Annotated in this window: 103 protein-coding genes, 1 pseudogene and 1 CRISPR repeat array (2 of these 105 cut by a window edge); of the genes and pseudogenes, 52 read left to right on the forward strand and 52 right to left on the reverse strand. The window is 65.2% G+C overall.

What is annotated here, in order from left to right; genetic code table 11:
• The 26 genes from CYJ07_RS08420 to CYJ07_RS08545 all read right to left on the reverse strand — a co-directional run.
• Positions 1-954, reverse strand: the 5' portion of a protein-coding gene (locus tag CYJ07_RS08420; RefSeq protein WP_104203250.1) for a zinc-dependent alcohol dehydrogenase. 216 nt of this gene lie to the left of the window's left edge; the window shows 954 of its 1,170 coding nt (coding positions 1-954); the start codon lies at positions 952-954; its stop codon lies beyond the left edge, outside the window.
• A 118-nt stretch (positions 955-1,072) separates the two neighbouring features.
• Positions 1,073-2,029 (reverse strand): glutaminase B, encoded by a 957-nt coding sequence (gene glsB / locus CYJ07_RS08425; RefSeq protein WP_422666955.1) that lies wholly within the window; start codon positions 2,027-2,029, stop codon positions 1,073-1,075.
• A 35-nt stretch (positions 2,030-2,064) separates the two neighbouring features.
• Positions 2,065-2,844: a phosphonate metabolism protein PhnP gene (gene phnP, locus CYJ07_RS08430; protein WP_104203251.1), complete on the reverse strand. Its 780-nt coding sequence runs from the start codon at positions 2,842-2,844 to the stop codon at positions 2,065-2,067.
• The gene (gene phnN, locus CYJ07_RS08435; RefSeq protein ID WP_231489573.1) at positions 2,841-3,434 is read right to left on the reverse strand and encodes a phosphonate metabolism protein/1,5-bisphosphokinase (PRPP-forming) PhnN; all 594 of its coding nucleotides are present in this window, start codon (positions 3,432-3,434) and stop codon (positions 2,841-2,843) included. Before phnN ends, phnP begins: the two co-directional genes overlap by 4 nt.
• Positions 3,407-4,549 (reverse strand): alpha-D-ribose 1-methylphosphonate 5-triphosphate diphosphatase, encoded by a 1,143-nt coding sequence (locus CYJ07_RS08440; RefSeq protein ID WP_104203253.1) that lies wholly within the window; start codon positions 4,547-4,549, stop codon positions 3,407-3,409. Before CYJ07_RS08440 ends, phnN begins: the two co-directional genes overlap by 28 nt.
• Positions 4,542-5,285: a phosphonate C-P lyase system protein PhnL gene (gene phnL, locus CYJ07_RS08445; RefSeq protein ID WP_104203254.1), complete on the reverse strand. Its 744-nt coding sequence runs from the start codon at positions 5,283-5,285 to the stop codon at positions 4,542-4,544. Before phnL ends, CYJ07_RS08440 begins: the two co-directional genes overlap by 8 nt.
• Before the next feature lie 14 nt (positions 5,286-5,299).
• A complete protein-coding gene (gene phnK / locus CYJ07_RS08450) occupies positions 5,300-6,124 on the reverse strand; it encodes a phosphonate C-P lyase system protein PhnK (RefSeq protein ID WP_104203255.1) in 825 nt (274 codons plus the stop codon).
• Positions 6,121-6,954, reverse strand: a complete 834-nt coding sequence (locus CYJ07_RS08455) for an alpha-D-ribose 1-methylphosphonate 5-phosphate C-P-lyase PhnJ (protein WP_104203256.1) — start codon at positions 6,952-6,954, stop codon at positions 6,121-6,123. The genes phnK and CYJ07_RS08455 overlap by 4 nt, the downstream gene beginning before the upstream one ends.
• Complete coding sequence (locus CYJ07_RS08460) at positions 6,951-8,093, reverse strand: carbon-phosphorus lyase complex subunit (RefSeq protein WP_104203257.1); 1,143 nt, start codon at positions 8,091-8,093, stop codon at positions 6,951-6,953. The genes CYJ07_RS08455 and CYJ07_RS08460 overlap by 4 nt, the downstream gene beginning before the upstream one ends.
• Positions 8,093-8,677 carry a phosphonate C-P lyase system protein PhnH gene (gene phnH / locus CYJ07_RS08465; RefSeq protein ID WP_104203258.1) on the reverse strand — a complete coding sequence of 195 codons (585 nt, stop codon included), beginning with the start codon at positions 8,675-8,677 and terminating at the stop codon, positions 8,093-8,095. Before phnH ends, CYJ07_RS08460 begins: the two co-directional genes overlap by 1 nt.
• Before the next feature lie 2 nt (positions 8,678-8,679).
• On the reverse strand, positions 8,680-9,150 hold the full coding sequence (gene phnG, locus CYJ07_RS08470; RefSeq protein ID WP_104203259.1) for a phosphonate C-P lyase system protein PhnG: 471 nt from the start codon (positions 9,148-9,150) through the stop codon (positions 8,680-8,682).
• Entirely contained in the window at positions 9,147-9,896 is a 750-nt protein-coding gene (gene phnF / locus CYJ07_RS08475; RefSeq protein WP_104203260.1) for a phosphonate metabolism transcriptional regulator PhnF, read from the reverse strand. Before phnF ends, phnG begins: the two co-directional genes overlap by 4 nt.
• Before the next feature lie 64 nt (positions 9,897-9,960).
• Complete coding sequence (phnE, locus tag CYJ07_RS08480) at positions 9,961-10,752, reverse strand: phosphonate ABC transporter, permease protein PhnE (protein ID WP_104203261.1); 792 nt, start codon at positions 10,750-10,752, stop codon at positions 9,961-9,963.
• A gap of 65 nt (positions 10,753-10,817) precedes the next feature.
• Positions 10,818-11,855 carry a phosphonate ABC transporter substrate-binding protein gene (phnD, locus tag CYJ07_RS08485; RefSeq protein ID WP_104203262.1) on the reverse strand — a complete coding sequence of 346 codons (1,038 nt, stop codon included), beginning with the start codon at positions 11,853-11,855 and terminating at the stop codon, positions 10,818-10,820.
• A gap of 33 nt (positions 11,856-11,888) precedes the next feature.
• Positions 11,889-12,716, reverse strand: coding sequence for a phosphonate ABC transporter ATP-binding protein (gene phnC, locus CYJ07_RS08490; RefSeq protein WP_104203263.1), 828 nt, complete (start codon positions 12,714-12,716; stop codon positions 11,889-11,891).
• A 254-nt stretch (positions 12,717-12,970) separates the two neighbouring features.
• The gene (locus CYJ07_RS08495) at positions 12,971-13,624 is read right to left on the reverse strand and encodes a multicopper oxidase domain-containing protein (protein ID WP_156085482.1); all 654 of its coding nucleotides are present in this window, start codon (positions 13,622-13,624) and stop codon (positions 12,971-12,973) included.
• 3 nt (positions 13,625-13,627) lie between these two features.
• Entirely contained in the window at positions 13,628-15,121 is a 1,494-nt protein-coding gene (locus CYJ07_RS08500; RefSeq protein ID WP_104203264.1) for a tripartite tricarboxylate transporter permease, read from the reverse strand.
• A 9-nt stretch (positions 15,122-15,130) separates the two neighbouring features.
• The gene (locus tag CYJ07_RS08505; protein WP_104203265.1) at positions 15,131-15,604 is read right to left on the reverse strand and encodes a tripartite tricarboxylate transporter TctB family protein; all 474 of its coding nucleotides are present in this window, start codon (positions 15,602-15,604) and stop codon (positions 15,131-15,133) included.
• Entirely contained in the window at positions 15,601-16,596 is a 996-nt protein-coding gene (locus CYJ07_RS08510) for a Bug family tripartite tricarboxylate transporter substrate binding protein (protein ID WP_104203266.1), read from the reverse strand. The genes CYJ07_RS08505 and CYJ07_RS08510 overlap by 4 nt, the downstream gene beginning before the upstream one ends.
• Positions 16,597-16,692: 96 nt before the next feature.
• Complete coding sequence (locus tag CYJ07_RS08515; RefSeq protein WP_104203267.1) at positions 16,693-17,898, reverse strand: CaiB/BaiF CoA transferase family protein; 1,206 nt, start codon at positions 17,896-17,898, stop codon at positions 16,693-16,695.
• Between the two features lie 2 nt (positions 17,899-17,900).
• Positions 17,901-18,911: a hydroxymethylglutaryl-CoA lyase gene (locus CYJ07_RS08520; protein WP_231489575.1), complete on the reverse strand. Its 1,011-nt coding sequence runs from the start codon at positions 18,909-18,911 to the stop codon at positions 17,901-17,903.
• A 93-nt stretch (positions 18,912-19,004) separates the two neighbouring features.
• Positions 19,005-20,417 (reverse strand): nitrogen regulation protein NR(I), encoded by a 1,413-nt coding sequence (gene ntrC / locus CYJ07_RS08525; protein WP_104203268.1) that lies wholly within the window; start codon positions 20,415-20,417, stop codon positions 19,005-19,007.
• Positions 20,410-21,456, reverse strand: coding sequence for a nitrogen regulation protein NR(II) (gene glnL, locus CYJ07_RS08530; protein ID WP_104203269.1), 1,047 nt, complete (start codon positions 21,454-21,456; stop codon positions 20,410-20,412). Before glnL ends, ntrC begins: the two co-directional genes overlap by 8 nt.
• Positions 21,457-21,741: 285 nt before the next feature.
• Complete coding sequence (locus CYJ07_RS08535; RefSeq protein ID WP_104203270.1) at positions 21,742-22,281, reverse strand: DUF4124 domain-containing protein; 540 nt, start codon at positions 22,279-22,281, stop codon at positions 21,742-21,744.
• A gap of 170 nt (positions 22,282-22,451) precedes the next feature.
• The gene (glnA, locus tag CYJ07_RS08540) at positions 22,452-23,858 is read right to left on the reverse strand and encodes a glutamate--ammonia ligase (RefSeq protein WP_104203271.1); all 1,407 of its coding nucleotides are present in this window, start codon (positions 23,856-23,858) and stop codon (positions 22,452-22,454) included.
• Between the two features lie 351 nt (positions 23,859-24,209).
• Positions 24,210-24,752, reverse strand: coding sequence for a glycosyltransferase family protein (locus tag CYJ07_RS08545; RefSeq protein WP_104203272.1), 543 nt, complete (start codon positions 24,750-24,752; stop codon positions 24,210-24,212).
• A gap of 339 nt (positions 24,753-25,091) precedes the next feature.
• Between CYJ07_RS08545 and typA the strand changes: the two genes are divergently transcribed.
• From typA to CYJ07_RS08580, 7 genes are all read left to right on the forward strand, one after another.
• The gene (gene typA / locus CYJ07_RS08550) at positions 25,092-26,939 is read left to right on the forward strand and encodes a translational GTPase TypA (protein WP_104203273.1); all 1,848 of its coding nucleotides are present in this window, start codon (positions 25,092-25,094) and stop codon (positions 26,937-26,939) included.
• Positions 26,940-27,046: 107 nt separating this feature from the next.
• The gene (locus CYJ07_RS08555) at positions 27,047-27,367 is read left to right on the forward strand and encodes a hypothetical protein (protein WP_104203274.1); all 321 of its coding nucleotides are present in this window, start codon (positions 27,047-27,049) and stop codon (positions 27,365-27,367) included.
• A gap of 173 nt (positions 27,368-27,540) precedes the next feature.
• Positions 27,541-28,983 carry a sodium-dependent transporter gene (locus tag CYJ07_RS08560; protein ID WP_104203275.1) on the forward strand — a complete coding sequence of 481 codons (1,443 nt, stop codon included), beginning with the start codon at positions 27,541-27,543 and terminating at the stop codon, positions 28,981-28,983.
• A 134-nt stretch (positions 28,984-29,117) separates the two neighbouring features.
• Positions 29,118-29,888, forward strand: a complete 771-nt coding sequence (locus CYJ07_RS08565) for an ABC transporter ATP-binding protein (RefSeq protein ID WP_104203276.1) — start codon at positions 29,118-29,120, stop codon at positions 29,886-29,888.
• 80 nt (positions 29,889-29,968) lie between these two features.
• Positions 29,969-30,673: an ABC transporter ATP-binding protein gene (locus tag CYJ07_RS08570; RefSeq protein ID WP_104203277.1), complete on the forward strand. Its 705-nt coding sequence runs from the start codon at positions 29,969-29,971 to the stop codon at positions 30,671-30,673.
• 31 nt (positions 30,674-30,704) lie between these two features.
• A complete protein-coding gene (locus CYJ07_RS08575) occupies positions 30,705-31,712 on the forward strand; it encodes a branched-chain amino acid ABC transporter permease (RefSeq protein ID WP_104203278.1) in 1,008 nt (335 codons plus the stop codon).
• Complete coding sequence (locus CYJ07_RS08580) at positions 31,712-33,031, forward strand: branched-chain amino acid ABC transporter permease (protein ID WP_104203279.1); 1,320 nt, start codon at positions 31,712-31,714, stop codon at positions 33,029-33,031. Before CYJ07_RS08575 ends, CYJ07_RS08580 begins: the two co-directional genes overlap by 1 nt.
• A 76-nt stretch (positions 33,032-33,107) precedes the next feature.
• Here the strand turns inward: CYJ07_RS08580 and CYJ07_RS08585 are convergent, their stop codons facing one another.
• Positions 33,108-34,313, reverse strand: a complete 1,206-nt coding sequence (locus tag CYJ07_RS08585; protein WP_104203280.1) for an ABC transporter substrate-binding protein — start codon at positions 34,311-34,313, stop codon at positions 33,108-33,110.
• Positions 34,314-34,505: 192 nt separating this feature from the next.
• On the opposite strand from CYJ07_RS08585, the gene CYJ07_RS08590 reads away from it, so the two are divergent.
• Together CYJ07_RS08590 and CYJ07_RS08595 are read left to right on the forward strand one after the other, a co-directional pair.
• Positions 34,506-35,264 carry a dienelactone hydrolase family protein gene (locus CYJ07_RS08590; RefSeq protein ID WP_104203281.1) on the forward strand — a complete coding sequence of 253 codons (759 nt, stop codon included), beginning with the start codon at positions 34,506-34,508 and terminating at the stop codon, positions 35,262-35,264.
• Entirely contained in the window at positions 35,261-36,346 is a 1,086-nt protein-coding gene (locus CYJ07_RS08595) for a C45 family autoproteolytic acyltransferase/hydrolase (protein ID WP_104203282.1), read from the forward strand. The genes CYJ07_RS08590 and CYJ07_RS08595 overlap by 4 nt, the downstream gene beginning before the upstream one ends.
• Before the next feature lie 2 nt (positions 36,347-36,348).
• On the opposite strand, the gene CYJ07_RS08600 is transcribed toward CYJ07_RS08595, so the two are convergent.
• Positions 36,349-36,609 (reverse strand): hypothetical protein, encoded by a 261-nt coding sequence (locus CYJ07_RS08600; protein ID WP_104203283.1) that lies wholly within the window; start codon positions 36,607-36,609, stop codon positions 36,349-36,351.
• A 189-nt stretch (positions 36,610-36,798) separates the two neighbouring features.
• Between CYJ07_RS08600 and CYJ07_RS08605 the strand changes: the two genes are divergently transcribed.
• A complete protein-coding gene (locus tag CYJ07_RS08605) occupies positions 36,799-37,170 on the forward strand; it encodes a DUF6746 family protein (RefSeq protein WP_104203284.1) in 372 nt (123 codons plus the stop codon).
• A 171-nt stretch (positions 37,171-37,341) separates the two neighbouring features.
• The gene (locus CYJ07_RS08610; protein ID WP_104203285.1) at positions 37,342-38,889 is read left to right on the forward strand and encodes an alkaline phosphatase D family protein; all 1,548 of its coding nucleotides are present in this window, start codon (positions 37,342-37,344) and stop codon (positions 38,887-38,889) included.
• A gap of 49 nt (positions 38,890-38,938) precedes the next feature.
• Here CYJ07_RS08610 and CYJ07_RS08615 read toward each other — a convergent pair whose 3' ends face one another.
• Positions 38,939-39,529, reverse strand: coding sequence for a DUF4202 domain-containing protein (locus CYJ07_RS08615; RefSeq protein WP_104203286.1), 591 nt, complete (start codon positions 39,527-39,529; stop codon positions 38,939-38,941).
• A 161-nt stretch (positions 39,530-39,690) separates the two neighbouring features.
• Between CYJ07_RS08615 and CYJ07_RS08620 the strand changes: the two genes are divergently transcribed.
• From CYJ07_RS08620 to CYJ07_RS08630, 3 genes are all read left to right on the forward strand, one after another.
• Positions 39,691-40,113: a DUF6746 family protein gene (locus CYJ07_RS08620; RefSeq protein ID WP_104203287.1), complete on the forward strand. Its 423-nt coding sequence runs from the start codon at positions 39,691-39,693 to the stop codon at positions 40,111-40,113.
• Positions 40,114-40,303: 190 nt separating this feature from the next.
• The gene (locus CYJ07_RS08625; protein WP_197038297.1) at positions 40,304-40,852 is read left to right on the forward strand and encodes a porin family protein; all 549 of its coding nucleotides are present in this window, start codon (positions 40,304-40,306) and stop codon (positions 40,850-40,852) included.
• A 129-nt stretch (positions 40,853-40,981) separates the two neighbouring features.
• The gene (locus CYJ07_RS08630; protein ID WP_104203289.1) at positions 40,982-41,983 is read left to right on the forward strand and encodes an aldo/keto reductase; all 1,002 of its coding nucleotides are present in this window, start codon (positions 40,982-40,984) and stop codon (positions 41,981-41,983) included.
• Between the two features lie 73 nt (positions 41,984-42,056).
• Positions 42,057-46,287: a CRISPR direct-repeat array (repeat unit 28 nt; unit sequence TTTCTGAGCTGCCTGTGCGGCAGCTCAC).
• Positions 46,288-46,416: 129 nt separating this feature from the next.
• Here CYJ07_RS08630 and cas6f read toward each other — a convergent pair.
• The 8 genes from cas6f to CYJ07_RS08670 all read right to left on the reverse strand — a co-directional run bounded on the left by cas6f (position 46,417) and on the right by CYJ07_RS08670 (position 56,532).
• A complete protein-coding gene (cas6f, locus tag CYJ07_RS08635) occupies positions 46,417-46,986 on the reverse strand; it encodes a type I-F CRISPR-associated endoribonuclease Cas6/Csy4 (protein ID WP_104203290.1) in 570 nt (189 codons plus the stop codon).
• Positions 46,987-46,989: 3 nt separating this feature from the next.
• A complete protein-coding gene (gene csy3, locus CYJ07_RS08640) occupies positions 46,990-48,024 on the reverse strand; it encodes a type I-F CRISPR-associated protein Csy3 (RefSeq protein ID WP_104203291.1) in 1,035 nt (344 codons plus the stop codon).
• A 15-nt stretch (positions 48,025-48,039) separates the two neighbouring features.
• The gene (csy2, locus tag CYJ07_RS08645; RefSeq protein WP_104203292.1) at positions 48,040-49,017 is read right to left on the reverse strand and encodes a type I-F CRISPR-associated protein Csy2; all 978 of its coding nucleotides are present in this window, start codon (positions 49,015-49,017) and stop codon (positions 48,040-48,042) included.
• Positions 49,014-50,363, reverse strand: a complete 1,350-nt coding sequence (gene csy1, locus CYJ07_RS08650) for a type I-F CRISPR-associated protein Csy1 (protein ID WP_104203293.1) — start codon at positions 50,361-50,363, stop codon at positions 49,014-49,016. Before csy1 ends, csy2 begins: the two co-directional genes overlap by 4 nt.
• Positions 50,364-50,391: 28 nt before the next feature.
• Entirely contained in the window at positions 50,392-53,733 is a 3,342-nt protein-coding gene (cas3f, locus tag CYJ07_RS08655; RefSeq protein ID WP_104203294.1) for a type I-F CRISPR-associated helicase Cas3f, read from the reverse strand.
• On the reverse strand, positions 53,730-54,704 hold the full coding sequence (gene cas1f / locus CYJ07_RS08660) for a type I-F CRISPR-associated endonuclease Cas1f (protein ID WP_104203295.1): 975 nt from the start codon (positions 54,702-54,704) through the stop codon (positions 53,730-53,732). Before cas1f ends, cas3f begins: the two co-directional genes overlap by 4 nt.
• 128 nt (positions 54,705-54,832) lie before the next feature.
• On the reverse strand, positions 54,833-55,426 hold the full coding sequence (locus CYJ07_RS08665) for a malonic semialdehyde reductase (RefSeq protein ID WP_104203296.1): 594 nt from the start codon (positions 55,424-55,426) through the stop codon (positions 54,833-54,835).
• Positions 55,427-55,497: 71 nt separating this feature from the next.
• A complete protein-coding gene (locus tag CYJ07_RS08670; protein WP_231489576.1) occupies positions 55,498-56,532 on the reverse strand; it encodes a LacI family DNA-binding transcriptional regulator in 1,035 nt (344 codons plus the stop codon).
• Between the two features lie 109 nt (positions 56,533-56,641).
• Between CYJ07_RS08670 and CYJ07_RS08675 the strand changes: the two genes are divergently transcribed.
• Genes CYJ07_RS08675 through CYJ07_RS08700 form a run of 6 tightly spaced genes read left to right on the forward strand, consistent with a single transcriptional unit; the run spans position 56,642 to position 62,453 of the window.
• Positions 56,642-57,646, forward strand: a complete 1,005-nt coding sequence (locus tag CYJ07_RS08675; RefSeq protein ID WP_104203298.1) for a TRAP transporter substrate-binding protein — start codon at positions 56,642-56,644, stop codon at positions 57,644-57,646.
• 3 nt (positions 57,647-57,649) lie between these two features.
• Entirely contained in the window at positions 57,650-58,147 is a 498-nt protein-coding gene (locus tag CYJ07_RS08680) for a TRAP transporter small permease (protein ID WP_104203299.1), read from the forward strand.
• A complete protein-coding gene (locus CYJ07_RS08685) occupies positions 58,144-59,421 on the forward strand; it encodes a TRAP transporter large permease (RefSeq protein ID WP_104203300.1) in 1,278 nt (425 codons plus the stop codon). Before CYJ07_RS08680 ends, CYJ07_RS08685 begins: the two co-directional genes overlap by 4 nt.
• Positions 59,422-59,427: 6 nt before the next feature.
• On the forward strand, positions 59,428-59,973 hold the full coding sequence (locus CYJ07_RS08690) for a VOC family protein (protein ID WP_104203301.1): 546 nt from the start codon (positions 59,428-59,430) through the stop codon (positions 59,971-59,973).
• Positions 59,970-61,217, forward strand: coding sequence for a RuBisCO large subunit C-terminal-like domain-containing protein (locus tag CYJ07_RS08695; protein WP_104203302.1), 1,248 nt, complete (start codon positions 59,970-59,972; stop codon positions 61,215-61,217). Before CYJ07_RS08690 ends, CYJ07_RS08695 begins: the two co-directional genes overlap by 4 nt.
• A 3-nt stretch (positions 61,218-61,220) precedes the next feature.
• On the forward strand, positions 61,221-62,453 hold the full coding sequence (locus tag CYJ07_RS08700; protein WP_104203303.1) for a four-carbon acid sugar kinase family protein: 1,233 nt from the start codon (positions 61,221-61,223) through the stop codon (positions 62,451-62,453).
• An 87-nt stretch (positions 62,454-62,540) separates the two neighbouring features.
• On the opposite strand, the gene CYJ07_RS08705 is transcribed toward CYJ07_RS08700, so the two are convergent.
• Positions 62,541-63,074, reverse strand: coding sequence for a cytochrome b (locus CYJ07_RS08705; RefSeq protein WP_104203304.1), 534 nt, complete (start codon positions 63,072-63,074; stop codon positions 62,541-62,543).
• 92 nt (positions 63,075-63,166) lie between these two features.
• Positions 63,167-63,643: a TspO/MBR family protein gene (locus tag CYJ07_RS08710; protein ID WP_104203305.1), complete on the reverse strand. Its 477-nt coding sequence runs from the start codon at positions 63,641-63,643 to the stop codon at positions 63,167-63,169.
• A gap of 98 nt (positions 63,644-63,741) precedes the next feature.
• On the opposite strand from CYJ07_RS08710, the gene CYJ07_RS08715 reads away from it, so the two are divergent.
• The 10 genes from CYJ07_RS08715 to bktB all read left to right on the forward strand — a co-directional run bounded on the left by CYJ07_RS08715 (position 63,742) and on the right by bktB (position 74,158).
• Positions 63,742-64,407 carry a hypothetical protein gene (locus CYJ07_RS08715; RefSeq protein WP_104203306.1) on the forward strand — a complete coding sequence of 222 codons (666 nt, stop codon included), beginning with the start codon at positions 63,742-63,744 and terminating at the stop codon, positions 64,405-64,407.
• Between the two features lie 103 nt (positions 64,408-64,510).
• Complete coding sequence (locus tag CYJ07_RS08720) at positions 64,511-65,392, forward strand: metal ABC transporter permease (RefSeq protein ID WP_104203307.1); 882 nt, start codon at positions 64,511-64,513, stop codon at positions 65,390-65,392.
• A 100-nt stretch (positions 65,393-65,492) separates the two neighbouring features.
• Entirely contained in the window at positions 65,493-65,648 is a 156-nt protein-coding gene (locus CYJ07_RS20445; protein ID WP_197038298.1) for a hypothetical protein, read from the forward strand.
• Positions 65,648-66,385: a metal ABC transporter ATP-binding protein gene (locus CYJ07_RS08730; protein WP_104203309.1), complete on the forward strand. Its 738-nt coding sequence runs from the start codon at positions 65,648-65,650 to the stop codon at positions 66,383-66,385. The genes CYJ07_RS20445 and CYJ07_RS08730 overlap by 1 nt, the downstream gene beginning before the upstream one ends.
• The gene (locus tag CYJ07_RS08735) at positions 66,379-67,269 is read left to right on the forward strand and encodes a metal ABC transporter permease (RefSeq protein ID WP_104203310.1); all 891 of its coding nucleotides are present in this window, start codon (positions 66,379-66,381) and stop codon (positions 67,267-67,269) included. Before CYJ07_RS08730 ends, CYJ07_RS08735 begins: the two co-directional genes overlap by 7 nt.
• Positions 67,270-67,301: 32 nt before the next feature.
• Positions 67,302-68,435: a metal ABC transporter solute-binding protein, Zn/Mn family gene (locus CYJ07_RS08740; RefSeq protein ID WP_104203311.1), complete on the forward strand. Its 1,134-nt coding sequence runs from the start codon at positions 67,302-67,304 to the stop codon at positions 68,433-68,435.
• Between the two features lie 473 nt (positions 68,436-68,908).
• Positions 68,909-70,129: an ABC transporter substrate-binding protein gene (locus tag CYJ07_RS08745; protein ID WP_104203312.1), complete on the forward strand. Its 1,221-nt coding sequence runs from the start codon at positions 68,909-68,911 to the stop codon at positions 70,127-70,129.
• Between the two features lie 43 nt (positions 70,130-70,172).
• Complete coding sequence (locus CYJ07_RS08750; protein ID WP_104203313.1) at positions 70,173-71,735, forward strand: fatty acyl-CoA synthetase; 1,563 nt, start codon at positions 70,173-70,175, stop codon at positions 71,733-71,735.
• 3 nt (positions 71,736-71,738) lie between these two features.
• Positions 71,739-72,896 carry an acyl-CoA dehydrogenase family protein gene (locus CYJ07_RS08755; protein ID WP_104203314.1) on the forward strand — a complete coding sequence of 386 codons (1,158 nt, stop codon included), beginning with the start codon at positions 71,739-71,741 and terminating at the stop codon, positions 72,894-72,896.
• A gap of 74 nt (positions 72,897-72,970) precedes the next feature.
• Positions 72,971-74,158: a beta-ketothiolase BktB gene (gene bktB / locus CYJ07_RS08760; protein ID WP_104203315.1), complete on the forward strand. Its 1,188-nt coding sequence runs from the start codon at positions 72,971-72,973 to the stop codon at positions 74,156-74,158.
• Here the strand turns inward: bktB and CYJ07_RS08765 are convergent, their stop codons facing one another.
• A complete protein-coding gene (locus CYJ07_RS08765; RefSeq protein ID WP_104203316.1) occupies positions 74,159-75,166 on the reverse strand; it encodes an AraC family transcriptional regulator in 1,008 nt (335 codons plus the stop codon). It lies immediately after the preceding gene.
• 121 nt (positions 75,167-75,287) lie between these two features.
• Here CYJ07_RS08765 and CYJ07_RS08770 point away from each other — a divergent pair, with 121 nt between their 5' ends.
• From CYJ07_RS08770 to CYJ07_RS08795, 6 genes are all read left to right on the forward strand, one after another.
• On the forward strand, positions 75,288-75,977 hold the full coding sequence (locus tag CYJ07_RS08770; RefSeq protein WP_104203317.1) for an ABC transporter ATP-binding protein: 690 nt from the start codon (positions 75,288-75,290) through the stop codon (positions 75,975-75,977).
• Positions 75,977-78,481 (forward strand): ABC transporter permease, encoded by a 2,505-nt coding sequence (locus tag CYJ07_RS08775; protein ID WP_104203318.1) that lies wholly within the window; start codon positions 75,977-75,979, stop codon positions 78,479-78,481. The genes CYJ07_RS08770 and CYJ07_RS08775 overlap by 1 nt, the downstream gene beginning before the upstream one ends.
• Positions 78,478-79,638 (forward strand): lipocalin-like domain-containing protein, encoded by a 1,161-nt coding sequence (locus CYJ07_RS08780; RefSeq protein WP_104203319.1) that lies wholly within the window; start codon positions 78,478-78,480, stop codon positions 79,636-79,638. The genes CYJ07_RS08775 and CYJ07_RS08780 overlap by 4 nt, the downstream gene beginning before the upstream one ends.
• A 21-nt stretch (positions 79,639-79,659) precedes the next feature.
• Positions 79,660-80,577, forward strand: coding sequence for a LysR family transcriptional regulator (locus tag CYJ07_RS08785; RefSeq protein ID WP_104203320.1), 918 nt, complete (start codon positions 79,660-79,662; stop codon positions 80,575-80,577).
• Between the two features lie 79 nt (positions 80,578-80,656).
• Positions 80,657-81,100, forward strand: coding sequence for a DoxX family protein (locus CYJ07_RS08790; protein WP_104203321.1), 444 nt, complete (start codon positions 80,657-80,659; stop codon positions 81,098-81,100).
• Positions 81,101-81,183: 83 nt separating this feature from the next.
• Positions 81,184-81,921, forward strand: a complete 738-nt coding sequence (locus CYJ07_RS08795; RefSeq protein ID WP_104203322.1) for a DODA-type extradiol aromatic ring-opening family dioxygenase — start codon at positions 81,184-81,186, stop codon at positions 81,919-81,921.
• A 13-nt stretch (positions 81,922-81,934) separates the two neighbouring features.
• On the opposite strand, the gene gloA is transcribed toward CYJ07_RS08795, so the two are convergent.
• Positions 81,935-82,468, reverse strand: a complete 534-nt coding sequence (gloA, locus tag CYJ07_RS08800) for a lactoylglutathione lyase (RefSeq protein ID WP_104203323.1) — start codon at positions 82,466-82,468, stop codon at positions 81,935-81,937.
• Between the two features lie 226 nt (positions 82,469-82,694).
• On the opposite strand from gloA, the gene CYJ07_RS08805 reads away from it, so the two are divergent.
• Both CYJ07_RS08805 and thiE read left to right on the forward strand, forming a co-directional pair.
• On the forward strand, positions 82,695-83,123 hold the full coding sequence (locus tag CYJ07_RS08805) for a C40 family peptidase (RefSeq protein ID WP_231489587.1): 429 nt from the start codon (positions 82,695-82,697) through the stop codon (positions 83,121-83,123).
• 58 nt (positions 83,124-83,181) lie between these two features.
• Positions 83,182-83,796 carry a thiamine phosphate synthase gene (thiE, locus tag CYJ07_RS08810; protein WP_104203325.1) on the forward strand — a complete coding sequence of 205 codons (615 nt, stop codon included), beginning with the start codon at positions 83,182-83,184 and terminating at the stop codon, positions 83,794-83,796.
• Positions 83,797-83,820: 24 nt separating this feature from the next.
• Here thiE and mntR read toward each other — a convergent pair whose 3' ends face one another.
• Positions 83,821-84,303, reverse strand: coding sequence for a manganese-binding transcriptional regulator MntR (mntR, locus tag CYJ07_RS08815; protein WP_104203326.1), 483 nt, complete (start codon positions 84,301-84,303; stop codon positions 83,821-83,823).
• A 208-nt stretch (positions 84,304-84,511) separates the two neighbouring features.
• Between mntR and CYJ07_RS08820 the strand changes: the two genes are divergently transcribed.
• The gene (locus CYJ07_RS08820; RefSeq protein ID WP_104203327.1) at positions 84,512-85,303 is read left to right on the forward strand and encodes a metal ABC transporter ATP-binding protein; all 792 of its coding nucleotides are present in this window, start codon (positions 84,512-84,514) and stop codon (positions 85,301-85,303) included.
• 43 nt (positions 85,304-85,346) lie between these two features.
• Complete coding sequence (locus CYJ07_RS08825) at positions 85,347-86,225, forward strand: metal ABC transporter permease (RefSeq protein ID WP_104203414.1); 879 nt, start codon at positions 85,347-85,349, stop codon at positions 86,223-86,225.
• Between the two features lie 24 nt (positions 86,226-86,249).
• Here CYJ07_RS08825 and CYJ07_RS08830 read toward each other — a convergent pair whose 3' ends face one another.
• Positions 86,250-87,125, reverse strand: coding sequence for a DMT family transporter (locus CYJ07_RS08830; RefSeq protein ID WP_104203328.1), 876 nt, complete (start codon positions 87,123-87,125; stop codon positions 86,250-86,252).
• Positions 87,126-87,310: 185 nt separating this feature from the next.
• Between CYJ07_RS08830 and CYJ07_RS08835 the strand changes: the two genes are divergently transcribed.
• A complete protein-coding gene (locus tag CYJ07_RS08835) occupies positions 87,311-88,285 on the forward strand; it encodes an AraC family transcriptional regulator (protein ID WP_104203415.1) in 975 nt (324 codons plus the stop codon).
• A gap of 3 nt (positions 88,286-88,288) precedes the next feature.
• Here CYJ07_RS08835 and CYJ07_RS08840 read toward each other — a convergent pair whose 3' ends face one another.
• From CYJ07_RS08840 to CYJ07_RS08850, 3 genes are read right to left on the reverse strand one after another with little or no spacing between them, the layout of a single operon-like run.
• Positions 88,289-89,281 carry an XdhC family protein gene (locus tag CYJ07_RS08840; RefSeq protein ID WP_104203329.1) on the reverse strand — a complete coding sequence of 331 codons (993 nt, stop codon included), beginning with the start codon at positions 89,279-89,281 and terminating at the stop codon, positions 88,289-88,291.
• Positions 89,282-89,285: 4 nt separating this feature from the next.
• Complete coding sequence (locus CYJ07_RS08845) at positions 89,286-91,541, reverse strand: xanthine dehydrogenase family protein molybdopterin-binding subunit (protein ID WP_104203330.1); 2,256 nt, start codon at positions 91,539-91,541, stop codon at positions 89,286-89,288.
• An 11-nt stretch (positions 91,542-91,552) separates the two neighbouring features.
• The gene (locus CYJ07_RS08850; protein ID WP_104203331.1) at positions 91,553-92,011 is read right to left on the reverse strand and encodes a (2Fe-2S)-binding protein; all 459 of its coding nucleotides are present in this window, start codon (positions 92,009-92,011) and stop codon (positions 91,553-91,555) included.
• Positions 92,012-92,306: 295 nt separating this feature from the next.
• On the opposite strand from CYJ07_RS08850, the gene CYJ07_RS08855 reads away from it, so the two are divergent.
• The 4 genes from CYJ07_RS08855 to CYJ07_RS08870 are packed head-to-tail and all read left to right on the forward strand — an operon-like array spanning position 92,307 to position 97,085.
• Positions 92,307-93,833: an ABC transporter substrate-binding protein gene (locus CYJ07_RS08855; RefSeq protein ID WP_104203332.1), complete on the forward strand. Its 1,527-nt coding sequence runs from the start codon at positions 92,307-92,309 to the stop codon at positions 93,831-93,833.
• The gene (locus tag CYJ07_RS08860; RefSeq protein ID WP_104203333.1) at positions 93,830-94,813 is read left to right on the forward strand and encodes an ABC transporter permease; all 984 of its coding nucleotides are present in this window, start codon (positions 93,830-93,832) and stop codon (positions 94,811-94,813) included. The genes CYJ07_RS08855 and CYJ07_RS08860 overlap by 4 nt, the downstream gene beginning before the upstream one ends.
• On the forward strand, positions 94,810-95,637 hold the full coding sequence (locus CYJ07_RS08865) for an ABC transporter permease (protein WP_104203334.1): 828 nt from the start codon (positions 94,810-94,812) through the stop codon (positions 95,635-95,637). Before CYJ07_RS08860 ends, CYJ07_RS08865 begins: the two co-directional genes overlap by 4 nt.
• The gene (locus CYJ07_RS08870) at positions 95,634-97,085 is read left to right on the forward strand and encodes an ABC transporter ATP-binding protein (protein WP_104203335.1); all 1,452 of its coding nucleotides are present in this window, start codon (positions 95,634-95,636) and stop codon (positions 97,083-97,085) included. Before CYJ07_RS08865 ends, CYJ07_RS08870 begins: the two co-directional genes overlap by 4 nt.
• Before the next feature lie 74 nt (positions 97,086-97,159).
• Here the strand turns inward: CYJ07_RS08870 and CYJ07_RS08875 are convergent, their stop codons facing one another.
• Together CYJ07_RS08875 and CYJ07_RS20590 are read right to left on the reverse strand one after the other, a co-directional pair.
• Positions 97,160-98,464, reverse strand: a complete 1,305-nt coding sequence (locus CYJ07_RS08875; protein WP_197038299.1) for a D-alanyl-D-alanine carboxypeptidase — start codon at positions 98,462-98,464, stop codon at positions 97,160-97,162.
• A gap of 192 nt (positions 98,465-98,656) precedes the next feature.
• A pseudogene (locus tag CYJ07_RS20590) lies at positions 98,657-99,032 on the reverse strand (GTP-binding protein); the annotation flags it as partial.
• Positions 99,033-99,347: 315 nt separating this feature from the next.
• On the opposite strand from CYJ07_RS20590, the gene CYJ07_RS08880 reads away from it, so the two are divergent.
• From CYJ07_RS08880 to CYJ07_RS08905, 7 genes are all read left to right on the forward strand, one after another.
• Positions 99,348-99,866, forward strand: coding sequence for an Hcp family type VI secretion system effector (locus CYJ07_RS08880; RefSeq protein WP_104203337.1), 519 nt, complete (start codon positions 99,348-99,350; stop codon positions 99,864-99,866).
• A gap of 236 nt (positions 99,867-100,102) precedes the next feature.
• Positions 100,103-102,223, forward strand: a complete 2,121-nt coding sequence (locus tag CYJ07_RS08885; protein ID WP_104203338.1) for a type VI secretion system Vgr family protein — start codon at positions 100,103-100,105, stop codon at positions 102,221-102,223.
• Positions 102,220-103,095, forward strand: coding sequence for a DUF4123 domain-containing protein (locus CYJ07_RS08890; protein WP_104203339.1), 876 nt, complete (start codon positions 102,220-102,222; stop codon positions 103,093-103,095). The genes CYJ07_RS08885 and CYJ07_RS08890 overlap by 4 nt, the downstream gene beginning before the upstream one ends.
• Positions 103,092-106,712: a toxin VasX gene (locus CYJ07_RS08895; protein WP_104203340.1), complete on the forward strand. Its 3,621-nt coding sequence runs from the start codon at positions 103,092-103,094 to the stop codon at positions 106,710-106,712. The genes CYJ07_RS08890 and CYJ07_RS08895 overlap by 4 nt, the downstream gene beginning before the upstream one ends.
• Positions 106,705-107,715, forward strand: a complete 1,011-nt coding sequence (locus CYJ07_RS08900; protein WP_104203341.1) for a hypothetical protein — start codon at positions 106,705-106,707, stop codon at positions 107,713-107,715. The genes CYJ07_RS08895 and CYJ07_RS08900 overlap by 8 nt, the downstream gene beginning before the upstream one ends.
• Positions 107,716-107,937: 222 nt before the next feature.
• Positions 107,938-108,372 carry a hypothetical protein gene (locus CYJ07_RS20595; protein WP_231489588.1) on the forward strand — a complete coding sequence of 145 codons (435 nt, stop codon included), beginning with the start codon at positions 107,938-107,940 and terminating at the stop codon, positions 108,370-108,372.
• Complete coding sequence (locus CYJ07_RS08905; protein WP_104203416.1) at positions 108,278-108,751, forward strand: DUF3304 domain-containing protein; 474 nt, start codon at positions 108,278-108,280, stop codon at positions 108,749-108,751. The genes CYJ07_RS20595 and CYJ07_RS08905 overlap by 95 nt, the downstream gene beginning before the upstream one ends.
• A 390-nt stretch (positions 108,752-109,141) precedes the next feature.
• Here the strand turns inward: CYJ07_RS08905 and CYJ07_RS08910 are convergent, their stop codons facing one another.
• The 4 genes in view from CYJ07_RS08910 to CYJ07_RS08925 are tightly spaced (at most 50 nt apart) and all read right to left on the reverse strand, a layout consistent with a single transcriptional unit that may run on beyond the window.
• Positions 109,142-109,948: an ABC transporter ATP-binding protein gene (locus CYJ07_RS08910; protein ID WP_104203342.1), complete on the reverse strand. Its 807-nt coding sequence runs from the start codon at positions 109,946-109,948 to the stop codon at positions 109,142-109,144.
• Positions 109,945-111,078 (reverse strand): FecCD family ABC transporter permease, encoded by a 1,134-nt coding sequence (locus CYJ07_RS08915; protein WP_231489578.1) that lies wholly within the window; start codon positions 111,076-111,078, stop codon positions 109,945-109,947. Before CYJ07_RS08915 ends, CYJ07_RS08910 begins: the two co-directional genes overlap by 4 nt.
• Positions 111,079-111,102: 24 nt before the next feature.
• Positions 111,103-112,071 (reverse strand): FecCD family ABC transporter permease, encoded by a 969-nt coding sequence (locus tag CYJ07_RS08920; RefSeq protein ID WP_104203418.1) that lies wholly within the window; start codon positions 112,069-112,071, stop codon positions 111,103-111,105.
• Positions 112,072-112,121: 50 nt separating this feature from the next.
• Positions 112,122-112,568: the final stretch of an ABC transporter substrate-binding protein gene (locus CYJ07_RS08925; protein ID WP_231489579.1), read on the reverse strand. The gene runs 453 nt beyond the window's last position; 447 of the gene's 900 nt are visible here — the last part of the coding sequence; the start codon falls outside the window, past its right edge; its stop codon occupies positions 112,122-112,124.

The raw sequence follows: 112,568 nt of genomic DNA on the forward strand, positions 1-112,568 counted from the left end.
TACCTTGTCGATCAGGCCGCCGTACACGCCCGGGATCGACAGGATGCCGGCCGGGCGGCAGACGTAGATCATCTCGCGCAGCACGTGGGCCCGGTCGCTCTCCAGCATCATGGCCTGCTTGACCCGGTCGTAGACAGAATCGATCGAACGCGGCACGTGAGACTCCAGGCCCACCGCATCGATGCACTTCTCCGGCCCCTTGCCGTGGGTCAGCTCCTGCAGCCGGCCGAGCACGCTCTCCTCGTCGAAGTTGATGGTGATCGCCCCGCCGGCCTCGGCCATGGCCAGCCGCTCGGGTACGTTGTCGATCACCACTACCTGCTCGGCGCCAAGCAGCACGGCGCTGCGCACACAGAACTGACCGACCGGCCCCGCCCCCCAGATCGCCACGGTGTCGGTGGGCTCGATCTCGCAGGCCACGGCGGCCTGCCAGCCGGTGGGGAAGATGTCGCCGAGGAACAGCACCTGCTCGTCGGTCAGGCTGTCCGGCACCTTGATGTGCGTCTGGTCGGCGAAAGGTACACGCACGTACTCCGCCTGGCCGCCGGCATAGCCGCCGGTAAGATGGGAGTAGCCGAACAGCCCCGCCCCGCCGTGACCGAAGACCTTGTCGGCCAGCGCCTTGTTGCGGTTGGAGCGCTCGCATACGGAGTAGTTGCCGCGCCGGCACTGATCGCATTCGCCGCAGGTGATGGTAAAGGGCACCACGACCCGGTCGCCGACCTTGAGGTCGCGGGTGTCGCTACCGACCTCCATGACTTCGCCCATGAACTCGTGGCCCACCACGTCGCCGGACTCCATGCCGGGAATGAAGTGGTGATAGAGGTGCAGGTCGGAGCCGCAGATGGCGCAGCTGCTCACGTTGACGATGGCGTCACGCGAGTGCTCGATCTGCGGGTCGGGAACCGTTTCATAGCGGATATCGTTCTTACCGTGCCAACACAGCGCTTTCATGGACTCTCTCCCTGTTGTCCGAACGAAGGCTCTCCCACCACCATAGTTCAGCCGCCTGAGGCAGCAGGTAAGGGAATTGAGCGGCTGGGTAACGGACCTTATCCAGAGACGCTTCGAGCTAGCCCAACGGCGTGACGTTCAGCCCCTCGACCAGTCCTTCCAGCGCGTGGCGGCCGGCGATGGAGTTACCGTAGCTGTCGAGCCGCGGCGACCAGACGCAGATGCTCATGCGCCGCGGCAGGATGGCGATGATGCCGCCCCCCACCCCGCTCTTGCCCGGCAGGCCGACCCGCCAAGCGAAGTCGCCCGCCGCGTCGTAGAGTCCACAGGTCAGCAGCAGCGCGTTCATCTGGCGGGTCTGTACCGGGGAGAGCACCGCCTGGCCGTCGAACGGGTTGACCCCGTGATTGGCCAGGAAGGCGAAACTCCTGGCCAGCTCGACGCAGTTCATCGCCAGCGAACAGCTATGTAAGTAGGCGTCGAGCACCACCTCGACGTCGTTGCGGATGTTGCCGTAGGCCTGCATCAAATAGGCGAGCGCCGCGTTGTGCGCCTTGTGATCCATCTCCGAACGCGCCACGGTCTCGTCGAAGTCGACACTCGGTGTGACGCAGAGCCGGCGGACGTGCTCGCGGATCGTCTGCTGCGGCATGAACAGCTGCGAGACCAGCATGTCGGTGACCATCAGCGCACCGGCATTGATGAAAGGGTTTCGCGGCACGCCGTTCTCCACCTCGAGCTGGACGATCGAGTTGAAGGCCTGACCGGACGGCTCGCGCCCCACGCGACGCCAGATCTCCTCGGGCGGCAGCTCGCGCATGGCCAGCACCAGCGCATGAGCCTTGGAGATCGACTGGATCGAAAAGCGTGTCGTCGCGTCGCCGGAACACTGCACGCTGCCGTCGGCATGGCAAACGGCGATGCCGAACTGATCGGGCTCGACCTCGGCGAGGGCCGGGATATAGCTGGCCACCCGGCCTTCGCCGAAACAGCGCGGCGCATCCGCCGCCAGGCGATCGAGCAGCTGCTGCAAGGCGTTGCGCGACAGCAGTTCGGGCGTATCGATATCGAGCACGGGACCTCACGGCACTGAAGAGTGTGCCGATCAGTCTAGGCAATGCGTTCGTGCGGCGCGCAAAGCGTGTGCTCGTCACCGTCCCGCGCCAGCGTTACGTGCGGCGGCAACGCCAACGGCGCGACCATGGCCTCGGCATCGACGGCATGGCTCAGGTGGGTCAGCCAGGCCCGTTGCGGTGCCAGCCGCTCGACGATCTCCAGCGCCATCGACAGCGTATTGTGGTTGCGAGGCTCGGTGTGGCTGGCCGGATGCGTGGCATCGAGCACCACCGCATCGGGACGCCAGCGGCGCAGGAAGCGCTCGGTCTCGGGCGGCAGCCCGCAGGTATCGGTGAGGTAGGCCAACCGCGAGCCCCCGTCGTCGAGACAGTAGCCCAGCGTCGGCTTGCTGTGGTTGAGCGGTACCGGGATCGCCTCCATGCCCTCGAGTTGCAGCGGGCGGAACGGCTTGAGCCCCGGCTGGAAGGCGAGCACGCCGGCATGCTGGTGGAGATCGGCGCAGCCCTGCGGATCCTTGGGGCCATAAACGGGAATCGGCTCGCCCGCGCCCCAGCGCAGGTGAAACAGGCCCTGCACATGGTCGACATGGTAGTGCGTCAGCAGAATTGCCGCGGGGCGCTCACGCTCGCAGTCTTCGGCAAGATCCATGCGCCCCGCGTCGAGCAGGTAGCGCTGCCCGTCCACCCGTACCTCGGCACAGCAGGGCCCACGCCGATGGCAGCTCAGCACCCGGGCACGCTGGCAGGCCGGGCAGTCGCAGCCGAAGCGCGGCACCTGGGCGCTGTCGCCGGTGCCCACGAAGCGTAGCCTCACGAGACGCACTCCTCGGCCAGCCAGGCCTCGAGAGCCGCCAGCGTGGTTTCGAGCGCTCCGCTGTTGTCCAGGCGATGCACGCCGGGACAGGCTCGCTCGAGCTGGCGATGCCGCTCGAGCCGGGCCGCGATCTGCTCGCGACTTTCCCGCCCCCGCTGCTGGAGCCGCTCGCGCAGCACCTCCGACCGAGCCGTTACCATCACCGGGCGCAGCTGCCTGGGGAAACGCACCTCGGCCAACGGCAGGGCACGCCGACTGCCGTTGACCAGCACCGTGGCGCCGCGCTCGAGCCAGGCACACACCTCGAGCCCCAGCGCGTAGTCGAGCCCATGGGCCTGCCAGTCGAGGCAGAACAGCCCCGCCTGACGGCGCCAGGCGAACTCCGCGCGGCTCAGGCTTACGCTGTCCTCACTCGCGCTGCTCGGCCGGGTGATGTAGCGATGCGCCACCAGCCATTCGGGATGTCGTCGACGTGCAGCGTCGAGCAGGCTGTCCTTGCCCACCCCACTGGGGCCCATCACATAGACGAGCCGCCCAGCTGTCGCCTCGGCCAGCGCGCCCATCAGTGCACCTGCCGTCCAGCGGACCATACCCGCTCGACCAGCGGATGGTCGTCGCACAACCGCACCCGAATCAGGTCGGCGCGCAGCCCGGGGGCGAGTCGGCCGCGGTCGGCGAGCCCCACCGCCTCGGCGGGCAGCCGCGTGGCCGTGGCCACGGCCCGCGGCAGCGCGTAGCCGTTCTCCATCCGCGCGATGCGAAATACCGCGTCGAGCAGCGCCGCCGGATAATAGTCGGAAGAGAGCACGTCCAGCACACCCTGCGCGACCAGCTCGGCGGCGGCGATATTGCCGGAGTGCGAGCCGCCGCGCACTACGTTGGGCGCGCCCATCATCACCGCCATGCCGGCCCGGTGCGAAGCCTCGGCGGCCTCCCGCGTGGTGGGAAACTCGGCCACCCGCGTGCCGTATTCGTGGCTCTCGGCGACGTGCTCGAGGGTGGCGTCGTCGTGGCTGGCCAGAGCCAATCCTCGGGCATGACACTCCGCGGCGATGGCGCGCCGGTGCTCGGCGCTGTAGCGGGCGCTGCTGGCGACCTGGCGCTCGACGAACGCCGAGAGCTCCTCGTCGCTCAGTCCGTACTTGCCCTGGTAGTAGGTGCTGTAGGCCTCGAACGAGACGAACTGACGCTGCCCGGGGGTATGATCCATCAGCGACACCAGGCCCAGTCGCGGCAGGTCGGCGAGCTCGCGGAAGCGCGCAAGCGTCTCGGCCTGGCTGACCTCGCAGCGCAGGTGCAGGCGATGGTCGACCCGCGCCAGGCCGGCATCAACGATGTCGTCGATCGCCCGGCACATCTCGGCGAGCGCCTGGTGGCGCATGCTCTCCTTGTTGACGTCGCCGATGGCCACGGCGTCGAACACCGTAGTGATGCCGCTCGCCGCCATCTGGGCGTCGTGGGCCAGCGCCGCCTGGCGCGCCGGCCAGGCCACCTTGGGGCGCGGCTGGAAGTACTTCTCCATGTTGTCGGTGTGCAGCTCGACCAGCCCGGGCAGCAGGTAGTCGCCGCCGCAGTCGACCGCCGCGGGATGGCAGCTTGGGGCGGTATCCAGTTCGACGATCCGGCCGTCGCGTATCACCAGGCTGCCCATAACGACCTCATCGTCGAGGACCAACCGGGCGTTGCTGAGGATCTGTTCATGCATGGGGGAGGCCTCGAGATATCGGTTGAGCGGAGGGCGCGAGGGACGGCGCCATGAACGATTCCAGCGGCAGCAGGCGGTCGGCAACCCGCTCGCGCACGTCCTCGTCGTGGAAGATGCCGAGCATGGCGGTACCGCGTGCCTTGGCCTCGTGGATCAGTTCGACCACCACCGCGCGGTTGGCGGCATCCAGCGAAGCGGTGGGCTCGTCGAGCAGCAGCAGCGGATGCTCGCCGATGAAGCCGCGGGCGATGTTGACGCGCTGCTGCTCGCCGCCCGAGAAGGTGCCGGGGGGCAGTGACCAGAGCCGCTCGGGCAGGTTGAGGCGCGCCAGCAGCGTCTCGGCCCGCACCCGGGCCTCGGCCGCATCGGCGCCGCGCGCCAGCAGCGGTTCCATCACCACCTCGCGTGCCGAGACCCGCGGCACCACGCGCAGGAACTGGCTGACGTAGCCGATCACGTCGCGGCGCAGGGCGTGCCAGGCGTGGGCCGGCAGCTCGGTGAGGGAAAGCGGCCCATCGCTGAAGTGCAGGCGAATATGTCCCTCGCCGGCCAGGTAGTTGCCGTAGAGGATCTTGAGCAGCGTGCTCTTGCCGATGCCGCTGGGGCCGGCCAGCACCAGGCACTCGCCCGGGTGGAGTTCGAGCGAGAGGTCGCGCATTACCGAGAGCGCGAGCCCGCCCTGGCCGTGCAGCACGAAGCCCTTGCCGAGGCGCTCGACGGTGAGAATCGGGGTCATGGTCGTCTCCTCGGTCATGGGGTCAGCACCGACGACACCAGCAGCTGCGTGTAGGCGTGTTGCGGGTCGTCGAGTATCTGGTCGGTGAGGCCGGCTTCCACCACCCGGCCGCGGCGCATCACCAGCAGGCGGTGGGCGAGCAGGCGGGCCACGGCCAGGTCGTGGGTGACCAGCACCACCGAGAGCCCGAGCTGGCGCACCAGGGTGCGCAGCATGTCGAGCAGGCGCGCCTGCACCGAGACGTCTAGCCCGCCGGTGGGCTCGTCCATGAACACCAGCCGCGGCCGGGTAACCAGGGTGCGGGCGATCTGCAGGCGCTGCTGCATGCCGCCGGAGAAGGTGCGCGGCGCGTCGTCGATGCGTGCCGGGTCGAGTTCCACCTGCGTCATCCAGTCCTGGCCGGCAGCGCGCAGCTGGCCGTAGTGCCGCTGGCCCAGCGCCATCAGCCGCTCACCGACGTTGGCGCCGGCCGAGACGCCCATGCGCAGCCCGTCGCGCGGGTTCTGGTGCACCAGGCCCCACTCCAGGCGCAACAGCGCGCGGCGCCGCGCCTCGCCGATGGCGTAGAGATCGGTCTCGCTGGCATCGCCCGGCCGGTGATAGACCACCCGGCCGGCATCCGGCGCCTCCAGCCCGGCGAGCACGCGCAGCAGCGTCGACTTGCCGGAGCCGGACTCGCCGACGATCCCCAGCACCTCGCCGGCATGAAGGCGAAAATCGATCGCTTCGCATCCCTTGCCGGGGCCGTAGAGTCGCGTGACGTCCTGCACGTCGAGCAGGACGGGGCGGTCCAGTTCGGGCCTGGCCAGGACAGGAGCAGAAGGGTCGGGACGTTTCATGACAGCTCTCCCCGGCGTGTCAGGCAGTAGTCGGTATCCGAGCAGACGAACATGCGCCCTCCGGCATCGTCGGTGATCACCTCGTCGAGAAAGCTCTTGTCGCTTGCGCACAGCGCGCAGCGCTGCTCCCAGCGCTGGATCTCGAAGGGGTGATCCTCGAAGTCGAGGCTCTCGACGCGGGTATGCGGCGGGATGGCATAGAGCCGCTTCTCGCGCCCGGCGCCGAACAGTAGCAGCGCCGGGCTCATGTCGAGTTTGGGGTTGTCGAACTTGGGGATAGGCGAGGGATCCATCACGTAGCGCCCGTCGACCTTCACCGGGTAGGCGTAGGTGGTGGCGATATGGCCATGGCGGGCGATGTCCTCGTAGAGCTTCACGTGCATCACCCCGTACTCCTCAAGGGCATGCATCAGCCGGGTTTCCTGCTCGCTGGGTTCGATGAAGCGCAGCGGCTCGGGGATCGGCACCTGGAAGACCAGGATCTGGCCCGGCTCCAGCGGCGTCTCGGGGATGCGATGGCGGGTCTGGATGACGCTCGCGGCCGGCGTCACGGTGGTGGTCTCGACCCCCGCCACACGCTCGAAGAAGGCGCGGATGCTGACCGCGTTGGTGGTGTCGTCGGCGCCCTGGTCGATCACCTTGAGCACGTCGTCGGCACCGAGAATGCTGGCGGTGAGCTGCATGCCGCCGGTGCCCCAGCCGTAGGGCATGGGCATTTCGCGGCCGCCGAAGGGCACCTGGTAGCCGGGGATGGCCACCGCCTTGAGCAGCGCACGGCGGATCATGCGCTTGGTCTGCTCGTCCAGGTAGGCGAAGTTGTAGCCGTTCATGCTGGGTCTCCTGGAGCGGCGGCGCGCTCGTCGGTCGTCGATGTCGGCGAGCCGGCCTCCTGCCCCGTCCCCTGCCTTCGCGCCTCGTGCTCTCGCCGCAGGCGGCGCAGCAGTTCGAGCTCGGATTGGAAGTCGACGTAGTGCGGCAGCTTGAGGTGCGAGACGAAGCCCGAGGCCTCGACGTTGTCGGCATGCGCCAGCACGAATTCGGCCTGCTGGGCGGGGCCCTGGATCGGCTCGCCGAGCTCCTCGGCGCGCAGCGCACGGTCGACCAGCGCCATGGCCAGGGTCTTGCGTTCGCTATGGCCGAAAGCCAGTCCGTAACCGCGGGTGAACTGCGGCGCGGCCTCACGGGAGCCGCCGAACTGGTTGATCATCTGACACTCGCTCAGCGCGATCTCGCCGACGCACACCGCCTCGCCCCACTCCTCGGCGAAGATTTCCACCTCCACCTGGCCCAGGCGGATCTCCCCGGCGAAGGGATGATTGCGCCCATAGCCGCGCTGGGTGGAATAGCCCAGCGCCAGCAGGTAGCCCTCGTCGCCGCGCGCCAGCATCTGCAGTCGTGCAGCGCGATCGACGGGATAGTCGGGCGGATCGCGAGTGATGTCGGCCGGCTCGCTGCCGTCGTCGCGCTCGCGCTCGATCAGCCCCTCGGCGTCGAGCAGCTCAAGGATCTGCGGGCACGGCGCCAGCGGCGGCTCGCTGGACTCCACCGGCGGCGTCTCGCCCTCGGCGAGCAGCAGGAAGTCGAGCAGGCGATGGGTGTAGTCGTAGGTCGGCCCCAGCACCTGGCCACCGGGTATGTCCTTGTAGGTGGCGCTGATGCGACGTTCGATGCGCATGGCGCCGGTGTCCAGCGGCTCGCTCACCGCCAGGCGTGGCAGCGTGGTGCGGTAGGCGCGCAGCAGGAACACCGCCTCGATCATGTCGCCGCTGGCCTGCTTGATGGCAAGCGCAGCGAGTTCGGGATCGTAGAGCGACGCCTCGCTCATCACCCGGTCGACGGCCAGGCGCAGCTGGCCCTGGATCTGGTCGACCTCGAGCTCGGCTTGCTCGCGGTCGCCGCGGCGCCGGTCGGCGAGCAGACGGTGGGCGTTTGCGATGGCACGCTCGCCTCCTTTCACGGCAACGTACATCAGGCGACCTCCTCGATTCGGGTGCTGCGCGGCAGCGCGGCGAGTCGCGCGCCGCAGGTGAGGATGGCGTCGAGCCCGCACGGAAAACTCCCGCGGTTGGCGGCGAGCCGCGCCATCAGGGGGGCGGCCGCCACGCCCAGGCCCAACTGGCGCTGCAAGGCGATGCCGGGCCCAGTGAGGTACCACTCGCCGGCGGGCTCGAGGGTATCGAGCGCAACCAGCAGCGTGGTGCTGCGGTCGGGGTATTCGTCGCTACCCAGGGCAAATGCGATAGGCTCCGCCAGCACGCCCGGCGTGACCAGGGCGAAGTCGGCTTCCGCAGGATCGGCGGTCAGGCGACAACCGGTGTGGAAGACCAGCGCCTCTTGCAGGGCGGGCCCGTCCAGCGCGGGGGCGAGCCACACCCGGGTGTCGAGATCGCACAGAGTCAGCAGGACGCCCCACAGCGCGGGGCCGATGTCGTCACCCGGCGGCGACGGCACCTCCAGGGTATGCAGCGTGCCGGGCTCGCTCATCGCCGTGAGCAGTTGACGAAACAGCCGCTGGCTGTCGTGCACGGGATCGTTCAGTGTCGGCCAGGGCATGGTCACTCCCCTCGTACTAGGGTGAAGAAATCGACGCGGGTGGCAGCCGCCAGACGCGAGGCCTCGGCGCGGCGCGCCTCGAGCGCCTCCTCCAGCGGCTCAACCAGCTCGCTGTCGATACGTCGAGTCCAGGCCTCGCGCTGCGCGCAGGCAGCTACCAGGGCGATCAGCTCGGCGTGGCGGTGGTCGCGCCCTCTCACCCAGCCATGTCCCAGTAACGCGTCGTCCCCGGCGCCGTCATCGAGGGCGACGCTGGCCCGGGTCAGGGTCATCTCGCCGAGGTGAAAGGCGTTGCCGGTACCGCCCATGCGGCCACGCAGCATGGCCATGCCGGTCTCGGGGCCACGCACGCAGCGATACGCGGCACGAATGCCGAGCGTGGCCCAGCGGGCCTCGAGCTGGTCGCGGGGCGTCAGCGCCAGCACCCGCTGGCGTCGTGCCTGCGGCTTGCTGTGGTCGTGCAAGGGGGTCATGAGGGCACCTCGTCGGAGTCGAAATCGATGTGGTAGGCGAGCCGGTCAGCCCGGGCGCGGCTGACCGATATCTCGACCAGCGTGCCGTCGCGATCGACGTTGTCGCTTACGAGCTGCAGCAGCGGAGCGCCGAGCGGACAGCGCAGATGGCGGGTGTCGCCGCGGGTGGCGCTGCCGGCTTCGATGCGCACCCGCCGGCGAAACAGTTGCAAGTCGTAGTGCTGATTGAGCAGCGCCCGGGTCGAGCCGCCGCGATAGCGCCGTTCCCAGCCGGGCACCCGCGCGGGATCGAACCAGTGGCACAGCAGCATGGCCGGCGCGCCACCGATGTGACGCAGGGTGTCGACGCACAGCAAGCACTCGCCGGGGCGTTGCCCGAAGCGCTGGGCGATGGCTTCGGGCGGCTCGCACAGGCGCTGGGCGAGACACTCGGTCTGGGTGGCGATCCCCAGCGCGGCGAGGTTATGGGTCACCTTGCTGGCGGCGCTGACGGCATAGTCGAGACGACGGTCGACGACCTGGGTGCCGCGCCCCTGATGGCGGGTCACCATGCCCGCGGCCACCAGCTCGTCCAGCGCGCGCCGCACGGTGTGGCGGTTGACCCCGAAGCGCCGGGCCAGGGCCGCCTCCGCCGGCAGCAGCTCGCCCGGGGCGTAATCGCTGCGCACCTCGCGGGCCAGCGTATCGGCCAGCGTGCGATAGCGGGGAGCCCTGGCCGGCGGCGTATCGGTCACTTGTCTAGACATGTTCACTCCAACCAGAAACGGAGCTTTCGAAGGCAAGAGCCGCGAGCGCGGCCACCTTTGTCTCCTAGATGAAACGCTTGCGTACGGTCTGCGAGGCCATGTCCAGCACGGTGACGGCGATGATGATCACCAGCATGATCGTGGCGGTCTCGGCGTACTGAAATCCGCGCATGGTTTCCCACAGCGCCACGCCGATACCGCCGCCGCCGACCATGCCCAGCACGGTGGCCGAGCGGATGTTCGACTCGAAGCGGTAGAGGCTCACCGAGATCCATAGCGGCAGCACCTGGGGGATCAGGCCGAAGACGATCTCCTCGATGCGCCCGGCGCCGGTGACGCGAATGCCCTCCATGGGGCCGGCCTCGCTGGCCTCGACGGCTTCGGAGAACAGCTTGGCGAGCACGCCGGTGGTGTGGACGAACAGCGCCAGGGTGCCGGCGAAGGGGCCGAGCCCCACGGCCACCACGAACAGCATGGCGAAGACCAGCTCGTTGATGGCGCGGCAGGCGTCCATCAGCCGGCGCATGGGCTGGTAGACCCACCACGGCACCAGGTTCTCGGACGACAACAGGCTGCAGGGAATCGCGAACACGATAGCCAGCAGCGTGCCCCAGATGGCGATCTGGATGGTCACCAGCATCTGGTCGATGTAACGCTCCAGGTTGCCGAAAGCCGGCGGAAAAAAGTCGCCGGCGAGTTCGGCCATGTTGCCGGCGTTGGCGACCAGCGCGCCGGGATTGATCTCGGTGCCCTGCCAGGCCCAGGCCAGCACGCCCAGGGCGGCAGCCCAGCCGAGCAGATTGAGCCAGCTGCGCTTGGCCGGGGCGTTGTCGAGCGCGGGAGTCGTTGCGGTCATGAAGATTCTCCGGAGAGGGGCCAGCATGGCCCCTCGGGACTTGATGCCGTAGCGGACGGGTCCGGTTACTGGGCCATGGCAGTGGTCACGCCCGTGCTCTCTTCGGCCTGGGCGGCCTCGCGGGCCTTGAGGCGCTCGTCGAGCTCATCGAGCTGGGCGTCGAGCTCGGCCAACTGACGCTGCTTGTCGGCATCGTCGAGCGAGTCGTCGGCGGCGAGCTGGGCGCGCTGCTTGAACAGTTCGAGCTGGCGAATGGGCAGCAGCTGGTCGTTGTCGGAGGCGTCGAAGCGCGCCCACTGCAGCGGCGCGATCCTCTCGCGCTGCTCCTCGGTCTCGCCGTAGCTCAGAACGAAGTCGCGCAGGCGGGTCTTCATTGACTCCGGCAGATCCTCGCGCCAGACCAGCGGGTCGGACGGGATCAGCGGCGACTGCCAGATCACCTTGAGCCGCTCGGCCTTGTCGGGGTGCGCCATTTCCAGGCGATCCATGCTCTCGGTATTGAAGGTGGCGACGTCCACCTGGCGGTTGGCCACCGACAGCGCGTTGGTCTCGTGGTTGGAATTGAGGGTGCGCTTGAAGATCTCGCTAGCCTCGACGCCATTCTGGGCAAAGATGTAATAGCTCGGCACCAGGAAGCCGGAGGTCGAATTGGGGTCGCCGTTGCCGAAGGTCAGCTCGGAGGCGTTGGCCAGCACGTCCTCAACGCTCTCCAGGGGGCTGTCCTGGTGCACGATCAGGAGGCTCCAGTAGCCCGGCTCGCCGTTCTCGGGCACGGTCTGGGCGAAGATCTCGCCGCCCGCGCGGTCCACCGCCTCCATGGCCGATTTGTTGCCGTACCAGGCGAGGTCGATCTTGTCGAAGCGCATGGCCTGGATCACCGCGGCGTAGTCGTTGGCGAAGAACGGCTCGACCTCGACGCCGAGGCTCTCGGCCATGTCGTCGAGGAACGGGCGCCACAGCGGCTCCTGGTTCTGGCTGGCCTCGGTGGAGATGATGCCGAAGCGCAGCGTGTCGAGTTCCTCCTCGGCGGCGGCGAGCTGGCTGCCGAGCAGGCCGAGGCCGGCGATCAGCGGCAGGGTGAGACGGCGAAGATTGGGGCTCATGGTGAAAACCTCTTGATGGCGGTTGGCGATGAATCAGCTGGCGGCGCCCAGGGCGACGCGGGCGGCGACGGGAACGGGCGAGTGGCGCGGCTCGTCGAACCCGGCGTTCTCGTAGAGCGACTGGAGTCGTGCCTCGGTGAGGCCCTCGGTCTGGCCGTCGTAGTAGAGGCGCCCCTGCTTGAGGGCGATGGCCCGCGAGCAGTAGCGGCGGGCGTAATCGACCTGATGCAGCGAGACGAGCACGGTACGGCCATCCTCGAGGTTGATGCGCTTGAGGATGTCCATGACTTCGCGCGCACTGCGCGGGTCGAGGGAAGCAATGGGTTCGTCGGCGAAAATCACATCGGCGTCCTGCATCAGCACGCGGGCGATCGCCACGCGCTGCATCTGGCCGCCGGAGAGGGTGTTGGCGCGTTGGTTGGCGAGTTCGGCAAGGCCGACACGGGCCAGGGCCTGGCGAGCCTGGGCGCGCTCCTCGTCGGTGAAGCGCCCGAGCAGGGCCCGCCAGCGCGGCATCGAGCCGAGACGGCCGATCAGCACGTTGGTCAGCACGCTGAGGCGGCCGACGAGATTGAACTGCTGGAAGATGTAGCCGCAGCGACAGCGCTGGGCGCGCGAACCGCGCAGCAGGCGGCCGCTTCGCTGGATGTCGCGCCCCATCACGCGGATGCGGCTGTCGGCTTTACGGTTGGCGGTGGTCAGCCCTACCAAGTGACGCAGCAGCGTCGACTTGCCCGAGCCTGACGGCCCGATCAGGGCCACCATCTCGCCGGCATGGATATCGAAGCCGACGTTCTCGAGGACGCGGGTCTGACCGAAGGTCTTGCTGAGCCGCTGCACGGCAATCGTGACGCTGGACATGTGACGCCTCCTGTATCGGATGGCGTCAGTGTCGCTGGCTCAGGTTAAGGCACGTTGTCTAGACAATAACGATTCGGTGACATTTCCTAGCCCCTGAGGTTCGACCCGGGACGGAAGGCGGCTTTGTGGTAGCTTTGAAAACAAGCACTTGGCGCGAGACGAAGCAAGGCTGTCACATCATTGCCATCGAAGCGTCACGCCAACGGCAAGCGCCCCGCCGGTTGGACGGGGCGCGATGGCGTGAAGGACGTGACTCAGTGTCCGGAGTTGGGATCATGGGCCTCTTCGGTATGGAAGACCTCGGGGTTCTCCTCGCCGTTGACGTGGAGGAAACCGGCCAGCCCCTTCTCCAGGCGGGAGAGCGCATGGTCGACGAGAATGTACTTGCCGGGGTACTCGACCTCGAACTCGACCATGGTAGCGCCGCCCGGGGGCACCAGCGTGATCTGCACGTCGCTCAGCGGCGGGCTGGTCAGCGAGGCCTGGTCGTAGACCTTGTCGAAGATCTCGCCGATGACGTGGAAGCTGGAGGTGGCATTGGGGCCGCCGACGCCGAAGAAGATGCACACGTTGTCGCCCACGTCGGCCTCCATCTTGTGCGTCTGGGTCAGCGCATCCATGTTGCCGTTGAACAGCAGGTGCTCGGGGCGCTCGTCGAGCAGCTTGTCGAGGGAGAACTCCTGCAGCCCCTGGCTACCGTGGCGCTGGGCGGTATACAGCTCGCCCTGCATGATGTAGAACTCGCGGTCCACCGGCGAGAGTCCGCCTTCCGGCTCGACCAGGATCATGCCGTACATGCCGTTGGAGATATGCTGCGCGACCATCGGCGTGGCGCAATGGTAGACGTAGAGACCCGGATTGAGCGCCTTGAAACTGAAGCTCTTGGTCTGGCCCGGTGCCGGGGCGATTACCTAGAGGCGCTGTCGGACCATCCAGCTATACACCAGCCCCGCAAGGATCAGGGTAATGGCGAAGGCGTAGATGCCGATGGTGATACCGCTGTTCCACAGAATGCTCCAGTCGCCTCCCGAGAGCGACATGGCGCGGCGCATGTTGTATTCCATCTGCCCGCCCAACAGCAGACCCAGCACCACCGGTACGGCGGGCAACTCGAGCTTGCGCAGCACGTAGCCGAGCACACCGAAGGCCAGCATCATGTAGAGATCGAAGGCGCTGTTGCTCAGCGAGTAGACGCCGACGAAGGCCACCATCACCACCATGGGCATCAGGAACCAGCCGGGCGCCTGCAGCACCTTGGCGAACAGCCCTACCAGCGGGATATTGAGGATCAGCAACATCACGTTGCCGATGAATAGAGCCGCCACCAGCCCCCAGACCATTTCCGGCTGCTGCGAGAACAGCAGCGGCCCAGGCGTGATGTTCATCGACAGGAGCAGTGCCAACAGAATCGCCGTGGTACCGCTGCCGGGGATGCCCAGCGACAGCATGGGAATCAGCGCGCCGCCGGCCGCCGCGTTGTTGCCCGCTTCCGGTGCCGCCACACCGCGCGGATCGCCCTGGCCGAACGTGCCGCGACGCCCCAGCCAGCGGCGCTCCAGAGTATAAGAGAGGAAGCTGCCGAGTGCGGCGCCAGCGCCCGGCAGCACGCCGGCGACGAAACCGATGAACGAGCTGCGTCCGATGGTCGGCGCGCATTTCCAGGCACTGCGAATGCCTGGAATCGCCGAACCCACCTTGAGGGTCGGCTTGTCGCTGCCGTGGATGTCCTCGAGAAACACCAGGCACTCGGAGATCGCGAAGAGTCCGACCAGGGCGACGATGAAGTCGATGCCGTCGTAGAGCTCGTACCAGCCGAAGGTGTAGCGTGGCACGCTGCTCACCGAGTCGATGCCCACGGTGCCCAGCAGCAGACCCAGGCAGGCCGCGAGAAAGCTCTTCACCAGGCTGCCGCTGGTCACGCCGCCAATGGTGGCGAAGGCCAGCACGAACAGGGCGAAGTACTCGGCCGGTCCGAAGCGGATCGCGAACCCCACCAGCAGCGGGGCGAATAGGGTGAGCCCGATGGTGGCCACGGTGGCGCCGACGAACGAGGCCACGCCGGAGAGTCCCAGTGCCTCGCCGCCACGCCCCTTGAGCGCCATTGGATAGCCGTCGAGGGTGGTCATCACCGCCGGTTCGTCACCGGGAATATTGAGCAGGATCGAGCTGATCCGTCCGCCGTACATGCAACCGTAGTAGATGCTGACCAGCAGAATCAGCGCGGCGGTCGGCGTCAGGCCGAAATTGAAGGTCAACGGGATCATCAGCGCCACCCCGTTGACCGGGCCGAGCCCCGGCAACGCCCCGATCAGCGTGCCCACGGCGCAGCCGACCAGGGCCAGGAACAGATGCTGGGGCTCGAGCGCCACGGCAAAGCCCTGGGCGAGAAAAGCCAATATATCCATCGTGATGCCTTACCAGTCGAGGCCCGGCATGTTGGGTAGCGGCATGCCGAGGGCGAATTCGAACAGCAGATAGAGCGAGACCGTCAGCAGCGCGCCGCAGGCCAGCGCGGCCCTCCAGGTCGCGCCGAACAGACGAATCAGCAGCACCACGCAGACCAGACTGGCGGGCAAGAAGCCCAGTGGCTTGAGGAAACCTGCATAGATACCGAGCAGCAGCAGCGCCGCCCCCTGCCTGAGCAGGGCGGCGCGCTGCGGCCAGCGCTGATTGACGCCGGGGCGTATCACCAGATAGGCCGCGAACAGGCCCATCGGCACGCTGACCAGACGCGGGAAGGCCCCGGGGCCCACGACCTGGCCGAAGCCGGCCGGGAAGGTGTGCGAATACCACCACGCCCCCACCGCCATCAGCAGCAGTACGACGCCGGCGATACGGTCGGCGACGGCACCCGACACCTGTTCCGGATTCAGCCCGGGTTCACTCACTCGATGACCCCGATCTCGCGCGAAACGGACTCGACCTCGTCGATGGTTTCGTAAACGTAGTCGGTGAACTCGTCACCGCCGCGCCACAGCGGTACCAGGCCGTTCTGCTGGGCGGTCTCCTTCCACTCGTCGCTCTGGTAGAGCGTCTCGAGGGTTTCGACCATGCTCGCGTAGTCGTCGTCGGAGACCTCACCGCCGGTGTAGAAGCCGCGCCAGTTGTAGCCGGTCACGTCGTACCCCTGGGATACCGCGGTGGGCAGCTCGGCGAAGGGCTCAGGCAGCGGCTCGTCGGACAGTACCGCCAGCACCCGCACGTCGCCGGACTCGATGAAGCCTGCGATCTCGCCGAGGTCGGTGGACACCATGTCGACGTGCCCCCCCATCATCTGAGTCACCGCCGGGCCGCCGCCATCGAACTGTACCCAGCGCACATTGACCATCTGCTCGGCCGGCATGCCCGCGGCCTTGGTTAGCAGCAGCGCTCGGATATGGTCCCAGCCGCCGGCGCCGCTGGAGCCGGCCATGGCCACCGCACCCGGATCCTCGATCATGGCGTCAAGCAGCTGCTCGAGGGTCTCGTAAGGGCTCTCGTCGTCGACCAGGATCACCCCCACGTCGGTGCCCAGCATGGCCAACCAACGCATGGTATCGGCGTCGCCGGGGTACTGGCCCTGGGCGATCTGGGTCATGCCCACGGTGCTGGTCGCCACGATCAGATCGCTGTCGTCGGCGCGGCTGCTGGATACGTTGGAGAACGCCACGGCGCCGACGCCGCCCGGCATGTTGGTGACCTGCACGGCGCCGTCGGTCAGATCCAGATCGCGCAGCAGCTTGGCGACCGAGCGACAGGTGAAGTCCCAACCGCCGCCGGGGTCGGCCGGAGCGATGCATTCGCTGATCGGCAGCGCCTGGCTCGGCGCGCTGATGACCAGTCCCAGCCCCAGCAGGGTCGAGGCGGCGAATCCGTGGCGGAAGTGCTTGATGGTGCGCATTGTCGTGTCCCTCGCTTGTTGTTGTGTCGCTGTCGTGTCGTGTTGCGGTGGGTATTGCCGCGCGAAGCCCAGGCTCGGCGCCTCTTGCAGATTAGCTCATATAACTTTCCGCGCTTGCATGGCGGCGATCACGGCATCTTCAACGCCCAGTTCGCGCAGGATCTCGTGGGTGTGTTCGCCGAGCCGTGGCGCGGGATGATGCACCGCCGGCGGGGCCTCGCGCATCTTGACCGGGAAACCCGTCGCGGGGATGCGCCCCAGCTCACCCTGGTCGATCTCGATCTTCATCTCCTGGGCCTGGACCTGGGGATCGTCGAAGGTGTCGCGCAGGCTGTAGACGCGCCCGCACGGCACCCCGGCGCGGTTGAGATGCTCGATCCACTCCTCGACGCGACGCTGCGCCGTGACCCGGTTGATGATCTCGCGGAGCGACTCGCGGTGGGCCATGCGCCGGGCGTTGTCGACGAAGCGCTCGTCGTCGAGCAGGGGGAGGAGGCCCAGCGCACCGAGCAGGCGTTCGACCATGACATCGCTACTGGGGGCAATCGCCACCTCGCCGTCGCTGGCACGGAACAGGCCATAGGGATAGAGCATGGGATGGTCGTTGCCGGTACGCGCCGGTACCTGGCCGGTGGCGAAGAACTCCGCAGCCAGGTAGCCGAGCATGCCGATCAGCCCGTTGGTCAGCGCGGTCTCGAGGATCTCGCCCTGGCCGGTACGCTCGCGTCGCACCAGCGCCGCGCAGATGCCGAAGGCCAGGTTCTGGCTGGCCACCATGTCGCTGATGGGCGGCGCCGCGCGCATGGGTTCACTATCGGGCGGGCCGTTGACGCCCATGAAGCCGCTCATGGCCTGGGCGATGAAGTCGTAGGCGGGGCGGTCGCGGTAGGGGCCGGTGGAACCGAAACCGTTGATGCGTCCCACCACCAGGCGCGGATAGCGCTCGCGCAGCGTGGCGTCGTCGAGGCCCATCTTCTCCAGCACGCCGGGGCGAAAGTTCTCCACCAGCACGTCGGCCTCCTCGAGCAGGCGATGCAGGATCGCCCTGCCCTCGTCGCTGCGCAGATCGAGCGTCAACGAACGCTTGTTGCGATTGAACTGGGCGAAGTACCAGCTGAAGCCGTTGACGATGTTGCCCTGCGAGCGCAGCACGTCGCCACGCTCGGGCGGTTCGATCTTGATCACCTCGGCGCCGTGGTCGCCGAGCATCTGGGTGCAGAACGGTCCCGAGATCACCCGGGTCAGGTCGATCACGCGGATACCGTCGAGGGTCCCCGGTGCGGGCGCGGCCGACTCGCCCATGCTCACCCCTTCGCCGTGACCACGGAGGCGCGGTCGCTGAGCGCCAGCCGCGGGCCCGCCTTGGAGACCTGGGCCGGCAGCGGACGCCCCATCAGGCGGGTGGCGAGCTGCGCGGCCTCGATCATCCGATCCAGGTCGATACCGGTCTCGATACCCATTTCCTCGAGCAGGTAGACCAGGTCCTCGCTGGCGATGTTGCCCGTCGCCTTCGGCGCGAACGGGCACCCTCCCAGCCCGCCGATCGAGCTCTCGTAGCGATCGACGCCGAGTGCGAGGCCCTGCATGACGTTGGCCAGGCCGATGCCGCGGGTGTTGTGGAAATGCAGGGTCGGCGATACGCCGGGCACCACTTCGCGCAGATGGGCGATCCGCTCCGCAACAAGGGGCGGCGTGGCCATGCCGGTGGTATCGCCAAGCGATACGTAGCGGGCGCCGAGATCGGCGAAGTGACGAGCGATGCGGCCTACCGCGGCGACATCGATATCGCCCTCGAATGGGCAGCCGAAGCAGGTGGCGATGGCGCCGCGCAGCTCGATGCCGCTGCCCTCGAGCCGCCGGGCCACCTGTTCGAAGCTCGCCAGGGACTCGCTGACGCTGGCGTTGACGTTCTTGGCGTTGTGGCTCTCCGAGGCCGAGACGAACAGCACCACCGAATCGATGCCCGATTCGAGGGCCCGCTCGGCCCCGCGCAGGTTGGGCACCAGCGCCGAGAAGTGCACCCGTTCGATATCCCGAAGCTCGGCCACGAGCTCCGCGGCATCGGCCAGGGCCGGCACCGCGCGCGGACTGACGAAGGAGGTCAGCTCGAATTCGCGCACCCCGGCCGCGACCAGGGCGCGCACCAGCTCGGCCTTGTGTGCCGTGGAGAGCTGCACCTTTTCATTCTGCAGGCCGTCGCGCGGCCCGACTTCGGTGACATGGACCTGCCGGGGAGCCCGGATCGCTTCAAGCATGATGGTTAGCCATGCAATGGGTTTCCCCGACTGTACGTAGCCGGCTCGCTTCGCAGCCATGCGCCTTTCGTTGTATGCCTGCTTTTACATGGCCTGACTGGAAGGCTTTATTTGCCATCCGCCGGCAGCACCTCGAGTTTGCGTTCCCACCTCTCAATCGCCATCCGCCAGCGCCGGCAGCAGCACCTTGAGCTTACGCGTCAGCGTGTTCCGCCCCCAGCCCAGCAGCTCGGCGGCTTCTCCCTTGCGCCCGCCGGTGTGCTTCAGCGCGGTCTCGATCAGGATGCGTTCGAAGTCCGGTACCGCTTCTTCCAGCAGATGGGTATGGCCCGCGGCCAGTGCACGGTCAGCCCAGTCGCGAAAGGCGGCTCGCCAATCGCCGGCGGGCGATTCCCCCGCCTCGCTGCTGCGCAGCTCCGGCGGCAGATCCTCGACAAGGATCTCGCGCCCCGATGCCATCACGGTCAACCAGCGGCAGGTGTTCTCGAGCTGGCGCACGTTGCCCGGCCAGGGCAGGCGAGTTAGATGCTCCTCGGCGTCGCGGGTCAGCACCTTGATATCGGTCGTCAGCTCCTTGGCGGCCTCGGCCAGAAAATGCCGCGCCAGCCGTGGGATGTCCTCGCGCCGTTCGGCGAGCCGCGGCAGATGCACCCGGATCACGTTGAGGCGATGGAAGAGGTCCTCGCGAAAGCGTCCGTCCTCCACCAGCGCCTCGAGATTCTGGTGGGTCGCCGCGATGATGCGTACGTCCACCTTCACCGGGGTGTGGCCGCCGACCCGGTAGAACTCGCCGTCGGCAAGCACGCGCAGCAGCCGGGTCTGGGTCTCGGCGGGCATGTCGCCAATCTCGTCGAGGAACAAGGTACCGCCGTCGGCCTGCTCGAAGCGGCCCTGGCGCTGGGCGGTGGCCCCGGTGAAGGCGCCCTTCTCGTGGCCGAACAGTTCGGACTCGATCAGGTCGCGCGGAATCGCCGCCATGTTCAGCGCGATGAACGGTTTGCCGGTACGTGGGCTGTGCTGGTGCAAGGCGCGGGCCACCCGCTCCTTGCCGGTCCCCGACTCGCCGTTGATCAACACCGTGATGTGCGAGTGAGACAGCCGGCCGATGGCACGGAAGACCTCCTGCATCGCCGACGCCTCGCCAATGATCTCGGCATCCAGCCCCTCGGGCACGCTCACCGGTCGCTTGCGCTCCCGCGCGTGGGCCACCGCACGGCGCACCAGGGCCAGCGCCTCGTCGACATCGAACGGCTTGGGCAGGTATTCGAAGGCGCCGCCCTGGTAGGAGGCGACGGCACTATCGAGATCGGAATGTGCGGTCATGACGATGACCGGCAGATCGGGATGCGCCTCGCGCACCCGCGACATCAGGTCCAGCCCGTCGATCCCGGGCATGCGGATATCGGTGATCAGGACATCGGGAGGGTCGTCCAGCAGCCGGCTGAGCGCCAGATCGGCCCGCTCGATACACTCGACCTCTAGGTCGGGCTGGGCCAGGGTGCGCTCCAGCACCCAGCGAATGGCGCGGTCGTCGTCGACCACCGCGACACGTGCGACATCAGTCATGGCGCCTCTCCAGTGGAATCAGCAGACGGAATTCGGTGTGGCCGGGGCGGGACTCGCATTCGATGAGCCCCTGGTGCTGGTGCAGGATGCCCTGGGCAATGGAAAGGCCCAGCCCGCTGCCGTCGGCCCGGCCCGATACCATGGGATAGAACAGGGTCTCTTCCAGGCTTTCGGGGATTCCGGGGCCGTTGTCGATCAGGGCCACCTCGCAGACCAGGCGGTGACGCTCCGCGCCCAGCGTGAACTGTCGCCGCGCCCGGGTCCGCAGCAGCAAGCTGGGGGTTTCGGTGCCGGCCTCGGCCATCGCCTCCACCGCATTGCGCGCCACGTTGAGCACCGCCTGGATCATTTGCGCCTCGTCGCCCGGCAAATCCGGCAAGCTCGGGTCGTAGTCGCGTTCGATCGCCACACCGGGCGTCTCGGCGACCAGCAGCGTACGCACCCGCTCCAGCACCTTGTGAATGTTCAGCGGCTCGTAGCGCGTCAGCTGGTTGGGGCCGAGCATGCTGTCGACCAGGTCGCGCAGGCGATCGACTTCCTCGACGATGACGCGGGTGAACTCCTTCAGCGCAGGGTCGTCGAGATCGCGCTCGAGCAGCTGCGCGGCGCCGCGAATGCCGCCCAGCGGATTCTTGACCTCATGGGCGAGGCCGCGCGAAAGCACCTTGATCGCCTCCTGCCGGTTGAGCAATGCCTCTTCGCGGGAGATGCGCAGCAGGCGGTCGCGCGGCTCCATCTCAACCAGCAACTCGTCGGCGGAAAGCGGAGTGACGGTATAGTCCACAGTGGCTGCCGTTCCACCGAGCAGCGCCAGCCTGACCTCACGCTGGGTGAAGGGATGCTGATCGTCGCGCGCCTTGGCCAGCACCGTGCTCATACCGTCGTCCTCGGCCAGCAGCGCCGGGAGGCTGTGTCCCTTCACCCGTCCCAGGCTGACCGCCAACAGTGCCTCGGCCGCCGGGTTCATCCACCGCAGGCGCAGCTCATCGTCGAGCAGCAGCACCGCGGTGGTGAGGTGTTCCATCAGGCGTCGATACATGTCGGCCTTCCCTTGGTGAAACGCAAATGCATGAGGGGCAAACGCCTGCATCGTCATGGCGCAGCGACGTTCCGACGTCCTGCCCCCCGCAGCAACCCCATGAACAGTTAAAGCAAGAAGCGCGCCAATCGCGATGAGTGAGGTATGGCGCCGTTTCGGGGCAAGCCGGACAGGCTCCCACGCACCATGATGGTGCATGGAAGAGTCGATCACCAGTGCGAAGGACGCCTTGCGCGCCGTATTGGCGCAATCGTGAAGCCAGCCGTCAGGTCCGGCGTGCGGCGCTCAGCCGTCGCGCTCGACGGTGAGACTTACGGGCGGGGTGCGATGGCGAACTTCGCCACGGCCGTCCAGCAGCTCGGCCTGTAATTCGTACTCACCGCGGCCGAGGCCATTGAGCACGAAGGCAGAGGTGTGCATGGCGGATTGACTGACCTGGCCATCGACCAGCAGACGCACGCGATGGTCCGGGCGCAGCGACGGCTCGATGGCCAGCTCCACCTGCAGGTTGCCCGCCTGGCTGGCGGGAAGCTCCGTCAGCTGCGCCGGCGAGCGGATACGGAAGGTGTCGTAGGGCATAAAAGGCTGGCCGGGTGACTGACTTGTCGGCGCGGCGCTTTCCGCCGGGCGAAGCGGCTGGACCAGGCGGCCATCGCGCGACGGCACCACCGTCAGCGGCGCCAGATCGACCGGCTCGCCGCCGCTGTCGGGGTCATCGGTAAAGACGACGTTGCCCTGGGCATCGGTCGTGCGATAGATCGACGTGGCCAACGCCGTGTCGGCCAGCAGCAGCCACACCAGCCCCACCATGAGTCCCCTGAACATGAGCCTCTCCTTCGTCGGCACTCCGGCCTCGCTGCCGGTGGCGGCCGCGCCTGTCTGCGTGAACGCGTCTCACGCACCGTTACCGAGCATAGTGTACGCCAAAAAAAGAGCCCCGCGATGCGGGGCTCCTGGGTTCGGCCGGCGGTCGTTGCGGCCGGCTTGGGCGCTGCTCAGCAGCTGTAGTACATGTCGAACTCGATCGGGTGCGTGGTCATGCGGATACGCTCCACGTCTTCCATCTTCAGCTCGATGTAGGCGTCGATCATGTCGTCGGTGAACACGCCGCCCTCGGTGAGGAAGGCACGATCCTTGTCCAGCGCCTCGAGAGCCTGATCCAGGCTATGCGCCACGGTCGGCACCTTCTTGCCCTCTTCCGGCGGCAGGTCGTAGAGGTTCTTGTCCATCGCATCGCCGGGGTGGATCTTGTTCTTGATGCCGTCGATACCGGCCATCAGCATGGCGGCGAAGCACAGGTAGGGGTTGGCGGTCGGGTCGGGGAAGCGAAGCTCGACGCGCTTGCCCTTGGGGCTCGCGGTATACGGGATGCGGATGGAGGCCGAGCGGTTGCGCGCGCTGTAGGCCAGCATGACCGGCGCCTCGAAGCCCGGCACCAGACGCTTGTAGGAGTTGGTCGAAGCGTTGGCAAAGGCGTTCAGGGCACGGGCGTGCTTGATCACGCCACCGATGTAGTAGAGCGCCATTTCGGACAGCCCGGCGTACTGGTCGCCGGCGAACTGGTTCTGTCCATCCTTCCAGAAGGACTGGTGCACGTGCATGCCGCTGCCGTTGTCGCCCACCAGCGGCTTGGGCATGAAGGTCGCGGTCTTGCCGTAGGCGTGAGCCACGTTGTGGATCACGTACTTCATTTCCTGAACTTCGTCGGCCTTCTTCACCAGGGTGTTGAACTTGACGCCGATCTCGTTCTGGCCGGCGTTGGCCACCTCGTGGTGGTGAACCTCGACGGTCTGGCCGATGGCTTCCAGGGTGTTGCACATCGCGCCGCGGATGTCATGGAAGCTGTCGACCGGGGGTACCGGGAAGTAGCCGCCCTTGACGCGCGGGCGGTGCGCCAGGTTGCCGCCTTCGACCTGACGGTCGGTGGCCCAGGCACCCTCTTCGGAGGTGATCTTGTACATGGCGCCTTCGATGTCGGCCTTCCAATGCACCTCGTCGAAGATGAAGAACTCGGGCTCGGGGCCGAAGAAAGCGGTATCGCCCAGGCCGGTGGACTGCAGGTAGGCCTCGGCGCGCTTGGCGATGGAGCGCGGGTCGCGCTCATAGCCCTGCATGGTGGCCGGCTCGATGATATCGCAGCGCAGCACTAGGGTGGCGTCTTCGGTGAACGGATCGAGGAAGGCGGTGCCGTCTTCCGGACGCAGGATCATGTCGGACTCGTTGATGCCCTTCCAGCCGGAAATCGAGGAGCCGTCGAACATCTGGCCGTTCTCGAAGAATTCCTCGTCCACGTCACGCGCCGGGATGGTGACGTGCTGTTCCTTGCCCCGCGTGTCGGTGAAGCGAAGGTCGACCCACTTCACATCGTGTTCTTCGATCAGGGCGAGTGTCTTGGCAGACATGATGTCCTCCGTTGAGCTGTGGCTCGTTTCAATGGCTGATAGTCCATTGGCGCCGATGGATCAGCGCCTGTTGTAGCACGCTGTGGGCCTTGCTGCCCACGATCGCCATGCAAGAGCATGGTGAGCTGCCCAGTCCAATGCAGACGACATGCCAACTTTGCACCACTTAAGCCCGGAAAACTTTTACTCTTTGTTTTTAAAAGCAAAAAACCTGCACTTTGGCGTTGCACGATGCACCAGCGCCGCCCGAGGGAGCTAGCGCCCATGGCGTGAAGTGAATTATCGCACCTTAATGGTGCGTCAAGGGGAGCAATCGCACCATTGGGGTGCGCAAGGAAGCGACCATCGACACTAGGCCGAATCGATCGTCACTCTCGCCTGGCAGGCGCGCAGGCGAGCAAGCAGTTCGGGAAGCGCCTCGGTATCCAGCTTCGGATCGAAACCGCCGATGCGCTCGAACCAATCGCGTGCTATCCAGAAGGTATCCAGGGGCGAAGTGCGCTGCAGGCGATACCACCAGTGCCGCAGCCGACCCTGACGAGGAATTCGCAGCACGGCGGCGTCCCAGGCACGCTCCTCGCCGGCGGCACTCAGCCGATGGCTAAGCCAATCGACGGCGCGCCGCGGCCCCAACCCCGGGAACAGCAGCACATCGCCCCGGCTGACGGCCACGGCGACGTTCAGGCGGCTGCCGAGGGACTCGCCGGAACAGTGGATCAGCGTGGTCTCATGGCGCCGCGTCAAAGCCGGTAGTCGGGCATCGCCGGTGTCGTCTACCAACAGCAGCTCATGGCTGCCATGCCACTCGCGAGCCGCGCGTTGTAACATGGCAAGATGGCGCGGTAGTTGCGCGCCAGCGGTGCGAGCATCGAGAAGAACACTACTGAGTAGCATCTAGCGGGCTCCACGAGAGCGGGGAAGCGCCTCGAATCGGCACGTTTTGTCATATTTTGTATCGCTAAGTGTACAAAAGTATCGAGAAAGCCCGCTGCTGAATTTTTCCCCACTCCGTTGTCCAAGTCCTACCCAGTCGGTGTTTAACCGGTTCATGCGCCGCAGCAAGCCTCAATGAGTGTCACAGCCACGTTACAGGTTGAAAGCGGCCATATCGCGAGGTTGTGCTATTCCCCTACCCCGCTTGTCTGTACAATGCGCCACCACTCCCCTACCCCCGCGCCTAGGGTACGTCTTTCGATGTGTACATAGGTGCGTATATATGATGAGTCACACCCTATGAACACAGCTGTAACCCCCTCTCGTATCGAGAGCTTGCGCAATATTGCGATTATCGCCCACGTCGACCACGGCAAGACCACGCTGGTCGACAAGCTGCTGAGCCAGTCCGGCACGCTCGACCGCAAGGCCGAGGGTCAGGAGCGGATCATGGACTCCAACGACCAGGAGAAGGAGCGCGGCATCACCATCCTGGCCAAGAACACCGCGATCCGCTGGCGCGACGGCAACGGCCGCGACTTCCATATCAATATCGTCGACACACCGGGGCACGCCGACTTCGGTGGCGAGGTCGAGCGCGTGATGTCGATGGTCGACTCGGTGCTGCTGCTGGTGGACGCTGTCGACGGCCCCATGCCGCAAACCCGCTTCGTGACCCAGAAAGCATTCAATCAGGGCCTCAAGCCGATCGTGGTGGTCAACAAGATCGACCGCCCCGGCGCTCGTCCCGACTGGGTCATCGATCAGATCTTCGACCTGTTCGACAATCTCGGCGCCAGCGACGAGCAGCTCGACTTCCCGATCATCTACTGCTCGGCGCTCAACGGCATCGCCGGTATGGACCCGGAAGAACTCGCTGATGACATGACGCCGATGTTCCAGGCCATCGTCGACATCGTCGAGCCGCCGGCGGTCGAACTCGACGGTCCTTTCCAGATGCAGATCTCGGCGCTGGATTACTCCAGCTACGTGGGCGTCATCGGCCTCGGCCGCATCAAGCGCGGTGCGGTGAAACCCAACCAGACGGTTACCGTGGTCGGCACTGACGGCAAGACCCGCAAGGGCAAGGTAGGCCAGGTGATGACCCACCTGGGGCTGGAGCGCGTGCAGACCGAGCAGGCCACCGCCGGTGACATCGTCTGCATCACAGGCATTGATGAGCTGTCGATCTCCGACACGCTGTGCGACCCGGCCGCCGTCGAGGCGCTGCCGCCGCTGTCGGTCGACGAGCCCACCGTGTCCATGACCTTCCAGGTCAACGACTCGCCCTTCGCCGGCCGCGACGGTAAGTACGTCACCAGCCGCAACATCAAGGATCGCCTCGAGCAGGAACTGATTCACAACGTGGCGCTGCGCGTCGAGCAGGGCGAGAGCCCTGAGAAGTTCAAGGTCTCCGGACGCGGCGAGCTGCACCTGTCGGTGCTGATCGAGACCATGCGCCGCGAGGGCTTCGAACTGGCGGTGGGCCGCCCCGAGGTGATCATCAAGGAGATCGACGGGGTCAAGCAGGAGCCTTACGAAGAGGTCATCATCGACTGCGAGGAGCAGCACCAGGGCGCGATCATGGAGGAGCTCGGCTACCGCAAGGGCGAGCTGACCAACATGAACCCCGACGGCAAGGGCCGCGTGCGCCTGGACTTCATCATCCCGGCACGCGGGCTGATCGGCTTCCGCGGCCAGTTCCTCACCCTGACCTCGGGTACCGGCATCCTCACCAGCCGCTTCGACCACTACGGCCCGCTCAAGCCCGACGCCGCCATCGAGCGTCGCAACGGCGTGCTGGTGTCGATGGTCGACGGCAAGGCGCTGGCCTACGCGCTGTACGCCCTGCAGGAACGCGGCAAGCTGATCATCGACCACGGCACCGAGGTCTATGAAGGCATGCTGGTGGGCATCCATAATCGCGCCAACGATCTGGTGGTCAACCCCACCAAGGGCAAGAAGCTCGACAACATGCGCGCCTCGGGCAACGACGAGAATATCGTGCTGACGCCGCCGGTGAAGTTCTCGCTGGAGCAGGCGATCGAGTTCCTCGACGACGACGAGCTGGTGGAGATCACCCCCAACCACATCCGCCTGCGCAAGAAGTTCCTCAAGGAGCACGAGCGCAAGCGCGCCAAGAAGTAAGCCGACGCGATACCCTTGCGCCCGCCTTCACGGCGGGCGCTTTGCGTCGGGCCATCTCGCGAGAGCGGCTACGCTATAGGCAAACCCAGCAACAGCGAGGAGCCAGCATGCATAAACACGTCGAATGGGACGACCCGGGTGCCGACAGCGTGATGCACCATTACGAGCGCTCCCCCCAGGGCTACTCGGAGCCCGGCCCCGGTGACATCCTCTCGGCCCGCTATCGGGGCAAGGTGGTGCGCATCAAGGTCGAGGCCTACGTGGACGACACCAGCATCGGCCAGGTGGTGGCGATAATTTCCCACGGCGGCAAGCGGCTCAATGCGCTCGGCAAACTTGCGATCGGCGATACCGTACGCCTGCCGGACGCGATGCGCGCCTTCGAAACCCGTCGCGACGAGGGCGAAGCAGACCCGGGCGAGGACTGACTTCCACGTTCCCGAGCCCCGGTCATCCGCCGCCCCCAACGCAGCCTTAACGCTTGGCCTCTGGCTACGCAGCGGGTTCTGTCGCAGAGTGTACCCGCCGCCAAACCGGCCTCACCGGCCAGCGGCGGACATCCGACGGCCCACAAGGCCAAGCGCAATCCTTCGGAATAACAATGAGTACGCATAACGTCTGGACTCACAAGGGCACCTTCCTGTTGGCCGCCGTCGGTTCGGCGGTGGGGCTCGGCAACCTCTGGCGGTTTCCCTACTTGGCCGGCGAGAACGGCGGTGGTGCCTTCATCCTGATCTACGCCCTGACCATCTTCGCCGTGGGCATCCCGATTCTCATCGCCGAGACCATGCTCGGCCGCGCCAGCCGGCGCAGCCCGATCATGGGCATGCACTTTCTGACCCGCACCCATAACACCTTCCGGGCCTGGGAATCGATCGGCTGGTTGGGCGCCGCTTCGGCCTTCTTGATCCTGAGTTTCTATTCGGTGATCGCCGGTTGGGCGATCCATTACACCTGGCAAATGCTCACCGGAACGCTGGTTGGTGCCGACGCCGAAACCATCGGTGCCGGCTTTGACGCCCTGCTGGCCTCGCCGGGCCTGCTGACTCTCTATCACACCCTGTTCATCATCGCCTCGGGGTTGATCGTCGGCATGGGCATCCACAAGGGCATCGAGAGCGGCCTGCGTATCATGATGCCGGCCCTGTTCGCGATCCTGCTGGTGGTGCTGTTCTACGGCATCGCCAACGGCGACTTCGCCGCCGCCGCCAGTTTCCTGTTCACCTTCAACCTGGGCGACCTGAGCCTCGAGGGCTGGCTGCAGGCCATGGGCCAGTCGTTCTTCACCCTGAGCCTCGGCATGGGTGCGATCATGGCCTACGGCGCCTACATGTCCAGCGACGCCTCGCTGAGCCGTACCGCCTTCGCCATCGCCTTCATCGATACCGCGGTGGCCATGGTCGCGGGACTGGCGATCTTCTCGCTGGTGTTCGGCGCCGGGCTCGACGCTGCCGCCGGGCCGGGCCTGATGTTCGTCACCCTGCCGCTGGCCTTTGCCGAGATGCCCTTCGGCGGACTGGTGGGCGGGGTGTTCTTCATCCTGGTGCTGGGCGCGGCGATCAGTTCCTCGATCTCGCTGATCGAGCCGGTGGCCGCCTTCCTGGTCGAGCGCTTCGACTTGACGCGCCCCCAAGCCGTATTCGCCATGGTGCTCGCCAGCTGGGCGATGGGCCTGCTCACTGTCGTCAGCTTCAATACCTGGGCCGAGGACAGTCTATTCCACACGCTGTTCGGCCGCAGCGCCTTCGACTTCATCGAACTGCTGACCAATATCTTCATGCCACTGGGCGGCCTGCTGATCGCACTGTTCGCCGGCTGGGCCCTGACCTACTCCGAGGTCATGAAGGAGATGCGCACCAGCGAGACCTGGTTCCAGGTATGGCGTTTCCTGGTACGCTTCGTGGCACCGGCCGCGGTGGCCTTCGTCTTCCTGCGCAGCATCCCGCAGGTGGAGGGCTACCTGTTACCGACCGTCGGTGCACTGTTCATCGTCGGCGCCTTCGCCGCGGGCCGCACCTACCTGGGTGACGGCCGCCAGGGGTGATAAATCAATATTGACCCACCGCCGCCGCCGGCGGTCCGATAACAAGACCATGGCCCGTCTACGTCATCCTATCGGCGGGACCAATAACAACATTCCGGAGCGACGAACGGTCCGGAAACAGGGCAGGAACACATATGGCATCCATTATCGACGTCAGGCACGTCAACAAGGCCTTCGGTGGGCTGAAGGTCATCAACGACTGCTCCATCCAGGTGGAGAAAGGCTCGATCACCGGACTCATCGGTCCCAACGGCGCCGGAAAATCAACTCTCTTCAACATCATCGCCGGCGCTCTGCCGCTCGATAGCGGCCAGATCCTGCTCGACGGCGAGGACATCACCAATTGCCCCGCCAACGAGCTCTTTCACAAGGGACTGCTGCGCACCTTCCAGATCGCCCATGAGTTCTGCCACATGACCGCGCTGGAGAACCTGATGATGGTGCCGCCGCGTCAGGCGGGCGAGAGCCTGTTCGACGCCTGGCTCAAGCCGGGCAGCGTGGCGCGGCAGGAGGCCGAGGTGCGCCGCCGCGCGCTCGAGGTGATCGACTTCATCGGCCTTTACCACGTGCGCAACGAGCTGGCCGGCAACCTCTCAGGTGGCCAGAAGAAGCTGCTGGAGCTGGGCCGGACCATGATGACCGACGCCCGCGTGGTGCTGCTCGACGAGATCGCCGCCGGGGTCAACCGCACTCTGCTCGGCGACCTGGTCGGCAACATCGAACGGCTCAATCGCGAGTTCGGCTACACCTTCCTCGTCATCGAGCACGACATGGACATGATCGCGCGGCTGTGCGATCCGGTCATCGTGCTGGCCCAAGGCAGCGTGATGGTCGAAGGCAGCATCGAGGAGATCCAGAACGATCCCCAAGTGATCGAAGCCTACTTCGGCTCAAACGCCGCCTGAGGGGGCACCGCCCCACCTGAGCCTGCCCGCCCAAGCGCGGGAGACAAGAAAAACAGTCACGACAGCGCAGAGAACACACGATGCCATTACTCGAAGCACGCGACGTGCATGGCGGCTACGGCGGCATGAACATCCTCAATGGGGTGAACATGACGATCGAGGCCGACGAGATCGGCGTGATCGTCGGCCCCAACGGCGCCGGCAAGTCGACCATGCTCAAGGCCGTCTTCGGCCTGCTCACCGTCAGCCAGGGCGAGATCCTGCTGCGCGGCGAGCCGATCCATAACCTGCCGCCCAACAAGCTGGTACAGAAGGGCATGGGCTTCATCCCCCAGGAGAAGAACGTCTTCCCCAGCCTCACCGTGAAAGAGAACCTGGAGATGGGCGCCTTCCTCAAGCCGGGCAACGTCAAGCGCATGCTGAAGAATATCTACGACGTCTTCCCTCCGCTCTACGACAAGCGCCACCAGCCGGCCGGCGAGCTCTCCGGCGGCCAGCGCCAGATGGTCGCCATGGGCCGTGCGCTGATGGCCGAACCCGAGATCCTGCTGCTCGACGAACCCACCGCCGGCCTCTCGCCGCTCTACATGAACGAGATCTTCGAGCGGGTGAAGGAGATCAATGCCGCCGGCGTCGGCATCCTGATGGTGGAGCAGAACGCCAAGCAGGCGCTGGCCATCGCCGACAAGGGTTTCGTCCTGGCCGCCGGTCAGAACCGCTTCACCGATACCGGTGCCGCCCTGCTCGCCGACCCCGAAGTCGCCAAGAGTTTCCTGGGCGGCTGAGCCCCCGGAGCCAGGATCTGGAGAGAACGTTGTGAACGAACTGGTCTTCTTTATCAACAACGTGGTGATCGCCGGCAGCGTGACCGGCTCGATCTACGCCATCGGCGCCGTCGGCGTGACGCTGGTGTTCAGCATCATGCGCTTCGCCCATTTCGCCCATGCCGACATGATGACCTTCGGCGCCTTCATGGTGCTGCTGCTGACGCTGGCCTTCCCCGGCGTGGGCGGCGTCGTGGGGCTGCCCACGCCGGTGGTCATGCTGCCGCTGGCCATCGTGCTCACCGCGCTGCTTGCGGTGGGCATCGACAAGGCCTTCTACAAGCCGCTGCGCGCCCATGGCGTCAAGCCGATCGTGCTGGTGATCGGTTCGCTGGGCGTGACCCTGATGCTGCAGGGGCTGATTCGCCTGTTCGCCGGCACCGGCGCGCAGAACCTCTACCTGGCCGGCGAGCGCAAGGAGATCTACCGCATCGCGCTGCCCATCGAAGGCGTGCGGGCGCCGATCGTGATCACCGAGCCGCAGATCATCCTCTTCGTGCTCACCGTCACTGCCGTGGTCGGTTTGCACCTGTTCCTCAACCGCTCGCGGCTGGGCAAGGCGATGCGCGCCATGTCCGACAACCCCGACCTGGCGCGGGCCTCGGGGATCAACACCAATACCATCGTGGCCGTCACCTGGGTCATCGCCGGGGGGCTGGCCGCCATCGCCGGAACGCTGCTCTCGCTCGACGTGACCTTCAAGCCCGACCTCAGCTTCTTCCTGCTGCTGCCGATCTTCGCCGCGGCTATCGTCGGCGGCGTGGGGCACCCTTACGGCGCCATCGCCGGCGGCTTCGTGGTCGGCTTCGCCGAGACCCTGGCGGTATTCAACTGGTCGGTGCTGCTGCGCCCCTTCCGCGACAGCCTGCCCGAGTGGCTGGCGCAGGCCGGCAACCTCGCCTTCGTCGGCACCGAGTACAAGATCGTGGTGCCCTTCTTCATCCTGGTGGCCATCCTGGTGTGGCGTCCCACCGGCATCTTCAAGGGTAAGGTGATCTGATGAGCACACAACAAGAACACGCTTCGCGCCGCGACGATACGGTGGCCGCTCCCTCGCGCTTCCCGCTGCGCGAGGTCGTCCTGTTCGGCGCTGTCCTGGCAGCGGTGCTCGGCGTCTATGCGGTCATGGGTGTCGCCTACAGCACGCGCATGCTGGTGGAGGCGGCCTGCTATGCCATCCTGGCCCTGGGCCTGACCATTCAATGGGGCTATGCCGGTCAGTTCAATGCCGGCGTGATGGGCTTCGTGGCGCTCGGCGGCTTCTGCGCCATGTTCTTCAGCGTGCCGGTGAACGACGCCTTCTGGGGCACCGAGCTGCCCGGCGAACTAGGCCGCGTACTGCTCTACCTCGCCGCTGCCGCGATGCTGGTGTTCGGCGCCACTCGGCTCGATCGCGTCGGGGTGCCCAAGAAGCTGCGCACCCTGATCGCCATCGTGCTTGCCGTGGTGCTCTACCTGGTGGTGATCAGCATGCTGCGCGAGGTGACCGATGAGATCGAATCGCGCGCCGGCTTCATCGGCGGCCTGGGGCTGCCGGCCTGGACCGGTTGGATCGTCGGCGGCGCGCTGGCCGGCGGCGTCGGTTATTTCATCGGCCACATCTGCCTGGGCCTGCGCAGCGACTACCTGGCCATCGCCACCCTGGGCATCGCCGAGATCATCAAGGCGTTCCTCAAGAACTCCGACTGGCTGACCCGCGGTACTGCCACCGTCTCGCCGCTGCCCTGGCCCACCCCCGGGCCCAGCACCCTCGGCTTCACGCTTTCCCGAGCGCTCTATCTCTCGGTGACGGCGGTGATGATCGCGGCGATCTTCTTCCTGCTGCACCGCGCCTATCATGCCCCCTGGGGACGTATGATCCGGGCCATCCGCGACAACGAGGTGGCCGCCTCGGCCATGGGCAAGGACATCAATCGCCGCCGGCTGGAGATCTTCGTGCTGGGCTGCATCCTGATGGGCATCGGCGGCGGCGCGCTGACGTCGTTCAACAGCCTGTTCGACCCCCAGGGCTACCTGCCGCTCAACCACACCTTCCTGGTGCTGGTGATGGTCATCCTCGGCGGCCCCGGCAACAACCTGGGCACGATCTTCGGCGCCGTGGCGGTCTACATCATCTGGATCATGTCCGAACCGCTGGCGCTCGCGCTGATGAACCTGGCGGTGTGGGTCGGCGAGGGCGCCTTCGGCTGGGAGCCGCCGGGCAATCTCGACAGTCGCGCGCTGCAGGCCCGGGTGTTCGTGATTGGTCTGTTGATCACCTTGGTGCTGCGCTTCGCCCCGCAGGGGCTGTTACCGGAGAAGGTCAAGCACCACGGCTAGGCAGGAAGGTGCAAAAAACAGCCCCGGCGGGTTTCCCCGCCGGGGCTTTCGTTTGCCTGCTGCTTACCGTATGGCGTTAGAGGTCGACCTGCCCCTTGCCGACAAACTCACTCCCCTCCACCGTCATCTCGACCACGATGCCGGGCACGTCGCCGTTGTCGTCGAACTCGTGACGACCGGAGGCGCCCTCGTAGTTGATTTCTTCACCGGCCGCAATCAGTTCGAGTGCCTTCTCCCACTCGCCGGGCAGGACCACTTCGCCCGGCTCGGAAGCCACGGCGCGCAGCGCCTCGGACAGTCCCTCGCGCTCGGCGCTGCCGTTCTGTTCGATGGCCAGCGCCAGCAGGAAGGCGGCGTCGTAGGCCTGGGCGGCGAATACCGAGCTGGGGTCGAACCCGGCCTCCTCGGCAGCCTGGTTGAAGGTCTCGGTGCCGGGCAGTTCGGGGCTGCCGGGACGCGTGGCGATCATGCCCTGCAGCGCATCCTCGCCCACCGCCTCGACCAGTGACGAACCGACCATGCCGTCGGCGCCGGCGTACTGGTTGAACATGCCGCTCTCGTAGGCCTGGCGCAGAATGGTCTGGCCGGAGCCGTCGGCATAGGCCAGCACCACCAGGGTGTCGGTACCGCTCGCCGAAAGCGAGCCCAGCTCCGAGCGGTAGTCGGCGCGGCCGTCCTCGTGTGCCAGGTTCTCGGCCACGGTGCCGCCGCCGGACTCGAAGGCCTCGGTAAAGGCATCGGCCAGGCCGCGACCGTAGTCGTTGTTGACGTAGGTGACCGCTACCGTGTCGAAGCCCTTCTCGAGCATCAGCTTGGCCAGGATCTGGCCCTGGTAGGCATCCGACGGCACGGTGCGGAACACCAGATCGTTGTCGTCCAGCTCGCTGACGGCCGGGGCCGTGGACGCCGGCGAAACCATGACCACGCCGCCGGGAATGGCCGCGTTGTTGGCTGCCGCCAGGGTCGCCCCGGTGCACAGCGCACCGACGATGGCGGTGACCTGCTCGGTGTTGACCATGCGGTCAGCCGCGTTGGACGCCGCCGAGGCGTCGCTGCAGGTAGTATCGGCGTTGGGCATCTCCAGCGTCTGGCCGTCGAGAATACCGCCCTGCTCGTTGATCTGCTTGACGGCCAGCTGCGCGCCTTCGTAGATCGGCGGCGTCAGGCTCTCGATCGGCCCGGTGAAACCGCCAAGGAAACCGACCTTGACCTGTGCCTGCGCAGCACCGACGAATGCCAGACTGGACGCTGCCACTGCCATCGCCAAAATGCGTTTTTTCATTTTGTTCTGCTCACTCTGGTTGCTAATGAATAAAGGGCACCTCCCTAAATCTGGAAGGGTCGCGGTCAAAACACAAGCCCTCACTACCAACGTTGCGCTATGCCGGATCGCCCCGCCGTGGCGGCAGGGGCCCCTCATGCGTGCCTATACTGAAAGGCCTGCAGCCATGTCCCGACAGCAAGGAGCCGAACCATGCATTCCGCCTCACGCCCTCTGGCGCTGCTGGCCATCCTGAGCCTGGCCACGGCCGCTCACGCCTTCGAACCCGCCGGCGAAGACATCGTCTACGAGGTCGGCGACGAGCCTTTCGAGGGCTACTTCGTCGGCGCCGACAGCGACGCCCGCGGCACGATACTGATCGTCCATGATTGGGACGGCCTGGGCGACTACGAACGCGAGCGCGCCGACATGCTCGCCAAGCAGGGCTATGACGCCTTCGCCGTCGACCTGTTCGGCCAGAACCAGCGCCCCGAGACGGTGGAGAAACGCCAGGAAGCCACCCGAGCCCTGTACAGCGACCGTGAGCGCATGCGCGAGCTGACCCTGGCAGGTCTGGCCCAAGTCCGCGAACAGGAGGCTGCAGAAGAGGTGGTCGTCATCGGCTACTGCTTTGGCGGCGCCGTGGCCCTGGAGATCGCCCGCTCCGGCGAGGCCGAGAACGTCGCCGGCTACGTCAGCTTCCACGGCAGCCTGGCCACGCCGGAAGGCCAGGAGTGGCCCGAGGAAGTCCCGCCGCTGCTGATCGCCCATGGCGCCGCCGACGAATCGGTGACCATGGAAGACGTCGCCACGCTGGTCGAGGAACTCGAAGCCATCGAGGCCACCTATGAGGTCGAGATCTACTCCGGCGCCCCGCACGCCTTCACGGTCTTCGATGGGGAGCGCTATCAAGAGCGTGCCGACGAGAAATCCTGGGCCGCGTTTATGACCTATCTCGAGGAGGTACTGTGAGTGCCGCTGCCGCCCCGCTCAGCGTGACCGAGCTGGCCGGCGGTCCCGGCGAGATCGGCGTGGCCCACGGACGCATTCACCGGCAGCCGATCCAGCGCGGCATCGAGGTCTACGGCCGGCTGTTCCGCGATTTCGTCGGCATCGGCTGGGCACAGGCGCGCGAGGAAGCCGGTCGCTTCGAAGCGATGATCTCGCGCGGCTTCCCCGACATGCTCGACGAGATGGCCGGCATCGCCTGGGGCGCGGGGGTCGACTTCCTTGACATCCTGACGCTCAATTGCCGCAGCGAGATCGCCCTGACACGCGCCAGCGGCGGTTGCTCAGCATTCTCCCTGCGGCGTCACGGCCAGCAATGGCTGGCCCAGAACTGGGACTGGCGTCACGATCAGCTCGACAACGTGGTGGCGCTGCGCATCCGGGGCGACGGCCGCCCCGCGCTGGTCACCATCGGCGAGGCCGGCATGGTGGGCAAGGTGGGGCTGAACGCTCACGGCATCGGCGTCTGCCTCAACGCCATTCGCTCGCAAACCTGCGGCGAGGGGCTGCCGATCCACGTTGCCCTGCGCAAGATACTAGAGAGCCCCGACTTCGACAGCGCCCTCGACGTGGCGACCCGCGACCGGGTCTGCTCGCCCGCGCATTTCCTTCTCGCCAGCGCTCAGGTCGGCAACGAGGGGGGCCAGGCCGCGGGGCTCGAGGTGCAACCCGGCGAGCCCGGCCGAATCGCACCCCGAAACGGCATCGTCACCCATACCAACCATCTCTACGCCCAGGGCGTTGCCTGCCCGGTGCAAGACTTCCCCCGTGCCGATTCGCAGCCACGTCTGCGCCGGCTCGACACCCTGCTTCACGATACGCTGCACGCCGAGGCGGATATCGACGACGCAGCCCTGTTCGACATCCTCAGCGACCATCACGGCACACCGCTGTCGATCTGCCGCCACTTCAACCCGGACCAGCCCGCCGAAGAGCGCATGGAGACGCTGTTCGCGGTAGTGATGAACCTGAGTGAACGTCGCCTGACCCTGCGCCACGGCAAGCCCTGCGAAACCGGCGATACGCTGCGGATAGGCCTGAACTGAACTCAGCCCAGCCGGCGCTCAGGCGCTTCGAACTCCGCCAGCTCGCCTTTCAGGTACTGCTCGGTCGTCAGCAGAAACAGGCGACGGAATAGCTCGTGGATGGCTTCTTCCCGGCGCAGCTGCAGCAGCTCGCGATCCTCCTCGGAAAGCGCCGGGTCGTGGCGCGGGTACTCCCAGGCCAGACGCACAGAGCCCGACGTGGCGTCGCAGATCTGGAGAGTGGGGTTGGCTCCCTTGAGGGCAGTATTGATGCGGTACGGCATGGCAACCTCCGATTACGCTGTTAATGATAACGGTTATCATTAACTTTGGAAAATCTAGCCGCCGGGGTGATCTCTGTCAAATTCCATAAAGAAAAATCGTTCTCGTTCTCTTCCCGCATTGCCCGTGACGCTTGGGAGTGGTACACAAGCTAACGCATACCATTCTCATTTCAAGTCGAGACGAGACCCATGAAGACACTGCTGCTGCCCGCCCTGATTTCCGGCCTGATGTTCGCCACCACCGCCCAGGCCAGTTCCTCCGCCGAGCACTTCAAGGGCGAGCCCGCCGAAACCTTGAGCCAGGCCATGGCCAATTTCTCCGAATACAATCAGCAATTGGCCGACCTGCTCGCCCAGGATGAGCTGAGCCTCGAGGATCTCGGCACCATCCACGAGCTGACCTACACCCTGGAAAACGCACTGGAGAAGATCAACGAGGAAGTGGACACCCTGGCGGTCAACCTGGAAGAGGTTCACCTGGGTTCCGAGACCGGAGACTTCGAGCGCGTCCAGAGCCACGGTGCCGCCTACCTGGAAGCCGCCCAGACGCTCGCCCCCTGAGACGCCAGGGCCCCGGCAGGCGCTTGCCGCCGGGGCCCCCTTCGTCTAACCGACAAGCCATCGCTTCCTCGACGCGGCTCTCACCCAACGACCGAGGTGTCATTTCGCTGCCAAGCCGCTGTCATGGCGCCCTGCCAGGATGCTTTGATCATCCATCCGCAGGAGCTAACGATGCGTTTGTCGCGACGAAATCTGCTGAGCCTGGGCCTGAAAGGCGGGGCCGCCCTGGGCGCCACTCTGGCCGCACCCTCCATCGTGCTGGCCGAGAGCCGCCGCCCCGTGATCAATGCCGGCGTGATGAGCGGCGACATGCTCGCCGACCGCGCCATGCTCTGGTCGCAGGTCGACCGGCCGGCCCGCATGCTGATCGAGATCGCCGACAATCCCGAGTTCCGGGGGGCCCGCCGACTGCTCGGCCCCGAAGCCCTGCCATCCACCGGCCTGACCGCCAAGCTCGACGCCACCGGCCTGGGCGGCATGGACACTGCCCACTATCGCATCCGCTTCGAGGCGCTGGACGATCGCCGCGCTGTCAGCGAGCCGGTCATCGGCCAGCTGCGCCTGCCCCCGGCGGCCCGTCGGAACGTGCGTTTCGTCTGGTCCGGCGACACTGCCGGCCAGGGTTGGGGAATCGACGAATCGAGAGGAGGCATGACCACCTACGAAACGATGCTGCGCCAACAGCCGGACTTCTTCATCCATTCCGGCGACACCGTCTACGCCGATGGCCCTCTGCAGGAGAGCGTAGAGCTGCCCAATGGCGAGCTGTGGCGCAATCGGGTGACCCCCGCCAAGCTCAAGGTAGCCGAGACCCTGGACGAGTTCCGCGGCCAGTACGCCTACAACCTGCTCGACGCCAATGTGCGCCGCTTCAATGCCGCCGTGCCAATGCTCGCCCAATGGGACGACCACGAAACCACCAATAACTGGTATCCCGGCGAGATACTCGACGACGACCGCTATACGGAGAAGAACGTATCGCTGCTCGCCGCTCGTGCGCGGCATGCCTTCCTCGAGTCCATGCCGCTGCGCCAACGCCCCGAGGCTCCCGGGAAAGTTCATCGACGCTTCGCCTACGGCCCGAGCCTGGAGATCTTCATGCTCGACATGCGCTCCCATCGCGCGGCCAACAGCCGCAACCGGCAGGCCGGCGGTGAGGAGGCCGTCTTCCTCGGACAGGACCAGCTGAGTTGGCTGCTGGACGGCCTGCGCCAGTCCCGGGCGACCTGGAAAATCATCGCCTCGGACATGCCCATCGGCCTGATCGTGCGCGACGGCGAGGCCTTCGAGGCCATCGCCAACGACCATCACGGCGAGCCCCTCGGGCGGGAGCTTGAGATCGCCGGGCTGCTCAAGGCGATACGCGACGATGCCATCCACAACGTGGTGTGGCTCACCGCCGACGTGCACTATACCGCCGCTCACCACTACTCGCCGGAGCGCGCCGACTTCCAGGACTTCGCCCCTTTCTGGGAGTTCGTCAGCGGCCCCCTGCACGCCGGTACCTTCGGCCCCGGCGAGCTCGACGATACCTTCGGCCCCGAAGTGGTCTTCCAGAAGGCTCCGCCCGAAGGTCGCGCCAATCTGTCACCCGCCGAGGGTTACCAGTTCTTCGGCCAGGTCGACCTGGACGGCGAGAGCGAAACCCTCACCGTCACCCTGATGGACTCGGCCGGCGAGGCGCTGCATCGGCAGGTACTCGAGCCGCAAAGGGCTTGAGCGCCGAAGAGTGAACGATAGTCGCGCTGCCACGGCCGTGGCAGTGCGGTTACCCCGCCAGCGCCTCTTCCACCACCGCCCGCGCCTCGTCGCTCATGGGCAGTTCCAGCGCCAGCTCACGAGCACGCGGCGACATCTTCTTCCAGGTCATCTGCACGATGCGCACCAGGTGCTCGTGCTCCACCTGCTTGGAGAAGTCGGCGAAGTAGTTCTCGAGGAACACCAGGCAGGCGCAGTCCTCCACCGCCTGGGTGCCCGGGTCGCGGCCCAGGCCCTGCTTGCGGATCATCCGGGAAACCTCGGCGGCGTCCTCCGCGGAATAGCCGGCCGCTTCCATCACCCGCGCCGTGGTCTCCCCGGCCCGCTTGCCCTGATCGCGCCGCCAGGTGAGATAGCCCACGCGCCCCTCCGGGTATTGGTTGCGCGGCACCTGCCAGCGCTGCAGGTGCTGGCCACGCACCGCGATCCGCGTCAGCTCGTCGGGCGCCGCCACTACTTGCTCCAGCCAGGCACTCATGCGCCCCGCATGCCACAGCTCCAGCGGCAGGGACTCACCCTCGACCTCCACCCGCCGCGGGTCCTCGGCATGCAGGGCATCGAGGTCGGAGATGACACGCTGGTAGGGAGTTTGATCTGACATGGGGAGTTCTCTCCAAGGCCTTGTTCACCCAGCATACCGCACCCGGCAAGCCGAACGGTAACTCGCCCGCTGACGCCGGCCGCAGCGAATGTCGCCTTTTAACTATTTGAATCTCAACCTAACTTGGTAAACACCTATCGAATGCCAAGGAGAGGTATTCCATGAGACATGCACTTCTCGTCCCCTTTCTCGCCTTGCTGTCGCTGGGCATCGTTCACGCCAGCGAACAGGACCTCGACGTCGACGCCGTCGACGACAAAATCGAAGCGGAACTCAAGCAGGAGCTCGAACAGACCCAGGGCCAGACCGTCGAGACCCTCAAGGACGCCGTGGATGCCCTGGAGCTGCGCAACGACCTGCTCGACGTGCTGATGAAAAAGGAGGAGCTGACCGAAGGCGACATCGCCATCATTCAACAGCTCACCGAGACCATCGAGAATGCCCTGGCGAAGATCGACGAAGAGCTCGACAACATGAGCGACCAGGTACAGGAAGTGAAAGCCGGCGCCGAGAGCGGCGATGCCGAGAGCATCCGGGAGAACGGCAGAGGATACCTGGAGAAGTACCGCACGCTGCGGGAGTAAGCGTACGTAAGCTACTCCTCAACTTTTTGTAAGAAATAACTTACAAAACCGGACAAGCCGCAGCTCACGCGGCTTTCCGTTCATGCCCGGCCAGCCTGGCCAAATCACCGTTTTTGAACTCTTGTTAATTTCGCTTCGGTAATGTTAGGTTTCGCGCTGTAATTTCGCGTACATGACCGCAGGGAACATAATGAAACCGAAGTATATCCTCGCCGCCGCTGCCTTAATGGCCTCCACCACTGCTCTGGCCGACGTTCAGGCGGGCAACACATATATGGGCGGCCAGTTCTCATGGACCACAGTCGATATCAGCGGTGTGTCTTCCGATTTCGAACCGAGCGCTGCCGTCTTTCGTTTTGGCCACTTCCTGGTGGATAACTTTGCTATCGAAGCACGAGCAGGCACTGGAATCTCGGACGACACCCACCACTACAGTGGCATCGATGTGACCGGCGAGATCGACCATGTGCTGGGCCTGTACGGCACCGGCTATCTTCCTCTGGGCGACTCTCCTGTCTCGCTCTATGGCCTCGTCGGCTTCACTCGTGGCAAGGCCACGCTTTCTTCCGACGCGCTGGGTATCTCCGAGAGCGACAGTGACACCGACTTCTCTTACGGTGTAGGCGTTCAAGGACAGGTCGCACCGCAGTTGTCAGCCAACCTCGAGTACATGTCCTATCTCGACAAGTCGGATTATGAAGTCTCGGCCATAGGCGTGGGCCTGAACTACCATTTCTGAAGCGCGACACTCTGCAAAAAGGCCGGTGATCGCCGGCCTTTTTCGTGGTGCCTGGGGAGGTACGTCCAGCTTGCGATAACGTGCCCCACCTCGGCATGATGGCGGTACATCATCGACCCAAGGATCCCCATGTCGACCCTCTTGCAGCGCCTCGCGGAAGTTGAATCGCCTACCATCGGCCTGGGTTGCATGAACCTTTCTCATGGCTACGGAATTCGCGTCCCCGAACCCGAGGCGCTGCGCGCCCTCGATGCCGCGTTCGACATGGGGTACCGCCACTTCGATACGGCGACCCTCTACGGCGCCACGGCCAACGAGCGCGTGGTAGGCCAGGCGCTTCAGGGCAAGCGCGACCGGCTCTTCCTGGCCAGCAAGTGCGGCCTGGCCATCGACCCCGAGCTCGGCAAGCGTGTCATCGACGGGCGCCCCGAGACGATCCGCCGGCAGTGCGAAGCGAGCCTCGAACGCCTGCGCACCGACCATCTGGACCTCTACTACCTGCACCGAATGGACCGCCAAGTGCCCATCGAAGAGAGCGTCGGCGCCCTGGGGCGGCTGGTGGAAGAAGGCAAGATACGCGCCGTTGGGCTTTCCGAGATCTCCGCCGCCACCCTGCGACGCGCCCGAACCGAACATCCCATCGCCGCGGTGCAGTCCGAATATTCGCTGTGGACGCGCAACCCCGAGATTGCCTTGATCGAAGCGTGTCGAGAGGCGGATACGGCGCTGGTGGCCTTCAGCCCCCTGGGCAGAGGCTTTCTGACCGGCGCCCTCAGGGAACCGGCGGCCTTCGAGGAAGGCGACATGCGCCGCCACATGCCGCGCTTCAACGCCGAGAACTACCCCAAGAACCTGCGGTTGCTGGAAGACTTCACGGCCGTCGCGAACGAATTGGGAGTCACCCCCGCCCAGCTAGCCCTGGCCTGGCTCAAGGCCCAGGGAAACGACATCATCCCCATACCCGGCACACGCTCCGTCGAGCACATGCGCGAGAACCTAGCGGCCGAGCCGCTTAGCCTGGACAACCCGACCGTCGCCCGACTCAACGCCATGATGACGCCGAACCAAGTGGCCGGCGCCCGCTACAGCGAGGCGCAGCAGGCGGATGTGGATACGGAGGAGTTTGGATAAGAGCGCTCCACTTAGCTGAAGCTGCCTATGCGGCAGCTCACGCCAGCCTCGACCGCCTGATCGCGGAGAAGCATTTCTGAGCTGCCTGTGCGGCAGCTCACTGGCCAACGTGCTTCCTTGCAGGGGTCTTCAGTTTCTGAGCTGCCTGTGCGGCAGCTCACCATGGGTCATGCCTCCCTGCGGGCTTGCAGCTTTTCTGAGCTGCCTGTGCGGCAGCTCACCCTCCTTGCTGGCGCTCCCAGCGCTGGTAGTCTTTCTGAGCTGCCTGTGCGGCAGCTCACCCTCCTTGCTGGCGCTCCCAGCGCTGGTAGTCTTTCTGAGCTGCCTGTGCGGCAGCTCACTGCGGCATCGCCCTTGCGCCAGTCGCGCATCATTTCTGAGCTGCCTGTGCGGCAGCTCACACGCCAACCCCACCACTGGCCTGGCTGCCGGCTTTCTGAGCTGCCTGTGCGGCAGCTCACCGCACCCGTTCCACCGGCACCCGCGACCGCGAGTTTCTGAGCTGCCTGTGCGGCAGCTCACTTAAGGGTGGGATAGGATTCGGGTCCGCTCAATTTCTGAGCTGCCTGTGCGGCAGCTCACGGCTTCGATCCTGACCGCTTTTCGGGCGGCGTTTTCTGAGCTGCCTGTGCGGCAGCTCACGCGACGATGGCGGTTTCGAGGCCGTCGACGGTTTTCTGAGCTGCCTGTGCGGCAGCTCACCTCTCGCGCTCAAGCTCACGGGCCAGCTCCAGTTTCTGAGCTGCCTGTGCGGCAGCTCACAGCGGGTTGCTCTCGATCAGCTCGTCATGCATTTTCTGAGCTGCCTGTGCGGCAGCTCACGGATGGAGCACATGCGCGGCATGTTCCACGATTTTCTGAGCTGCCTGTGTGGCAGCTCACATGTTCGCCGACGAGGATGCGTTCTTCGCACCATTTCTGAGCTGCCTGTGCGGCAGCTCACGGGCGGTCGCCGATGCCGACGGCGAGATCGACTTTCTGAGCTGCCTGTGCGGCAGCTCACACTCAGCCCCATCTGCTGCATGAGTGCGGTCATTTCTGAGCTGCCTGTGCGGCAGCTCACGTTGGCAAGAGCGGCATCGAGGCAGTCTGTACTTTCTGAGCTGCCTGTGCGGCAGCTCACTTTCGGCGTTACCCCCTCGGCGGTCTCTCGGTTTTCTGAGCTGCCTGTGCGGCAGCTCACCTGGTCGCGGGTCAAGCGCCGCTCCTGCACCATTTCTGAGCTGCCTGTGCGGCAGCTCACTGGGCCGATGCCACGCCGACCCAACGGGTAGATTTCTGAGCTGCCTGTGCGGCAGCTCACACCGACCTTAAGGAGGGCGATGCGCTAGAGATTTTCTGAGCTGCCTGTGCGGCAGCTCACACCTACTACCTGGCCACCGGCTACCGGCAGGTTTACTGAGCTGCCTGTGCGGCAGCTCACACGGCCGTGGTGGGTGGGCGCTGCCGGGCGATTTTCTGAGCTGCCTGTGCGGCAGCTCACCTCCGCTTCGATCCGGGCCTGCAGTCGGCTGATTTCTGAGCTGCCTGTGCGGCAGCTCACCTCGGTGCGCTCGCCGCGCTCGTCGAGAATCATTTCTGAGCTGCCTGTGCGGCAGCTCACCGACGCGCCCGGGTTGAGGCCCCGAGCGGTATTTTCTGAGCTGCCTGTGCGGCAGCTCACCTGATAGACCATCGTCTCGTTGGGCGAGTAACTTTCTGAGCTGCCTGTGCGGCAGCTCACTCATGAGCTTCGCCATTCCCATGGAGGCGATCTTTCTGAGCTGCCTGTGCGGCAGCTCACCCGGTCTGCTCAGCCTCGCTGAGATTCAAGCCTTTCTGAGCTGCCTGTGCGGCAGCTCACAGCCATACGATCATCAGAAGCTGGAAGATCATTTTCTGAGCTGCCTGTGCGGCAGCTCACACGATGCGCTTGTCTCTGGTGTCAGTGCAGATTTTCTGAGCTGCCTGTGCGGCAGCTCACGGCCGCTGGTCTGCCGTGACTCGTCTCTCGACTTTCTGAGCTGCCTGTGCGGCAGCTCACGACGATCCGCACGGGCTGCATGAGCTGGTGAATTTCTGAGCTGCCTGTGCGGCAGCTCACCTGCTCGTTGCCCTCCCAGTCCACCGGGCGCTTTTCTGAGCTGCCTGTGCGGCAGCTCACCTGGGGTGCTTCGGCACCTCCGCCATCATCGTTTTCTGAGCTGCCTGTGCGGCAGCTCACGCTTGATCGATCAGGCTTTTGAACAAGGCACTTTTCTGAGCTGCCTGTGCGGCAGCTCACGATGCGCTGCTCGATCTCCATGATGTCCTGCTTTTCTGAGCTGCCTGTGCGGCAGCTCACGAAGCGCTACGGCAAGAAGGAGACCGCGTAATTTTCTGAGCTGCCTGTGCGGCAGCTCACTCCTGTAGACCTTGCGCTGTGAGCCAGTGGCATTTCTGAGCTGCCTGTGCGGCAGCTCACACTCAGCCCCATCTGCTGCATGAGTGCGGTCATTTCTGAGCTGCCTGTGCGGCAGCTCACGTTGGCAAGAGCGGCATCGAGGCAGTCTGTACTTTCTGAGCTGCCTGTGCGGCAGCTCACCTCCAGGGCGGTGGCCGGGGCGTGGAGCAGGTTTTCTGAGCTGCCTGTGCGGCAGCTCACTCGCCTGCCGACATCTACCCGGTGCTGAGCCATTTCTGAGCTGCCTGTGCGGCAGCTCACGTCGGCCTGCGCTACGCGATCGCCCGCAAGCTTTTCTGAGCTGCCTGTGCGGCAGCTCACTCCGGCCTGCTGGGCGGCGCGGTCACCAGAGTTTTCTGAGCTGCCTGTGCGGCAGCTCACTCCTTGCCTTCGAGGTGATCCAGCCCGGTCAGTTTCTGAGCTGCCTGTGCGGCAGCTCACGGCTGTCGGTTCTTCAGCCAGAAGATGGCGGCTTTCTGAGCTGCCTGTGCGGCAGCTCACTTCGGCAAGGCGCTGGCGGGTGGTTTCCGGGCTTTCTGAGCTGCCTGTGCGGCAGCTCACGAGCTGCTGCTGGCAGACGTGGAGCGCTTCGATTTCTGAGCTGCCTGTGCGGCAGCTCACACGCCAATCACTCGCGGCGCCTTGCGATACTCTTTCTGAGCTGCCTGTGCGGCAGCTCACGAAGCGGCGTATCGCCTGGTGCAGCTGGGTCTTTTCTGAGCTGCCTGTGCGGCAGCTCACGGGATCTTCTTCGCGGCCCGGTTGGCGAACTTTTTCTGAGCTGCCTGTGCGGCAGCTCACGAGAGGCTCGGCGTAGCGCTCCAGGAACTGCTTTTCTGAGCTGCCTGTGCGGCAGCTCACGAGCGGCTGACCTGGGACCGCCAGGAGCAAGATTTCTGAGCTGCCTGTGCGGCAGCTCACGTTTCGCTCCTGACACGACCGCTGCGATCTTCTTTTCTGAGCTGCCTGTGCGGCAGCTCACGTCCCGCAGCGCATTTCGGCGCCGCCCTGGACTTTCTGAGCTGCCTGTGCGGCAGCTCACGCGCGGGCACGGGACCAGACGCCATTGAGATATTTCTGAGCTGCCTGTGCGGCAGCTCACTCAGCGGCTCGAATTCCGACTTCATCGGACATTTTCTGAGCTGCCTGTGCGGCAGCTCACGGGGTGCCCGCTGTGGTGGCGCCGCCAGTTGATTTCTGAGCTGCCTGTGCGGCAGCTCACGGGCGGGCTGGCCCGCATGGGGTGCCCGCTGTTTTCTGAGCTGCCTGTGCGGCAGCTCACCTCGACAGGTCGGCGAACTGCTGGGCGGTGCCTTTCTGAGCTGCCTGTGCGGCAGCTCACGAGCAGCTCGCGGTTGCGGCTCTGCTGGGCGCTTTCTGAGCTGCCTGTGCGGCAGCTCACGCGTCGCGGGTGGCGCTCTGCGCCCCGCCGCTTTTCTGAGCTGCCTGTGCGGCAGCTCACTCGCTGTTCCCGGCCGCCGTCGCGGAATCGGCTTTCTGAGCTGCCTGTGCGGCAGCTCACGGCATGTTCGCGGCCAACAGCCTGCGCGGCCATTTCTGAGCTGCCTGTGCGGCAGCTCACACGCCGTCGTCGCGCTGCCAGACGGTGCCCTCTTTCTGAGCTGCCTGTGCGGCAGCTCACGACTCGCTCGGCCACCTAACCCTTAGCGGGCATTTCTGAGCTGCCTGTGCGGCAGCTCACGCTTCTGCTGACGCAGCGCCTCGGCGGCGGGATTTCTGAGCTGCCTGTGCGGCAGCTCACCGCTCTGAACGGCGATCCATGCGCTCCTGGATTTTCTGAGCTGCCTGTGCGGCAGCTCACTAGACCGGGACGCTCGACTTCTTGAGGATCTCTTTCTGAGCTGCCTGTGCGGCAGCTCACTAGAGCATACTCAAATTAAGTACTTGATTGTTAAAGAACAACCCCTTGATGGAGCGACGCCTCCCTTTTTAGAGAGGCGTCGCTAACAACTTGATTTTCAGGAACCTAATGAAACCCTCCTAAAAAGGGTCAGAACCAGGGCACAGTGGCCTCACCGCTCAATCCATAGTGATTGAAGCGACCCGCGACAGGCTGAGGCTGTAGCTGGCCATGCTCGATGAATAGCGCAAACCGCTGCCCACTGGAGCGGCTGCTGACCTGCACGAAAGGCAGGGCGATCTGGCGCGCGGCGGGCGTTTCCATCAAGCGCTGTGCCTCTTCGACCCCGATGCTGTGCCGTTGGGCATAACGCTTCGCGCGGCTAGGGCTTCCAGTGTTGAACTGTCGGCGCCGAACGTTACGATGCCGCGCCTCGGCAGGTACTGGCTGAATGGCTTCCAACATTACGTGATCGCGCATGCCGGTGAGCCATGCAATCTCCATCAACTGCTCCAATCGCGCTTGCCCAGCGTGCAACCGCAGCCGATCCCCCGGCGTGCGCGCACGCACGCCGGTCTTGTGGTCGGGAAAGCTGATGCCTATATCATCGGCCTCCAGATCGAAAAGGGCTCGATGCAGCTTGCTATAGAGCGCCCCCATCAGCATCGCTGACGAGAAATCCGGATCGGGCCGCAGACGGATATCGAGATAATAATCCATGGCTTACCCCGCATCGCCGAATACGCCACCGCGGATAAGGGTCGCCATAACGAAGTGCTGCTGTTCGGCAGTGGGCACCTGATCCTTGAGTAGCCAGTTATCGAGCAGATTGTAGAAATCCATCTTCTGCTTCGGCTGACGGTAGGCACTCCCCTGAGTGGTCACCGAGCCGTAGGGCTCCACGGCGATTGGGCCAAGGTCATTGCCGTCTTCCGGCACCGGATACCAGGTGTCGATGGTGCGCAGGGCATTACCCAACTTCTGTGAGTGGATGGCGGCCTGTTTATTATCCCCAATGCTGTAGAGCGTTTTGCTCTTGTCGCCACGGCTGCGATCCAGAATCAGCTCCTGAGAGGGGAATACTTCCTGTCCCGCACCGACCCTGGCAAAGGCCATTACATCCAATAGAAGATAACGCTCTCCGGACAGCGCCTCATTGATGAGCTCGCCTAGCTCGCGAGTTGCCTTGCTCCCCTCAAAATCGCGCAGCGAATGCTCGAGCGCATTGAAGGTCCACTGCTTTTCCGCTTGCCCTTCCTTCACCTGACTGATGACGACTTCGATCTTTTCCGCACCGACGCGATTGCGCCACAGGAAGCGGCCATTGGCGAGGTTGCAAGCATAGCGATGAGCGAGCTCGCCAAAGCCGTGCTCACTGATGTAGCCCGTCACTGTTTGTTTAAGCTTACGTTGATATTCGGCGCTGTTGCAGGCCGAGGGGATACCGGCACCGGCCAGCACGCGCAGGGTAAAGTGCACCGCCAAGGTATCGACATCGTGAGGCAGCGCTGCGACGTCGACCGTCTGTAGGTTGGGGTTCTCAATCGCGGCATCTAACTTGGCCGGGTCTTGATCCTTGGCCTTCAATCGGTTGGAAATAGTGCCGCGAACGGACTTCTCGCGAACTGGAATGCCGCTCCATGTCGCATGTTGGGCGCGGTCATCCCAGTTGCCAGCGCTGAACAGTGCATCGGACGGGTCGAGCTTGCGCTCGAAGGCGAGAACGGAAGCGGTTTTGAGTGTGTCATTCTTGGCCATGAGAGGTTTCCTGCGTCAGTCGTTGGTCAAGGTGTCGGTGTAGGCGTTGCTCAAGCGATAGAGGCCACGTTCGAAATCGTTCTCCACGAACCACATCAAGGCTTCGGGATGCTTGATTCGGTGGGGGCTTACCCATTCGCCGATCGAGTAAAGGCTTTCGACGAACTGAAACGGCACTTCTGGATCTCGGGCATTAGCTACCGTACCCGGGCCGAAAAGCTCGGAAATGGCGCCGTAGCCCACCGGAATCGGCACTAGCCAACCGGGATATGGGCGGCGAATCTCCCAGACCACCTGTTCCTTGCCGTTATCGTCTTCTCCCTGAGTGACTCGGCACTCGTGGTTGAGTCGCGACAGGTCGAGCCAGGCGTCCAGTGGTGTAGCACTCTCGCTATTCGCTTTGAGCGTGGCGGTATGCTCAGTGAGCCGGTCATCACGGAGCACCAGCGCAAACCCCGGCAAAAGCCGGCGCCTGAGTCGATGCCACTGTTTCGTGCCTTCTTCCTCCTTGGCATTGAAGCTGATCAGCTCCGGGCGATGGCGCCGCTCGCCGGGGCGGGGCGGTATCACACTGCCGCCAGCAATACGCATTCCCTGTACCTGCTGATAAAGCTGTTTAGCAATCGCTTGACGGCGTTCGGCGCTTTTCAGGTCATCGCCACCATCTGCTTCGACACCAATCAATAGCGAGACTTCCAGATGCGCCCGGCCTTCCTCAACGATGGCCGCTGTGCTGCCGGTCTTGTCTACAGGATTACGGGTGAGATGGAAGGCACGTGTGAAGCCTCCCGATGTGACGTGGGGGTCGAGGCGATGACACACCACCCCGATCTCGTTGAAGAGCAGCTTGGTGTCGTCGGACAGGTTACGCTCCAACGCCTGCATCAGCCCCATGAAGGCGCTCATGGCAGGAAACCCCCAGGTCATCGGGCTGGAGATGGCATTGGCATTCTGGATACGCAGCCGGGGAAGCAGAAGAAGATGCTGGATCATGCTGCGTCTCCTTGGTCATCGTCTTCATCGCGCAACGCTTCTTGCAGATCGTCGAGCTGACGGCGGAACTCAGTCACGATGCCCTCAAACCGGCGTTTCCAGTGGTGGTGTTCCGCGTCTCCAAAGCTGAGAGGACTGTTGTAGCTCAGTTCACGATTGAGCCAATTGGCCGCACGTGAGCTGATGACTTCGTGCCAGTTGGACTGGCGGCGCGCTTCGGCAAACTCGCTATCCTCATGGGCTCGGCCCGGATCCAGCCAATACTGCTCCTCCAGGGCCAACTGGCACTTCTCATCAGCCGTCCAGCCAGGTGCCAAGGAATGGATAGCGAACGTAAACAGCATCAACTCGTCGACCAGCATGGCGGTGAGGTCGTCGCGCAAATCACGGGTGTGCATGTTCTTGGCGGGATCCGCTTCTAGTAAGCGCTTGAGTTCACCCACAATGCGTCGGACGTTTGGACGCCCTTTGAATGCTCGGAAGGCGTCCCGCATCGGCGCGTACACCTCGCGCGACTCCCAGTTTGGCGGTAGCGATGCCAGCAGATAATTCTGGCCGCCCCGTTCGCTATTGAGCTGCGAGATGTTCTGCGGTTTGGTGCCGCCGAGCTTCTGGACTGCCAGATTAGGGTAGCTGGTATAGCCCCCCTCAAACGGCGTCTTGTCCTTCAGCGCCTTACGTGCTGCCTTGTTATGATCGCCAAAGAACCAAGTGTTGGGACTTACCTGCGCGTAGAAGCGGTGAGTGAGCGCTGTTGCATAGAGCGGTGCCAGCAGGTGATAGTTATTATCATCATTGGGATCGTCACCGACCAGCCAATAGAGCTGTTTGCCCATCAAATGGGAGCTGGGCGTACCCTTTGGCTCGGTAATGCTAGCGAAGGCGCGCATCCAGCTTTCGGCCTCATCACGATCCTGGCTCAAGGCATCAATCAATGTTTCGTCAAAGTCGATAGCGCGCTCCAGCAGCGTATGTCCTTGCCACTCGAGTTTCAGGAACTTGTAGACATCAAGCGCCGCAGCGTTGCCGACGACATCGCCCTGAAAGTCGGCAGGCAGGCAGTGGCTACCCACCAGGTTACCTTGGTTTAGTTGGCCGGGTTCGACGTAGAGGTTCGTGCCCTTGGCATCTGGGTGAATCGCCTTCAGGGAGTGCGTGACGACCTGAAGCTGACTAACGCGGCGGGCCGCATCGGCCAACCAGGTTTGCGGCTCGAACTGCTGCTGGAGTTCAAGATACTTGGGATCGTTCGCTGGGAGCTTTTCTGTCTTGGTCGCGAAGCGGTCATGAATAAATCCATATATAAGAGCTTGGATTGTAGGTAGGCTATGAAAGTGTTCTGGCATAGGTTCCCCGCTGCGTGTCGTTTCTTTCTTATCTTTTCCTCACGAACCCCAACGCTGGATGAAAATGCCATCCCTGCGGGGCGTGATTCGTTTTCAGGCGGATGCGTCCAAAGCGCAGGGCGCAGCGCTCTATCGACATGTCCATGGCCTCGGCTTGATCCGCCAGAGCGGCCATGTAGTCGGGCTCGTTCCACGGTGCGATGCGACGATGGTGAAAGGCTTCCTCCGGAAGCCGGTCCAGCTCGGTCTCCACAGGAACCAGCTTCTCCTCCCTGCCGTCCTGCTCCACCCGCCAGAAGCCGTAGTCTTCCTCTGCCTCATCCGGGAGCAGCACGAATTCGCACTCCGGCTCGTTGTCCTCTCGGAAAGGGTGGTGCTGTATCGGTAGCGCCCCGAGGGTCATTGATGCGGGGCGATAGAAGAGATAGGCGCCGAGATTCATCTGCGTGGGCTCGCCGCGACGCTTGCGTCGCTGCCGGCCGGGGGCGGCACTGACACCCTCGAACATGAGTGCGGCAAGGCGCGCATGCTCGAGGTCGACCAGCCTACGAGCCGATTCGAGTTCATCGACCGGCATCAGTCGCGGGCGTGAGTCGATAGCATCGATTTCATCGGCTCTTAGCAGCTCCGACAATTGATGTGAAGCCAGCGGCCAGTCCCGCTCGGTCTCGAAACCTGGCCGGCTGAAGGCCGGCGTGACTCGTTTCAGGTGCCGAACGTTGGTCCCAAGCAGGGCGATGTTGGGGGCATGAGCGGGTGTGGGACGGTGACGGCGCACGCGACCGGCAAGCTGAATGATCGAGCGCATCGACGAGGGCTCAACCACGGCCCAGTCATAATCGTGATCCCTACCAACTTCCGTGACCGGCGAACCGAGCACGATGAAGAGCTGATCCTGAGCGGAGCAGCCGTCGAGCCGGGCCCGAACGTCGGCCAGATCGAACACCGCATTCTCCTCACGCCGGTCGAGTGTTCGGTCCAGGCGCGCTTCCAGGCGTGAGCGCAGCAGTAGCGGAAACTGGGAGTGGTAAACGCAAAGATGAATTTGCCACCCTTCGCGAATGTCCGAGCGGTAGAGCGCCTGGGCTACGGCGACCAGCGGCTCGATGTTGGCCATGCGCACCAGGCCGAAGCTGACTCGCTTGCCACTGTGGGGGTCGGCTGAGTGGTGCCGCTCGTGAAGGAAGCACGCTTGGGCGAGTATCGTCTGTGCGGTCGACTGATGCACGGCGTCCGGATGGGCGGTGCGGGCGGACAATGGCACTAGATAGCCGCGGCGAGTCGGCGCCTGTTCGCCGAGCCGAGCGGCGCGCTGCTGGGCAAATTGACCATGAGCGGCATCGAACTGCTCTCCCTCGGCACACTGCTGCTGGGCGCAGCCATACTCATCGAACCAGGCACAGCAGGGGCTCACCGGGGTGCCGGGAACGCCGCGATGACATTGGTACTCTGCACGACCGGCGCGATAGGCCTCGAACAGGCCGCGTACCAAGGCAGGCGGCAGCGTAGCCGAGGATAGCAGCACCCGTGAGCCAAGTAGCCCTGACCAGTACACCAGACGTGTCAGACCAGGTAGGTCATGGATGTCGAAGTCATCCGGCTCATCGAGCACGAGATCACTGCTCATCAGCCGCAGCATGGGTGCGATCTGATGGCCACCGCGCAGGCTCTCAGTGGCCGGTATCAAGTGATCAATGGTACATACCAACACCGGAGCGCTGATCAGCGCTCGGGCATGTGGGTCATTCGCGGCCCGCGACAGCAGCGGATGCTCGTCGATTTGACCTTCGAAATGGACATGACTCTGCTCATCCAGCAGTGCACCACGAGACTCCGAGCCGCCGCTCTCACGCTGCTGGTGCTCAAAGAGCGCACGGTTGGCGCTGCCACCGACCCTAATCGCCAGGTCGTCGCTACCCAATCCCAACCTCTCGCGGTAGACCTGTCCGGTTTGCAGCGTGAGCGTCCTCAATCCAAGGGCTATCGAGAAGCGAACACCTTCCTCTGGATCGCTCAAGGCGTACATGATCCGGCCATTGGCAATGGTCTTGCCACAACCGGTCGAGGCCATATTGACACCAAAAAATCCTTGTCCACTAACCTTGTCACGCAAACCCGCCGCCAGATCGAATGCTTTGTCCTGCCAACGAAAACGGGGGTCGCGGCTGCGCTGGCGAAAGCCCTTGTGCCGCGCGATACGCGGCAGGGCTCTCGACATGTCCGGCAAGCGATGAACGATTTCGCCTGCCGCCCGGGTTACGCCCAGCAGGTGCTCTTCCAATGGCTGGCATAGCTGACGCTTGCCGTTCAGTACGGCGGTGTTGGCGTATAGCGCGGTTGCCCAGGCACCGGGGAGCCGCCCTTTGTCGGTCAGGCTCGAATAGTGGTGATCCGCCAACATCAATGCCAAACGCGCCAGATGCATGACGTAGGGAGATTCCAGCGGTGGCACCGTTGCCCTGACTTCTTTCAGTTGTCGCGCCATTCGTCGACTGCGCTGTCGCCAAGCATCAGTCGTGACAGGCAGGCCATGGGGAAACTCCCAGTACGGCCTGATGTCTTGCGACTCGGCAAATGCAACACATTCGTTCCAGGCAGCCGTGATGGCCTCGGGAAGCGCCGGCAGGTTAGCCGCGTTCATATCGGCACGGGCCCCGACCCACTTTTGCTGGCCGTTGTCATCATAGGCCGGCAATGCCGGCAGGCGGTGATGGCTCAAGACTAGCCAGCCAATCGCAGCAGCAAGCGGCGGTAGTTGAATAAAAGGCGTTTTCTCCTTTTCAGTGATATCAGCCAACCCATCGCTTTTGAGGCGGCCCAGCCAGCATGCATCGTCATCGGGAGTGGGCTGTTCGAGCCGAGAAAGCCAGGTCTCGTCATCGTCATCACCAACAAAGGCTTCAAGCAAACGCAGCGATACCCACTCGTGCCGGTAACGATTTCGCCCCTCCAGACGGCCATGAAGACGATCCTGAAAGGCACGGCTGGACTTGCCCAGGTCATGAAACAGGGCAGCTATCGAAGCCAGTAGATGGATCAGGCGACCGCTGTGCCAGTCGTTTTCATCTTCGGCACGCAGGATGTTGCGGCGTGTGGTGTTGGTCGGAGACGCCCCCTTCGAATTGAACTGGGCAGCATTACCCACGATCCACATCAGCTCGCTGTGATCGCGCCCACGAATCCAGTGGCAAGCAACCGCAGTGTTTTTGCGCGCTGTCTTGCGCAGCAGCTTTCTGAGCGTATCGAGTCCCGCCTGAGTGATCGGCGTTTGCCAGGTCCGATCGCCGCGCCTCTCGGCGAACTGATCCAGGATGCGCCGCGTCTCCTTGAGCGCGTTCTTGCTGCACTGGGAAACTAGCAGCACGTTCACGCAGCCGGCCCTCCCAGCTCGAACGCCACGTCCTTCAAGGTATCGATCATGTAGTCGAGGGATTCCGTCCGCGTTAGCCGCTCGATACACGCTTGGCGGAACTCCTGCTCTTCATCGCCCTGCATGGCGGAAAGAAATGCCTGAGGCAGAATCACGGCATCCTTGACCAGGTCGGCGACATCGAATACCAGGCCACCGCGGCGCGTCTTGCCATGCAGCACCGCCAATCCGTGCGGGATGCCGAGCACCCAAGTAGCGGTGGCCGCCAGGCCATAAGCCAGATAATTACCGTGATCGAGGAAGCGGTTGGCGGGATCGGTGCCACTGCCCCGCTTGGCTCGGGTGAAATCGCCGTAGTTCACGGCACGAGTCGCAAGCTTGAAAAGAAATTTGGTCAGGCGAGCTTCCAGGGTAAGCAAGTCAGTCGTGCTGGGCGACTTCTCGATGGATTCGCGATGCGTTGCCAGGGCTTGATGTAGCGCGTCCGCAGAAACGGAAAAACCGGCCTCGCTGAGAGAGCGACCGGTCCATAGCGCTTCGATTCTATGAAGCCGGGCAATTTGGAATGCCTTCGCCGCCGCCAAGCGCTTCTCGTCATCGAACCAGAAGTGAACCCAGTGCTGGAGATATTCCGTAGGGCGGTACTCGCTTTGGGGTGTCAGCCAGGCAACGTCGACATCCACTTCGTTGGCGGCAAACAAGGGTGTGCCGCCACCGCCGCAGAAGCCGACCAGCACGCCGGCCTTGGCCAGTTCACGCATCGCCGCTTGGGTAATCGAAGTGCCAGTACCGAGCAGCAGCGAGGTGGTGTTGGCAATGGGAATATTCCAGTAGCGCGATTGACTACCTTCGTCGGTAACGTACTCGACACGCCCAACGTTCACCAACACACGGCAATGTTGCAGATAGTAGAGGTTGGCGCGTTTCGAGTGCAGGATCGTCTTCAGATCCGAAGGCGATAGGTCGTCCATGAGTTCCCTGTCGTACTTTTTATTTGTATCTAATTAGTAACTATATAAGCACTCCTTCCTATTCCATGCCACCCAAGCACGAAGAGATTGTCCTCGTTCTTTCGAGAACCTTGACGCTCGTCACGTCCTCACACCACCTCCGCCACCTCTTCAAACGCCAGCCTCGCCCCCCTTGGGCGCCGGCTATCCGGGCCGCCCACGCCCAGGTTGACCAGAAAGTTGCTCTTGTAGCGGCCGTCGGAGAAGAATTCTTCGTCGACCATGGCATTGTCGAAGCCGCTCATGGGGCCGGCGTCCAGCCCCAGCATGCGGGCGGCCAGGATCAGGTAGGCACCCTGCAGGGTGCCGTTACGCCAGGCGGTGTCGCTGGCCTTGTCCGGGTTGGCGGCGAAGCGATCGCGAGCGTTGGGCGAACTGGGGAACACCTTGGGCATGTGTTCGTAGAAGCGCGTATCGACGGCCACGATCACGGTGACCGGCGCCTCATGGGACTTGTCGCGGTTGCCTTCGGAGAGCGCCGGCATCAGGCGCGACTTGCCTTCCTCGCTGGCGACGAAGACGTAGCGCGCCGGCTGGCAGTTCATCGAGGTCGGCCCCCACTTCAGCAGGTCGTAAAGCTGGCGCAGGGTAGCCTCGCCGATGGGCTCCGGGCGAAAGCCGTAGTGCGTGCGCGCCTCGCGAAAGACGGTATCGAGTGCGATGTCATCGAGCGGCGGTCGCATGGAATCTCCTGCTGCAGAAGGTTATTTCAGCTGCCCTGAGCCTACATGACCGTAAGCGGGCTGGCTGGTATTCAGGTTACATGATGCGCCGCAGGCAGATTTTCGGAGAAGTAGATTTCCATGGCCACCGGGGCCACGTCGGTCTGTTCCTCTGTCGCCGCGGCGATGGCTCGCGAATAGATCAGGTCGGGGCTCTGAGTGATGACGGCATCCATCGTTCCATTCAGCAGCATGCTACGAGTATCGGGCGTCAGTCCATGACCTATGAAGCAGATATCGAGGTCACGCCGCGTTTCGCGCAGTGCTCTTCCGATACCATCCGACGCACCGCCCACATTGTAGATGCCCACGATATCGGGATGCTCTTCCAGAAGGCGGCAGGTGTTCTGGTAGTTCTCGTCGCGGTTGTCGTGACCTTCGTGCGGGCCGATCACGCTCAGGTAAGGGAAGCTCGTCTCCGTCAGGGCTAGAAACCCCATCTCGCGCTCCATGTGGGCACGGTAGGCCCGGCTCGCCGCAATGAGCGCCAGCTTGCCCGAGGTGACATGACAGAATCGGCCCATGATCTGGGCGGCGGTGCGTCCCGCGGCGAAATTGTCGATACCGAGATAGAGATGCCGATTCGAGCTTGGCAGGTCCGAAATGATGGTGATGATGCGTTTTCCCGCCATCACAAGCTCATCGATGGCCTGCCTCACCCGTGGATGATCGATGGCCATGAACACCACTGTATCCGCGCTCCTGCCGTAGCGCCTCAATGCCTGCGCCAACGCATCGGGATTGAAGCTCTCGATGAAGTGGCTCCTGACCTTGACCGGCCCCGGCGAGAGATCCGCCAGTTCGCGCACGCGTGTATTGAGCCCCGTGAGGTAGGGGTTCGTTCCCCTGGGAAGGAGAAAGACTACCTTGGCAAAGCGCGGGCCCAGCCGTTTGCTCAACTCCTCCTCGTCCATGTAGCCGATGTGCACAGCCGCCTCGAGCACTCGGCGAAGCGTGGTCTCCCTCACCCCAGGGCGACGGTTCAGGACCCGATCCACCGTTGCCGTCGAGACTCCTGCCAAGGCGGCTATATCCGGTATCAGCGGCCGCTTTCCATCAAAAACCATCAAAAAGTCCTCATTGCTCCTTCGGAGGAATCTGCCCTAGCCTTGAGAATCGTAGGATACGAACATCATTACCTATAAATAACTAAAAAAACATCATCCGGAGAACGTCATGCTTAACAAGATCTACAAATTCGGCCACCTGACGGCCATGGCGGGTGCACTGGCCATGAGCGTTGGCACGGCGGCAGCTCAGGAAGTCACCCTGCGCTATGGCCACATGCACACGCCAAATTCGATTGCCGGCATGCAAGCCGAGTGGCTGGCTGAGGCCATTGCGGAAAAGACCGACGGCGAGGTCGCGGTGGATATCTTTCCCAATTCGCAGCTCGGTAAACTTCAGGAGTTGGCCGAAGCGGTGTCCACGGGATCTATTGCCATTTCCCACAACACGGCTGGCGCTATCGGCTCGCTTTACCCCCCCTTTGCCGCGTTCGATACGCCCTACCTGTACCGCGACATCGATCACTTGATGGCGGTGATGGATGTGGATTCGCCCGTGATGCAGGAGCTCAACGAGGGCCTGGTTGACGCTTCCGGTGTGCGCTTGCTCTATGCCTTCTACTTCGGCACCCGCCACCTGACGACCAATCAGGAGATCAAGTCACCGGACGATCTTGAAGGCATCAAGATTCGGTCCATTCCCTTCCCGATCTACATGGCCACCGTCGAAGGGATGGGCGCGGTTCCCGTCCCCGTGGATTGGGCCGAAGTCCCCACGGCACTGGCAACCGGCGTGGTCGAAGGCCAGGAGAACCCGGTCAATGTAGTCGTCACCTCGAAGCTGAATGAAGTGCAGAGCCACATGATGCTGACCGGCCATATCAGCGCCGCACAGGTCATCGTCATGAACGACGATACCTGGCAGTCGCTGTCCCAAGAGCACCGGGACGCCATTACCGAAGCCGCCGCCGAGGTGAGGGAGCGGGCCACCGCCGCCATGCTGGAGGCGGAAGCCGAGGATTTCGCCTCCCTGCGTGCAGCAGGCATGACTATCGTCGGCCCTGAGGAAGGCCTGGAGCTCGAGGCGTTCCGCAACCGGGTTCAGGAGCGTATTGCCGAGGAGTTCACCGAGCAGTATGGCGAGTTGTACGAGCAGATCGCGGCCGTTGACTGAGCCATGAACGAGCACAAACCCATTGTCGGGCGAGCGGTTACCTGGCTGACCCAAGCGTGCCTTGGGGTCGCGATGGGTCTCCTGGTACTCATTGCCGTGCTGATCGTGACCCAGGTCGTGGCGCGCAACCTGTTCGACACTGGCCTGCCCCGTGTCGACGAGGCCGCCCGCTTTGCCGGCATCGCCATGGTTTACCTTGCTGCCCCGCTTCTGCTGCTGCGCGGCCAGCACGTGGCGGTCACGCTATTGGTGGAACAGCTGCCCCGGCTAGGACGCCGGCTCTGCCTGGTGGTGGGCGAACTGGCAACGCTGGGGTTCTGCGTTCTGACGCTGTACGGCTTCTATCGCTTCCTTTTGCGTGCGGGGCGCTTCGCCACACCGGCAATGGGCATGCCGAACCTGTGGTTCTACATGCCTGCGCTGGTTGGGCTGGCCATTCTCGCCGTAGTGGCCGCCTACCGCCTCGGCCTGTTGGCGACGGGCAGGGAGGTCGAGGAATGACCGTTACCCTTCTCATGCTGTTCGCTCTGGGCCTGCTCATCGGCGCACCGGTGGCCGTCAGCCTTGGCCTGTCGGCGGGGCTCGTCATTCTGATTCACGATTTGCCAGTCACGGTACTCGCCCAGCGGGCCGTGAATACCCTCGACAGTTCGCCGCTGCTGGCGGTGCCGCTGTTCATACTGGCTGCCTCGCTGCTGGGTGCGACGGGTGTCACGACCCATCTCTTCGACCTGCTGCGCATGCTCGTGGGGCGAATCCGCGGTGGCATGGCCCACGTGAACGTGCTGGTCAGCCTGATATTTTCCGGCATGTCCGGGGCGGCGCTGGCGGATATCGGCGCGCTCGGTGGCATCCAGATCCGCCAGATGGAGCACCAGGGTTACAGTCAACGCTTCGCCTCGGGCGTTACTATCGCGGCGGCCACCATCGGTCCCATCTTCCCGCCCTCCATTCCGCTGATCATCTTCGCCACGGCCGCCGAGGTGTCGACCATTCGCGCCCTGCTGGCAGGCGTGGTGCCCGCCCTCGTGGTGGCCGTGGCACTGATGATCCAGGTCGCGGTGATGGCGCGCCGTCATGACTTGCCGCGCGACGACATCCGGCCCACCCTGCCCGCCATTCGGCGCAAGGCCTGGATCTCGCTGCCTGCGCTGCTCGCGCCCGTGCTGCTGGTAGGCGGCATGATCAGCGGCTTCTTCGGTCCCACCGAAGCGGCTGGGGTGACGGTGGCCTATGCCGTGCTGATCGGGTTGCTGATCTATCGCTCGCTCACCCTGGAGGGCTTCATCGGCTGCACGCGCGAAACGGTGCTGGCCACCGCCAACGTGCTGTTCGTCGTGGCGGCGGCGGCGCTCTTCGCCTGGGTATTGACGATGGACCGGGTGCCGGCACGGGCCGGGGCGTGGCTGCTGGAGGTATCGGAAAACCCGCTGGCCCTGCTGCTGATCCTGAATCTGCTGCTGCTGCTGGTGGGCATGTTCCTGGAAGCCATCGTGGCCATCCTGATCATTGCGCCCATCGTCACCCCGGCGCTATTGCAGGCAGGCGTACCACCCGAGCAGTTGGGCGTGGTCTTCGTGCTCAACCTGATGCTCGGGTTGCTGACACCCCCGGTGGGAATGAGCCTCTACATGGTCTCGATCATCACCAAGATGCCCCTGCAGTCGGTCATCCGCGGCGTCGCCCCTTTCTATCTTTCCCTTTTCGCGGCCCTTGCGCTGGTAACGCTGGTTCCCGGCCTTTCCACCTGGCTGCCCAACCTTGTCATGAAGTGAGATTCCATGAGCAGACATCTCGGCGCAATCCGCCAACTGGGGTACGTGGTAACGGATATTGAGGAAGCAATGGACCATTGGTCCCGGGTCATGGGCGTCGGCCCGTTCTTCTACAACCCGCGCGTGCCGATAGAGAACTACACCTACGAGGGTCAGCGGTACGAGGTTCACAACTCGGTCGCCCTGGCCAACTCGGGATTCATCCAGGTCGAGCTGATCCAGACCCGTAACGATGCGCCATCGATGTATCGCGATTTCCTCCAGGCAGGGCGCACCGGGCTCCAGCATGTGGCCTTCTGGACCGAAGACTACGACACCGACCTGGCCGCCATGGAAGCCCAGGGGTTTCGTGTCAAGATGAGTGGCGAGGTCGGCGAGAACGGTCGTTTCGCCTACTTCGACCGCGAGTACCACCCCGGCACGGTGATCGAGCTTTCCGAAGTGCGTGGCCCCAAGGGCGACATGTTCCGCCTGATACGCGAGGCCTCGCAGGGCTGGGACGGCAGCAACCCGGTCCGTCCTTTCCCTTCGCTCGACAGGAGCAGCGCATGATTCGGGCCTCCTATCTCGTGGAAACCCCGCTTGACCCTCGAGCGGTAGCGGAAATGATGGCCGGGGAGCAGAGTTCGGGGACTTTCGTGCGCGTCGAAGGTGAAACCGAGGCGCTGCGAACGCGATTCGGCGCCCGCGTGGTTAGTGTCGAGGTGATCGACGAACACGACCGACCCAGCCTGCGCAGCGCCTACCTGGAGCGCAGGCGCGTCTCGGGCCCATGGCGCCGCGTTGCGGTGGAGATCGACTACCCCGAAGAGAATGTGGGAATCAGCTTGCCCAACCTGGCGGCAACGGTGGCCGGCAACCTCTTCGATCTGGGCGAGGTGACGGGGCTGCGACTTACCGGGCTGACCCTGCGCCCCGAGTACCGGGACCGCTACTTGCTGCCCCGCCTGGGCGTGGCCGGCACACGCACGGTATTGGGTGTTCAGGAGAGGCCGCTGTTCGGCACCATTCTCAAGCCCAATATTGGCCTTTCTCCGGAGGAAACGGCCGATCTCGTCGAGCGCCTGTGCGAAGCGGGCGTCGATTTCATCAAGGATGATGAAATCGCCGGCAACCATCCCCACTCCCCCGTACGCGAGCGAATCAGTGCGGTCATGGCCAGGGTGCGCCGCTGGCGACAGCACAGCGGCCGCGACGTGATGGTGGCTTTCAACATCTCCGATGAGGTGGATGCCATGCGCGGCCACGCCGAGCACGTCGAGGCGGAGGGCGGCAACTGCGTGATGGCGAGCCTCAACTGGTGCGGGCTCTCGGCGATGCAGAGCCTGCGCGCCTCGACGCCGCTGGCCATTCACGGTCATCGCAACGGCTTTGGCGCCTTCGCCCGTCACCCGGCGCTGGGAATCGACTTTTCCGCCTACCAGGTACTGTACCGGCTGGCGGGAATCGACCATATGCATGTCCACGGCATGGGCGGCAAATTTGCCGATCTGACCGAGGAAGTGGCCCACGCGGCAAAGCTCTCGCTGCAGCCGCTCGGGAATTCGGACGACCGGGTGATGCCGGTGTTCTCTTCCGGGCAGTGGGCGGGCACCTTGCCGGCGACGCTGACGGAAACCGGCAGTGCCGACTTCATGTTCCTCGCCGGGGGCGGCATCCTGGCCCATCCCGATGGAGCTGCCGCGGGTGTCAGAAGCCTGCGCGAAGCCTGGGAAGCCATACAAGCCGGCGAACCGCTGGAAACTCCCGGGCGCCCGGCGCTCGCTGCCGCACTCGACTTCTTTGGAGCGCGCTAGGACATGCGCTACGTATTCATTGCGGATGACTTCACCGGGGCGTCCGATACGCTCGCCACGCTGAGCCGGGCGGGCCTCAGGACACGGCTCTACCTGACCCCGCCCACCCTGGAAGAAGTGCGCGATCTCGATGCCTTCGGTATCGCGACGGCAGCTCGCAGCATGGAAGGGGATGCATTGACCACTGCCATGCAAAACATCGCGGAAGCCCTGAAGCCCCATGCGCCAGATCTCATTCACCTCAAGGTCTGCTCGACCTTTGACAGCAGCACTGCCATTGGCAACATCGCCACTGCCATGAACGTGCTGACCGAAGGCCTGGCCCCCGCCACCACGATCATCCTGGGGGGTCAGCCAAGCCTCGGCCGCTACAGCCTGTTCGGCAATCTCTTTGCCAAGGGGGGCGATGGCAGCGTTCACCGGATCGACCGCCACCCCGTCATGCAGGATCACCCCGTCACTCCCATGCGCGAAGCGGACTTGCGTCGCCATTTCGCCAACCTGGGGCTGCCAAACCTGGCGCTGCTCGATCTCATGGCGCTGCGCAGCGGCGGCCCACTGCCCGGCAACCCGGTGCTGTGTGACGTACTGGACGGAAGCGACCAGCGAGCGCTCAAGGAGCGGCTGGCGAACTCACCCTTTCCCCAGCTCTGGGTCGGGCCCAGCAGCGTGGCCGAGACCTGCTTTCCCGAAGCGTCTCCACCTCAGTTACCGGATACCTTACCCGGCCCCCTGCTGGTATTCGTCGGTAGCCGTTCGCCAATGACCGCTGCCCAGGTAGCTGCCGCCACCGGATTTGCCAAGGTCGTCATTCCGGCCGGCTCCCTCGCGCATCGACCCGATGCGCCTTATTACCAGCTCCTCGAACTTCTGGCTTCTGGCAATCACGTGTTGGCGGCGCTCGATGAGGACATGGAACACGGCCTGTCGCCTGCAGGCATGGCACAGCGCTCTGCCGACCTGCTGGCCCGCCTGATGACCGAGCGTGCAGCCGGTACGATGCTGATTGCCGGTGGTGATACGTCCAGCCTGGCCATCCACGCCCTGGCTCCACATAGCATCAACTATTTAGGGCAGCTGTCAGCGGGCGTCGCCATCTGCCGTGCGCACTGCACGGATGGCACACGGTTACCCATCATCCTTAAGGGCGGGCAGATGGGCGAAGCCAACTTATTCGACGTGGTTCGAACCATGATCCGGCAGGATCACAATGAGATAGCGGCCGGCCCAGGTTAGGGGCCAACGCGCCCCCGAACGGCACTTCACCGTCTTTCCGCCCTGAAGCACGCGAGACACCGTCCTGCACGCAGAAATGCCACGGACTCAGCGAGGCGAGCGCCGCACCACCATGCGCTTCAGAACGTCCTGCTGGCCCAGGCGACGGTGCGCGACCGCCATGGCGACATGGCCGACCACCAGCGCCAGCAGGGTCCAGCCCAGCAGGCCGTGAACGAGGCTGCCGAGGGCGGTCATCCACTCGATCTCCCCTTCGAAGCCCGGCATTAGCGGTAGGCCGAAGGGTGAGAAGGCACGTCCGGAGCCGTACTGGCGCAACAGCGCGACGGCAGGTATCACGATCATCAGCGCGTACAGCGTCAGGTGTCCCACGGTGGCGGCCAGGTTCACCGAAGGCGGCCGGCGGTGTCGCTCGATCAGGGCCCAGGCCAGGCGCACTATCGCGAGCGCCATCAACAGGGTGCCGGTGAGCTTGTGCGTGGGCCAGAAGAACTCGTCCAGCGCGCTGTCGGGCAGCAGGGCGTGTGCCCCTGCGGACGCGAATTGCCAGACGAACAGGGCTGCCATGCCCCAGTGCAGGTAGCGGGTGACACGCCCGTAATGCGTTGCCGATTCGTTCATGCGGGGCTCCTCGTTCAACGACCTGCCGCCATCCTAGCCATTCAATGCGGATGGAATGTGAACATGAGAAGTCTCCACATGTGCCAACGGCGCTACCCGTTCAGCCAGGCGATGCCCGCGTTGAGGTAGCCCGCGAAGCTGACCCAGGCCAGGTAGGGCATGAGCAACCCAGCGGCGAGCGGCGAAACCCGGACGAAGCGGCGAATCGTCAGCAGGATGAGGCACCACAGCAGCAACAAATCGGCCAGGGCGAGGACGATCCAGTGCCAGCCGAAGAACAGGATCGACCAGAGCCCATTGGCCGCAAGCTGAGCGACGAACGGCCACAGCACCGCGACACGCTCCGCGGCAGGCACCCGCAGCGTGACCCGCCAGGCGGCGATGGCCATGAGCACGTAGAGCGTCGTCCAGGCTACCGGGAACAGCCAGTCGGGCGGGGTGAGCGGCGGCTTGTCGAGCTCGGCGTACCAGGCGCCGGGCGGCGTGAGCACGCCGCTCATCGCGACGAGGCCGACCAGCAGCAGCCAGCCGAGAAAGATCGCTGCCGATTGGCGGGGGGCGACGGTCATGCGCATCTCCTTTGCGGCTGGGTGTCGCCAGTGTGGGACGCCGCCTCGGTGAATGCTACGTTTAAGGCCACTCCCTCATCGCCTGACAAGGAACCCCCATGCCCCATTGCCGCTTCCTGCCGTTCGTGTGTGCCGCCCTGATGGTTGTCGTCTCCCCGCTGGTCTTGGCGCAATCGGCCGAACGGGAGTGGCGGGCCTACGAGGATGCCCTGGCCCGCGGCGAGCGACAGGCCAACGTGTGGCAGTACGGCTGGGCCGGGGTCTACGCCACCACGCTGGCGGTGAATGCCTATCAGGCCAGCGAGGCAAGCGATCGTGACGACCGCTATGACGCCCGGGTCGGGGTGGTGAAGTCAGCCTTGGCCCTGGGCGGCACGCTGATGGATCGCCAGCCCCACCTCGAGGCCTATCGCGAGCTGCGCGAGGGCGACGGTAATATCGAGAGCGCACGGCGGTTGATGCAGGCGGTGGCCGAGGAGGAGCGCCGGCGTCGCAGCCTGGAGGCGCGCCTGGGGTCGCTGGCGGTGAACTTGGCCTCGGGCCTGCTGATCGGCGTGGGTGACGGCCGCGAGCGCGACGGGGCGATCAACTTCGCCACCGGCATGCTGGTCAGCGAGCTGCAGTTGCAGACCCAGCCGCGCCAGGCCACGGTGGCGATCAACCGCTTCCAGCCGGCGCGGGTATCGTTCGGCGATATTCATCTCGAAGGCGAATACGCGCTGTTGGTGACACCCAACCAGCTAGGGGTAGCGCTGCGCTATTGAGCCAGGCGGAGGTCGAGCGGCGCGTTCGGCACTTCGGCAAAGATCGTTGGCGAGGCAGTTTTGTTATGTTATAACGTTTCCAGATCCTGCTTGGCTCTCCCATATGTTCGATGCACTGCTGTGGTGGTTCACCGCGCCACTGGAATACGCTTTCATGCGCCGCGCCCTGGTGGCCTGCCTGGCGCTGTCGTTTACCGCGCCCGTGCTCGGCGTGCTGCTGACGCTGCGCGGCATGAGCCTGATGGGCGAGGCCCTGTCGCATGCCATCCTGCCCGGCGTGGCGGTGGCCTTCATGCTCGCCGGGTTCTCCCTGCCGGCGATGATGCTCGGCGGCGTGACGGCCGGGCTCGTTACCGTGGCCGTTGCCGGTGGCGTGACCCAGTTCAGCGGGTTGAAGGAAGACGCCGCCATGACCAGCCTGTTTTTGATCGCCATGGCCGGCGGGGTACTGATCGTCACTCTCTCGGGCAATGCATTGGACCTGGGGCATGTGCTGTTCGGTACGATTCTCGGCGTCGACAACGCCACGCTGCTGCTAGTCGCGCTCGCCAGCAGCCTGATCCTGGCCGGGCTGGCCGTCGCCTTCCGCGCGCTGGTCGTGGAGGCGCTCGATCCGCTCTTCCTGACGCTGCAGGGGCGTCACGCCGGCTGGACCCACGCCCTGTTCATGACCCTGGTGGTACTCAGCCTGGTGGTCGGCTTCCAGACGCTGGGCACGCTGATGGCCGCCGGACTGATGCTGCTGCCGGCCGCGGCGGCCCGCTACTGGAGCCAGCGGCTCGAGGGCATGCTGGCGATCGCTATCGGCCTGTCGCTTGCGGCCAGTGTCACGGGGCTGTTGGTGTCCTATCATGCGGAGTTGCCCACCGGCCCCTCGATCGTCTTGCTCGCGGGGCTGGGCTACGGGGTCTCGACCGTCGCGGGGCCTTGCCGTGGGCTTTGGGCCCGCTACCGTGGCCCACGACGGGAATCGCTTCCACAGTAGGGGAAACCTCGATCGCATGTCCGCAGGAAGGGGTACCCCCTCCCCCGTGGCCGGCTTATTTGTTATGTTATATCTTATTCCGTTTCGCGAGGGCCAGGACATGGCACACCGCTCACATTCGCACCGGCACCGCCCCGAGGGGCCGTGCCACTTCTCGTTGATGTCACTCTCCGCCAAGCGCCGCTTGCTGCTGGTTACCGCGCCCTTGGCACTACTCTGGTTGGCCGTCTCCTGGGCGGCGGGGTGGTGGGGCTGATGGAAGCACAGCACGCCTCACGCTTGCGGCTGCACGACCTGCAGCTGGCCCAGGCCAACCGCACCGTGCTCGAGCACGTCGACGGCCGCTTTCGCGACGGCGCCGTCACCGCGCTGGTGGGCGCCAACGGTGCCGGCAAGAGTACGCTGATCCAGGGCATCATGGGCATGCTGCGCCCGGTTCGGGGGCGCGTGGAGTGCGCTGTGCCCCGGGAACGGCGCGCCTGGCTGCCGCAACAGCTGGCGCTCGACCTGACCTTCCCGATGAGCGTCGAGGAATTGGTGATGACCGGCAGTTGGCCGAGCCACGGCGCCCTCACCGGCTACTGCGCTCGTCACTACCGCCGCGGCCGCGAGGTCATGGCGCGCCTGGGTATCTCGCACCTGGCCCACCGCCCGTTGGGCGAACTCTCCGGAGGCCAGCGCCAGCGCGCGCTGATCGGACGCACCCTGATGCAGGAGGCCGAGCTGCTGCTGCTCGACGAGCCCTTCGCCAATGTCGATGTCGAGACCGTCGACGTGCTGATGACGGTGCTGCGCGACATGACCGCGAACGGTGCCACCATCATCGTCGTGCTGCACGACATGGAGCAGCTCTCGCGCCTGGCCGATGAGGTCGTGGTGCTTTCCGGCGGCCACGCCGAGTGGACCTCGGTCGAGTCGATCGCACGGGGGCAGGCGGCCATGGCCGGCACGGCGCGGCTTTCGCTGGGCATCCCGGGGGTGCGTGCATGCTAGCGCTGCTTCACGAGTGGCTGATCGCCCCCTTCGATTACGGCTTCATGCGCCGAGCCGCCGTGGGCGGCCTGGCCCTGTCGCTGGCGGCTCCGCCCATGGGCGTGTTCCTGATGCTGCGCGGCATGAGCCTGATCGGCGACGCCATGGCGCATGCCATCCTGCCCGGCGTGGCGCTGGGCTTCCTGCTGGCCGGCTTCTCGCTGCCGATCATGAGTCTGGGTGGCGTGCTCTCGGGCCTGCTGGTGGCGGTGCTGGCGGGCAGCGTGTCGCAGATGACCGGCCATCGCGAGGATTCCGCCATGGCCAGCTTCTTTTTGATCTCGCTGGCGGCCGGGGTGATGCTCGTCTCGCTGGGCGGCAGCAGCGTCGACCTGACCCATGTGCTGTTCGGCTCGATCCTGGCGGTAAACACCACGGCGCTACTGCTGATCGCCGCGATCAGCAGCGTGATCGTGGTCACCCTGGCGGTGATCTTCCGCGCTCTGGTCGTGGAGTGCCTGGACCCGCTGTTCCTGCGCGGCCAGGGCATGCACGGTGGCCTGGTACATGGCGTCTTCCTCGGCCTGGTGGTGCTCAACCTGACCGCCGGCTTTCAGACGCTGGGCACGCTGATGGCGGTGGGCCTGATGATGCTGCCCGCCACCACCGCGCGCTTCTGGAGCAAACGGCTGGAGGGACTGATCAGCATCGCCATCGTTCTGGCCATGATCGCCAGCACCGGCGGGCTGCTACTGTCCTACCACCTGAGCATTCCCTCCGGACCCGCGATCATCCTGCTGGCGGGCATCGGCTATATCGCCTCGGCCCTGTTCGGCCGCTACCACAGTCTGCTGACACGGCTACGCCGGAATGCCGAACCGCTGGGTGCCCCCGAGCCCCACTGACGTTCCCTGAAACCACCCGAAGGAGCCCCGACATGCTTGCCCCCCGTTCCACCGCCCTGGTCCTTGGCGCCTCGGCCATGCTGGCCCTTCCGGCCGCCTTCGCCGCTGAACGCCTCCAGGTCGTCGCCAGCTTCAGCATCCTTGCCGACATGGCCGAGAACGTGGGCGGCGAACATGTCGAGGTGGCCGCTCTGGTCGGCCCCGACAGCGACACCCACGTGTTCTCGCCAAGCCCTCGTGACGCCCGGGCGCTGGCCGAGGCCGACTTGGTGGTATTCAACGGCCTGCGCTTCGAGGGTTGGATGGAGCGACTGCTCGATTCCAGCGATTACGCCGGACCGCTGGTGACCGCCAGCGATGGCATCGAGAAGCTGGCCTACCATGGGCACGAGCACGATCACGCCCATGGCTACGACGGCGTGCATGACCAGGACGAGCATGGTCACGACCACGACGAGGGCGACCATGACGAGCATGACGATCACGGCCATGACGATCATGACCATGACGAGGCGTCTACACACGACGAGCACGATCATGGCGACGACGACCCGCACGGCTGGCAGGATCTGGCCATGGGCAAGGTGTACGTAGGCAACATTCGCGACGGCCTGATCGAGGCGGACCCGGACAACGAGGCCGCCTACCGCGAGAATGCCGAGCGCTATATCAACGAACTGGAGGCCACCGACGCCGAGATTCGCGAGCTGATCGGCGAGATTCCCGCCTCCACCAGCGTGATCACCGGCCACGACTCCTTCGGCTACTTCGCCAGTGCCTACGGCTTGCGCTTCCTCTCCCCGGTGGGGCTCTCCTCCGAGGCCGAGCCCAGCGCCGCCGACATGGCGCGCCTGATCGACGTGATCCGCGAGCAGAACGTCAAGGCGCTGTTCCACGAGAACATGACCAGCCCGGCCGTCATCAATCAACTGGCCGAGGAGACCGGCCTGCCCATCGCCGGCACGCTCTACGCCGATGCGCTCGCCAGCGAAGGCGAAGCCGGCACTTACCTCGGCATGATGCGCCACAACGCCCAGGTGCTGCATGACGCCCTGGCGGAACCGGACCGGAACGATCACGGCGACGACCACGATCATGACCATGACCATGACCATGACGATCATGACCATGACCATGACCATGACGATCATAGGCACGACCACTAAGCTATGCCGAAAGTCACGGGGCGCCACGGCGCCCCTTTTTCATGCCTGTCGTTCACGCCAAGCGCTTCGCTCAAACGGCTTCCCACCTCGCAGGTACTCGCCTGACTGGCCTGGCACGCTCTGTCAACTACAGGCACTTCTTTAATCCGCCGCCTATCACCCGCAACCCCATCAAGTGCCTGATGTTATGTGGCTTTATAGTCGATCCGTGAGTCACCCTCCCCGCTCGTTCACGTAGAACCAAAGTCTTAGCCCCTTTCTTCAAGCCAACAATGGCACGAAATGCAAAAAGAGTGGCGCGATGCGTAAACCCGCCTCGCCGCTTTACTCCTACCATGATCGGGCATGTCCGTGCGGGAGCACGTTGTACACGGCAACTCACACCGTGTGCACAGCGCTTCACAAGCTTGATCACAGGGTTATCCACAGCCTGGACCGCGGACAGCGTCACAATAACAAGCAAAGGCCAAATAATGACCATCGCACGCCGCTTCACCCTGGGGGCACTCTCCGCCTCCCTGCTGCTCGTCGGCCATACCGCTGCCGCCGAGATCACCGACAACGAGATCCGCATCGGCTATCTGGCCGACATGTCGGGCCCTTATCGCGACCCCATCGGGCCGAATGGCCTGGAAGCGGTCCGCATGGCTATCGAGGACGTCGGCGGCAGCGTGGCCGGCGCCAGCATCGACGTGTTCAGTGCCGACGACCGCAACAGCCCCGACGTGGGCTCGAGCGTGGTGCGCGAGTGGATCGACCAGCGCAACGTCGACATGGTCACCGGGCTGGTGGCGTCTTCGGTCACGCTGGCCGCCGTGCGCCTGCTGGAGGAGGAGAACCGCCTGGGGCTGGTCAATGGTGCCGTCTCTTCAGGTGTGACCAACGAGAGCTGCTCGCCCAATCATATCCACTGGGTCTACGACACCTGGGCCATGTCCAACGGCACCGCCAAGGCAATCACCCAGGAAGGCCACAAGAACTGGTACCTGCTCAGCGCCGACTACGCCTTTGGCCACGCCCTGGAGGGCGACGTGGAGCGAGTGGTCACCGAAAACGGCGGCACCGTCGTGGGCAAGGCGCGCCACCCCTTCCCGAGCAGCGACTTCTCCTCGTTCCTGCTGCAGGCCCAGGCCTCCGGCGCCGACGTGATCGCGCTCAACAATGCCGGCGCCGACACCATCAACGCCATTACCACCGCCGGTGAATTCGGCATCACCCAGGCCGGGCAGGTGCTGGCCGGCATGGTGCTGTTCAGCACCGACGTACGCAGCATCGGCCTGGAGGCCGCCCAGGGACTGCAGTTCACCAAGGCCTGGTACTACGACCTCAACGACGAGACCCGCGCCTGGGCCGAGCGCTTCCGCGAGCGCACCGGCAGCATGCCGACCATGGTCCACGCCGGGCTCTACTCCAGCACCCTGCACTATCTCCAGGCGGTGGATGCCATCGGCACCGACGAGGCCCAGGCCGTGCGCCGCCAGATGGCCGACACGCCGATCAACGACATCTTCGCCACCGACGGCTACATCCGCGAGGACGGCCGCATGGTCCACGACATGTACCTGGTCGAGGTGAAGACGCCCGAGGAGTCGCAGAACGAGGACGACCTGTTCCGCGTGGTGCGCACCATCCCCGCCGAGGAGGCCTTCCGCCCGCTGTCGGAGAGTCAGTGTCGCCTGGTCAACGGTGCCTGAGCGTTTCGCTCACGACATACGAACAAGGACAAGGAGGAGCGTCATGAGCCACGCACCCGAGTATGCGCACAGCAGGATCCAGCAGAACACCATCGGCGCCGCGCTCAGCCGCAGTGCGCGCAAGCACCGCAATAAACTGGCGCTGGCCTTCGAGGGCCGACGCTGGAACTACACGGAACTGAACCGGGCGGTGAACCGGGTCGCCAATCGCCTGCTCGCCTCAGGCCTGGCCCCGGGCGACCGCCTGGCCGCCTACGGCAAGAACTCCGATGCCTACGTGATCGCCTGGTTGGCCGCTACCCGGGCCGGCCTGGTGCACGTACCGATCAACTTCGCCCTGAGCGCCGACGAGCTGCGCTACATCCTCGAGCAGTCCGGCGCCGCCGGGCTGTTGAGCGATACGAGCCTGGCCGAGAACGTGGCCAAGGCCAACGAAGGTCTCCCCCTAACGCTCGCCGGCACCCTGCATGCCGATACGCAGGAGGGCTTCGACGTGCTGCAGGTGGCTCTCGACGAAGACAACGGTGACGTCAGCGAGCCGGACGTGACGGTGGAAGCCACCAGCCTGGCCCAGCTGCTCTACACCTCGGGCACCACGGCCGCCCCCAAGGCGGCGAAGATGACCCACCAGGCGCTGCTCGCCGAGTACATGGCCTGCATGGTGGAACTCGACATCAAGGGCAACGAGCCGATGCTGGCCGCGCTGCCGCTCTACCACTCGGCGCAGATGCACGTGTTCCTGATGCCGGCGCTGCTGCTTGGCGCCCCGGTGCACCTGCGCATGGCGCCGCTGCCCGACGACTGCCTGGGTCAGATCGCCGGTGAAGGCATCGCCTCGTTCTTTGCCCCGCCCACGGTGTGGATCGGCCTGCTGCGCCACCCCGACTTCGATTCCTTCGACCTCTCCGCGCTGAAGAAGGCCTACTACGGCGCCTCGATCATGCCGGTGCCGGTGCTCGAAGAGTTGCAGCAGCGCCTTCCCGGCGTGGGGCTCTACAACTGCTATGGCCAGAGCGAGATCGCCCCGCTGGCCACGGTGCTGCGCCCCGAGGAGCATGCCGAGCGCCCGGCGTCGGCGGGCCGCCCCATCCTCACCGTGGAGACACGAGTGGTCGATCTGGAGATGAATGACGTGTCGCCCGGCGAGCACGGCGAGATCGTGCATCGCTCGCCGCAGCTGCTCACCGGCTACTGGGACAAGCCCGACATGACCGAGGAGGCCTTCGCCGGCGGCTGGTTCCACTCCGGCGATGTGGGCTACTTCGACGAGGCGGGCTACCTCTACGTGGTCGACCGCATCAAGGACGTGATCAATACCGGCGGCGTGGTGGTGGCCAGCCGCGAGGTCGAGGAGGGACTGTTCAAGCACCCCGCCGTCTCCGAGGTGGCCGTGATCGGCCTGCCCGACGCGAAGTGGATCGAGGCGATCACCGCCGTAGTGGTGCCCCGTGAGGGCATGGAAGTGAGCGAGGATGAGCTGATCGCCCATGCCAAGGCCCACATGGCGCCCTACAAGGTACCCAAGCGGATCCTGTTCGCCGACGCCCTGCCCAAGAGCACCGCCGGCAAGATTCTCAAGCGCCACCTGCGCAAGGACCTGAGCTGACCCATGACGGCACCGCAAGACGACCTGACACCGCTGTTCCATGACACCATCCGCCGCTTCCTCGAGCAGGAGGTGGCGCCCCACTACGAGGCGTGGGAAGCCGCCGGCGAGATGCCGCGTTCGCTGTGGGTGAAGCTCGGCGAGGCCGGCCTGCTGGGTATCGACCTACCCGAAGAGATGGGCGGCAGCGGCGCCGACTTCGCCATCGTCCAACTGGCGCTGGAGGAAATCTCGCGGCAGGGCTTCGGCGGACTGGCCAGCGCCTACAACATCCACGCCAACATCGTCATGCCTTACCTGCTGCACATCGCCACGCCGGCTCAACGCGAGCGCTGGCTGCCGGCCATGGCCCGCGGCGAGGCGATCGGCGCCATCGCCATGACCGAACCTGGCGCGGGCAGCGACCTGGCGGCGATGAAGACCCGCGCCAGCCGCACCAAGGACGGCTGGCGGCTCGACGGCAGCAAGCTGTTCATCACCAACGGTCAGGTGGCCGATCTGGTCATCGTCTGCGCCAAGACCGACCCCAGCGCCGGGGCCCGCGGCGTGTCGCTGTTCCTGGTCGACACCTCGCTTGCCGGCTTCTCCCGCGGCCAGCCGATCAAGAAGATCGGCCAGCACGCCAGCGACACCGCCGAGCTGTTCTTCGACGACCTGCGCCTGCCGGAGGAGGCCCTGCTCGGTGAAGAAGGCTCGGGCTTTGCCTACCTGATGCAGGAGTTGCCCCGCGAACGCCTCGGCGTGGCGGCCCAGGCGCTGGGCGCCATGGAGGGGGCGCTCGCGCTGACCCTCGACTACGTGCGCGAGCGGCGTGCCTTCGGCCGCGCCGTGGGCGATTTCCAGAACACCCGCTTCACCCTGGCCGAGGTACGCGCCCAGATCGACATGGGCCGCGCCTACTTCGAGCAGTGCGTGGCGAAGCATCGCCGCGGCGAGATGAGCGCCACCGACGCCGCCATCCTCAAACTGCAGCTCAGCGAAATGCAGTGCCGCACCATCGACGCCTGCCTGCAGCTGTTCGGCGGCTATGGTTATACCCGTGAATACCCGATTTCGCGCTTCTACCTGGACGCCCGCGTACAGACCCTCTATGCAGGCACTTCGGAGATCATGAAGGAAGTGATCGCCCGCTCGCTGCTGGGCAAGAGCACGACGACCTGAGCGCTTCGACAAGAGCTGAACGTTAGCAAGGCCTGAACACTAGCAAGATCTGAACGACAGACAGGAGAGACAAGATGCGGCTCGATTCCGTGGTCATACTCGGCAGTGCCCGCACCGCCATCGGCAGCTTCGGCGGCAGCCTGGTCGGGCTCGCTCCGCATGAGCTGGGCACCGTCACCGCCCGCGAGGCGCTGGCCCGTGCCGGCGTCGAGGCCGGTGAGATCGACCATGCCGTCTATGGTCATATCATCACCACCGGGCCGCAGGACGCCTACCTGGCCCGGCATATCGCGCTGGAGGCCGGCGTGCCCGAAGGCGCGGCGGCATTCAACGTCAACCGCCTGTGCGGCTCCGGCGTGCAGGCGATCCTCTCCGCGGCCCAGCAGATCGTGCTCGGCGACAGCCGCCTGGCCCTTGCCGGCGGCGCGGAGTCGATGAGCCGCGGCGCCTACCTGCTGCCACCCCAGGCGCGCAACGGACTGCGCATGGGCCACGCCAGCGTCACCGACCTGACGCTGGGCGTGCTCAGCGACCCCTTCGGCAGTGGCCACATGGGCGTGACCGCCGAGAACATCGCCAAGCGTTGCGGGCTCGGCCGCGAGGAGATCGACCGCTTCGCCCTGGAGAGCCACCAAAAGGCCGCTCGTGCCATCGCCGAGGGCCGCTTCGACGGGCAGATCGTGCCGGTCACGGTGCGTGAAGGAAAGCAGGAACGCCAGTTCGACCGCGACGAACACGTGCGCGACGGCGTCACCCTGGCGGACCTCGCCCGGCTCAAACCCGCCTTCGCCAAGGAGGGCGTGGTCACCGCCGGCAATGCCTCAGGCATCAACGACGGCGCCGCCACGCTGGTGCTGGCCCACGCCGACGAGGCCGGCCGCCGCGGGCTGACGCCACGCGCCCGGTTGATCGGCGCCAGCACCGCCGGGGTCGAACCCAGCGTGATGGGCCTGGGGCCGATTCCCGCCGTGCGCCGCTGTCTCGACGAGGCCGAGCTCAACATCGGTGACATCGACGTGATCGAGTCCAATGAAGCCTTCGCCGCCCAGGCCATGGCGGTGGCTCAGGAGCTCGACTTCCCCGCCGAGCGCCTGAACCCCAACGGCGGCGCCGTGGCGCTGGGACATCCGGTCGGCGCCACCGGCGCGATACTCACGATCAAGGCGCTGGCCGAGCTGGAGCGCACCGGCGGCTGCTATGGGCTGATCACCCTGTGCATCGGCGGCGGCCAGGGCATCGCGCTATTGATCGAGCGCTGCTGATCAGGCCATCGGCTGAGGCGCCCGCCGATAGGCGGCGGGCGAATTGCCTGTCCAGGCCTTGAAGGCGCGGCTGAAGCAGGCCAGGTCCTGAAAACCCAGCTCGTCGGCGATGGCCGGCAGCGGTCGCTCCGAGCGGGTCAGCGCCTGGATGGCGAAGTCGCGCCGGAACTCGTCCTTTACCGCCTGGAAGTGAGTGCCCTCGTCGGCCAGTCTTCGCGCCAGGGTGCGCACCGACAGGTGCAGCGCTCGGGCCACATCGCGCACCGAGCCCGACGAGGCCAGATGACGGGAAAGGTGCTCGCGTACCCGGTGCGAGACCAGGCGATCGGCGAAGGAGACGTAGAACCAGTCGGCCGGCGCCCGGCGCAGGAAGGCGCCCAGGTGCTGCTTGGTCTGGCGGATCGGCTGTTCGAGCAGAGCAGCGTCGAAGTACATGGCGGTCTGCGGCTGCCCGAAGCTCACCCTGCCGGGGTAGAAGTAACGGTAGTCGGCGCTGTGGGCCGGCTGTTCGTAGGCGCACTCCATCATCAGCGGCGGGATCTTGCGCGCGATCATCCACGAGGCGATGCCGTGGAATAGCTTGAGCATCAATTCGTGCACGAGAATGCGGCTGCCCACCGGTGGACGCTGCTCCACCAGGGCCACTCGTACCATGTCGTTCGCGACGCTGTATTCATAACCGAAGTCGTCCAGCACGATGCGGAAGAACAGTGTGTAGCGATGCAGCGCCACCTTGAGCGTCGGCGCCTCCAACACGCTCAGGCACAGTAGCTTCAGCGTACCCCCACGCAGCGGGCGGGCGAAGAAACCCGGCGTCTCGTCGTCGTATTCGTTGACCAGCAGGCGATAAAGCGTGGCGAACTGTTCCACCGTCACCCGCCCATGGGGGGCGGTGAGCAGGAACGGCGAGATCCCGGCGCGCACGAGATACGCCTCGCGAGCCGCCTCGTTCTCGGGCACGCCGCGGAACAGCTCGTTGACGAAATGCATGGATACCGTGACGGTCACGCTCCACTCCCTCTGGTTCAGCTAGCGACACCCGGCCAGGCCGTCATGATAAGTTACCCGCAGCTTGGGTTAGACACCCTGCGACCATGGAATCATCGAAGTGTCATCGACGGGAGCCGCCATGCTCGAATTCCGCCAGGTTCACAAGACCTATGCCACGCCCCAGGGGCCGCTCACGGTGCTCGCGGGGGTCGACCTGCGCCTGGGTAGCGGCGAGAGCCTGGCACTGATGGGCGAATCCGGCAGCGGCAAGTCGACCCTGCTGCACCTGGCGGCGGGGCTCGACCTGCCGGATGCCGGCGAGGTGCTCGTTGCCGGCCGTTCGATTTCCGCACTGGACGAGCCGGCCCGCGCCCGGCTGCGCCGCGATACCCTGGGGCTGGTCTTCCAGCAGTTCCATCTGGTGCCGAGCCTGAGCGTGCTAGACAACCTGCGCCTGCAGGCGCGGCTGGGCGGGCGCGAGCGTGCCGAGTGGACGGCGCATCTGGTCCAGCGGCTGGGCCTTTCCGACCTGGAGCGGCGCTACCCCGAGCAGCTCTCGGGCGGCCAGCAGCAGCGCCTGGCCATCGGCCGCGCCCTGGCGCCGCGCCCCGCCCTGCTGCTCGCCGACGAACCCACCGGCAACCTCGACGAGACCACCGCCGGCGAGGTGCTCGAGCTGTTGCTGGATCTGGTGCGCGAGGCCGGCAGTGCGCTGCTGATGGTGACCCACAGCCCCCAAGTGGCGGCCCCGCTGGACCGCTGCCTGCGCCTGACCCACGGCCGGCTCGACCCGCTCGCCACAGACGATCGACCGACGAGCCACCGCTGATGCTGACCGCCCTGGCGACGCTTCTATCGCACTACCGGCGCCACCCCGGCCAGCTCGCCATGCTGCTGCTGGGGTTGTGGGTGGCCGGCGCACTGTGGAGCGGCGTGCAGGCGATCAACGCCTCGGCCCGCGACAGCTACGCCCGCGCCGAGGCGCTGTTCACCACCGGACTCGACCGCCTGGAACGCCGCGACGGCGAGCCGCTGACTCGCGCCGATTTCCTGCGCCTGCGCCGCGCCGGCCTGCCCGTCTCGCCGTTGCTCGAGGGCGCGCTGGAGGCGCCCGATGGCTCCGAGCTGCGCGTGATCGGCATCGATCCCCTCACCTTGCCCGGCGACAGCGCCTTCGCCGATGCTTCGTCTTCGAGCCAGGGCGAGCTGACCGCCTTTCTCACCCCGCCGTGGCAGACTCGCGTCGCCCCGGACACCCTGCCCACTCTGAGCGTGAACGCCCGCGAGGCGACCGGCGCCGAGCCGCGCCTGGACGAAGGACGGCTGCCACCGCTGGTGCTGACGCCCGCGCTGCCGCCTGGCACCCTGGTGATGGATATCGCCGCCGCGGCGGCCCTGCTCGATAGCGAGGAACGATTGTCCCGACTCGTCACCGCGCCCGGTGAGCTCGAACGCGCGCCCGCGGGGCTGGTGCTGACCCCGGCCGACACCCTGGTCTCGCCCGGCCAGCTCACCGAGAGCTTCCACCTCAACCTCACCGCCATGGCGCTGCTGGCCTTGGTGGTGGGGCTGTTCATCGTTCAGGCGGCGCTGGGCCTGGCACTGGAGCAGCGCCTGGGCATGCTGCGTACGCTGCGGGCACTAGGCTTGTCGGGGCGCGCCCTGGTCGGCCTGCTGGCGCTGGAGTTGCTACTGCTGGGGCTCGCCGGTGCCGTGGCCGGGATCGTCAGCGGCGTGTGGCTGGCACGCGTACTGCTGCCCGACGTGGCGGCCACCCTGGGCAGCCTCTACGGCGCCGAGGTGGCGGTCACGCTCAACCTTCCTTGGCACTACTGGTTCGGCGGGCTCGGCGTCACCCTGGGCGGCCTGTTGCTGGCGGGCAGCGGCGTGCTGTGGCGGGCCTCGAAGCTGAGCGTGCTGGGGCTGGGTCAGGCCCAGGCCTGGCGCGCCGGTTTCGTGCGCCAGCTACGCGGCATGGCTCTGGCGGGCGGCGCTGTTACGGCGGCCGGTCTCGTCCTGTGGGCGTGGCTCGTGCGCCAGCCCCCCGGTGAAGGGCTGCTTGCCGGCTTCGGTCTGATCGCTGCGCTGCTGCTGGCCAGCGCCCTGCTGCTATCGCCACTGCTGGCCCTGGCGCTGGCCGGGCTCGGCCAGTTGGTGCGTCGCCGCCCGCTGGCACAATGGGCGATGGCCGACCTGCAGCTTCAGTTGCCGCGGCTGGCACTGGCGATGATGGCGCTGTTGATCGCGCTCTCCGCCAACCTGGGCGTGAGCAGCATGGTCGGCGGCTTTCGCCTCACTTTCCTCGACTGGCTCGATCAGCGCCTGGTAGCGGATTACTACCTGCGCCCGCCGCCTGAGCGCTTCGATGCGGTACAGGCGTGGCTGTCCGAGCGCCCCGAGGTCGCCGAACTGCTGCCGACCCGCCATGCCGATGCCACCCTGCTCGAGATCGAAGGAACCGACGGGGCGCGCACGCCGCACCTGCCGGTCGGTCTCTACGGCATCACCCCCGGAGAATCGCTGATGCCGAGCTGGCCGCTGCTCGCAACCCAGGCCGGTCGCGACGACGCCTGGCAGGCCTTCGCCGCGGGCGAGGCCGCCTTCGTCAACGAGCAGCTCGCCATCGACCAGGACCTGGCCCCGGGCGACCGCGTGACGCTGTCGGCACCGGGTGGCCGGGAGACGCTCGCGGTGGCGGCGGTCTATCCCGACTACGGCAATACCCGCGGCGAGGTGCTGCTGGCCACGCCACAGCTGGCCGAACGTTTCGCCGCCGCGCCCAGCTCAATCGGCATCGTACTTGCTGAGGGCGCTGATGAGGCCGCGTTGCGTGACGCACTGCGCCAACGCGCGCTCGGCAGCGACACCCTGGTGGACCAGCGCGAGGTGAAACGCCTGTCCATTGAGATATTCGAGCGCACTTTCACCATCACCCGGGCGCTGAGCGTGCTGACCCTGGGCGTGGCCGCCCTGGCCCTGCTCGCGAGTCTCTTGGCTCAGGCGCGGGAGCGCCGGCGTCAGCTCGCCCCGCTGTGGGCGCTGGGCGTGCCACGTGCTCGATTGGTCGCCATCCAGTTGGCCCAGCTGGGCGGCATGTCACTAGCCGTCGGCGCCCTCGCCGTGCCGCTGGGCAGCGTACTCGCGCTGGGCCTGGTGGCGATAATCAACGTGGCCGCCTTCGGCTGGCGCCTGCCGCTGCACGTCTTCACCGGCGACATCGTCCTCACTTTGGCGACGGCCACCGCGGTGGCACTGCTCGCCGCACTGCTGCCAGCGGCCCGCCTGTGGCGTACGCCGCCCCGCGCCCTGCTGGCAGAGGAGAGCGACACATGAGGCCTTGGCCGGGTATCGCGCTCCTGCTGCTGACGCTGGTCGGCTGCGGCGACGAAACGTCGCCCGGCGAACCCGCCGGCTTCGCCGGGCTGGGCGAGGCAGCCGACGACTTCGCCCAGGCCAGCGCAGACATAGAACTGCGCTTCCCCGAGGACCACGCCGCCCACCCGGACTATCGCATCGAATGGTGGTACCTCACCGCCAACCTCGAGGATGAGCGCGGCGAACCGCTGGGCTTGCAGTGGACACTGTTCCGCCAGGCGCTCACTCCCCCCGACCGACGCCCCGAGCCCAGCCCCTGGGCAGCCGACCAGCTGTGGATGGCGCACATGGCGGTCTCCCGGGGCGACACCCACCGGGTGGCGGAGCGCTTCGCCCGGAGCCATAGTGCCGATGAAAACGGCCAGGCAGGAGCCGTTGCCGAACCGTTTCGTGCCTGGATCGATCATTGGCAGCTGGCCAGCCGTATCGAGACATCAGACGAGTCCCGAAACGAGGATACCTTCGCCGAACTCTCGCTATCGGCCCGGCAGGACGACGAACACGGCGGCTTCGGCTACGATCTGACGCTTACCGCCGAGGGGCCGTTGGTACTGCATGGCGAAGCCGGCTTCAGCCAGAAGTCGGCCGACGGCCAAGGCTCGATCTCCTCTGGTTCGATGTACTACAGCCAGCCGTTCTGGCGCATCGAAGGCGACGTCACGCTGGACGGCGAGACCCGCGCGGTGAGTGGGCACGGCTGGCTCGACCGCGAATGGAGCAGCCAATTGCTGGGGGCAGAGCAGCGGGGCTGGGACTGGTTCTCGCTGCACCTGGAGAGCGGACAGAAACTGATGGCTTTTCAACTGCGCGGCGGCGGCGAGGACGGCGGCGACTACCGCTCGGGCACTTGGATCGCCCCCGATGGTGAACCCACCGCGCTTGCGCCGGACGAACTCGTCATGACGCCGCTCGAAACACAGCAGGTCGTGGGGCGCGAGGTGCCCCTACGCTGGCACCTGAAGATCCCCGGCGTCGGGCTCGAGCTGATCGTCGAGGCGCCTCATGCCGAACGCTGGATGACCACCAGCGTGCCCTACTGGGAAGGTGAAGTGATCGCCCGCAATGCCGACGGCGAGCCGCTGGGCGTCGGTTACCTGGAAATGACCGGCTATTGACGCGGCGCGAGGAGAGACGCCATGAACCTGCTGGATGCCATGACCGCCTTCGTGCGTGTCGCCGAGCTGGGCAGCTATACCCGCGCAGCGGAAGCTCTCGACCTGTCGCGAACGCGGGTCTCGCGAATGATCATGGAGCTCGAAAGCCACCTGGGCGTGCGCCTGCTGCAGCGCACGACGCGGCGCCTGCATCTCACCGAAGCGGGCGAGGGCTACCTGGCTCGCGCCCAGGGCATCCTGCAGGCACTGGAAGAAGCCGAATCCGAACTGGGCGCCGGTAGCACCGAGGTCTGCGGCCGGCTGCGCCTCAATGGGCCGATGTCCTTCGGCACGCGCTTCCTCGCTCCGCAGGTCTCCCGCTTCATGCGCGAACACCCGGCGCTGGAGGTACGCCTGGACCTCAATGATCGTCGCGTGGACCTGCTCGAGGAAGGCTACGACCTGGCGATCCGCATCGGCGAACTGCCCGACTCCAGCCTGGTGGCACGCCGCCTGGCACGCTGCCGCCTGTTGCTGTGCGCATCGCCGGACTACCTGGCCCGCTTCGGTGAGCCACGCGAGCTTGAGGCGCTGTCCGAGCATCACTGCCTGCGCTACCGGACGTCCAGCGGCACCGACTGGAACCTGGGTGGGCGACGCCTCGCCGTGCAGGGCCCGCTGGAGAGCAATAACGGTGACGTGCTGACCCAGGCCGCCGAAGCCGGGCTGGGTATCGCCCAGCAGCCGAGCTTTCTGGTGACCGAGAGCATCAAGAGCGGACGCCTGGTGCCGCTTCTGACAGACGCGCCGTCAACGACGCTGGGGATCTATGGCGTCTACCCAGCGCGGCGCCACCTGCCGGCCAAGGTCGACCGCCTGCTCGACTTCCTGGCCGATGCCTGGGGGGATCCCCCCGAATGGGAGCGGGAAATGGGATTGTCGCCTATTGAGCAACAGTGAAGTGCCTCTTTCCGTGATTATCCCAAGACATGTGCAACGTACAGTGTCGATACCCCTGACACGATACGGAGCCCACCCCATGCAAGCGCAAGCCACACAGGCCAGCCCCATCCTGGCCGACAATGTTCCTGCCCAGGCCCTACAAGCCCACGCCGCCGCCCTGTTGCGTATCTCGCTCGGCGTCATGGCGCTGGCCCACGGCCTGCTCAAGGTGTTCGTCTTCACCGTGCCTGGCACCGTCGGCTATTTCGAGTCGCTCGGCCTGCCCGGCTTCGTCGCCTACCTGACCATCCTCGCCGAGGTCGGCGGCGGCTTGGCCCTGCTGCTCGGCGTCTACACTCGCTGGGTGAGCCTGGCGTTGATTCCGGTGCTGCTCGGCGCCGCCTGGGTCCATGCCGGCAACGGCTGGGTCTTCTCCAACCCGGGCGGCGGCTGGGAGTATCCGGTGTTCTGGGCCGTCACGCTGCTGGTGCAGGCGGGGCTGGGCAGCGGTAGCCTCGTGCTCAATCGTCGCTTCGCCTGAACGCCATTCGCTCTACTGTCACCCACCTCTGTCATTCATCCGGTGGCGCCGCCCCGCGGCGCCAGTCCTCGAGGAGCATCGCCATGTTGCCCAGCCTGTTCATTTCCCACGGCTCGCCGATGCTGGCCCTCACCCCGGGGCTGGCACACGACTTCCTGCGCAAGCTCGGCCCGACGCTCTCGCCCAAGGCCATCGTGGTGGTATCAGCCCACTGGGCCAGCGAGCGCCTGCAGGTGAGCACCAGCGCGCGCCCCGAGACCATCCACGACTTCGGCGGCTTTCCCCGCGCGCTCTTCGAATGCCAGTACCCGGCGCCGGGCGAGCCTGAGTTGGCCATGAGGCTGGCGCGAACGCTCAACGCCGTGCCGGTGGAGCGCGGCCTGGACCACGGCGCCTGGGTGCCGCTGTCGCTGATGTTTCCCGCCGCCGACGTGCCGGTGGTGTCGCTGTCGCTGCCGGTCACCTGGTCGAATCGGGAGTTGGTGGCCCTGGGTGAGAAACTGGCAAAACTGCGGGAAGAAGGCGTGCTGTTCATCGGCTCGGGCAGCCTGACCCATAACCTGGCCGAGATGCAGGCGCAGGGTACGCCGATGCCGGCCTGGGTCGGCGAGTTCTCAGACTGGATACACGAGAAGCTGACGAGCGGCGAGCGCACGGCTCTGTTCGAGTGGGAGGCGGCACCGCAGGCGCGACGCAACCACCCCACCCCCGAGCACTTCCAGCCATTGCTGGTAGCGCTGGGTGCGGGCGGCGAGGCGAGCCGTATCCACCACAGCATCGAACACGGCGTGCTGGCGATGGATGTCTACGCCTTCGCTTGAACGCGTGGGGTCGTCAATCGCCCAATTGCGCCAGGCGGTCGGCCTGGACCACCTCGATCCAGTAGCCATCTACGTCCTTGACGAACACCACGTTCTTCATCTTGCCCTGGTCCGAACGCTTGACGAAGGTAACCCGGCTGGCATCGAACCAGGCCTCAGCGGCTTCCAGGTCGGGCACCGAGAAACAGATATGGCCGAAGCCCTGGGGCTCGGCATTGCCGTCGTGGTAGGAGAAGTCGTCCTGGGTCTCGGTGCCCCAGTTGTGGGTGAGTTCCAGCAGGCCCGTCTGACGGAAAGTCCACACGGTACGCTCCTGGGCGTCTTCCGGCACCTGTACATCCTCGTCCAGCTTGGCCAGGAAGTAGAGTGAGAAGCCCAGCTCCTCGAAGTCGAGCCGGCGCAGCACGCGCATGCCGAATATGCCGGTATAAAAGGCCAACGACTTCTCCGGATCCTTGACCCGCAGCATGGTGTGATTGAGACGGAAGCCCATGGAATCCGCGGAGGGCGTCTTCACGCCCGGATGCCGTTCACCCCTGAAGCTCATGCGACTCTCCTTGTTCGTCGTATCGGGTATAACGATGATGCGACCCGTCTCGGTTTTTTTCCAGCCGGGGATGACTGCCACTCCGCCACGCCGCGCGCTAGAGTAGGGGAACGCAGGCAATCGACGAGCGAACCCCATGCCGACCCAACCCTGGCCCCGTCCCAACGACCCGTGCTGCCTGTGGCGTCATGGCCGCGCTGCGGTGTGGGTGCTGTTGCTGGCGCTCATGGCCGGCTGTGCCAGCCGCGATCTGGCCGTGCGCGACCCGCACCCCGGCGAGGAGGCCCTCTCCATCGAACGCGCCCTGATCCTGGCCACCGCCAAGGAGGCGCTGGGCACACCCTATCGCCTGGGAGGCAATACTCCGGCGGGACTCGACTGCTCGGGGCTGGTGGAAATGGCCTACCGCTCGGCGGGTATCAAGGTGCCGCGCACCGCCGATGCCCAGTACCGCGCGCTGCCGACCGTGAAGCAGGCCCAGCCCGGCGACCTGCTGTTCTTCGGTGACCGACGCAAGGCCACCCATGTCGGCATCTACCGCGGCAACGGCCAGATGATTCACGCCCCCGGCCGCGGCCGAAAAGTGGTCAGCGTGCCCCTGGACGTCGCCTACTGGCAGGAGCGTTTCCTGGGCGCCGCAAGTCCCGCGCCCTGACGCCACCTCGAGGGGCTAGTATGATCGAGGCATTCCCCTACCTCTTTCGGTGAGACCCATGCGCCTCGATCTTTCCCTTTATCTAGTGACCGACCCGGAGCTTTGTGCCAGGCATGGCCTGGTGGAGACCGTGGTAGCCGCCGTGCGTGGCGGCGTGACGCTGGTACAACTGCGCGACAAGCACGCCTCCGATGCCGAGATGATCGACCAGGCAAGACGCCTCAAGATGGCGCTGGCCGGCAGCGGTGTGCCGCTGATCGTCAACGATCGCCTGGCCGTGGCCGTGGAGAGCGGCGCCGACGGCCTGCACCTTGGCCAGGACGATGGCGACGTGGCCGCCGCCCGCAGTGCGCTGGGCGAGCGAGCCATTCTCGGGCTCTCGATACAGAACCACGAGCAGCTCTCTCGCCTCGATCCGGCTCCGCTCGACTACCTCGGCCTGGGCCCGGTGTTCGCCACTTCGACCAAACGGAACCACGCCGCGCCACTGGGCTTCGAAGGCCTCGCGTCGCTGGTGGCGGCGAGCCCGCTACCGGCGGTGGCCATCGGCGGCCTCAAGGCCGAGCATGCGACCCGGGTACGCGCCGCCGGCGCCGAGGGCCCAGCGGTAATCTCGGCGATCTGCGGGCAGCCCGACCCGGAAGCTGCCGCACGAGCGTTCTTCGCGAAGTAGCAAATGGTAGACGAAGCGAGGGGATCAGGTGCGCTGATGCGCCTTGTCGCGAATGAAGCGTTCCATGATGTCCAGGGTCTCCTGGCTGACGTGGTGCTCCATCCCCTCGGCATCGATGCGCGCGGTGTGATCGCTCACGCCCAGGGCGCGCAGGAATCGCAGCACGGTGGTGTGGCGCTGCTGCGACATGCGCGCCATGGCCTCGCCTTTTTCGGTCAGGAAGAGTGAACGGTAGGGCTTGCTGGCCACCAGGCCCAGGCTCTTGAGTCGCGTGACCGTCTTCGACACGGTGGCCTGGCTGACCCCCATGCGCAGGGCAACATCCGTCGAGCGCGCCTCCCCCTGATGCTTCAGCAGGTCGGCGATCAGCTCCACGTAATCTTCCAGCAGTTCGGTCTCGTGAGCGTTGCGCACGGCGGCGTATTGCTGCGCATGCTGCTCGCTCGGCGGCAAGGCGTCCGCCTTGCAAAGGCTGATGGCAGGCGAGTCGTACGGGGTATCGGTCATCGGGCCAATATAGGGCAACTGCCAGGATGGCAGCAACCGTACGCCCGCCAGGGTTTCTGCTTACCCTACAAGTTAACCTCGGCTAAGATATTTGCTGCACGCTTAAAAAGTCCCTACATTGAAATGAAAGCGACATGGCGCGTTCACGTCCGCCCGGAATGGGTCGACGCGGCAGCCAGCAACGGCGACGAGATCCCAGGAGGCCAACGTGAGTGAGCTCGCCCCGGCGATCCAGGCAAGGAATCTGTACGCGGCCTATCATCGACAGGTCGTGCTCAGCGATGTCTCGCTATCGCTGCCTCAAGGCCAGTGGACGGCCATCGTCGGGCCCAACGGGGCCGGCAAGTCGAGTCTGCTCAACATCGTGATCGGCAACCTCGCTCCGCTGCGCGGCGAGATCGAGGTGCTGGGCAGGAGCGCCGAGTCGCAGCGCCGGGCGGGAAGCATCGCCTACATGGCCCAGCGCGAGAACATGGAGTGGGATTTTCCCATCTCGGTGAGGGAAACGGTGATGACCGGCCGCTATGGATTGATGCGTCACGATCCGCTCTGGCAACGGCTGCTGCCGATGCGCTGGTCGCACCCGAGCCATCGGGAGGCGGTGGAGGCCGCCCTCGACGCGGTGGACATGGCCGACTACGCCTCGCGCCCCATCGGTGAACTTTCCGGCGGCCAGAAGAAACGGGTCCTGTTGGCCCGGGCCCTGGCTCAGCAGGCCGAGATACTGCTGCTCGACGAACCCCTGGCAGGGGTCGATCCGCCCAGCGAGGCGCTGATCCTGTCCACGCTGGAACGCGAACGCCGCGCCGGCCGTACCGTCATCATGGTGACCCATGACCTGCCCAGTGCGCGGCGCCAGGCCGATCACGTGCTGCTGATCAACCGCACGGTGGTGGGGATGGGCACGCCCGACGACATGCTCAGCGACGCCATGCTGGCTCGCCTGGCGACCAGCAGCGAACCCGAGCCTCTGGCGGGAGGTGTGCGTGTCGCCGCTTGAAGGCCTGAGCCTGGATATCGTCGAGGCGCTGGCCGCGCTGCTGATGATGGCGGTCGACCTGCTGCCCGAGAGCGTCGCGGCCCCGTTCGCATACCAGTTCATGCAGCGCGCTCTGATCACTTCCATGCTGGTGGGGGCGATCTGCGGGCTGCTCTCGTGCTACGTGGTACTCAAGCGCTGGTCGCTGCTGGGCGATGCCATCTCCCATGCCGTGCTGCCCGGCGTGGCCATGGCCTACCTCCTGGGCTGGCCCTTCTTCGTCGGCGCCTTCATCACCGGCGCGCTGACCTCGCTGGGCATCGGCGCCCTCGAGCGCCATACTCGCCTCAAGGCGGATGCGGCCATGGGGCTGATGTTCACCGCCGCCTTTGCGGTCGGTATCGTGATCATCAGCAAGATCGCTTCCAGCACGCATCTGATGCATATCCTGTTCGGCAATGTGCTGGGGGTGAAACCGACCGCCGTGGCCCTGACGCTGCTGGCCAGCCTCCTGGTACTGGCCGCGATCTGGCTAGCCTACCGTCCGCTGCTGCTCTACGCCTTCGATCCGTTGCAGGCCCAGGCGCTGGGCTTTCGCACCGGCATGATCCACTACGGGTTGATCCTGCTGCTGACGCTGACCATCGTCGTCAGCCTGGAGACTGTCGGCATCATCCTGGTGGTGGCGATGCTGATCATTCCCGGCGCCACGGCTCACCTGCTCACCGACCGTTTCCCGGCCATGCTGACAATCTCGGTGGCGATCGGCGTGTCCTCCGCCGTGGTCGGGCTGCAGCTCTCGGTGACCTTCGATATCGCCTCGGGAGCCGCCATCGTGCTGGTGGCGACGGCCCTTTTCTGCCTCGTCCTGCTGGCGGCGCCCAAGCATGGCCTGATCGCCGGCTACTGGCGCCGTTGGCGCCTGGGGCATGCCCAGGCCTGAACGCTCTATCCAGGCCCGGTGATGCTATGAAGTGGGACGACGCTTCAGAGTGGTTCGGCGATCGTGGTAGGCGATCGCCAGGCCGCTGCCGACGATCAGTGCACTGCCGACGAACACCCAGACGTCAGGCATCTCGCCCCAGAACCACCAGCCCAGCAGCACCGCCCACAGCATGGCGGTGTAATCGAAAGGCGCGGCGATGGCCGCCGGCGCATGACGAAAGGCCATGGTGATGAAGGCCGTGGCCCCCACCCCGATGATCCCCGCCCCGAGGAAACCCAACCAATGCCAGGGGTGGGGGGTCTGCCATACCCACGGCAGCGCCACGGCGGTCAGTAGCATTGGTACCAGCGTCATGTAGAAGACCATGGCCCAGAGATGCTCGGTGGCGCCATAGCGGCGCGCGGTGATCATCATCAGCGCATAGAAGACGGCTGCCGCCAACAGCGCCAGCGCCCCGGGATGAAAGGCGTCGCCGCCGGGGCGCACCACCACCAGCACCCCCACGAAGCCGAGCAGGGACGCCGCCATGACCGGAGGATCGATCTTCTCGCCCAGCAGCGGCACCGACAGCAGTGTGACGAATAGCGGGGCGACGAAGGCGATTGCCGTGGCCTCGGCCAGGGGCAGCAGCGTCAGGCCGAGCACGAAGAAGAACATCGTACCGGTGTAGATCAGGCCACGTACCAGATGCACCCCGGGGCGACGGGTGCGCAGCTTGGTGAGCCCGCCGCCGTAATGGGCCAACAGCGCGATCAGCGGCAGCGATACCAGGGTGCGGAAGAAAATGATCTGCAGTGGTGAATGCACTTCGCCCAGCCACTTGGCGATGGCATCGCCGATGGCGAGGCACAGCACACCGGCGCACATGTACAGAATGCCCCGCAACGACGGCGACATACGTTCCTCCCTGTTGGCCTGCACCTTATCGGTGCAAAAAATCGACACCCTAACATAGCGGACTCCGGAGCCCCGGGCGATGCCAATAACGCTTCCGCTGAGTTTCAGGAGCGACCTGCAGCAGGTCTGGCGCATGGTTTAATGGAAGGAGTAAGGTACAAACTGTGCCGAAAGGGAACATGACCATGACGGATCATTCAGTTCACGACCTGAACACTAGCCCGGAGATCGCCCCGGCCGAACGCTTATATCAGTCGGAATTGACCCGCAGGGCGCTACACCTGGCGCCCGAGGATGGCTTCTTCCGCTCCGCCATCGCGCCGCTGACGCTGATCCGCGTCAGCGAGACGACGGCCCCCATGCCATGCGTCACCGAGCCCAGCCTGTTCGTGGCGATACAAGGCCGCAAGCGCATGGAACTGGCCAGCCAGCCGTTCATCTACGACCCGCTGCACTACCTGGTCGTTTCCCTCGCCCTGCCGGTTACCGGCCAGATCATCGAGGCCAGCCCGCAGGTACCCTACCTGTGTGCGCGGCTCGACATCGATCTTGCCATGCTCGGTGAGCTGCTCCTGGAGTACGATCCGGGCGAGCCGGCAAACGACAGCGACGAGCGCCGCGGCCTGTTCGTCGCGCGCATGTCCGACTCGATGACCGATGCGTTGCTTCGCCTGGTGCGCCTGCTGGATACGCCCCACGACATTCCGGCGCTGGCACCGCTGATACTGCGCGAGATCCATTACCGGGTACTGTGCGGCGAACTGGGACATCGCTTGCGCGATCTCGCCGGCATCAATGGACAGGGCAGATCCATCGTCGAGGTCATCCAGTTGCTCAAGTCGCGCTACGCCGAGCCACTGCGCATCGAGGATCTGGCCGCGACGGTGCATATGAGCCCGTCCACGCTCCATCATCGCTTCAAGGACCTGACGTCGATGTCACCGCTGCAGTTCCAGAAGCAACTGCGCCTGCACGAGGCGCGCCGATTGATGCTGAGCGAAGGGGTGAACGCTTCGACGGCCAGCCATCGGGTCGGCTACAACAGCCCGTCTCAATTCAGCCGCGAATATCGTCGCTTGTTCGGCGCGCCGCCCAACCAGGAAGTCGCCCAGCAGCGAGAAGTGGCCACGGGAAACCAGCTGGCCAGCCCGGCGTGGTAGCGCTCAGACGCTACGCGGCTTGCCATGGTAGATGCGTACGATATCGGCCATGACCGCCAGGGCGATCTCGGCGGGCGTCTTGCTGCCGATATCGAGGCCGATCGGCATGTGAATGCGTGCGATCTCCTCGCGGCTGAGCCCACCCGAGCGCAACAGGCGTTCGGCGCGTGCCGCGGAGGTCTGGCGCGAGCCCATCGCGCCAATATAGAAAGCCGGCGTGCGCACCGCTTCGATCATGGCCAGGTCATCGATACGCGGATCGTGGGTCAGCGCCACCACGGCCGTCGAGGCGTGACAGCCTACGTCGGCGAGATACATCGACGGCAGCACCGGGCGTAGCTCGACACCCGCGACGGAGAAGGCCTCGATCTCCTCCTTGCGCGGGTCGCAGACCACGACCTCGAAGCCCAGGATACGGGCGAACTCGGCGCACGCGACCGAGGCCGGCGACACTCCCGCGACGACCAGCCTCAGCGACGGGCCGATGCGGATTCGCACACGCTCATTCTCTCGCTCGACGCGCGGTCGCCCCTTGTCACTGCCGACACTGGCCGGCGGATCGTCGGTCTGCAGGTCGACCTCGCCCGTGGTCAGATCGACCTCGCGAATCAATCGCTGCTGGCCGTGCAGCGCCTCCTGCAACGCGGCCAGGTGCTGCCACGTGTCCGGCGTTGCCGGCCAGCGCTCGATCAGCACCTCGAGGATGCCGCCGCAGGGCAGCTTCAGGCGCTGCTGATCGTCCGACGATTCGCCGTAACGGACCACCTGCAGGGGCGCCTGGAAATCGCCGGCCTGGAGCCGCGACAGGAAATCCTCCTCGACACAGCCTCCCGAGAGCGAGCCGGCACAACGTCCGTCCCGACGCGCCACCAGCAACGATCCCGGCGCGCGGGGAGACGAGCCATAGGTCGCCAGTACCGTGCACAGCCACACGGTTTCGCCCGCACGGCTCCAGCGGATGCCGCTCTCAATCACTTCGAGATCGAGATGTTGCATGGGGCTAGACCGAGAGTCGCCGGGCGAACGGCATCTTGCGCAACCGCTCGCCGCTCGCATCGAAGAGTGCATTGGCCACGGCCGGGGCAAGCGGTGGCACACCCGGCTCACCGACCCCGGTGGGGGCTTCGGTCGACGGCACGATGTGCACCTCCACCGCCGGCATCTCGTTGATGCGCAACACTTCATAGTCATTGAAGTTGGATTGTTGCACGACACCCTCTTCCAGAGTGATCTCGCCATGCAGCGCGGCCGCCAGAGCGAAGCCGATCCCGCCCTCCATCTGCGCCGCGATCACGTCCGGATTGACGGCAACCCCACAATCCACCGCACACACGACCCGATCGACGCGATAGCTGCCGTCTTCCTCGACCGTGACCTCGGCGACCTGCGCGACGAAGGAGTTGAAGGACTCGTGCACGGCGACCCCGCGGCCGCGCCGCTGCCCTTCGCCGCCGGGCTCGAGCGGCTGATCCCAGCCGGCCTTCTCCGCCACCAGATCCAATACCCCGCGGTGGCGGGGATGCTGGCTCAGCAGCGCGCGGCGGAACGCCACCGGATCCTGCTCGGCGGCGACCGCCGCCTCATCGATCAGGCACTCCGTCGAAAACGCGGTATGCGTATGCCCCACCGAGCGCCACCATTGGATCGGCACGCCGATATCATCCGGCGTATGCAGCTCCACCTGCAGATTGGGCACGTCGTAGGCCAGGTTCGCGGCGCCTTCGACCGAGGTCGCGTCGACCCCGTTCTCCACCATGAAGGATTCCATGGCGGTACCCGTCATTATCGACTGGCCGACCAGGCGCTGGTGCCAGGCGACCAACTGGCCGGCGGCATCGAGGGCCAGGCGTCCGCGGTGGAAATTCATCGGCCGGTAGTAGCCGCCGCGAGTATCGTCCTCACGCATCCAGACCATTTTGACCGGGGCATCGATACCCTGCTCACGCGCGGCCATGGCGATCGAGACCGCTTCCAGCACGAAATCCGAGTGCGGGTTGGCACGCCGGCCGAAGCTGCCCCCGGCATACAGTTGCGTCAGGCTGACGTTCTCCGGGGCGATGCCCAACAGCTCCGCCACCAACTGCTGGTCCATCGTTTGCCACTGCTCACCGTTCCAGATGTCGCAGCGCTCGTCGCCCAGCTCGACCAGGCAGTTCATCGGCTCCATGGCCGCATGGGCGAGGTAGGGAAACTCGTAGTCGGCCTCGACCAGGGTCGCTGGCTCGGCGAACGCCGCGGCTACGTCGCCATGTTGTGCCGCCACCGCCCCTTCCTGCTCGGCCAGTTCGCGGTAGCGTGCCATGATCTCGTCGCTGCCCAACGAGAAGGCCTGGCTGTCGTCCCACTCTATCTCCAGCGCATCGCGCCCCTGGCTTGCCGCCCAGGTGTTTTCCGCCAGCACCGCCACGCCCTCGAAGCGCCGTGGTCCGCCGGCGAACTGCACGACACCGACGACGCCGGGCACCTCCCTGGCCTTGGTGTCGTCGAAGCTCACCACACGGGCACCGAAGCGGCTCGGGTGCGCCGCCACGGCCACCAGCATGCCGGGCAGGGTGAAGTCCTGGGTAAAGATGGCGCTGCCGTCGGTCTTGCCGGCACTATCCGTGCGCGGCGTGTTCAGCGTCCCGATCAAGGTGAAATCCTCGGGATCCTTGAGCGTTACCTCCTGCGGTACCGGCAGTTCGGCAGCGGCCTCGGCAAGCTCGCCGAAGCCCGCTTCGCGTCCTGATGCTTCATGCCGTACCACGCCCTGTCTGACGCTGATCTCCTCTGCGGAGACGCCCCACCGTTCGGCGGCGGCCGCCACCAGCATGGCGCGGGCCGTGGCGCCGGCCGTACGCATCTGCTCGTAGGAGTTGGCGATGGCCGTGCTACCCCCGGTGCCCTGCATGCCAAAGGCCAGGTTCTTGTAGCGCTCGGCATCGGCGGGGGCGCCTTCCACTCTCACCCGGCTCCAGTCCGCGTCCAGCTCCTCGGCCACCAGCGTGGCGAGACCGGTATAGGTGCCCTGCCCCATCTCCAGGTGCTTGGCCAGGACGACGACGGTACCGTCGGCGGCAATCCGCACGAAGGCATTGGGCTCAAAGTCGGCCTCCGCGCCTTCTTGAGCTTCGGCCCGACTGCCATTCAGCACCAGCGGCGCCAGGTAAAGTCCCAATACCAGGCCGGCAGAGCCCTGCAGAAAGCGACGCCTGCTGACGTTGACGACGCCCACGGCTGCCTGCTCGGACGCTGGCGCATGCTTGAGAATTCCCATTCCAACACTCCTTAGGCCAGGTTCTCGGCGGCGTCATGGATCGCGGCACGTATGCGAACGTAGGTCGCACAGCGGCAGATATTGCCGCTCATGGCGGAATCGATATCGTCGTCGCTGGGGTCGGCATTGTCGCGTAACAGGGCCACGGCCGACATGATCTGGCCGGACTGGCAATACCCGCACTGCACCACGTCGCGCTGCCGCCATGCCTCTTGCACGGCTTTACCGACGCGGTCCTCGCCGATCGCCTCGATGGTCGTCACCTCCTTGCCGACGGCGGCGGAAACGGGCGTGGTGCACGAGCGGATCGCTTGCCCGTCGAGATGCACGGTACAGGCGCCGCACAGGGACATGCCGCAACCGTACTTGGTCCCGGTTAGCTTCACGACATCCCGCAGGGCCCAGAGCAGCGGCATGTTGTCGGGTACGTCGAGCTGATGGGATTCACCATTGATGGTCAGGGTCGCCATGGGATTCCTCACGCTTTTTTTGGTTATAGGCAACGATGCTGGGTGGCAATGCCACGTCACCTCTGCCGCCTCGATACTCGAGGCTACGCCAGAGTATAGAAAGGCCGCTTTCGTGAGGATTAGCCCATTAATGGCGAATCATTGCCTGATCCTGTTGCGCCAGAGTTGGGTGACCGCCCCTTCTCGTCGTATCGGATGGAGTGACTCGCCAAACCTTGCTCATGTTATGTTATATAGTCTCTTTTCAAGCTCACTCATCGTCTTTTTCATCGAACCCTGCAAGGAAGATCCTGCAATGCCGCGCCTCTCTCGTTCCCTTCTCCTTGGCCTTGCCTTGCTACCCCTGTCAGCCGCCGCCGACCGCCCGCTGAACGTGGTCGCCCCCTGGGAGATCACCGGGGCCGATCCCTCGACCTCGGGCTATGTGTACGCCCGCATGCGCGTTGCCGAAACCCTGGTCGATACCGATGACGCGGGCCAGCCGGCACCCGGGCTCGCCACGGCCTGGGAGCAGAGCGAGGATGGCCGCCGCTGGCGCTTCACCCTGCGCGACGACGTCACCTTTCACGACGGCAGCCCGCTTACCGCCGAGGCCGTCGCAGCGAGTCTCGAACACGCCCTGGCCAAGCCGGGCATGCTCGATGCGGCGCCCATCGACGCCATTCGCGCGGATGGCGATGCCGTGGTGATCGAACTGGAGAGCGCCTTCGCCCTGCTGCCGGCACTGCTGTCTCACTCCTCGACTCTGATTCTCGCGCCCGACGCCTACGCCGAGGCGGGCCGCGTCGAGCGCATGATCGGCACCGGGCCCTACCGGGTAGAAACGCTGGCCCCACCGCAGCGCCTGAGCGTGGCGCGCTTCGACGACTACTGGGGCGAGGCGCCGGCCATCGACAGCGCCAGCTATCTAGCCGTCGGGCGCGGCGAAACCCGGGCGCTAATGGCCGAAAGCGGCGATGCCGATGTGGTCTTTACCCTCGATCCAGCGAGCCGTGCCAGGCTGGGCCGAAGTGCCAATCTGACCCTGCACGCCGAGCCGCTGCCGCGTACCATCGTGTTCAAGGCCAATGCCGAGCACCCTTACCTTGACGACCCGCGCGCGCGCCGGGCGCTGAGCCTGGCCGTCGATCGCGAAGGTATCGCCACGGGCCTGCTGCGCCATCCCGAGGCCGCCGCCCCCGAGCTGTTTCCCGCTGCGCTCGGCCCATGGCACCTGGGGCTCGATGCCGCCGCCGCGCGCGACCTCGCGCAAGCCCGCGAACTGCTTGACGAGCTGGGCTGGGAAATGGGAAGCAAAGGCATTCTCGAGCGTGACGGCGAGCCGTTCCGCCTGACCCTGCGTACCTTCTCCGACCGCCCCGAACTGCCGCTCGTGGCTACCGCCTTGCAGGACCAGTGGCGCGAACTCGGCGTCGAACTGGACGTGGCGGTGGGCAACAGCAGTGAAATTCCCTCCGGCCATCGTGACGGCAGCCTCGAACTGGGCTTGATGGCCCGCAACTACGGCCTGGTGCCCGACCCGCTCGGCACCCTGATCGAAGACTTCGGCACCGACCCGGACGACATGGGCGGCGACTGGGGTGCCATGGGCTGGCGCGACGCCGACCTGGCCGGCTGGCTCGATACCCTGCGCCAAGATGCCGACCCCGATACCCGGACCGAGCTGGCACAGCGCGTCGCAAGCCGCCTGAACGAGGCAATGCCGGTGGTGCCCATCGCCTGGTACCAGCAGACCGCGGCGGTGAGCACCGCCGTGGAGGGTTTCTCCATCGACCCGTTGGAGCGTAGCTACCGGATCGACGAGCTGAGGTGGGCCGAATGAGCCGTGCGCTATCCCCGAGCGCTACGCGGCGCTGGACGTCGGGTCTCGGAGGAGTACTGGCGCCGCGCCTGTTCCAGGCCGGCCTGGTGGCATGGATGGTGGGCACGCTGACCTTTGTACTGACCCGCGCCCTGCCCGGCGACATGGCCTACCGTATCGCCGCGGGGCGCTACGGCGACGACATGGTCAATACCCATGCCGCCGAGGCGGTACGCGCCGAGCTGGCGCTGGACCAACCGGCGCTCAACGCCTACTTCGGCTGGCTGTGGGACCTGATGAATTTCGACCTGGGCCGCTCGCTGGTCAGCGGCGAGCCGGTGATGCGCGAACTTGGGCATCAGCTCGGCCACTCGCTGGGTCTGGCTCTGGCCGCGGTGCTGCTGTCGCTGCTGATCGGCCCGCCGCTGGGTCTGGCCGCCGGGCTCAGGCCGAAAGGCGCGCTCGATCGAATCAGCGAGGTCGTGGCCAGCGTCCTGCGCGCGCTGCCACCGTTCGCCGTGGGCCTGGTGTTGGTCCTGGTCTTCTCGGTGACGCTCGGCTGGCTGCCGGCCGCCGGCCACGGCCGCACCGCGCATACAATTCTGCCGGCGCTGACCCTGGCCTTGGCCCTGGCGGCGGTGTCCAGCCGGGTCGCGCGCAACGCCATGGCGGATGTCGCCCAGGCGCCCTACTATGCCTTTTCGCGCACCAAGGGACTGGGGGAGCGACTGAGCTTCCTGCGCCACGGGCTGCGCAATGCCGCGGTACCGGTGGTGGCCTATCTCGGCGTGCAATTGGTCTATCTGATCGAGGGCGTGGTGGTGGTCGAGACGCTGTTCGCCTGGCCCGGCATCGGGCACGCCCTGGTACACGCCATCGTCGCCCGCGACGTGCCGATGATACAGGGCACCGCTCTGGTCATGGGGCTGCTGTTCGTAGTCCTCAATACTCTCGTGGATCTCGTTTGCCACCTGCTCGACCCGCGGAGGCGCACCGCATGACGACCCTCACCGCACACGTAACCCGCGCCTGGCCCATTCCGGCACTCAGCGGCCGCCAAGCGCTCGGCGCCCTGCTGCTCGGCCTGCTGCTGGCCTTCGCCTGGGGCGTGCCCTGGCTGTACGATGCCGACCCCGCGCGTCAGCAACTCACGCGTATCCTGCAGTCGCCCGCGTTGGCCGAACCGCTGGGCACCGATCATCTCGGGCGCAGCCTGCTGGCACGGCTCGCCGCCGCCATACGCCTGTCGTTCGGCATGGCACTCCTCAGCGTGATCACCGCCGCCCTACCGGGCATTCTCCTCGGCGTGATCGCTGGCTGGCGCGGCGGCTGGCTCGATCGTGTCCTGAGCGGCATCGCCGATGCGTGCCTGGCCCTGCCCGGCCTGCTGCTGGTGCTGCTGCTGGCCGCCATCGCCCCGGGCAACTTTTGGGCGCTCTACGTGGGTATCGCCCTGGTGCTGTGGATCGAATACTTCCGCGTGGTGCGCGCCCGCACCCGTGCGCTGGCGGCCTCGCCCCAGCTCGAGGCGAGTCGCCTGCTCGGCTTCGGCCTCGGTTACCTGTTCCGCCGACATCTGTGGCCGGAACTCGCCCCGCAGGTGCTGACCCTGGCCGCCTTCGGCGCCGCCAGCGCGATCCTCGCCATGGCCGCGCTGGGCTTCGTCAGCGTCGGACTGCGCCCGCCCACCGCGGAACTGGGGCTGATGATGATCGAGCTGCTGCCCTACTACCATGAGGCGCCCTGGGCCATGGCCCAGCCGATTCTGGTGCTGTTCGTACTGGTTCTCAGCTTGAACCTGCTGGCTGGGAAGGATCCGCGATGAGCAAATCCTTACTTCGGGTCGACGACCTGACGATCCAGGGCGATGGCGTGACCATCGCCCCCTTCTCGCTCGAGCTTGCCCCGGGCGAGCGCCTGACCCTGCTCGGCGAGACCGGCTCGGGCAAGAGCCTGATCGCCCAGGCGATCATGGGCACCCTGCCGCGAGGGCTCGACGCCAGCGGCCGGCTCGTCATCGACGGTGAGCGCTTCGAGGCCGACAACGGCGCCTCGCGTCGCGCCCTGTGGGGCCGCCGCCTGGCGCTGCTACCCCAGGAGCCCTGGCATGCATTGGACCCGACCATGCGCGCCGCCGGACAAATCGCCGAAAGCCATCGCTATGTGGCCGGGCGCACTCCGCGTGAAGCGGCCACGGCCGCCTGGGCCGACCTCACCGAACTGGGCCTGGCGGAGGCCGGCAGCAAACTGCCCGGCGAACTCTCCGGCGGCATGGCACAACGCGTGGCGTTTGCCGCCGCGAGCGCCGGGGGCGCACCCATCGTGATCGCCGACGAGCCCACCAAGGGGCTCGACGCACCGCGTCGAGACGCCGTAGTGGAACTGCTTGCCCGCACCCCGGCGCGAGGCGGTGTGCTGCTCACCATTACCCATGACATCGACGTGGCCCGTCGACTGGGCGGCGAAGCGGTCATCCTGCGCCAAGGCCGAGTGGTCGAACGCGGCCCCGCCCAGCCAGTGCTCACTCACCCACACAGCGAATACGGCCAGCGGCTGCTGGCCGCCGAACCCGGCCGCTGGACGCGGCCCGCCCCGCTGGCCGCACGCGCGAGCGCAGCGGTGGTGACCGCCCACGGCCTGGCCAAGGCGCGTGGCGGGAGAGAGCTATTTCGCGAATTGAACCTGAGTGTTCATCCCGGGGAGATCGTCGGCGTGGTCGGCCCCTCCGGCTGCGGCAAAAGCACCCTGGGCGACATGCTGCTCGGCATCACCCGCCCCGATGAAGGTCACATTCAGCGTACCGACGGCCACCGGCTCGGCTTTCAGAAACTGTACCAGGATCCGCCAGCGGCTTTCTCGCCGCACTGGAGCCTTCAACGCCTGCTGAACGACCTGGTCAAGCGCCATCGCCTGGTGCGCAGCGCCATCGCCCCGCTGATGGCGGGCCTGGGGCTCGACGAGCGCCTGCTCGACCGTCGCCCTGGCGAGATTTCTGGAGGCGAGCTGCAGCGCTTCGCCATCCTGCGCATCCTGCTGCTGGAGCCCTGCTTTCTGTTCGCCGACGAGCCCACCTCGCGACTCGACCCCATCACCCAGCAGCAGACCTTGGCGCTACTGGTGGAACTCGCACGCGAACGTCGCTGCGGGTTGATGCTGGTCAGCCACGACCCGGCACTGATCGAGCGGGTATGCGACCGCACGCTAACGCTGGGGGAAGCGGACTACGCGGGGGCAAGCGTGACCGCGACCGGACCGAGCCTGGTCACGCCGTAATCGGGGGAGCCAGCTTCAGAAACGACGACGCCCCGCATTGCGGGGCGTCGCTGGGATCGCGCAGATCAGCCGTTTCAGTTGTGGGCAACCACCATGCAGTCCATGCCCCGCTCGCGCAGGCTGCGGCAAGCGGAGTGGGCCACGTTCTCCTGCAGGTCGACCAGCCGAGCGCGGAAGACTCGCTGTTCGCCTTCCGCTTCGGCAACGGAAACGCGTACACCGCTTAGCTGGGAAGCCAATTGGTCGGCAGCCCGAGCTGCCAGGCTGCGCGCCTGATCGGCGTTGTTGAAGGCCCCCACCTGCACCGCCCAACCGCCAGCGGCGGGCCGAGCGGAATCGGCACGGTCGATGAGGACGCGAATCGGATCGTCGGCGGAGCCCATCTCGATGCCCATCTCGGACTGGAAGGAGAGCCGCTGCTCGGCTTCGGTGGTTTCCCTTCGGACGCTATCGCTCGTGCTCGCCGAAGCCAACTGCGCGGCCAAAGCCGGTGGGCTCTCCTCCAGGTCCATGTGATCGCCCAGCACATCGGCTCGGGCTATCCAGTCGCCCCGCTGCAACATCGAGAGCCTGGCGAAGCCGCGGTCCAGCAGGTCGGCCATATGAGTATCGCGCGAGGCAGCGGTGAACCCGCCCATCACCACGGAGACGATGCGGCGGTCGTTACGTATTGCCGAGGTCGCCACGTTGAAGCCCGAGGCGCGAATGAAGCCGGTCTTAAGCCCATCGGCTCCCGGATAGTTGCGCACCAGCCGGTTATGGCTGGTATGGGTCTTCCCGCGGTAGGTGAAGCTCTGGGTCGAGAAGTAATGATAGTAATGGGGAAAATCCTGCATCAGGCGAATCGACAGGGTCGCCATGTCACGTGCCGTGGTGACCTGGGCATTGTCGGGCAGGCCCGAAGCATTGCGAAAAACGGTATCCGGCATGCCCAACTCTCGGGCGCGCTGTGTCATCATACGTCCGAAGTTGCCCTCCGTACCGCCCAAGGCCTCTGCCACCACCACGGCGACGTCATTGGCGGAGCGCACCACCAGGGCCTTGATCGCCTCCTCGGCCCTGATCGTGCTGCCGGGAGAGAGCCACAGCTTCGAAGCCGGCATCGAGGCCGCATGGGACGATACCGTCAGCGGCTGATCCAGGCGGACGTTACCGCTCTCTATCGCCTCGAACAGCAGATAGAGCGTCATCATCTTGGTCAGCGACGCGGGGTAGCGTGTGGCATCGGCATTCTCCGCATGCAACACGTCACCGCTCTCGACATCGATTACGATGGACGCATAGCGGGGATTGGCCTGCGCCGCACCGATTGCCAACAACTGAAAACAGAACAATAAAAAAACGGCCACACCGAGGTTGTGTCGGTTGGAGGAGCGCATGACGGACACCTCTGGTTCCCTTGTGATTCCCTATGGCCCGATTCTGAAGCGGGTCTTGCCCCAGTATGGCGACTAAACGGAACGCTTAACAGGCGGAATAACGGGTTTTTTTGTTGATATACCGAGCGCTTCCATCAACCGACCGTTAATTAAACAAATCGTAATAAAGATTTACAATCGCCTGCTCGATGCTCATTCGGGCAACTCACAGGCCGAAAAGGGATCGGACAATGTCTCCCAAGTTCGGCGACCGCTCGCCAACTCGTCATCGCTCAGCAGGCATTCGTCCAATGCCTGGCGAATCCTCATCTGCTCGAGGCGCTATCGGATGAACCCTAGATCCTGGCGCATATCGCCAAAGAATTCCTGCCACTGCTCCAGGATATAGGCTCGGCTTCGGGGTCCGAGGGCCAGCGCGATTCGGGCACCGCCTTCCAGAACATGCGGCGAAGCCGTAACGGGCAATGCCGCCCGCCTAGCTCCACTGACCGGCAAGTTGCGGCCTCGTAGCGAGCCAGAAGAATCCTCTCGATCGCAGATGACCGCCGAACCAGTCACCGTGTAGAAGCCGCACTCTCTTCCTCGAAACGCCGAAGCGCCTGACCGATCTTTCGCGAAAAAGCGCGTCTATTCCCAGGCAAGCCGCAATCGCTGGGTTCTCTCTCTGGGCCCCGCTGGAGCCAAATCGACTTAGGCAACAAGTTGCCCATCGGGGCAATTTCTTGCTCGATTCAGGCAACTTGTTGCCTAATTTTAATTAGCACACTTCACCTAATTAAATTAAATACATGATTTATATGGATAAAATAAAAACAGGCACGGTTTCTGCTCTTCTAGCTCTGTCCATCGGGACACTTCTCTCACTTCGTCAAGGAGCAGACTCATGCCGACACCTTGTTACATCAGCATCGAAGGTCAAACCCAGGGCAACATCACCGCTGGCGCTTTCACCCCGGATTCCGTGGGCAACATCTACGTGGAAGGCCACGAAGACGAGATGCTGGTCCAGGAATTCAAGCACGTCGTCACCGTGCCCACCGACCCGCAGTCAGGCCAGCCCTCCGGTCAGCGCGCACACAAGCCGTTCGTCTTCACCGTGGCGCTGAACAAGGCCGTCCCGCTGATGTACAACGCGCTGGCTTCCGGCGAAATGCTGCCCAACGTCGAGCTGAAGTGGTACCGCACTTCCGTCGAGGGCAAGCAAGAGCACTTCTTCACCACCAGCCTGACCGACGCCACCATCGTCGACATCAACCTGCGCATGCCGCACGCCCAGGACATGAACAAGGCCGAGTTCACCCAGCTGATGGATGTCTCCCTGGCCTATCGCAAGATCGACTGGGAACACACCGTCGCCGGCACTTCCGGTTCCGACGACTGGCGCGCCCCGATCGAGTCCTGATCGCCGCCTGCCCCGCCCGTCCGCTCGCCGGGCGGGGTCATGCGTGGCGCGACGCCAGCGTTCTCCCATCGAGCGCTGGCGTCGCGCCGTGTACGACATTGCTGACAGACGCTGTCAGTTTTCGCCCTCTTGTGCCGTTTCGCTCTTGCCCTGCCGGGAGGGACACGTAACCTGCTGACGCGGCACACTCCGCAGCTTCGATGGATCGCCGCATACTCGCCTTCCAGGAGGGAAGCATGGCCCTTGAGACCGGACTTCAATTCACCCTGCAGCTCGCCGGGGCCGACGACCTCGATCTGGCGGTCATCGACTTCACCCTGGAAGAGGCGCTCTCCGCCCCCTTCACCCTCCGCGTGCGCTTTGCCAGCCGCGACGGCGGCCTCGCCGCCACGGAGGTTCTCGATCGCCCCGCGACCCTGACGATCTGGCAGGACGGCGAGGCGCTGCGCCGCCTCCATGGCGTGGTGAGCGAGTTCGGCCGTGGCGACCGCGGCCATCGGCGCACCTTCTACTCGATGGTCGTGCGTCCCGCGCTGTGGCGCCTCTCCCTGCGCCAAAATTCGCGTATCTTCCAGCAGGTCTCGCCGCTCACCGTGCTCAATACCCTGTGCGACGAGCGCGGTTTGCGTGACGTGGCCTTCGCCGCCACCCGCGAGCCCGAGACGCGGGAGTACTGCGTGCAGTACCGCGAGACCGACCTCGCCTTCGTCGAGCGCCTCGCCGCCGAAGAAGGGCTCTTTTACTTCCACGAGTTCGAAGAGGCGCCCAACGGCGCCCACCGCCTGGTATTCGCCGACGCCCCCCAGGCGCTCGCGCATCTCGGTTCGCGGCCCTACCACAGCCGTGCCGGCGGCACGCCGCCGAGCCGCCACGTGCGCAAGCTCGAACAGCTCGCCCGGGTGGCCCCGGCCTCGGTCACGCTCAAGGACTATTCCTTCAAGCAGCCGGCCTATGCGCAGCTCCACGAGCACGCAGCAGACGGCCTGGAAGAGCACGCGCAACGGGACGACTACGAGCATTACGACTACCCCGGCCGCTACAAGGCCGACGCCTCCGGTGAGGCCTTCACTCGCATCCGCCTGGAGCACCTGCGCCGCGAGGCGCTGACCTGCGGCGCCGAGAGCGACCTGCCCGAGCTCGCCCCCGGCACCCGCTTCACCCTCACCGACCACGACCTCAGTGAACTCAACCGCGACTGGCAGGTGGTGAAGGTCATTCATCGCGGCGAACAGCCCCAGGCGCTGGAGGAGGACGGCATCACCCAAGGGGACGCTGACGGTATGGGCATGACGAAGTATGACAACACCCTCGTGCTCACCCCCGCCGACACCGCCTGGCGCCCCACGCCCCATCCCAAGCCCCGCGTCGACGGCCCCCAGGTCGCCTTCGTGGTCGGGCCCGAGGGCGAGGAGATCCACTGCGACGAGCACGGCCGGGTCAAGGTGCAGTTCCCCTGGGACCGCTACGCCGAGCCCAACGAAACGGCGAGTGCCTGGATCCGGGTCAGCCAGGGCTGGGCCGGCGGCGGCTACGGCAGCCTGGCCATCCCCCGGATCGGCCACGAGGTGATCGTCTCCTTCCTCGAGGGCGACCCCGACCAGCCGCTGATCACCGGGCGCACCTACCACGCCGTCAACACGCCGCCCTATCCGCTGCCCGAGCACAAGACGCGTACCGTCATTCGCACCCAGAGCCACAAGGGCGAAGGCTTCAACGAACTGCGCTTCGAAGACGAGGCCGACGAGGAGCAGATCTGGGTCCACGCCCAGAAGGACCTGGAGCTGCTGACGAACAACGACCGCACCGAGGAGATCGGCCACGACAGCTTCCTCACCGTGCACCGTGACCGCATCGCGGAAATCGACAATGACGATCACCTGACGGTACATGGCAACCGGCACGAGAAGACCGATGCCAACCAGCACTTGACTGTGCAGGGCACGCTGCATGTGAAGGCCGGCCAGGCCTGGCTGACCGAGAGCGGGCGCGAGCTGCACATCAAGTCGGGGCACAAGGTGGTACTCGAAGCCGGCAGCGAGCTGACGCTGAACGCCGGCGGCAGCTTCCTCAAGCTCGACGGCGGCGGCGTCACCATTGTCGGCCCCAGCGTAAAGGTCAACGCCGGCGGCAACCCGGGCAGCGGCTCTGGCCAGGCCGCCGAGGCGCCGCTACTGCCGGGTCGGGCCGTGGCGGAGATGCATGAGGATGTGACACTGGGGCCAATCTTCGGCCACCGCCTGGAGCAGGCCATGGTCACGCATGCTCCCTTGGTGGAACCCTGCCAGAAGCCGTCGAGCGGAGGCCCCTGCCCACTTGGCGAGGCGTGTCCCTGCGAAGGGTCTGGAGCGAATGCATGAGCGAAATCACCCAGGCATCCTCCCTTGCAGCGCTTCTCGCTGCCCGGCCCGACGAGCACTACTGGCTGGTTGTGGAACAGCGTAGCGAGACGCTCGAGCGACTTTATGCGTTGGACTCGACGCCAGACATCGTGTGGCTGTTCGACGAGACCCGCTATGCCTCAGTGCGCGATGTCGGACCCCTTGTCGTGGCCACTCAACCCGGCACAGCGCTGTGGGATGCCTTCGTCGCAGCCCAGGGCGATGCCCCGCTTGCGGGCATCGCCGTAACGAGCAGCGCCGAACGCGATACCGTGCTGAACCATCTTCGCCATCGCCTCGACGCCAAGTTCTATGGCAACCGGTTCGGCCTGCTGCGCTATTACGATCCCTGGGTGGCGGCCCATCTTTTTACGGATACCCCATCTTCGCTATGGCTGGGATCTCTTTCCGCCTTGTTCTGGTACGGCGGCACCTTTCGTCAGCGAGCCCACCATGGCGCCGCCTGGTATGCCTGCCGGTCAGCTTCGACAGCCATAATGGACCCGACAATCGAGACGAGCGACCCGATCAGCCTTGCCCCAGCCCAGGAAAAAAGTCTCGAAGCCTTCGTGGCTCAGTACCCGCTATGGCAGCGCCTGAGCAAAAACGCGGGGCTCGATGAACGCTCAGCGGAGCATGCCCAACGTTTCGTAGCGGCTCTCGATGAAGCCCAGCGCTTATCGATACCAGAACACGAGATTCTCGATTTCGTACTTCTGCGTTTTGAGAATCACCAGACGCCGCTACCTGATGGGGTGGAGACATACCCCATAGAGGCACGCCTGGCCGTGCTCCAGCAGCACTTGCACATCAGGGAAGACGATACGACCATCGGGAGAGACCGGGCATGAGCAACGGCACATTGGGCAACCCCGCTTGCGAAGACGATAAGCTCATCATTCAGATCATGGGCAAGGATCACCCGGCCGGACACGAGATCATTATTGTCGATCAGCACTCGGGAGAGCGAATTGCTGAGTTCGGCGAGGCAGAAACCGAAGACCTGCCGACCCCGGCCAGCGTACTGCACAAGTGGTGCTGGCAAGGTTACCAGCGCGTCGATGCGCAGCTGCGCATCGACAGCGAGAGCGGTGAGCCCATCCGGCTGCCGCTACTGGAATGGCTGTTCAAGAACGACCGCAAACCTCGCCTCCAAGACCATATTATCCAGCCGGTACTGCCAATGGCACTGTGGCAAGGCATGGGCCAACATGAACGGCATGCCTTACCGCTACGCCCGGGTTATCTCTACCTATTCTACGGGAACAAGTTGTGGAGGGAGATCGAAGCCTCGGCCAATGCCGAGACCGGGCAAATGGAATTTCGCGATATCGACCTGGCAGCCCATCGCGACGGCAGCGAGCGTTTCCAGGACGACCGCCGGCCCGCCGCCGGTATCGCACTGGAGGAAATCTGGCTGCCTCATCGGGCTAACGAACGCTATATCGATGGCGGCGTCCGAATTGCCTACTCCGAAGTGCAGTGGTCAGCGGCTCGGATCAATTACCTTCAAGCAGATACCCATGCCCAGCGTACACGCTGCCATGCCATTAACCTGTCGAGCGCCAACAACTTCGCCTCTCCAGGCCAGTTGTACTTGTTTTCAGCTGACGAGCCCCAGCGCCTTCGTATGGGCCTGGCCGAGCAGCATGCCGCCACCCCGAACGCACTGACCCGAGACCTGGCTGGTAATTACCTGCCCCAGTTGCGCGACCAAGCGGCCGAGGAGCTCAGCCAATTTGACGCGGGGGAATCGGCCCGTGCCGCCGCCGATGAAGGCATGCGGTCCGGTAATGACTATGGCGAGGAGGTCTCTCCTCTCTTTCTGCAGGCGTCCGCACGTTGTCAGGTGCTAAAAGAACGCATGGGCCACGGCGAAAGCGATGCGGAAGACGCCAACGTCATCTGGGAAGGGCTGGGTGACGCGGAAGACAGCCTCGCCGCTGCGCGGGAGCGTGAGATTCCCGGGCTAGTGCTGGTGGATACACTGTTCGAACTGCGCCACAGCCTGCACGGCTGCCGAGCCAGCCTCGAGTATCTACAACTGATCCCTACCTTGGCCGCACAGGATGAGTTTTACGAATGCGCCGCGCTGGTCAACCAGACCATTCTTCGCCGTCACGATCAGGCAGGCCACGCAAATACGCTGCGCCGCTTTGCCGACAAGGCCGACCTGAGCGATTCTGGCGAACTGCAGCGCATCCTGCGCAGTGCTCAGAGAGAGCTGGCTCGCAGCCAGCTCGATGCCTACCAGAGCCGACTGCATGGCCTATTACTCAGTCACGAAGCCAATGCGGTACTAGCCGACCTGTTCAGCCTGGAAGGCCACGATTATCTCGGTGCCTATGCGCTTACAGCCGACCTGCTGGAAGCCCTACGCGATGGTTCGAGCCATGCCGACCCCTTACATGATGAACCGCCCCTGGAACCGACTCGGCCACAGCAATTTCTGGTCAATGTGCTCAGCGATGGCAGTGGCTATACGCTACACAGCATGTTGTTTCCCAGCGACGAGGACACACCGCTCAACGTGCCGCTGGTGCTGCCGGATGAAGAGGAAAATCCAGGCGATGGTCGCGTACGGCTCAAGGCGTTAGCACAACAGGCAGAGCAGGAATTCCCAAACGAGGAAGACGATCTCCAACTCCACGAGACTGCCTATCTGGCAGCGATAAGCAGCTCCGAGGGCTTCACTTTCAGCGCAGAGCTGAAACGCTGGGGCGGCGCGGTGGATCTGGTATTCGGCCGCCTCGCCGAGCAAGCCAATCTGCTGTTCGAGGAGAGCGCACGCCAGGCCATCGCTTTGCCGGCCGCACGCCTGGCACGCGTAGGCTTTCCGGAGCTGTTCGGGAAGATCACCGGCACCGCGCGTGGCAACGTACGAGAAGACATGGTCATACTCGGCGTTCGCGATTCTCGTGGCCAGCTCTACAACGGCCTGACGGAGCACGAGCGCAGCGCCAGCCGCCAAGGGGCACAAGGCCAGGCGCGCCAGAGCTTCGAAGGCGCCGTGCGTCAGGCAACGGGCAGGACGCTGACACCCAGCCAAGCGCGAGGCATGGCAACGCTTTCAGCCGCTGCCAACGAACCGCACCTGATCGTGCTGGTAGCCGAGGCCGACTCCGAAGCGGCCAGACTGTCGCGAAGAGCGAGAATTCAGGTAGGCGTGGCAGGCGCCACCGATATGGTACGCCTGCCGTATGTGGTTGCGGCATTTGAGTTGTTTAACTTAAGACAAGAGGTACTTAATTACAGTAGTCAAAGATCTACTAAAAGCATGATTGGTGGGCTTGGTGGCTTTTTTGATTTAGGAGTCGCCTCACTGAAGGCTCTGGAATTTTATGGAGAGCGGCATAATCGGCTGAGTCGACTTCGCGCCAATGCCATTAGCCGCCACTTTCCACTCGGTGAAGCGCTTATGCGGTCACAATCCACTCTTTTAGTCAGAGCAGGAAGCCGACTCAAAGGTACGGTTACCGCCGTCAACTTCGCCGGGTCGCTAGCAGGTGCAGCCAGCGCCGCTCTGCTGGCTTGGGATGCATGGACGCGCTTCCAACATGGCAATATCGGGGCGGGTATCGCACTCAGCATCGCCTCGATCAGTACCGCTGTGGTGGCCGGCTCGGCACTGGTCAAGACCAGCCCGCTGTGGCTGGGTCTGGGCCCGGTGGGCTGGATCGCCCTCGGCCTTTCCTTCGCCGCGGTAGCGCTGTCAATCTGGCTGACCGATAATGAAATCGAGGAGTGGCTGCGCCTGGGCCCCTTCGGTAATAACGAACACTATGCATGGCGCGATGCCCCTGCCGAGTCGTTCGACCGCCTGGTCAGCCTGTTCGCCAATATCCGTATCCGCATCGAGCCGATCGGCCTGGCCTCCGCGGAATCCATCGCTCAGGATTCCGAACAGCGCCCCGCCATCGGCCTGCTCAGCCTCAGCCGCCCCATGGCATATGTGAATCGGCTAATGGCCCAGCAGGCTGTGGCCCAGGCCTCAGGCCCTGTCGCCAATACTCGAGTGGTGGTCCAGAGCAACCTGCCGGGGCTGGCACCGGGCTGGAACCAGGTCGCCAAGTTCCGCTTCCAAGTCGTCACCGAGCGAAAGCATGAGTTCCGCAAAGATGGCTATTCTGAATGGTTGAGGGAAGAGAGCAGCATAGGAGATCCTGTAGAGCCGCTCTTCGAGCGAGCCACCACCGACGGCAGAGAATATTATTTACAGGCGCCAGACCAGGTAACTCAACCAGGCGGCCGCTGGGGCTCGGATCGTCGCACTACGCATCATCTCAAAGTCCGGGTGCAATGGCGCAAGGAACAGAGTGATAGCGATATACTGCCGCGCGCCTTGCCGGCTCCGGCGCCGACTGAAACTGGGAATGATGCCCCACTCACCCCCGACTTCGAGCGCACCGCCCAGCCCTACTGGGCCGACGAAACGACCCATCGCAACAAAGAGGCAAACGATGGCTGACATGATGCCCATCAGCTATAGCACCGATGCTTATACCGCGGAGCAAGGTCAGCGTCCACGCCAGGTAGAAAGCGAACATTCGCGGCGGTTTCGTATGTCTGTCGCCAGCGGACAGCGGTTGCCTCACCGCCACCCTACGGTGGATATCTTCCCGATGCGTGAGTTGCAGGAGATGAAGCCGGCAAAGCTGCGCGAGATCGAGCAGATGCCAGGCCACACGCCCCGTCCCGCAGACCGCCCGGAACATCCCTTGCGTTGGGATGAAGAGTGCCTGCGTTATACCAGTCAGACTAAGCGTAATTTTATTCTCGGTATTATACGTCTTGCCGGAATATTTGGCTTAGGTATGATTTTGTTTGCGGGAATCGGCATGTCCATTATTTTTTTACTTATGTCACTGTCAAATAATCAATTTGGGCTAAGCGATCACTTACTGCTTTGGAAAGAAGTTTTCTATATTAGCTTTTTTTGCTTAATGGCATGGTGGGGTGTAAATGCTGTTTATAGGCTTTTCCCCAACTTCGCCTCTAGTTTCCAGCCCGGCCCCATGTGGGAACTGAACCGACGCACCGGCATGGTCACCATCTTCGCAAACCCAGCCAAGAAGAGCACAGCCTGGCAGGTGGCCCACCAGCTTCCCTTCCATGAGTTCGATTGCTACCTGCAGAGCACCCCGAGCCATCAGGGCCTGCCGCAGTTCAATCTGAGCCTGGTGCATTACCGCGAGGAAGCGCATGTGGCGCTGGTCGGTATGTTCGGGGCCACCAGCAGCCATGTGGAGCAGCGCGCTGCCTGGGACATGGTGCAGCGCTATATGGATACCTCCCAGCCGCTGCCCGATACACCGTTGTGGGAGGAGTTTCGCCCGCTCGACCCCACAACGCTGGTACATGATCAGCGCACCGGCCGACCGCCCCGCTACTGGCGCGATATGGATGACGAAACCTTCCAGCAGAAGGTGCTCGAGCATCAGGACAAGCTTAATGCGTTCTATCGCGGCTAAAGAGCCGGACCAATGTCTGATATGGCACCCAGCTGGCCCTGCCATGGTGGTCGAAAACCATGAAGGCAAGCGTTCCCTGCTGCGCTTCTATGTAGCTGAATTGATCGAACGGCTACACGCCGAGGCCCCTGAAGAGTACCGTGCGGCACTGTTCGAACCCATGACAATGAGTGGGCACTCCTGGCGGGTGTCGAGAAACGTAAGCACCCAGGTACGTGGAAGTTGAAGGTAGGCGATGACTTATGGGCAGCGCTGCACGGCGATACGGAAGTCATGAGCTTAACGGCAGAGCTGATCGAGAGCACTCCTGACCTGTTTCGGAACGTTTGCAGCTGCGAGCGTCCGCGCTTAGTAGCAAGGGCTTTGGAAAAGGTCGATAGGAAAGGGCTGGTTCGTGTCTCTGATCGCCGCACCTATGCTTACCTCCAACTGAGCCAAGGAGAAGACGCCTGGCAATCGGAAGAAATTCAATCCCTGCTACAGCAAGCATTCAGTAGTGAAACGACACTGCTGGAACTGCTCGAAGTCATGTATGGAGAACCTGATGCTTGCCAATTGGGCCATGAACCGTTTCTTTCGCCTAATTCCGATTTGGCTACAGGTCGTGGCAGCCGGGACGTTTGTGGCTATTGTGGTGTGGCAAATTTACTTTCATGAGCCAACCGGAGGATCTTTGACGGGGCATACCCATATCAACCGTCCTATCTATAGCTTCTGGGTTAATGATAATTGGGGTGGAAATTTGCCCTTTTATTCTGGCGGACCTCTCACGAGAGGAGGTGTAACCTGCTGCTGGCCTTTCAGAGGCGATACTGCAGAGGTCGTCTGGATTCTTAGCATGACCGGAGAACAAGAAAGAGCGGGAATGGAATCTGAACGGCGTAGCATAACCCTGCCTATGCCAAAAAGAACGCGCGAGGATCAGTATCTTCATGTGCATTTTTTACCCGGCAATCGAGTGGAGCTGGCCTGGAGCCCAGATTTGCAATCGCCTCTCACTCAGCGGCTTCGCGAGGAGTTCCACAGCAATGACTAACCAGCATACGCCCGCGTGCCTTCAAGTACGAATGCTAGAGCGGTAAAGAGCTCGGTTTCTCGACGAGGAGCCGACTGCCGCCGGACACTGGATGTTGGTCTTGTCTTTGACGGTATGAATAGGCACTAGAGAAGACTTGAGGCAAGCGCGGCCATACGGCGACCTATTGGCGTGATTTTCATGCCAGGGCCAGCGAGAAAGGGCTCAAGCAGCTCCGCGAAGAACACCGCAAGGTGGTCGATGCCGCCCGCTGGACAGCTTCCGAGGCCACGCCTACCGGGTTCTCTCAGAGTTCTTCGCAGAACGACCACTCAAGCTGACGACGGTAATAAGGGAATAGATAAGCGGATCATCGAGGGACGTGGCTGGTGCCTGGCCAACACCGCCGAGTCAGCCCGCCTCCCCAAACCGACCCGCCCGCCTAACGTTGGCCAGTAGCGGGCTACCGGTATGCGGATCCTGGATCAAGGTGCATTCGATATCGTAGAGGTGGCGTACCAGATCGACAGTGACCACTTCGCTCGGCGGGCCCGCTGCGACCAGCTGGCCGTCGCGTAGCGCCAGCAGGTGATCGGCATAGCGACAGGCGCTGACCAGATCGTGCAGGACCACCACCACCGTTCGCCCGCCCGCCGCGAGCCGACGGACCAGTTCGAAGACTTCGATCTGATGCCCCAGGTCAAGCGCCGAGGTGGGTTCGTCGAGCAGTAGCAGTGGCGTCTGCTGGGCGATCGTCATGGCTATCCAGGCGCGCTGTCGCTGCCCACCGGAGAGCGTGTCGAGCGGGCGCTCGGCCAGTTCGATCACGTCCGCCGCGGCGAGCGCCTCGCGCACGACTCGCTGGTCTTCCGCTGACCACTGGCGCAGCCAACCCTGATGCGGCTGACGGCCGAAGCGCACCAGCTCGGCTACGGTCAAGCCTTCGGGCGCGTTCGCTTCCTGAGGCAGCAGCGCCAGCCGGCGGGCCAGCTCGCGGGCCGGCAGCCGCTGGATGTCCCGACCGTCGAGCAGCACTTCGCCCTGGCTGGGGGCGTGCAGCCTGGCCAGGCCGGACAGCAAGGTGGATTTGCCACATCCGTTGGGGCCGACGATGGCCGTTACCTTGCCTACCGGCAGGGTAAGCGCCAGGCGGTCGATGATCGTTGCCCGGCCATGGCGCAACGTCAGGTCATGCGTGGCGAGTTCGTAATGGCTCATGCCAGGTTCCTTTTTGCCGGTCGCAGCAGTATCCACAGCAGCCAGGGCCCGCCCACCACGGCGGTGATGATGCCGACGGGAATCTCGATGGGAGCGAGCAGCACCCTTCCCGCCAGGTCGGAAAGCACCATGACCAGCGCGCCGGCCAGCGCCGAGGCAACCAGCGGTACGCCGCGAGGGGAGGAGAGCGAACGGGCGATCTCGGGGCCGATCAGCCCCACCATGCCGACCGGCCCCGCCACGGCCACCGCCAGACCGGTGAGCATCACCGAGACGGCAAGCACCTGCCAGCGCCGCCGGGCCACCAGCACGCCGAAACCGCTGGCCACCGAATCCGAGAAGCGCAACAGCGACAGCGCACGCGATAGCCACAGCGCCGCCGCCATGCCCAGCACAAGCCCCACGGCGAGCAGGGCCACGGCCCCGGCCGGCCGAGCATTGAGCGAGCCCACGGTCCAGGGGTAGGCAGCGTTGGCGGTATCGATGGCGACCTTGGCCAGCAGCAACTGCGTGATGGCCTCGAACACGGCGCCGACGCCGATGCCGGCCACGATGAAGCGATAGCCGCGCGTGCCGCCCCCTGCGGCAAGGCCGAAGGCCAGGGCCGCGGCGGTCGTGGCACCCGCCAGCGCCATGGCCGACGGTGCCAGCGACAGGCCCAGGCCCACCACCGACGCTACGGCGAAGGCGGTCGCGCCGTTGTCGATGCCGATGATGCCGGGCGTCGCCAGGCGATTACGGGCAAGGGTCTGCATCAGGCAGCCGGCCACGCCGAAGGCGGCCCCGGTCAGGCAGGCAGCGGCCAGGCGCGGCAGACGCAGCTCCTGCACCAGGAAGGCCGCCATCGGGTCGCCGTGCCCTGCCAGGGCCGCCACGACCTCAAAAAGGGACAGTGTGCCACTGCCCAACGCCAGGTAGGCCAGCGAAGCGACCAACAGTGTCGAGAGCAGCAGTCCGGCGGCGGCCAGGGCACGCCGGTCGACCAGAATGCTGTAGGCACCTCCTCGCAGCGGCCCACGCCAGGCCAGGCGCCAATGCCCGACAGGAGCATCCGCTTCTTCCGCCCCGACCACAGCATTACGCCCCTCGTTGAGTGATGCCCCACTGCGCATGGCGCTCTCCTGGCTCATTCTCCGAACTCATCCTTTCTCGACCTAGAGCGTCGGCATGCGGCGCGCACGCACCACGGCGACCAGCACCGGGGCACCGCACAGTGCCGTGAGCACGCCCAGCGGCAGCTCCGATGGCGCGACCAACAGGCGCGAGACGATGTCCGCCGTGACCACCATCAGCGGCCCCAACGGCAGGCATAGCCAGAGCGTGCGGCGAATGTCGGGGCCCGCCAGCGCACGGGCGGCGAACGGTACCACCAGCCCGACGAAGGCAATGGGGCCGGCCGTGGCGGTGGCAGCCCCCACCAGCAGCGCCACCGCCACGATCACCAGAAGGCGGATCACGCCCGGGTGATGTCCCAGCCCGCTGGCAATTCGCTCTCCCAGGGCCAGCGCCGCCAGGGGGCGTGCAACGGCAAGAACGATCACACCCGCCAATAGCAGGCTGGGGAGAATAGCCTGGAGATGGTCGAGCCGGCGGCCCGCCAGGCTGCCGACGACCCAGAAGCGGATCTCGTCGGCGGCGCGCTGGTCGAACAGAAGCAACAGCGAGGTGAGCGAGAGCAGCAGCCCCGTCAGTGCGGCGCCGGCCAGCACCAGCCGCACCGGATCGTGGCCGGCGCCACTCACCCTAGCCACCCCTAGCACGCAGAGACAGCCGGCCATGGCGCCCAACTGGGCCACGCCGACCCGCAGGGTGGTGGCGGTTGCCCCCAGCACCAGGGCCACGGCGACGGCGAAGGCGGCGCCTGCGCTCACCCCGAGCAGGCCGGGTTCGGCCAGAGGGTTGCGTGTCACCGCCTGCAGCAGCGAGCCCGCCACACCCAATGCGACGCCCACGACCAGCCCCACCACCGTGCGTGGCAAGCGCAGCGAGGCGAGCACGAACTGCGCTTCCGGATCCCCCTGCCCCAGCAGGGCATGCAGCGCGCGCATCGGTCCGACGTCGCCGGCTCCCAGAAGCAGGCTAGCCAGGCAGGCCAGCGCCAGCAGCAGCGACAGCCCCGCCATGGCCCGGCGCGGGCGCCGGGTCGATCCGGCGCCCGAGACATGCCCGCCGGTCATTGCGCCGACAGGGCCTCATCGAGCTCGTCGAGAATGGCCAGCGCCGCCAGCGGGCCGGAGGCGCTCGTCCACAGTTGGCCATCGACGGGCACCACCTGGTCACGGGCGACCACGTCGAGGCGGGCGAAGGCGGGCGATGCCTGCGCGGCGTCCAGGGCATCTCGCCCCTCTTCGTTGAGGGTGGCCAGGAACAGCCAGTCGGCATCGATCCGGGAGAGGTTCTCGAGGCTGAGCGTATCGCTGTGCGGCCTCCCCTCCTCGACCAGATCGGCATCATGAAGAGACATGCCCGCGTCGCGCAGCAATCCGGTCGAGAAGAGTCGCTCCGACATGACCATCGGTCCCTGGGGCATCCAGCGCACCAGCACGGCGCTTGGTGCTTCGTCGGCATGGCGGTCGGCCAGCTCAGCGAGGCGCGCATCCACCCGGGCCAACGCCGCCTG

Origin of the sequence: Billgrantia saliphila (assembly GCF_002930105.1) — a bacterium.
Taxonomy (GTDB): Bacteria; Pseudomonadota; Gammaproteobacteria; order Pseudomonadales; family Halomonadaceae; genus Halomonas; species Halomonas saliphila.

What these genes read in the sequence shown, in the direction of transcription:
- phnN (WP_231489573.1), bottom strand. Translation starts at nt 3,434, where the DNA reads ATGGTCCGCTGGACGGCAGGTGCACTGATGGGCGCGCTGGCCGAGGCG.
- CYJ07_RS08440 (WP_104203253.1), bottom strand. Translation starts at nt 4,549, where the DNA reads ATGCATGAACAGATCCTCAGCAACGCCCGGTTGGTCCTCGACGATGAG.
- phnL (WP_104203254.1), bottom strand. Translation starts at nt 5,285, where the DNA reads ATGACCCCGATTCTCACCGTCGAGCGCCTCGGCAAGGGCTTCGTGCTG.
- phnK (WP_104203255.1), bottom strand. Translation starts at nt 6,124, where the DNA reads ATGAAACGTCCCGACCCTTCTGCTCCTGTCCTGGCCAGGCCCGAACTG.
- CYJ07_RS08455 (WP_104203256.1), bottom strand. Translation starts at nt 6,954, where the DNA reads ATGAACGGCTACAACTTCGCCTACCTGGACGAGCAGACCAAGCGCATG.
- CYJ07_RS08460 (WP_104203257.1), bottom strand. Translation starts at nt 8,093, where the DNA reads ATGTACGTTGCCGTGAAAGGAGGCGAGCGTGCCATCGCAAACGCCCAC.
- phnH (WP_104203258.1), bottom strand. Translation starts at nt 8,677, where the DNA reads ATGCCCTGGCCGACACTGAACGATCCCGTGCACGACAGCCAGCGGCTG.
- phnG (WP_104203259.1), bottom strand. Translation starts at nt 9,150, where the DNA reads ATGACCCCCTTGCACGACCACAGCAAGCCGCAGGCACGACGCCAGCGG.
- phnF (WP_104203260.1), bottom strand. Translation starts at nt 9,896, where the DNA reads ATGTCTAGACAAGTGACCGATACGCCGCCGGCCAGGGCTCCCCGCTAT.
- phnE (WP_104203261.1), bottom strand. Translation starts at nt 10,752, where the DNA reads ATGACCGCAACGACTCCCGCGCTCGACAACGCCCCGGCCAAGCGCAGC.
- phnD (WP_104203262.1), bottom strand. Translation starts at nt 11,855, where the DNA reads ATGAGCCCCAATCTTCGCCGTCTCACCCTGCCGCTGATCGCCGGCCTC.
- phnC (WP_104203263.1), bottom strand. Translation starts at nt 12,716, where the DNA reads ATGTCCAGCGTCACGATTGCCGTGCAGCGGCTCAGCAAGACCTTCGGT.
- CYJ07_RS08500 (WP_104203264.1), bottom strand. Translation starts at nt 15,121, where the DNA reads ATGGATATATTGGCTTTTCTCGCCCAGGGCTTTGCCGTGGCGCTCGAG.
- CYJ07_RS08510 (WP_104203266.1), bottom strand. Translation starts at nt 16,596, where the DNA reads ATGCGCACCATCAAGCACTTCCGCCACGGATTCGCCGCCTCGACCCTG.
- CYJ07_RS08515 (WP_104203267.1), bottom strand. Translation starts at nt 17,898, where the DNA reads ATGGGCGAGTCGGCCGCGCCCGCACCGGGGACCCTCGACGGTATCCGC.
- CYJ07_RS08520 (WP_231489575.1), bottom strand. Translation starts at nt 18,911, where the DNA reads ATGGCTGCGAAGCGAGCCGGCTACGTACAGTCGGGGAAACCCATTGCA.
- ntrC (WP_104203268.1), bottom strand. Translation starts at nt 20,417, where the DNA reads ATGACTGATGTCGCACGTGTCGCGGTGGTCGACGACGACCGCGCCATT.
- glnL (WP_104203269.1), bottom strand. Translation starts at nt 21,456, where the DNA reads ATGTATCGACGCCTGATGGAACACCTCACCACCGCGGTGCTGCTGCTC.
- CYJ07_RS08535 (WP_104203270.1), bottom strand. Translation starts at nt 22,281, where the DNA reads ATGTTCAGGGGACTCATGGTGGGGCTGGTGTGGCTGCTGCTGGCCGAC.
- glnA (WP_104203271.1), bottom strand. Translation starts at nt 23,858, where the DNA reads ATGTCTGCCAAGACACTCGCCCTGATCGAAGAACACGATGTGAAGTGG.
- CYJ07_RS08545 (WP_104203272.1), bottom strand. Translation starts at nt 24,752, where the DNA reads ATGCTACTCAGTAGTGTTCTTCTCGATGCTCGCACCGCTGGCGCGCAA.
- typA (WP_104203273.1), top strand. Translation starts at nt 25,092, where the DNA reads ATGAACACAGCTGTAACCCCCTCTCGTATCGAGAGCTTGCGCAATATT.
- CYJ07_RS08555 (WP_104203274.1), top strand. Translation starts at nt 27,047, where the DNA reads ATGCATAAACACGTCGAATGGGACGACCCGGGTGCCGACAGCGTGATG.
- CYJ07_RS08560 (WP_104203275.1), top strand. Translation starts at nt 27,541, where the DNA reads ATGAGTACGCATAACGTCTGGACTCACAAGGGCACCTTCCTGTTGGCC.
- CYJ07_RS08565 (WP_104203276.1), top strand. Translation starts at nt 29,118, where the DNA reads ATGGCATCCATTATCGACGTCAGGCACGTCAACAAGGCCTTCGGTGGG.
- CYJ07_RS08570 (WP_104203277.1), top strand. Translation starts at nt 29,969, where the DNA reads ATGCCATTACTCGAAGCACGCGACGTGCATGGCGGCTACGGCGGCATG.
- CYJ07_RS08580 (WP_104203279.1), top strand. Translation starts at nt 31,712, where the DNA reads ATGAGCACACAACAAGAACACGCTTCGCGCCGCGACGATACGGTGGCC.
- CYJ07_RS08585 (WP_104203280.1), bottom strand. Translation starts at nt 34,313, where the DNA reads ATGAAAAAACGCATTTTGGCGATGGCAGTGGCAGCGTCCAGTCTGGCA.
- CYJ07_RS08590 (WP_104203281.1), top strand. Translation starts at nt 34,506, where the DNA reads ATGCATTCCGCCTCACGCCCTCTGGCGCTGCTGGCCATCCTGAGCCTG.
- CYJ07_RS08600 (WP_104203283.1), bottom strand. Translation starts at nt 36,609, where the DNA reads ATGCCGTACCGCATCAATACTGCCCTCAAGGGAGCCAACCCCACTCTC.
- CYJ07_RS08605 (WP_104203284.1), top strand. Translation starts at nt 36,799, where the DNA reads ATGAAGACACTGCTGCTGCCCGCCCTGATTTCCGGCCTGATGTTCGCC.
- CYJ07_RS08610 (WP_104203285.1), top strand. Translation starts at nt 37,342, where the DNA reads ATGCGTTTGTCGCGACGAAATCTGCTGAGCCTGGGCCTGAAAGGCGGG.
- CYJ07_RS08615 (WP_104203286.1), bottom strand. Translation starts at nt 39,529, where the DNA reads ATGTCAGATCAAACTCCCTACCAGCGTGTCATCTCCGACCTCGATGCC.
- CYJ07_RS08620 (WP_104203287.1), top strand. Translation starts at nt 39,691, where the DNA reads ATGAGACATGCACTTCTCGTCCCCTTTCTCGCCTTGCTGTCGCTGGGC.
- CYJ07_RS08625 (WP_197038297.1), top strand. Translation starts at nt 40,304, where the DNA reads ATGAAACCGAAGTATATCCTCGCCGCCGCTGCCTTAATGGCCTCCACC.
- CYJ07_RS08630 (WP_104203289.1), top strand. Translation starts at nt 40,982, where the DNA reads ATGTCGACCCTCTTGCAGCGCCTCGCGGAAGTTGAATCGCCTACCATC.
- cas6f (WP_104203290.1), bottom strand. Translation starts at nt 46,986, where the DNA reads ATGGATTATTATCTCGATATCCGTCTGCGGCCCGATCCGGATTTCTCG.
- csy3 (WP_104203291.1), bottom strand. Translation starts at nt 48,024, where the DNA reads ATGGCCAAGAATGACACACTCAAAACCGCTTCCGTTCTCGCCTTCGAG.
- csy2 (WP_104203292.1), bottom strand. Translation starts at nt 49,017, where the DNA reads ATGATCCAGCATCTTCTTCTGCTTCCCCGGCTGCGTATCCAGAATGCC.
- csy1 (WP_104203293.1), bottom strand. Translation starts at nt 50,363, where the DNA reads ATGCCAGAACACTTTCATAGCCTACCTACAATCCAAGCTCTTATATAT.
- cas1f (WP_104203295.1), bottom strand. Translation starts at nt 54,704, where the DNA reads ATGGACGACCTATCGCCTTCGGATCTGAAGACGATCCTGCACTCGAAA.
- CYJ07_RS08665 (WP_104203296.1), bottom strand. Translation starts at nt 55,426, where the DNA reads ATGCGACCGCCGCTCGATGACATCGCACTCGATACCGTCTTTCGCGAG.
- CYJ07_RS08670 (WP_231489576.1), bottom strand. Translation starts at nt 56,532, where the DNA reads ATGGTTTTTGATGGAAAGCGGCCGCTGATACCGGATATAGCCGCCTTG.
- CYJ07_RS08675 (WP_104203298.1), top strand. Translation starts at nt 56,642, where the DNA reads ATGCTTAACAAGATCTACAAATTCGGCCACCTGACGGCCATGGCGGGT.
- CYJ07_RS08680 (WP_104203299.1), top strand. Translation starts at nt 57,650, where the DNA reads ATGAACGAGCACAAACCCATTGTCGGGCGAGCGGTTACCTGGCTGACC.
- CYJ07_RS08685 (WP_104203300.1), top strand. Translation starts at nt 58,144, where the DNA reads ATGACCGTTACCCTTCTCATGCTGTTCGCTCTGGGCCTGCTCATCGGC.
- CYJ07_RS08690 (WP_104203301.1), top strand. Translation starts at nt 59,428, where the DNA reads ATGAGCAGACATCTCGGCGCAATCCGCCAACTGGGGTACGTGGTAACG.
- CYJ07_RS08695 (WP_104203302.1), top strand. Translation starts at nt 59,970, where the DNA reads ATGATTCGGGCCTCCTATCTCGTGGAAACCCCGCTTGACCCTCGAGCG.
- CYJ07_RS08700 (WP_104203303.1), top strand. Translation starts at nt 61,221, where the DNA reads ATGCGCTACGTATTCATTGCGGATGACTTCACCGGGGCGTCCGATACG.
- CYJ07_RS08705 (WP_104203304.1), bottom strand. Translation starts at nt 63,074, where the DNA reads ATGAACGAATCGGCAACGCATTACGGGCGTGTCACCCGCTACCTGCAC.
- CYJ07_RS08710 (WP_104203305.1), bottom strand. Translation starts at nt 63,643, where the DNA reads ATGACCGTCGCCCCCCGCCAATCGGCAGCGATCTTTCTCGGCTGGCTG.
- CYJ07_RS08715 (WP_104203306.1), top strand. Translation starts at nt 63,742, where the DNA reads ATGCCCCATTGCCGCTTCCTGCCGTTCGTGTGTGCCGCCCTGATGGTT.
- CYJ07_RS08720 (WP_104203307.1), top strand. Translation starts at nt 64,511, where the DNA reads ATGTTCGATGCACTGCTGTGGTGGTTCACCGCGCCACTGGAATACGCT.
- CYJ07_RS20445 (WP_197038298.1), top strand. Translation starts at nt 65,493, where the DNA reads ATGGCACACCGCTCACATTCGCACCGGCACCGCCCCGAGGGGCCGTGC.
- CYJ07_RS08730 (WP_104203309.1), top strand. Translation starts at nt 65,648, where the DNA reads ATGGAAGCACAGCACGCCTCACGCTTGCGGCTGCACGACCTGCAGCTG.
- CYJ07_RS08735 (WP_104203310.1), top strand. Translation starts at nt 66,379, where the DNA reads ATGCTAGCGCTGCTTCACGAGTGGCTGATCGCCCCCTTCGATTACGGC.
- CYJ07_RS08740 (WP_104203311.1), top strand. Translation starts at nt 67,302, where the DNA reads ATGCTTGCCCCCCGTTCCACCGCCCTGGTCCTTGGCGCCTCGGCCATG.
- CYJ07_RS08745 (WP_104203312.1), top strand. Translation starts at nt 68,909, where the DNA reads ATGACCATCGCACGCCGCTTCACCCTGGGGGCACTCTCCGCCTCCCTG.
- CYJ07_RS08750 (WP_104203313.1), top strand. Translation starts at nt 70,173, where the DNA reads ATGAGCCACGCACCCGAGTATGCGCACAGCAGGATCCAGCAGAACACC.
- CYJ07_RS08755 (WP_104203314.1), top strand. Translation starts at nt 71,739, where the DNA reads ATGACGGCACCGCAAGACGACCTGACACCGCTGTTCCATGACACCATC.
- bktB (WP_104203315.1), top strand. Translation starts at nt 72,971, where the DNA reads ATGCGGCTCGATTCCGTGGTCATACTCGGCAGTGCCCGCACCGCCATC.
- CYJ07_RS08770 (WP_104203317.1), top strand. Translation starts at nt 75,288, where the DNA reads ATGCTCGAATTCCGCCAGGTTCACAAGACCTATGCCACGCCCCAGGGG.
- CYJ07_RS08775 (WP_104203318.1), top strand. Translation starts at nt 75,977, where the DNA reads ATGCTGACCGCCCTGGCGACGCTTCTATCGCACTACCGGCGCCACCCC.
- CYJ07_RS08780 (WP_104203319.1), top strand. Translation starts at nt 78,478, where the DNA reads ATGAGGCCTTGGCCGGGTATCGCGCTCCTGCTGCTGACGCTGGTCGGC.
- CYJ07_RS08785 (WP_104203320.1), top strand. Translation starts at nt 79,660, where the DNA reads ATGAACCTGCTGGATGCCATGACCGCCTTCGTGCGTGTCGCCGAGCTG.
- CYJ07_RS08790 (WP_104203321.1), top strand. Translation starts at nt 80,657, where the DNA reads ATGCAAGCGCAAGCCACACAGGCCAGCCCCATCCTGGCCGACAATGTT.
- CYJ07_RS08795 (WP_104203322.1), top strand. Translation starts at nt 81,184, where the DNA reads ATGTTGCCCAGCCTGTTCATTTCCCACGGCTCGCCGATGCTGGCCCTC.
- gloA (WP_104203323.1), bottom strand. Translation starts at nt 82,468, where the DNA reads ATGAGCTTCAGGGGTGAACGGCATCCGGGCGTGAAGACGCCCTCCGCG.
- CYJ07_RS08805 (WP_231489587.1), top strand. Translation starts at nt 82,695, where the DNA reads ATGGCCGGCTGTGCCAGCCGCGATCTGGCCGTGCGCGACCCGCACCCC.
- thiE (WP_104203325.1), top strand. Translation starts at nt 83,182, where the DNA reads ATGCGCCTCGATCTTTCCCTTTATCTAGTGACCGACCCGGAGCTTTGT.
- mntR (WP_104203326.1), bottom strand. Translation starts at nt 84,303, where the DNA reads ATGACCGATACCCCGTACGACTCGCCTGCCATCAGCCTTTGCAAGGCG.
- CYJ07_RS08825 (WP_104203414.1), top strand. Translation starts at nt 85,347, where the DNA reads ATGATGGCGGTCGACCTGCTGCCCGAGAGCGTCGCGGCCCCGTTCGCA.
- CYJ07_RS08830 (WP_104203328.1), bottom strand. Translation starts at nt 87,125, where the DNA reads ATGTCGCCGTCGTTGCGGGGCATTCTGTACATGTGCGCCGGTGTGCTG.
- CYJ07_RS08835 (WP_104203415.1), top strand. Translation starts at nt 87,311, where the DNA reads ATGACGGATCATTCAGTTCACGACCTGAACACTAGCCCGGAGATCGCC.
- CYJ07_RS08840 (WP_104203329.1), bottom strand. Translation starts at nt 89,281, where the DNA reads ATGCAACATCTCGATCTCGAAGTGATTGAGAGCGGCATCCGCTGGAGC.
- CYJ07_RS08845 (WP_104203330.1), bottom strand. Translation starts at nt 91,541, where the DNA reads ATGGGAATTCTCAAGCATGCGCCAGCGTCCGAGCAGGCAGCCGTGGGC.
- CYJ07_RS08850 (WP_104203331.1), bottom strand. Translation starts at nt 92,011, where the DNA reads ATGGCGACCCTGACCATCAATGGTGAATCCCATCAGCTCGACGTACCC.
- CYJ07_RS08855 (WP_104203332.1), top strand. Translation starts at nt 92,307, where the DNA reads ATGCCGCGCCTCTCTCGTTCCCTTCTCCTTGGCCTTGCCTTGCTACCC.
- CYJ07_RS08860 (WP_104203333.1), top strand. Translation starts at nt 93,830, where the DNA reads ATGAGCCGTGCGCTATCCCCGAGCGCTACGCGGCGCTGGACGTCGGGT.
- CYJ07_RS08865 (WP_104203334.1), top strand. Translation starts at nt 94,810, where the DNA reads ATGACGACCCTCACCGCACACGTAACCCGCGCCTGGCCCATTCCGGCA.
- CYJ07_RS08870 (WP_104203335.1), top strand. Translation starts at nt 95,634, where the DNA reads ATGAGCAAATCCTTACTTCGGGTCGACGACCTGACGATCCAGGGCGAT.
- CYJ07_RS08875 (WP_197038299.1), bottom strand. Translation starts at nt 98,464, where the DNA reads ATGCGCTCCTCCAACCGACACAACCTCGGTGTGGCCGTTTTTTTATTG.
- CYJ07_RS08880 (WP_104203337.1), top strand. Translation starts at nt 99,348, where the DNA reads ATGCCGACACCTTGTTACATCAGCATCGAAGGTCAAACCCAGGGCAAC.
- CYJ07_RS08885 (WP_104203338.1), top strand. Translation starts at nt 100,103, where the DNA reads ATGGCCCTTGAGACCGGACTTCAATTCACCCTGCAGCTCGCCGGGGCC.
- CYJ07_RS08890 (WP_104203339.1), top strand. Translation starts at nt 102,220, where the DNA reads ATGAGCGAAATCACCCAGGCATCCTCCCTTGCAGCGCTTCTCGCTGCC.
- CYJ07_RS08895 (WP_104203340.1), top strand. Translation starts at nt 103,092, where the DNA reads ATGAGCAACGGCACATTGGGCAACCCCGCTTGCGAAGACGATAAGCTC.
- CYJ07_RS08900 (WP_104203341.1), top strand. Translation starts at nt 106,705, where the DNA reads ATGGCTGACATGATGCCCATCAGCTATAGCACCGATGCTTATACCGCG.
- CYJ07_RS08905 (WP_104203416.1), top strand. Translation starts at nt 108,278, where the DNA reads ATGAACCGTTTCTTTCGCCTAATTCCGATTTGGCTACAGGTCGTGGCA.
- CYJ07_RS08910 (WP_104203342.1), bottom strand. Translation starts at nt 109,948, where the DNA reads ATGAGCCATTACGAACTCGCCACGCATGACCTGACGTTGCGCCATGGC.
- CYJ07_RS08915 (WP_231489578.1), bottom strand. Translation starts at nt 111,078, where the DNA reads ATGAGCCAGGAGAGCGCCATGCGCAGTGGGGCATCACTCAACGAGGGG.
- CYJ07_RS08920 (WP_104203418.1), bottom strand. Translation starts at nt 112,071, where the DNA reads ATGGCGGGGCTGTCGCTGCTGCTGGCGCTGGCCTGCCTGGCTAGCCTG.